Source organism: Arcobacter sp. CECT 8985, assembly GCF_004116495.1.
Taxonomy (GTDB): Bacteria; Campylobacterota; Campylobacteria; order Campylobacterales; family Arcobacteraceae; genus Malaciobacter.
The window spans coordinates 1-89,972 of record NZ_PDKC01000007.1; the positions used below are offsets into that span (position 1 = coordinate 1).

86 protein-coding genes and 1 tRNA gene are annotated in these 89,972 nt (G+C 25.9%); 49 read left to right on the forward strand and 38 right to left on the reverse strand.

Going from position 1 to position 89,972, the window contains the following annotated elements; all coding sequences use genetic code 11:
* A partial coding sequence (locus tag CRU93_RS04670; protein ID WP_309109274.1) for a 7TM-DISM domain-containing protein occupies nucleotides 1-569 on the reverse strand: 569 nt, incomplete at its 3' end.
* Nucleotides 566-1,249, reverse strand: a complete 684-nt coding sequence (locus tag CRU93_RS04675) for a response regulator transcription factor (RefSeq protein ID WP_129103029.1) — start codon at nucleotides 1,247-1,249, stop codon at nucleotides 566-568. The genes CRU93_RS04675 and CRU93_RS04670, both read right to left, overlap by 4 nt.
* Nucleotides 1,250-1,412: 163 nt before the next feature.
* On the opposite strand from CRU93_RS04675, the gene CRU93_RS04680 reads away from it, so the two are divergent.
* From CRU93_RS04680 to CRU93_RS04690, 3 genes are all read left to right on the forward strand, one after another.
* Nucleotides 1,413-3,728 carry a filamentous hemagglutinin N-terminal domain-containing protein gene (locus CRU93_RS04680; protein ID WP_129103030.1) on the forward strand — a complete coding sequence of 772 codons (2,316 nt, stop codon included), beginning with the start codon at nucleotides 1,413-1,415 and terminating at the stop codon, nucleotides 3,726-3,728.
* On the forward strand, nucleotides 3,728-5,368 hold the full coding sequence (locus tag CRU93_RS04685) for a ShlB/FhaC/HecB family hemolysin secretion/activation protein (RefSeq protein ID WP_129103031.1): 1,641 nt from the start codon (nucleotides 3,728-3,730) through the stop codon (nucleotides 5,366-5,368). Before CRU93_RS04680 ends, CRU93_RS04685 begins: the two co-directional genes overlap by 1 nt.
* A 105-nt stretch (nucleotides 5,369-5,473) precedes the next feature.
* On the forward strand, nucleotides 5,474-5,815 hold the full coding sequence (locus tag CRU93_RS04690; protein WP_129103032.1) for a hypothetical protein: 342 nt from the start codon (nucleotides 5,474-5,476) through the stop codon (nucleotides 5,813-5,815).
* A 20-nt stretch (nucleotides 5,816-5,835) separates the two neighbouring features.
* Here CRU93_RS04690 and CRU93_RS04695 read toward each other — a convergent pair whose 3' ends face one another.
* Genes CRU93_RS04695 through CRU93_RS04705 form a run of 3 tightly spaced genes read right to left on the reverse strand, consistent with a single transcriptional unit; the run spans nucleotide 5,836 to nucleotide 10,067 of the window.
* A complete protein-coding gene (locus CRU93_RS04695; RefSeq protein WP_129103033.1) occupies nucleotides 5,836-8,049 on the reverse strand; it encodes an EAL domain-containing protein in 2,214 nt (737 codons plus the stop codon).
* 10 nt (nucleotides 8,050-8,059) lie between these two features.
* Nucleotides 8,060-8,701 carry a transglutaminase-like cysteine peptidase gene (locus tag CRU93_RS04700; RefSeq protein WP_129103034.1) on the reverse strand — a complete coding sequence of 214 codons (642 nt, stop codon included), beginning with the start codon at nucleotides 8,699-8,701 and terminating at the stop codon, nucleotides 8,060-8,062.
* A 49-nt stretch (nucleotides 8,702-8,750) separates the two neighbouring features.
* Nucleotides 8,751-10,067, reverse strand: a complete 1,317-nt coding sequence (locus tag CRU93_RS04705) for an MFS transporter (RefSeq protein WP_129103035.1) — start codon at nucleotides 10,065-10,067, stop codon at nucleotides 8,751-8,753.
* Between the two features lie 171 nt (nucleotides 10,068-10,238).
* On the opposite strand from CRU93_RS04705, the gene CRU93_RS04710 reads away from it, so the two are divergent.
* Nucleotides 10,239-10,829: a non-canonical purine NTP pyrophosphatase gene (locus tag CRU93_RS04710; protein WP_129103036.1), complete on the forward strand. Its 591-nt coding sequence runs from the start codon at nucleotides 10,239-10,241 to the stop codon at nucleotides 10,827-10,829.
* On the opposite strand, the gene CRU93_RS04715 is transcribed toward CRU93_RS04710, so the two are convergent.
* Genes CRU93_RS04715 through CRU93_RS04730 form a run of 4 tightly spaced genes read right to left on the reverse strand, consistent with a single transcriptional unit; the run spans nucleotide 10,819 to nucleotide 12,529 of the window.
* A complete protein-coding gene (locus CRU93_RS04715; RefSeq protein ID WP_129103037.1) occupies nucleotides 10,819-11,142 on the reverse strand; it encodes a hypothetical protein in 324 nt (107 codons plus the stop codon). The genes CRU93_RS04710 and CRU93_RS04715 overlap by 11 nt on opposite strands.
* The gene (locus CRU93_RS04720; protein ID WP_129103038.1) at nucleotides 11,139-11,492 is read right to left on the reverse strand and encodes a hypothetical protein; all 354 of its coding nucleotides are present in this window, start codon (nucleotides 11,490-11,492) and stop codon (nucleotides 11,139-11,141) included. Before CRU93_RS04720 ends, CRU93_RS04715 begins: the two co-directional genes overlap by 4 nt.
* Nucleotides 11,476-11,784, reverse strand: coding sequence for a prepilin-type N-terminal cleavage/methylation domain-containing protein (locus CRU93_RS04725; RefSeq protein WP_129103039.1), 309 nt, complete (start codon nucleotides 11,782-11,784; stop codon nucleotides 11,476-11,478). Before CRU93_RS04725 ends, CRU93_RS04720 begins: the two co-directional genes overlap by 17 nt.
* Nucleotides 11,765-12,529 (reverse strand): pyrroline-5-carboxylate reductase, encoded by a 765-nt coding sequence (locus CRU93_RS04730; RefSeq protein ID WP_129103040.1) that lies wholly within the window; start codon nucleotides 12,527-12,529, stop codon nucleotides 11,765-11,767. The genes CRU93_RS04725 and CRU93_RS04730 overlap by 20 nt, the downstream gene beginning before the upstream one ends.
* Nucleotides 12,530-12,633: 104 nt before the next feature.
* Between CRU93_RS04730 and CRU93_RS04735 the strand changes: the two genes are divergently transcribed.
* The 14 genes from CRU93_RS04735 (at nucleotide 12,634) to CRU93_RS04800 (ending at nucleotide 27,474) form a co-directional block, all read left to right on the forward strand.
* Nucleotides 12,634-13,293, forward strand: a complete 660-nt coding sequence (locus CRU93_RS04735; RefSeq protein WP_129103041.1) for an outer membrane protein assembly factor BamD — start codon at nucleotides 12,634-12,636, stop codon at nucleotides 13,291-13,293.
* A gap of 36 nt (nucleotides 13,294-13,329) precedes the next feature.
* The gene (lon, locus tag CRU93_RS04740; RefSeq protein WP_129103042.1) at nucleotides 13,330-15,747 is read left to right on the forward strand and encodes an endopeptidase La; all 2,418 of its coding nucleotides are present in this window, start codon (nucleotides 13,330-13,332) and stop codon (nucleotides 15,745-15,747) included.
* 3 nt (nucleotides 15,748-15,750) lie between these two features.
* Nucleotides 15,751-16,299, forward strand: a complete 549-nt coding sequence (locus tag CRU93_RS04745; RefSeq protein WP_129103043.1) for a hypothetical protein — start codon at nucleotides 15,751-15,753, stop codon at nucleotides 16,297-16,299.
* Nucleotides 16,289-16,828 carry a rhomboid family intramembrane serine protease gene (locus CRU93_RS04750; RefSeq protein ID WP_129103044.1) on the forward strand — a complete coding sequence of 180 codons (540 nt, stop codon included), beginning with the start codon at nucleotides 16,289-16,291 and terminating at the stop codon, nucleotides 16,826-16,828. The genes CRU93_RS04745 and CRU93_RS04750 overlap by 11 nt, the downstream gene beginning before the upstream one ends.
* A gap of 229 nt (nucleotides 16,829-17,057) precedes the next feature.
* Nucleotides 17,058-18,320, forward strand: a complete 1,263-nt coding sequence (locus CRU93_RS04755) for a DNA polymerase IV (RefSeq protein ID WP_129103045.1) — start codon at nucleotides 17,058-17,060, stop codon at nucleotides 18,318-18,320.
* Between the two features lie 49 nt (nucleotides 18,321-18,369).
* On the forward strand, nucleotides 18,370-18,684 hold the full coding sequence (locus CRU93_RS04760) for a hypothetical protein (RefSeq protein ID WP_129103046.1): 315 nt from the start codon (nucleotides 18,370-18,372) through the stop codon (nucleotides 18,682-18,684).
* Nucleotides 18,685-18,693: 9 nt separating this feature from the next.
* A complete protein-coding gene (locus tag CRU93_RS04765; RefSeq protein ID WP_129103047.1) occupies nucleotides 18,694-19,107 on the forward strand; it encodes a hypothetical protein in 414 nt (137 codons plus the stop codon).
* 104 nt (nucleotides 19,108-19,211) lie between these two features.
* Entirely contained in the window at nucleotides 19,212-19,604 is a 393-nt protein-coding gene (locus CRU93_RS04770) for a PAS domain-containing protein (protein WP_129103048.1), read from the forward strand.
* A gap of 3 nt (nucleotides 19,605-19,607) precedes the next feature.
* Complete coding sequence (locus CRU93_RS04775; protein ID WP_129103049.1) at nucleotides 19,608-20,909, forward strand: methyl-accepting chemotaxis protein; 1,302 nt, start codon at nucleotides 19,608-19,610, stop codon at nucleotides 20,907-20,909.
* 65 nt (nucleotides 20,910-20,974) lie between these two features.
* Nucleotides 20,975-21,059, forward strand: a tRNA-Leu gene (locus CRU93_RS04780).
* Nucleotides 21,060-21,398: 339 nt separating this feature from the next.
* A complete protein-coding gene (locus CRU93_RS04785; RefSeq protein ID WP_129103050.1) occupies nucleotides 21,399-24,476 on the forward strand; it encodes an efflux RND transporter permease subunit in 3,078 nt (1,025 codons plus the stop codon).
* 1 nt (nucleotide 24,477) lies between these two features.
* Nucleotides 24,478-25,182 carry an HlyD family efflux transporter periplasmic adaptor subunit gene (locus tag CRU93_RS04790; RefSeq protein WP_129103051.1) on the forward strand — a complete coding sequence of 235 codons (705 nt, stop codon included), beginning with the start codon at nucleotides 24,478-24,480 and terminating at the stop codon, nucleotides 25,180-25,182.
* Nucleotides 25,179-26,330: a TolC family protein gene (locus CRU93_RS04795; RefSeq protein WP_129103052.1), complete on the forward strand. Its 1,152-nt coding sequence runs from the start codon at nucleotides 25,179-25,181 to the stop codon at nucleotides 26,328-26,330. The genes CRU93_RS04790 and CRU93_RS04795 overlap by 4 nt, the downstream gene beginning before the upstream one ends.
* A 34-nt stretch (nucleotides 26,331-26,364) precedes the next feature.
* Nucleotides 26,365-27,474 (forward strand): DUF808 family protein, encoded by a 1,110-nt coding sequence (locus CRU93_RS04800; protein WP_129103053.1) that lies wholly within the window; start codon nucleotides 26,365-26,367, stop codon nucleotides 27,472-27,474.
* A gap of 66 nt (nucleotides 27,475-27,540) precedes the next feature.
* Here CRU93_RS04800 and CRU93_RS04805 read toward each other — a convergent pair whose 3' ends face one another.
* From CRU93_RS04805 to nikA, 6 genes are read right to left on the reverse strand one after another with little or no spacing between them, the layout of a single operon-like run.
* Nucleotides 27,541-28,092, reverse strand: coding sequence for a GNAT family N-acetyltransferase (locus tag CRU93_RS04805; RefSeq protein ID WP_129103054.1), 552 nt, complete (start codon nucleotides 28,090-28,092; stop codon nucleotides 27,541-27,543).
* Between the two features lie 10 nt (nucleotides 28,093-28,102).
* Nucleotides 28,103-28,795 (reverse strand): ABC transporter ATP-binding protein, encoded by a 693-nt coding sequence (locus tag CRU93_RS04810; protein WP_129103055.1) that lies wholly within the window; start codon nucleotides 28,793-28,795, stop codon nucleotides 28,103-28,105.
* On the reverse strand, nucleotides 28,783-29,523 hold the full coding sequence (locus CRU93_RS04815) for an ABC transporter ATP-binding protein (protein ID WP_129103056.1): 741 nt from the start codon (nucleotides 29,521-29,523) through the stop codon (nucleotides 28,783-28,785). The genes CRU93_RS04810 and CRU93_RS04815 overlap by 13 nt, the downstream gene beginning before the upstream one ends.
* The gene (gene opp1C / locus CRU93_RS04820; protein ID WP_129103057.1) at nucleotides 29,520-30,368 is read right to left on the reverse strand and encodes a nickel/cobalt ABC transporter permease; all 849 of its coding nucleotides are present in this window, start codon (nucleotides 30,366-30,368) and stop codon (nucleotides 29,520-29,522) included. Before opp1C ends, CRU93_RS04815 begins: the two co-directional genes overlap by 4 nt.
* The gene (gene opp1B, locus CRU93_RS04825; RefSeq protein WP_129103058.1) at nucleotides 30,365-31,294 is read right to left on the reverse strand and encodes a nickel/cobalt ABC transporter permease; all 930 of its coding nucleotides are present in this window, start codon (nucleotides 31,292-31,294) and stop codon (nucleotides 30,365-30,367) included. The genes opp1C and opp1B overlap by 4 nt, the downstream gene beginning before the upstream one ends.
* A complete protein-coding gene (gene nikA / locus CRU93_RS04830; protein WP_129103059.1) occupies nucleotides 31,291-32,874 on the reverse strand; it encodes a nickel ABC transporter substrate-binding protein in 1,584 nt (527 codons plus the stop codon). Before nikA ends, opp1B begins: the two co-directional genes overlap by 4 nt.
* A gap of 162 nt (nucleotides 32,875-33,036) precedes the next feature.
* Here nikA and CRU93_RS04835 point away from each other — a divergent pair, with 162 nt between their 5' ends.
* The 3 genes from CRU93_RS04835 to CRU93_RS04845 all read left to right on the forward strand — a co-directional run bounded on the left by CRU93_RS04835 (nucleotide 33,037) and on the right by CRU93_RS04845 (nucleotide 38,523).
* Nucleotides 33,037-33,741, forward strand: coding sequence for an SDR family NAD(P)-dependent oxidoreductase (locus CRU93_RS04835; RefSeq protein WP_129103060.1), 705 nt, complete (start codon nucleotides 33,037-33,039; stop codon nucleotides 33,739-33,741).
* A 126-nt stretch (nucleotides 33,742-33,867) separates the two neighbouring features.
* Nucleotides 33,868-36,267 (forward strand): diguanylate cyclase domain-containing protein, encoded by a 2,400-nt coding sequence (locus CRU93_RS04840; protein ID WP_129103061.1) that lies wholly within the window; start codon nucleotides 33,868-33,870, stop codon nucleotides 36,265-36,267.
* A gap of 132 nt (nucleotides 36,268-36,399) precedes the next feature.
* A complete protein-coding gene (locus tag CRU93_RS04845; protein WP_129103062.1) occupies nucleotides 36,400-38,523 on the forward strand; it encodes a methyl-accepting chemotaxis protein in 2,124 nt (707 codons plus the stop codon).
* Nucleotides 38,524-38,537: 14 nt separating this feature from the next.
* Here CRU93_RS04845 and CRU93_RS04850 read toward each other — a convergent pair whose 3' ends face one another.
* Nucleotides 38,538-40,664 (reverse strand): methyl-accepting chemotaxis protein, encoded by a 2,127-nt coding sequence (locus CRU93_RS04850; RefSeq protein WP_129103063.1) that lies wholly within the window; start codon nucleotides 40,662-40,664, stop codon nucleotides 38,538-38,540.
* A gap of 192 nt (nucleotides 40,665-40,856) precedes the next feature.
* The gene (locus tag CRU93_RS04855; protein ID WP_099341884.1) at nucleotides 40,857-41,171 is read right to left on the reverse strand and encodes a F0F1 ATP synthase subunit C; all 315 of its coding nucleotides are present in this window, start codon (nucleotides 41,169-41,171) and stop codon (nucleotides 40,857-40,859) included.
* A 283-nt stretch (nucleotides 41,172-41,454) separates the two neighbouring features.
* Between CRU93_RS04855 and CRU93_RS04860 the strand changes: the two genes are divergently transcribed.
* The 8 genes from CRU93_RS04860 to CRU93_RS04895 all read left to right on the forward strand — a co-directional run bounded on the left by CRU93_RS04860 (nucleotide 41,455) and on the right by CRU93_RS04895 (nucleotide 51,207).
* Nucleotides 41,455-43,035, forward strand: a complete 1,581-nt coding sequence (locus CRU93_RS04860; RefSeq protein ID WP_129103064.1) for a hypothetical protein — start codon at nucleotides 41,455-41,457, stop codon at nucleotides 43,033-43,035.
* A gap of 145 nt (nucleotides 43,036-43,180) precedes the next feature.
* On the forward strand, nucleotides 43,181-44,542 hold the full coding sequence (locus CRU93_RS04865; RefSeq protein ID WP_129103065.1) for an imelysin family protein: 1,362 nt from the start codon (nucleotides 43,181-43,183) through the stop codon (nucleotides 44,540-44,542).
* Nucleotides 44,508-45,908 (forward strand): di-heme oxidoredictase family protein, encoded by a 1,401-nt coding sequence (locus tag CRU93_RS04870; RefSeq protein WP_129103066.1) that lies wholly within the window; start codon nucleotides 44,508-44,510, stop codon nucleotides 45,906-45,908. The genes CRU93_RS04865 and CRU93_RS04870 overlap by 35 nt, the downstream gene beginning before the upstream one ends.
* The gene (locus CRU93_RS04875) at nucleotides 45,908-46,855 is read left to right on the forward strand and encodes an imelysin family protein (RefSeq protein ID WP_129103067.1); all 948 of its coding nucleotides are present in this window, start codon (nucleotides 45,908-45,910) and stop codon (nucleotides 46,853-46,855) included. The genes CRU93_RS04870 and CRU93_RS04875 overlap by 1 nt, the downstream gene beginning before the upstream one ends.
* Nucleotides 46,856-46,857: 2 nt before the next feature.
* Nucleotides 46,858-47,763, forward strand: a complete 906-nt coding sequence (locus CRU93_RS04880) for a sterol desaturase family protein (RefSeq protein ID WP_129103068.1) — start codon at nucleotides 46,858-46,860, stop codon at nucleotides 47,761-47,763.
* On the forward strand, nucleotides 47,760-48,917 hold the full coding sequence (locus tag CRU93_RS04885) for a cytochrome-c peroxidase (RefSeq protein ID WP_129103069.1): 1,158 nt from the start codon (nucleotides 47,760-47,762) through the stop codon (nucleotides 48,915-48,917). Before CRU93_RS04880 ends, CRU93_RS04885 begins: the two co-directional genes overlap by 4 nt.
* Before the next feature lie 123 nt (nucleotides 48,918-49,040).
* Entirely contained in the window at nucleotides 49,041-49,748 is a 708-nt protein-coding gene (locus CRU93_RS04890; protein ID WP_129103070.1) for an SDR family NAD(P)-dependent oxidoreductase, read from the forward strand.
* A gap of 145 nt (nucleotides 49,749-49,893) precedes the next feature.
* Nucleotides 49,894-51,207: a hypothetical protein gene (locus CRU93_RS04895; protein ID WP_258238832.1), complete on the forward strand. Its 1,314-nt coding sequence runs from the start codon at nucleotides 49,894-49,896 to the stop codon at nucleotides 51,205-51,207.
* Here CRU93_RS04895 and CRU93_RS04900 read toward each other — a convergent pair.
* Both CRU93_RS04900 and CRU93_RS04905 read right to left on the reverse strand, forming a co-directional pair.
* Nucleotides 51,191-52,102: a DMT family transporter gene (locus CRU93_RS04900; RefSeq protein WP_129103072.1), complete on the reverse strand. Its 912-nt coding sequence runs from the start codon at nucleotides 52,100-52,102 to the stop codon at nucleotides 51,191-51,193. The two genes, CRU93_RS04895 and CRU93_RS04900, sit on opposite strands and share 17 nt — an antisense overlap.
* A gap of 49 nt (nucleotides 52,103-52,151) precedes the next feature.
* Nucleotides 52,152-52,520: a Fur family transcriptional regulator gene (locus CRU93_RS04905; RefSeq protein ID WP_129103073.1), complete on the reverse strand. Its 369-nt coding sequence runs from the start codon at nucleotides 52,518-52,520 to the stop codon at nucleotides 52,152-52,154.
* 124 nt (nucleotides 52,521-52,644) lie between these two features.
* Here CRU93_RS04905 and CRU93_RS04910 point away from each other — a divergent pair, with 124 nt between their 5' ends.
* From CRU93_RS04910 to CRU93_RS04930, 5 genes are all read left to right on the forward strand, one after another.
* Nucleotides 52,645-53,553: a metal ABC transporter solute-binding protein, Zn/Mn family gene (locus CRU93_RS04910; RefSeq protein ID WP_129103074.1), complete on the forward strand. Its 909-nt coding sequence runs from the start codon at nucleotides 52,645-52,647 to the stop codon at nucleotides 53,551-53,553.
* A 59-nt stretch (nucleotides 53,554-53,612) separates the two neighbouring features.
* Nucleotides 53,613-55,016, forward strand: coding sequence for a nickel/cobalt transporter (locus CRU93_RS04915; protein ID WP_258238833.1), 1,404 nt, complete (start codon nucleotides 53,613-53,615; stop codon nucleotides 55,014-55,016).
* Between the two features lie 96 nt (nucleotides 55,017-55,112).
* On the forward strand, nucleotides 55,113-55,988 hold the full coding sequence (locus tag CRU93_RS04920) for a DMT family transporter (protein WP_129103075.1): 876 nt from the start codon (nucleotides 55,113-55,115) through the stop codon (nucleotides 55,986-55,988).
* A gap of 15 nt (nucleotides 55,989-56,003) precedes the next feature.
* Nucleotides 56,004-57,338, forward strand: coding sequence for an MATE family efflux transporter (locus CRU93_RS04925; protein WP_129103076.1), 1,335 nt, complete (start codon nucleotides 56,004-56,006; stop codon nucleotides 57,336-57,338).
* A 52-nt stretch (nucleotides 57,339-57,390) separates the two neighbouring features.
* Nucleotides 57,391-58,053 carry a response regulator transcription factor gene (locus CRU93_RS04930; protein WP_129103077.1) on the forward strand — a complete coding sequence of 221 codons (663 nt, stop codon included), beginning with the start codon at nucleotides 57,391-57,393 and terminating at the stop codon, nucleotides 58,051-58,053.
* A 26-nt stretch (nucleotides 58,054-58,079) separates the two neighbouring features.
* On the opposite strand, the gene CRU93_RS04935 is transcribed toward CRU93_RS04930, so the two are convergent.
* The 5 genes from CRU93_RS04935 to CRU93_RS04955 all read right to left on the reverse strand — a co-directional run bounded on the left by CRU93_RS04935 (nucleotide 58,080) and on the right by CRU93_RS04955 (nucleotide 65,350).
* Nucleotides 58,080-59,273, reverse strand: coding sequence for a hypothetical protein (locus CRU93_RS04935; RefSeq protein ID WP_129103078.1), 1,194 nt, complete (start codon nucleotides 59,271-59,273; stop codon nucleotides 58,080-58,082).
* Nucleotides 59,273-60,616: a cytochrome c gene (locus tag CRU93_RS04940; protein WP_129103079.1), complete on the reverse strand. Its 1,344-nt coding sequence runs from the start codon at nucleotides 60,614-60,616 to the stop codon at nucleotides 59,273-59,275. The genes CRU93_RS04935 and CRU93_RS04940 overlap by 1 nt, the downstream gene beginning before the upstream one ends.
* A 339-nt stretch (nucleotides 60,617-60,955) precedes the next feature.
* Nucleotides 60,956-62,461 (reverse strand): PLP-dependent transferase, encoded by a 1,506-nt coding sequence (locus CRU93_RS04945; protein ID WP_129103080.1) that lies wholly within the window; start codon nucleotides 62,459-62,461, stop codon nucleotides 60,956-60,958.
* Between the two features lie 7 nt (nucleotides 62,462-62,468).
* On the reverse strand, nucleotides 62,469-63,620 hold the full coding sequence (locus CRU93_RS04950) for a PLP-dependent aspartate aminotransferase family protein (RefSeq protein WP_129103081.1): 1,152 nt from the start codon (nucleotides 63,618-63,620) through the stop codon (nucleotides 62,469-62,471).
* A gap of 74 nt (nucleotides 63,621-63,694) precedes the next feature.
* Nucleotides 63,695-65,350 carry a TIGR01212 family radical SAM protein gene (locus CRU93_RS04955; protein ID WP_129103082.1) on the reverse strand — a complete coding sequence of 552 codons (1,656 nt, stop codon included), beginning with the start codon at nucleotides 65,348-65,350 and terminating at the stop codon, nucleotides 63,695-63,697.
* Between the two features lie 130 nt (nucleotides 65,351-65,480).
* Between CRU93_RS04955 and CRU93_RS04960 the strand changes: the two genes are divergently transcribed.
* Complete coding sequence (locus tag CRU93_RS04960; RefSeq protein WP_129103083.1) at nucleotides 65,481-66,941, forward strand: YdiU family protein; 1,461 nt, start codon at nucleotides 65,481-65,483, stop codon at nucleotides 66,939-66,941.
* Nucleotides 66,942-66,960: 19 nt separating this feature from the next.
* Here the strand turns inward: CRU93_RS04960 and CRU93_RS04965 are convergent, their stop codons facing one another.
* Nucleotides 66,961-67,356: a DoxX family protein gene (locus CRU93_RS04965; RefSeq protein ID WP_129103084.1), complete on the reverse strand. Its 396-nt coding sequence runs from the start codon at nucleotides 67,354-67,356 to the stop codon at nucleotides 66,961-66,963.
* 249 nt (nucleotides 67,357-67,605) lie between these two features.
* On the opposite strand from CRU93_RS04965, the gene CRU93_RS14115 reads away from it, so the two are divergent.
* The 3 genes from CRU93_RS14115 to CRU93_RS14325 all read left to right on the forward strand — a co-directional run bounded on the left by CRU93_RS14115 (nucleotide 67,606) and on the right by CRU93_RS14325 (nucleotide 68,611).
* A complete protein-coding gene (locus CRU93_RS14115; protein ID WP_164967618.1) occupies nucleotides 67,606-67,773 on the forward strand; it encodes a hypothetical protein in 168 nt (55 codons plus the stop codon).
* A 132-nt stretch (nucleotides 67,774-67,905) separates the two neighbouring features.
* Nucleotides 67,906-68,190: a hypothetical protein gene (locus CRU93_RS14320; RefSeq protein WP_258238834.1), complete on the forward strand. Its 285-nt coding sequence runs from the start codon at nucleotides 67,906-67,908 to the stop codon at nucleotides 68,188-68,190.
* Between the two features lie 172 nt (nucleotides 68,191-68,362).
* Entirely contained in the window at nucleotides 68,363-68,611 is a 249-nt protein-coding gene (locus CRU93_RS14325; RefSeq protein ID WP_258238837.1) for a DMT family transporter, read from the forward strand.
* Here CRU93_RS14325 and CRU93_RS14120 read toward each other — a convergent pair.
* The 10 genes from CRU93_RS14120 to CRU93_RS05015 all read right to left on the reverse strand — a co-directional run bounded on the left by CRU93_RS14120 (nucleotide 68,595) and on the right by CRU93_RS05015 (nucleotide 76,070).
* Nucleotides 68,595-68,747, reverse strand: a complete 153-nt coding sequence (locus tag CRU93_RS14120; protein ID WP_164967619.1) for a hypothetical protein — start codon at nucleotides 68,745-68,747, stop codon at nucleotides 68,595-68,597. The genes CRU93_RS14325 and CRU93_RS14120 overlap by 17 nt on opposite strands.
* Before the next feature lie 19 nt (nucleotides 68,748-68,766).
* Nucleotides 68,767-69,054, reverse strand: coding sequence for a hypothetical protein (locus CRU93_RS04975; RefSeq protein ID WP_129103085.1), 288 nt, complete (start codon nucleotides 69,052-69,054; stop codon nucleotides 68,767-68,769).
* Nucleotides 69,055-69,120: 66 nt separating this feature from the next.
* The gene (locus CRU93_RS04980; RefSeq protein ID WP_129103086.1) at nucleotides 69,121-69,471 is read right to left on the reverse strand and encodes a metal-sulfur cluster assembly factor; all 351 of its coding nucleotides are present in this window, start codon (nucleotides 69,469-69,471) and stop codon (nucleotides 69,121-69,123) included.
* 9 nt (nucleotides 69,472-69,480) lie between these two features.
* Nucleotides 69,481-69,888, reverse strand: coding sequence for a SufE family protein (locus tag CRU93_RS04985; protein WP_258238835.1), 408 nt, complete (start codon nucleotides 69,886-69,888; stop codon nucleotides 69,481-69,483).
* A 1-nt stretch (nucleotide 69,889) separates the two neighbouring features.
* Entirely contained in the window at nucleotides 69,890-71,074 is a 1,185-nt protein-coding gene (locus CRU93_RS04990; RefSeq protein WP_129103088.1) for an aminotransferase class V-fold PLP-dependent enzyme, read from the reverse strand.
* Complete coding sequence (locus tag CRU93_RS04995) at nucleotides 71,067-72,194, reverse strand: SufD family Fe-S cluster assembly protein (protein WP_129103089.1); 1,128 nt, start codon at nucleotides 72,192-72,194, stop codon at nucleotides 71,067-71,069. Before CRU93_RS04995 ends, CRU93_RS04990 begins: the two co-directional genes overlap by 8 nt.
* Nucleotides 72,194-72,937 carry a Fe-S cluster assembly ATPase SufC gene (gene sufC, locus CRU93_RS05000; protein WP_129103090.1) on the reverse strand — a complete coding sequence of 248 codons (744 nt, stop codon included), beginning with the start codon at nucleotides 72,935-72,937 and terminating at the stop codon, nucleotides 72,194-72,196. Before sufC ends, CRU93_RS04995 begins: the two co-directional genes overlap by 1 nt.
* A gap of 15 nt (nucleotides 72,938-72,952) precedes the next feature.
* Nucleotides 72,953-74,386, reverse strand: a complete 1,434-nt coding sequence (gene sufB, locus CRU93_RS05005) for a Fe-S cluster assembly protein SufB (RefSeq protein ID WP_129103091.1) — start codon at nucleotides 74,384-74,386, stop codon at nucleotides 72,953-72,955.
* A 79-nt stretch (nucleotides 74,387-74,465) separates the two neighbouring features.
* The gene (locus tag CRU93_RS05010; RefSeq protein WP_258238836.1) at nucleotides 74,466-75,131 is read right to left on the reverse strand and encodes an amino acid ABC transporter permease; all 666 of its coding nucleotides are present in this window, start codon (nucleotides 75,129-75,131) and stop codon (nucleotides 74,466-74,468) included.
* Nucleotides 75,132-75,263: 132 nt separating this feature from the next.
* Nucleotides 75,264-76,070 carry a transporter substrate-binding domain-containing protein gene (locus CRU93_RS05015; RefSeq protein ID WP_129103093.1) on the reverse strand — a complete coding sequence of 269 codons (807 nt, stop codon included), beginning with the start codon at nucleotides 76,068-76,070 and terminating at the stop codon, nucleotides 75,264-75,266.
* A 305-nt stretch (nucleotides 76,071-76,375) separates the two neighbouring features.
* Here CRU93_RS05015 and CRU93_RS05020 point away from each other — a divergent pair, with 305 nt between their 5' ends.
* From CRU93_RS05020 to argH, 6 genes are all read left to right on the forward strand, one after another.
* Nucleotides 76,376-77,572: a NifS family cysteine desulfurase gene (locus tag CRU93_RS05020; protein WP_129103108.1), complete on the forward strand. Its 1,197-nt coding sequence runs from the start codon at nucleotides 76,376-76,378 to the stop codon at nucleotides 77,570-77,572.
* A 24-nt stretch (nucleotides 77,573-77,596) separates the two neighbouring features.
* Nucleotides 77,597-78,577 carry an iron-sulfur cluster assembly scaffold protein gene (locus tag CRU93_RS05025; protein ID WP_129103094.1) on the forward strand — a complete coding sequence of 327 codons (981 nt, stop codon included), beginning with the start codon at nucleotides 77,597-77,599 and terminating at the stop codon, nucleotides 78,575-78,577.
* A 97-nt stretch (nucleotides 78,578-78,674) separates the two neighbouring features.
* The gene (locus CRU93_RS05030; RefSeq protein ID WP_129103095.1) at nucleotides 78,675-79,121 is read left to right on the forward strand and encodes a hemerythrin domain-containing protein; all 447 of its coding nucleotides are present in this window, start codon (nucleotides 78,675-78,677) and stop codon (nucleotides 79,119-79,121) included.
* A 3-nt stretch (nucleotides 79,122-79,124) separates the two neighbouring features.
* Nucleotides 79,125-80,396 (forward strand): hypothetical protein, encoded by a 1,272-nt coding sequence (locus CRU93_RS05035; RefSeq protein WP_129103096.1) that lies wholly within the window; start codon nucleotides 79,125-79,127, stop codon nucleotides 80,394-80,396.
* 39 nt (nucleotides 80,397-80,435) lie between these two features.
* Nucleotides 80,436-80,621: a hypothetical protein gene (locus CRU93_RS05040; RefSeq protein ID WP_129103097.1), complete on the forward strand. Its 186-nt coding sequence runs from the start codon at nucleotides 80,436-80,438 to the stop codon at nucleotides 80,619-80,621.
* Nucleotides 80,621-82,012, forward strand: coding sequence for an argininosuccinate lyase (gene argH / locus CRU93_RS05045; protein WP_129103098.1), 1,392 nt, complete (start codon nucleotides 80,621-80,623; stop codon nucleotides 82,010-82,012). Before CRU93_RS05040 ends, argH begins: the two co-directional genes overlap by 1 nt.
* Before the next feature lie 30 nt (nucleotides 82,013-82,042).
* Here argH and CRU93_RS05050 read toward each other — a convergent pair whose 3' ends face one another.
* Both CRU93_RS05050 and CRU93_RS05055 read right to left on the reverse strand, forming a co-directional pair.
* Nucleotides 82,043-82,945: a chemotaxis protein CheV gene (locus CRU93_RS05050; RefSeq protein ID WP_129103099.1), complete on the reverse strand. Its 903-nt coding sequence runs from the start codon at nucleotides 82,943-82,945 to the stop codon at nucleotides 82,043-82,045.
* A gap of 73 nt (nucleotides 82,946-83,018) precedes the next feature.
* Nucleotides 83,019-83,663, reverse strand: a complete 645-nt coding sequence (locus tag CRU93_RS05055; protein WP_129103100.1) for a ThiF family adenylyltransferase — start codon at nucleotides 83,661-83,663, stop codon at nucleotides 83,019-83,021.
* Between the two features lie 60 nt (nucleotides 83,664-83,723).
* On the opposite strand from CRU93_RS05055, the gene greA reads away from it, so the two are divergent.
* The 4 genes from greA to nth all read left to right on the forward strand — a co-directional run bounded on the left by greA (nucleotide 83,724) and on the right by nth (nucleotide 87,642).
* Nucleotides 83,724-84,209, forward strand: a complete 486-nt coding sequence (gene greA / locus CRU93_RS05060) for a transcription elongation factor GreA (protein ID WP_129103101.1) — start codon at nucleotides 83,724-83,726, stop codon at nucleotides 84,207-84,209.
* A 24-nt stretch (nucleotides 84,210-84,233) separates the two neighbouring features.
* Nucleotides 84,234-84,938: a UDP-2,3-diacylglucosamine diphosphatase gene (locus CRU93_RS05065; protein ID WP_129103102.1), complete on the forward strand. Its 705-nt coding sequence runs from the start codon at nucleotides 84,234-84,236 to the stop codon at nucleotides 84,936-84,938.
* Nucleotides 84,939-84,999: 61 nt separating this feature from the next.
* Complete coding sequence (gene uvrB / locus CRU93_RS05070) at nucleotides 85,000-86,973, forward strand: excinuclease ABC subunit UvrB (RefSeq protein ID WP_129103103.1); 1,974 nt, start codon at nucleotides 85,000-85,002, stop codon at nucleotides 86,971-86,973.
* A 21-nt stretch (nucleotides 86,974-86,994) separates the two neighbouring features.
* The gene (gene nth, locus CRU93_RS05075; RefSeq protein WP_129103104.1) at nucleotides 86,995-87,642 is read left to right on the forward strand and encodes an endonuclease III; all 648 of its coding nucleotides are present in this window, start codon (nucleotides 86,995-86,997) and stop codon (nucleotides 87,640-87,642) included.
* 13 nt (nucleotides 87,643-87,655) lie between these two features.
* Here the strand turns inward: nth and CRU93_RS05080 are convergent, their stop codons facing one another.
* Nucleotides 87,656-87,865: a hypothetical protein gene (locus tag CRU93_RS05080; RefSeq protein WP_129103105.1), complete on the reverse strand. Its 210-nt coding sequence runs from the start codon at nucleotides 87,863-87,865 to the stop codon at nucleotides 87,656-87,658.
* Between the two features lie 96 nt (nucleotides 87,866-87,961).
* Between CRU93_RS05080 and CRU93_RS05085 the strand changes: the two genes are divergently transcribed.
* A complete protein-coding gene (locus tag CRU93_RS05085; protein ID WP_129103106.1) occupies nucleotides 87,962-89,935 on the forward strand; it encodes a TonB-dependent siderophore receptor in 1,974 nt (657 codons plus the stop codon).
* Nucleotides 89,936-89,972: the final 37 nt, after the last annotated feature.

Below are 89,972 nucleotides of genomic sequence, written 5' to 3' on the forward strand. Positions count from 1 at the left end.
GTAATAATAATACCTATAAATATTCCCCAAGATAGTGATTCTAAAGTTGATGAGCTGATATAATTATATTGATTCTCTATTTTCCAAAAAGTTGAAATACTTGTGTAACTTTTATACATAATATAAATTGTGTATTTACTATTTTTTTCAACTTGTAAAGAAAATGTACTTTTTCTTGTTTGTAATTCTCTTTTTTTTATATCTCTATTTTCTCCCAATTCAATTTTTTTATATGCTTTTTCATCTTTAAATATATATACATCAATAATATCAATTATTGGTCTATTATTTTCAAAATATAGTTTCAAATCTTTTGATGAGAGGTTTTTAATTGATAGTTTTGTCCAGATAGTATTTTTTGATGCTTTATAGTTACTTTTGCTTATTTGTTTGAAAGATGTATTTTTTACCATATCATCAATTATTAATTTTGCAGATTTATCAATAAATGTTTTTTGATAACTAGTTGATATCAAATCTGAGTAATTAGTATTGTCATTTAATATTAATGTATTAGCAATGATATAGTTAAAAGATATAAAAAAAAGAAATATTGCTTTTTTTATCATGTTGTTATTTCCATCTCATAACCAATATTTCTATGAGTTTTTATTAAATCTTTGCCTATTTTTTTTCTTAATCTATATATGATATTTTTAATTGAAGTATCATTCCAAAAATCTTCATTATTTATAATAAGTGAAATTTCTTCTTTTGAAATTAATTCATTTTTTCTATTGATAAAATACTCTAAAATCTCAATTTCAACATTTGTTAGTAGTATATTTTCTTTTTGTATTGTTAGTTTTTTTGTTTTAAAATTATATTCAATATCATTATGAAGTTTAAAAGTTAACAAATTATTTTTTATTAGTTGTTCTTTACATAAAATCAATGTACTTAGTAGTTCTTCATAATTTGTTGGTTTTTCTAAATATTGTGTTAAGTTTAAAGGAATACATTTTAAGAGTTTGTCTTTATCTGTAAAATTACTCATAATAACAATTGGAGTTTTTTCACATATTTTTCTTACTTCTGTTATAAGTTCATATCCATTTAAATAAGGCATTATATAATCAGTTAAAATAATATTAGGTTTATATTTTTTAAATATTTCTAAAGCTTCTTTACCATTTGAAGAAAAATACGTTTTGGAAAAAAGTAAATTTAAAATTTTACTTGTATTCTCTTTTATTTTTTCATCATCTTCTACATATAGTATTGATATATTCTTAAATAATTTACTCAAAATATCCTATCCTAAAAAAAGTGTCGCAATAAAATACTACTCAATTTTTAATTATAATAAGATTTATTTTTTTATTATATTTTTATTTCAAAAAAATGTTATAAGACTTTTCTGCGACTTTCATTATATATAATTATATCATAACACTATAAGGATACATAAAATGCAAAGATTGATTGATTATAAATCAAGATTTAGAATCTTAAAGGGTGGAAAAATAAGTTTAGTTGTAAGTGCTTTACTTACTGCTTCAACATTTTTAAATGCTGCTCCATCTGGTGGAGTTGTCACTAGTGGTAGTGCAAATATTTCTGCAAATGGCACAACTACAAATATTACACAACATACAAATAAAGTGACTATAAATTGGAATAAGTTTAATATTGCATCAAATGAGACTGTAAATTTTAAACAACCAAGTTCTTCTTCTATTGCTTTAAATAGAGTTGTTGGAAATGAAAAATCTATAATCAATGGTGCTTTAAATGCAAATGGACAAGTTTGGCTTTTAAACTCAAATGGAATTTTATTTGGTAAAAGTGCAAAAATCAATACTGCTGGTTTCTTAGGAACTACAAGACAGTTAAGTGATAGTGATTTTAATGCAGGTAATTATAACTTTAAAGGTGACTCACAAGAATCAGTTATAAATCTTGGTGAAATTCAATCTGCTGATAATTCATATGTTGCATTACTTGCAAAAAATGTAGAAAATGATGGAACAATAAAAGTAGTAAAAGGTAAAGTTCATTTGGTCGGTGCAAATGATGTATCAATAAATTTAAATGGAAACTCACTTGTAAACTTAAAAGTAAACAAAGGTCTACTTGATAGTTTAGTTAAAAATAGTGGAGCTGTTTATGCAAAAGGTGGTGAGATTTATTTAACTACAAATGCTGTAAATGAACTATTAAAAGGTGTAGTAAATAATACAGGTATTTTAGAAGCTAACTCTTTTGAAGATTTTAAAGGGAAAGTCGCACTTTCTTCTATTGGTGGTGATATTGTGAACTCTGGTTCAATTAAAGTTTCTTCTTTGGACTCTAAAGCAGGGAAAATAACTTTACAAGCAGATAAAATTACATTAGAAAATAGCACTATTTTAGATGCAAGTGGTGCTACACAAGGTGGAGAAATTTATGTAGGTGGTGGTTTCCAAGGTAAAGATAATACTTTATATAATGCTTTAGATGTTCAAGTTGATAATGGTGCATTTATAGATGCAAGTGCTACATCAACAGGAGCTGCAGGTCAAATTGTATTTTGGTCAGATAAATTAATGAGATTTGCAGGTTTAATAAAAGCAACTGGAGGGAATATCTCTGGAGATGGAGGAGAAGTCGAAGTTTCAGGTAAAGAAAGACTTTGGTTTTTAGGAAAAACTGATTTGATTTCATCAAATGGGAAAAATGGTTCTTTACTTCTTGACCCTGGTACAATAACTATAGTTGATGGTTCTTCTGGTCAAACAGGTACTCCTTCAGATTGGTCAGATAATAATGTATATGGAAGTTATGTTATTCCTGAAACTGTATTAGAAAGCTTAACGGGTGATGTAGTCTTAACTGCAAATACCGATATAATAATTGAAGATTTAAGTGATAATGAGTTGACTTTATCTGCAAGTAATATGCGCTTTTATTCAAATGATGAAACAAGACCTACTTCAGCTGGTGGAATTTTAATGAAAGATATAAATGATACTATTTTCTTAAATCAAGGTTCTGGTCATGAACTTGTTTTTCAAGGAGGAAATATGTCATCTGCACCAGAAAGTGCATCTATATATCTTGGAAATATAAAAACTTCAGGTGCAAATGTGATTTTTAATACAAAAAGAAGTAGAGCTGCAACACCTATTAAAGTAAAAGGAACAGTTTTTACAAATGGAGGAAATATTACTGCTACTCCTGGAACTAGATTTGGAATAAATAATTCAGATGTAGTGGATATTTATTTTGATGGTTTAGTGAAAACATCTGGTGGAAACTTTACAAGTAATATGACAGGTGATGTTTATATGATTGGAGGTTTAGATGTAGGTAGTGGAAATGCAAATATTGATGGAAATAATGTAAATGTAAATATAATAAAAAGTTCTTCAACTTCAACTACAAATAATAAAACTAAAGAAATTGAAAAGATTATTACACCAATTTCTAACGAGCAAGCAATTATCAAAAATAGTATAAAAACAAACATCAAAAACAACATAACTATTCCAACAGAGTTTAAAAGAACAGGTGTTTTAGTTAGTTCAACTCCATCAAATGATACACCAACAAAATTAGTTTCATTAAGTTCTTTAAAACAATCAAAATCAACTGGTGATTCAACAACACCAGAAGTAAATGGCGATGTAGTTGTTCCATTAGGACAAAATTCAATTATAAATTTAGTAAATGGTGGTGTTAACTTACCATCAGGAGTAGAACAACAATTTTTTGTAGCAAGTCAAGATTCAAAAGGAAATAACTAATGAAAAAAATTATAGCATTATCAGCAATAACAACATCTTTACTATTTGCAGCAGCTCCAAATAGTAGTAGTATTCAAAATCAATTAGAAAAACCAAGAAATTTACCAAAAAAATCGACTCCATTAGTTGAATTAAAAGGTGCAAAAAAATATAAAGCACCAATGCAAAGTGAAAGTACAAAGAAAATATTTGTAAAAGAGTTTAAAATTACAGGTGCAATTCATATAAAAGAAAAGAAGTTAAAAGCTTTAATAAAAAGCTATGAAAACAAAGAGTTAACTTTTGCACAAATTCAAGAAGTAGCAAGTATTATTACTAAAGAGTATAGAAAAGAGGGATACTTTGTTGCAAGAGCTTATATTCCTGTACAAACTATACAAAATGATGTAATTGAAATTGCAATTATTGAAGGTAATTATGGAGAGTTTAAACTAAAAAATGACTCATTAGTTAAAGATAGTATTGTAAAAGGTATGCTTGATAATATCAAAGAAGCAAATATTATTAGTACAGACACTTTAGAAAGAGCAATGCTTATTATAAACGACACTCCAGGTGTAGTTGTAAGTAAAGCAGAAGTAATGCCAGGAAGTAAAGTAGGTACAAGTGATTTTCTTATTGAAACTACACCTTCAGCTAGATTTGATGGATATGTAGTTGCAGATAACTATGGAAGTAGATATACAGGAAAAAGTAGATTATCAACTCAAGTAAATATAAATTCTCCATTTAATATTGGTGATCAAATTAGCTTAGGTTCTTTAGTTTCAAACCATGGTAATTTAAAAAACTATAATTTAGCATACAATTTTCCTTTAGCTTCAAATGGTTTAAGAGGTGAGTTTGCATATTCACATACAAAATATAATTTAGTTGAAGAGTATGAAGAGTTAGATGCACATGGACAATCTAATATTTTTGATTTTAAAATTAAATATCCAATAATAAAATCAAGAGTTGAAAATCTAGATGTACAACTTAAATTCTCAAATAAAAACTTTGATGACCACGTAAATGGAAATCAAACAGCAAATAAAAATATAAAATCACTTACAGCATCACTTCTTTATTCAAAAGACTATGTTTTATTTGATAGACCAAGTTATGTAAATAGTGGATTTAACCTTACAACTGGTAGATTAAAAAATGATAATTCAAATCTTTATGATGGAAGATATAATAAAATTGATTTTTATGTAAATAATACAATTTCATTAGCAAATACATATAGTTTAACAACTGGTGTAACTGCACAAAAAGTTCTAGGTGGAAAAAATCTAGACGGAAGTGAAGATATGAGTTTAGGTGGAGCATATGCAGTTAAATTCTATCCAGATAGTGAACAAAGTGCAGAAAATGGATATATTTTTAATATTGAGTTATTTAAACAATTACAACCAATAAATTCTTATACTCATAGAGTAAGTTTTTTTTATGATATAGGAAATGTTTATATGGAAGATGCTTCAACTGATACAACTTTTGACAGAAGAACTTTACAAGATGCAGGTATTGGATACTATGCTAATTATAAAGACTTTTTTGCAAGAGTAAATTTAGCTTATAATATAAATCATGAAGTAACAGCTGAACCAAACTATAATAGTAAAATCTTAGTTCAAGCAGGTTGGGTATTTTAATACCTAATCTGTAAAAAAACAAATAAAAATTCTTAGATAGTTATAAAACTGACACTCTTTATTGTTATGATTTAACAAGAATAAATTAGGGGAGTGGGGAATATTATGAAAAGGCAATTAGATATCTATTTATTAGATGAATTACAATTAATTAAACTTGCAAAGAGAACAAAAGATATTTTGCTATTAAAAAAGTTAAGTAAAAGCGTTTATCCAAATGTTCGCAAGTGTGTTGCAAAGAATATTAGTACTACAAAACATATAGTTAATAGTTTAGTTTTTGACAAAACATTAAATGTTTCATATTGGGCATTAAAAAATAAAAAATGTGAAATAAAAAATAGTTCAATATCTTCAACTCACCCTTGTGTAATATGTGAAGTTGATGAGGAGGAATACTCTAAAGTTTGTGGAAGTTGTCAAAAAATAAAAGTTTATAATAACTAGTATGAAGTTAAATTTTCATACTAGTTACTTGCTGCATATACTTTAAGTTCTCTAACTTTATCCATATCTTCTTCATCTACAACATTTTCTGCAAATAACTTGATATTTAAAAGGTGTGTTAGTTCAACTAAAGCTTCAACAAAACTTTGTTTTGAATTGTCATTTCTTATATTTTTTGTATACTCACGTGCAAGTCTAATATAATCTAAATCCAAATCTTTTATGTCATCAAGCGCAATAAATTTTGATTCAAATCTTTTTACTATAATTTTTGCATCTAACCCATGAACAACATCTACAAAATTTTTAAATTTTGTTATGTTTTTAGTAATTGCATATGCAGTTAATGAAAATACAATTTGAGGTGCAATATCTTTATATTTAGTAAGAGTATTTTTTAACCACTCAATAAATTCTATATCATCAATTGAATCAAAAGATAAGTTAATAGAGATATTGTGTTTTATCTCTTTTTCTTTTATATCATCAATAATTTTAGAAATAACTGCTTTATCAAAATCAACTATTTTTTCATATTTTTCTGCAATTGATACAAATGTACCAATAGGAATAGAATTACCTTCTAAATCAAAAGCTTTAGTAAAAGCTTCTTGCATTACTACAATTCCTCTATTTGTCCCATTTAAAACTTTTGCATCTCCAATATATTCAACTTCGAATTTTTTATCTCCAATTATATTAAATACCAAATCTCTCCATGAATCCATGTCTCTTGCTAAATCATCATTATCTCTAATATAAGCTTCATTTGGTCCAATTAGTTTTGCTTTTTCGTATGCTTCATTTGCTGCTTGTAGCATCTCTTGAGTTGTTCCTATTGGGTTAAATGGAGTTGCACCAATATGTGCAATATCTTCTCTTCCAAACTCTTTTGCTAAATCTTCAAAATTTTGTTTTATAGTTTTAGTTAAATTTTTTGCTTCTTCATAATTTATTCCATCAGTTATAATTGCAAATTCTGAACCATAAAATCTATAAGCACTTAGATTTAATTTTTTACTTTTTTTACCAGATTCTAATATCTTTGCAAATTTTTTGATAAATGAATTTACTTCATTTGTAGTATGAGTTTTTGCAAATTCACTTAAATTATCAATTTTAATAGAGAAAATAAATCCTCTTGATTTTGAAATAAACATCTTTTTCATATCTGTTTCAAAAGTCTGTTTTATATTTAATCCAGTTAGTTCATCTTTAGATAATTTTTGTGTTAATTTTTCAAGATTTTTATTTAATTTACTAATTACTGATTCTATTTTTGTTGACATTTCATTCATAGATATAGCAACGTTTCTCATTTCAGTTGTGTATGGAAGTTTATCTATTGTTTTAAAATTACCTATTGCAATACTTTGTGCAAGTTTCTCAATATTTTTAAGTGGTTTAAGTAAATATTGTACAAAAATAAATAGAAGAATCATAGAAATAATAAATGCAATTAATGAGTATATAATTCCATTTTTGGCTTGTTCATAAAGTTTTGCATATGCATCACCAGCATTTGCACTTACATAAATTATTGCTGTAGTTTTCCATCCATCACTTATTTCACTTTTCATCTCTTTTAAATGTATTGGAATTGCATTAATAAACCATTGTGGAATATAATCAAATCTTTCAGGTCTTGTAACTTTTACAATTGTTTTATTAAGTTTAATATTTGCAAATGTATTTACTGTTTTTTTATTTTTTGTAGCAGTAAAAGATATTTTTATATTTTTACTATTTACTTTTTCATTAGGAGTAAATTTATAATTTGATGGTTCTTTTGATTCTTGAATAGATGAGTTATTAGATTCAAGTGCATCAAGTTGTTGCATAAGTTCTAAGTCATCATTTTTACTTTCAATGTCACCAAATTTACTATCAACTTTTACATTAGATAATTTCCATGTATTATTTAAAGATTTATCTTGTGAATTTTTTATTAACTCTTTCTTACTAATAGTAAATACAGCATTTTCAAGTCGAATCTCTTTATAAAAACCTCTATTTGCAATGGCATTTATTATTGATTGAATTTCAGCATCATTTTTATTTTTCATTAGCCCTTTTAGGCTCATACCAAGAGATGTTGCAGTATCTTGCGCTTTTGTGCTAGCTTCTGTTTCTAAATACTCTTTAGTATTTTGTACACTGATTACAAAATTACCTGTAAAGATAATTAAAAAGATAAATGCAATTATGATATATAATTGTTTTGACAAAGACATACTTTTTCCTTTATATTCTACTCATTAAATTTTTCCACGATTTAAGGTTATTTTTTCCTACTCTTTGAGAACCTTTATTTTTAGCTCTCCATAATCCATTTGCATTGAAACTATAAACTGGTTTTAAATCAGGTCTTCTTGTGGCTAGTTTCAATCTTTTATTTACATTATCTAATACAATTGGAGTTGCATTTGGTTTGTGATAATATGTAAGAACCATATGTGCTTGTTCATATTTTGAGTTTCTAGTTTTTAATTTAACATATACAATTCTTAATTTTTTATCTTTAATACCCAATTGTCTTAATGTAAAATATTTTGCAATAGCATAATCTTCACAATCACCAGCACCAGATCCTAAAAATTCAAATGGACTTGCCCAATAATCAACTTTCCCCCAATGTGTAATATCTCTTTCATATTTAATTTTATTAAAAAAATCATTTACAAGTTTTAATTTATGTAAAATATCTTTATGTTTTGCCACTTCAATTAAATTATCCCATAGAAGAAGTCTTTTTTTAGCTTTTTCTCCATACTTTTTGGTAAATTCATTGATCTTTTTTTGAGAGAAGTTTATAGGGTTTTTTGCGATTGATATAGAGGTAAGTATAAAAAAAGATAGAACAACTGTGAAAATTGCTTTTTTCATTACCTTACCTCTATTTAGAAATTATAACTAATATATAGTATAAGAGAAATTATTTTAATAAGTTCTTAACGCCTTGCTCATCTATAGTATTGCTATCATATTTTACCACAATAATATTTTCTGATTCATTAATATACCACTCATCGATATGAGCAACATCATGAAGTTTGTGAGCATTGTCTCTTTTAAATTCATCCAAACTTAAATATGTAGTTTTTCTTTTTGCTGGATTTGGCATAGTTGCTATTAATATTATCCAAATTACACAAATTACAGCAATTATAATAACTAAAGTTGATAAAGATACATCTTCATAGAATATACCACCAATTAAACCACCAAAGAAAGTACCAAGATAACCACATGCATTAAAAATACCTAACATTAAGCCTCTTTGGTGAACTTTTGCGAATTTTGAAGCAAGTGATTGCATAATTGGTTCATGCATATTAAACCCTGCAAAGAAAATCATTACTCCAATTACAAAAACTAAAGAACTAGAAGTTGTTCCAATGATTAGATATGAAACAGCAAAAAATGCAATACCAATCATAAGTATTTCTTTGAATTTACCTTTTTTTTCTGCCATCACTGCAGCTGGTCCCATAGAAAGTACACCTAATACCATAGCTGGAAGATAAACTTTCCATAACTCTTTCATCGTCCAGTCAAAATGATGAATTAAAATGATTGGAATTAACATAAAAGCAAATGTCATTAATCCTTTTTGTAAAAAATTTGTTACATTCATTTTTAATAAATTTTTGTTTGCTAATATTTCATTTAAATTTGCTTTTTTATTGTATGTATGTGTAATTTTTGGAGCTTCTGGCACAGCTTTTATTACTATGATAATTGAACTTAATGCTAAAAGCATAGTAATATAAAAAAGTGTACTTACTCCACCTGCATAAGCACTAATTGTAGGACCTGCTAACATAGAAACTGCAAAACTTATTGCAATAGAACCACCCATTAAAGCCATTGCTTTTGGTCTTTGTTCTTCTTTTACTACATCACTAATCATTGCAGTGATAACTGCACCAATTGCACCTGCACCTTGTAAAAAACGCCCAAACATTAACATGTAAATATCATTTGAAATTGCACAAAAATAAGAACCAATTGCAAATAATAAAAGTCCTGTAATTATTGTTCCTTTTCTTCCAAGTTTATCACTCATTACACCAAATGGAACTTGAAATAGCATTTGTGTAAGTGCATAACCACCTACAACAATACCAACTACTTCGTTTGTTGCTCCTTTTAGATTTAATGCATAAGCTGATAAAACAGGTAGTACAAGGAATAAACCTAAAAATCTTAATGCTATAATTGAACTAAGAGGTAATACTGATTTAATCATAATAAATTATCCTAATATTTTTTAATTTTTTAATAAGCTAAGATTATATTATTATAAAGTTAATAAGATGTTAAAAGCTAGAGTTAGACAAATTACTTTAAGCTTACATATAAAAGCATAAATTTTTTATAAATTTATTATAATGTCAAAACAAAAAATAAAAGGAATCTAATGAAAATTGTTTTAGCAACTGGAAATAAAGGAAAAATACAAGAGTTTAAAAATTTACTTCCTTCTCATGAAATTATAGCTTTTAAAGATTTACTTGGCGAAGTTGAAGTAGTTGAAGATAAAGATTCTTTTAAAGGCAATGCCATAAAAAAAGCAAAAGAGATTTATAAATTATTAAATGATGAAAATGCTATTGTACTTTCAGACGATAGTGGAATTACAGTTCCTGTAATAAATAATGAACCAGGAATTTACTCTGCAAGATACGCTGGAATCAATGCTACAGATGAGCAAAATAATACTAAATTAATATCAAAATTAAATGAAAGAAATCTAACTGAAACACCAGCTTATTATACAGCTTGTATAGCAATTGTATATAAAAATGAAGTAAGCTCTGTACATGGTTGGATGCATGGTAAAGCTATAAATAAAACTTTAGGTGAGGGTGGTTTTGGATATGATCCTATGTTTATTCCAAATGGTTATGATAAAACACTTGGTCAATTACCTTCTGAAGTAAAAAAGTCTTTTTCTCATAGAACAAAAGCTTTAAATCTTGCATTAAAAGTTTTAGAAGTTATTTTATAAGAGTTCTTGTAACTCTTATATTATAATCTTTTGCACTAACACTCATAAATATTTTAAGTTTAGTATCTTTTTTTACTTTAGCTTCTATATTAAATTTTTTATTTTCAATTATTATTTCATCATTATTTTTTAAGTTTTTTAAATGCTTAATATACTCTTGTAAAAAATCAAGATGATTATTGGCTTGGATATATAGATATTGATTTACTAAATTAACATTTGTAATTGCTCTTGCTTGAAATATTTTTACTGATACTAAAGCTAATATTGTAATTACTAAAATAGTAAAAAGTAGACTAAAAGCCTTTTTCATTTAAAAACCCAATTTACATCATAACTATTTTTATATCTAAAACTAATATTTGTAAATGAATTGTTTTTAGAAATTTTAAAGTTATCAATATTTTCTAAAAAAAGTGAATTTTTTATTAGTAAGTTATGATTTTTATAATGTAAATTATTTAAATAATCTTTAGTTTTTTGAAGTATTATTTTAGAACTGAGTAAATCAACTTTATATATTGCTTTTGATTCATCTTTTTTTGATAAGGTATAAATGTCTTTTATTGAGATAAATGAGTTAATAATGACAAGAGAACTAATTATAAGTACAATAAGAAGTTCAAAAGTAATAAATGCTTTTTTCTTATTTATTAAGTTCATATTTATATATCTTTATTCCATTTTCATTGTAAGTTATTTTTTTTACACTAATTTTATCTTCTTTGCCATTTTTTAATATTTTAATTATTTGATTTTTAGTTGAGAAATCTGAGTAATTTTTACTTGTAAATTTATTTTCTAAAGAGTTTAAAATCATAAACTCTTTAGTTGAACTATCGTGAAAAGTTATTGAATATATCAAAGTAATCACAATAGATAAAATTGTTAAACTAACAATTGTTTCAAAAATAGTAAAAGCTTTTTTATTTTTACTATTTATTTCCAAGTTCATCTGCTTTATTATATGCTGCTTGAATGGCTTTTATCATACTATTTCTAACATTTCCCTCTTCTAGTGCAGCAACACCAGCAGCAGTTGTTCCTCCTGGACTCATCACAGAATCTTTTAATATTGCAGGATGTGTTTTTGCTAATAGTGCAGATGTTCCTAAAAATAATCCATGAACTAATTCTGTAGAAATATGTCTTTCAAGTCCAGCTTTTACAGCACCATCAGTAATTGCTTCAGCTACTAAAGCTAAATAAGCTGGCCCACTTCCTGCTATTGCAGTTGCTATATCTAATTGTTTTTCTGTATTTACCCATACAGTTTTTCCAATAGCATTAAATATTTCCATTGCACTTATTTTCGCTTCATTATCTCCTGTAATTGTTGTCATAGACATTGAAACAGAAGCTGCTACGTTTGGCATTGTTCTTACATAATATTTTGATGATATTTGTTTTTTTAATGATTCTAGCTTTGTACCTGCAAGAATAGAATATAAAGTATTTGCTTTTCCTGTAAGTCTAGCTGCAACACTTTGTAATGCATAAGGTTTTACACAAAAAATTACGTTTTTATTACTAATATCTTCTTGATCATCAAGTTCTTTAATTGTAATTTCTGGAATTTTTTCTTTTACTTGTTTTAATTTGCTAATATCTCTACCAATCATTTCAACTTCATAGTTGTTAACTAGTCCCTTTGCAAGAGACTGAGCCATGATCCCATTACCTATTAATGTTAGTTTCATTAGACACCCTTTTTTTATTTTCCTTAGTATATCAAATAAAAATTTTTATTTCATATAAGCAATGATTAGATAAAATACTATTTTTACGAAAAAGGATACTAAACATGATTAGAAACTTGAATTTAAAAAATCTGTTGTTGGTTTGTACAACAGGCTTTATTTTAGCTTCTTGCTCTTCAAAAAGTGATCAACTTGAAGAGTATGATAGACCGGCACTTTATTGGTATAATAAAATGACAAAACAGATTGCAGATTATGATTTGGAAGCAGCAGATGATACATTTACATCTTTGGAAAGTGAACATAGAAATTCACCATTATTGCCAACATCACTGATTATTTTGGCAAACGCACATATGGATGAAGAGGAGTATGCACTTGCTAACTTCTATTTAGATGAATACATAAAAAAATATACTTTAAGTAAAGAAATTGATTATGTACGATATCTTAAAATAAAAGCAAATTATAAAGGTTTCTCTTATCAATTAAGGGACCAACAATTAATTGATGATACAATTAAAGAAGTAAAAGTTTTTAAACAAAACTATCCTAATTCAAAGTATATACCATTAGTAGAAACAATGGAATCAAGATTATATATGGCAAAAGCAAACTTAAATAATGAGATTGCAGATTTATATAAAAGAATTGATAAGCCAAAAGCTGCAAAAATATATTCACAAAAAGCAAAAGAAGCTTGGAGTGATACAGATGATATAGCAAAGGTAGATGTACCGTTTTATAGATCTGTTTTTGAATAATAAATAATACAAATATAATGGGAGGAGTAATATTTAATGGAATTAGAAAATTATGATTCGTTTCCTCAAGAATTACCATTAATTATTGAAGAAGATATTTTTTTATACCCTTTTATGATTGCACCTTTATTTCTTGATGATAAAGAGAATATTGATGCAGTAGAAGATGCAATAAATAATAATAAATTAGTAATAGTAAGTGTAAGTAAACAAGGTTTTGATAAAACAAGAAAAGAAAATAGTTTTTATGATGTTGGTGTAATTGGAAACATCATGAGAAAAGTGTCTTTACCAGATGGTAAAACTAAAGTACTTTTTCAAGGTTTAGCTAAAGGTAAAATAACTAATTTTGATGAAGAAAATAGTACTTTTGCAACTATTGATTTGCTTGAACCAAATGAATATTCAAAAGAATCAGTAGATTCTATAATTGAAGTTTTAAGAGAACAAGTAAAAAAATTATCAAGAGTAAACTCTAAGTTTCCAGTTGATTTAATAAAAACAATAGAAGAAAATGATGATGCAGTAAGAATTGCAGATTTAATCTCTTCTGTTTTAAAAATCAAAAAAGAAGAGGCATATAAGCTTTTTGCTGAAGTTGATGTAGAAAAAAGACTATTAGCAATTATTGAAACAATTAAAAAAGAGATTGAAGCTTTAAAAATTCAAAAAGAGATTACTCAAAAAGTAAATTCTAAAATTGAAAAGACTCATAAAGATTATTTCTTAAAAGAACAAATAAAAGCTATTCAAAAAGAGCTTGGTGGAGATAATCAAAAAGACAATGAGATAAAAGCTTACAAAAAAAAGCTAAAAAAAATCAAAAACTTTATGCCAAAAGATGGATATAAAGAGACAAAAAGACAAATTGAAAAATTAAGTAGAATGCATCAAGATTCACCAGATGCTTCCCTTTTACAAACATATATTGAACAAGTACTAGAAATTCCATTTGGAGAGTATGCAGATGAAAAAATATCAGTTTGTAATGTAGAAGAACAATTAAATAAAGATCATTACTCTTTATGCAAAGCAAAAGAGAGAATTTCTGAATATTTTGCTGTAAAAGAGCTACTTGAATCAAGAAAAATTGAAAGTACAAAATCAAAAGGTACAGTTTTATGTTTTGTAGGACCTCCAGGTGTTGGTAAAACTTCACTTGCAAACTCAATTTCACAAGCTTTACATAGACCACTTGTAAGAGTTGCTCTTGGTGGGATGGAAGATGTAAATGAGTTAAGAGGTCATAGAAGAACATATGTTGGAGCGATGCCAGGTAGACTTGTAAAAGGTTTGGTTGATGCTAAAAAAATGAATCCAGTAATTGTACTAGATGAAATTGATAAAGTAGGTGCAAATCATAGAGGTGACCCAACTGCAGTTATGTTAGAGGTTTTAGACCCTGAACAAAATAATGAATTTAGAGATCTTTATTTAAATTTTGCAATTGATTTATCTCAAGTTATTTTTGTAGCAACAGCAAATGATGCCAGAAGAATACCACCTGCATTAAGAGATAGAATGGAATTTATTGAGATTAGTTCTTATACTCCAAATGAAAAATATCACATTGCTAAAGATTATCTAATTCCTCAAGAGTTAGAAAAACATGGGCTTAAAAAAAGTGAAATTTCTATGAGTAAACCAACAATAGAGAAAATTATTGCTGAGTATACAAGAGAAGCAGGAGTTAGAAATCTAAGAAGAATTTTTGCAAAACTTTTCAGAAAAGCAGTTAAGAAAATAATATCTGAGAAAGATACTAAAAAAGTAACTATAAATACACAAAATTTAAAAAACTATTTAGAAAATCCAATTTTCGAAATAGACCCAGCAGAAAAGAAAAGTCAAATTGGTGTTACAAATGGGCTTGCTTGGACAGCAGTAGGGGGAGATGTATTAAAAACTGAAGCTGTTAAATTAAGAGGAAAAGGAATTTTATCTGTTACTGGTAATATGGGTGATGTGATGAAAGAATCATCAAGAATATCATTCTCAGTAGTTAAACTTCTAATTGATGAAAAGAAATTAAAAGTAAATGAAGATATAATTCCAAAAACTCAAAAAGAGAAAGAAGAAAATTCAATTATTGAGCCAAGTGAAGTATATAAAAGATTTGATATTCACTTACATATACCAGAAGGTGCAACACCAAAAGATGGACCAAGTGCAGGTATAACAATGGCAACAACAATTGCTTCTATATTGACAAATAGAGCTGTAAAATCAGATATTGCTATGACTGGTGAATTGACATTGACAGGGAAAGTACTTCCTATTGGTGGATTAAAAGAGAAATTAATTGCAGCTTATAAAGCAAAAATGAAAAAAGCATTAATTCCTAGAAAAAATTACCAAAGGGATTTGGATGAAATTCCTGCTGAGGTAAAAAAATCAATGGAAATAAAAGCTGTTGATACAATTGAGGATGTGTTAAAAGAAACACTAATTTAACATATGATAAGAGAAAGACAAGGTCAGATAATAAATAACTTTTTTACATTTGCTACTATAGTTATTGTATCTATTGTCTTGACTCTTTACTCAAGGTATCTAAATGATGATAACGAAAAAAAAGCTACACAATTTATAAAACCCACTTGTTTTACAAAAGATTCTAAGTTAAGAGTAGATAATAAAAAATATATTTCTAAACTTTATAAAGCTTTACATAAAGGTTATTATAAAATAAATACTTCTTATGTACAACCTATAAAAACGAAATCATATATTGAAAATTATATTTCATCAAATGATTTTGATAGTTATTTTATTGATGCTATTGAATCTGCACCTTTTAAAAATCCTAAAAAATATGTAACAATAAAAAATGAATTAATTGAGTATGAAAAACCAAATAAAAACTTTGCAGGAGTAAATACTTCTTTTAGAATAAATGGCAAAGAGGTTTTTGGCGTATTTACCAATTTTGTTTATTTTGATACAATAAAATTGAAAAAACTTGTGAAATGTACAATAAGGACTCTAAAAACAAATGAGAAATAGTAATATAACTTTTACAAACATAGTAATAGCAATAACAGTATTTATGTATATAGTTCAAATTAACTTAAGTGCTGGTGGTTTAGTTCTTGGACTAAATATGTATATGATTTATGAAGATTTTTGGTGGCAACCACTTTCAACTATGTTTGCACATGGTGGAATAGGGCATTTAGGTATGAATATGTTTGTTTTATACCAATTTGGAAATGCTGTTGAAAGATACAAAGGTAAAACTACATTTTTCATTACATATTTTATATTTGGATTATTAACATCTCTTTTAAGCTTTTTATATATACTTTATTTTAATAATCAAGTAAATTTAGTAGGAGCATCAGGTGCAATTTGTGCACTTTTAGGATATGTTGCCTTAGTTGATTCTTATCAAAGAAAAGGAATAATAACTTGGATTTTATTAATCTCTGTTGCACCACTTTTATTAGGTTTACCAATTGCTTGGTATTCACACTTAATAGGTCTTGTTGTAGGATTTTTGGGTGGAATGATATTACGTAAAGTTAAGTTATAAAATAAGTTACTATACTCATAACAACTAAAACTATAGCTATTCCAATAAAAATATCTTTTAGTTTTACTGTTGGGTTTAGTATCCCACAATAAGGGCATTGTCTCTTTTTTGCCTCAACTTCTCTATGGCAATTTCTACATTTTTCTATAGTTAATCCTTTTTATTTTTAATAATATCACAAAATGAAATATTTTTGGCTTATATCTTTTTATTTTGGTAAAATTATATTATGTTTTTACATATGGATTTAGATTGTTTTTTTGTATCTGCTCATAGAATTTTAGATAAAAGTTTAGAAAATATCCCTGTTGCAGTAGGAGGTAGAAGCAACTTGAGTATTTTTGATAATAAAAAGCATACAAGAGCTATAAGTAGCAGTTCAGGTGCTTTTGTAAGTTCTATACTAACGCAGGAAGACAGGAGTTTTAAAGAGTATTTTAAAGATGAAAATGGCCGAATTAGAGGAATTATTACAACTTCTTCATATGAAGCTAGAGCATTTGGTGTAAAAACTGCAATGAGTGTAAATGAAGCTTTGAAACTTTGCCCACATTTACTTATGATACCACCAAATTACCCTTTATATCATCAATTGTCTCAAGAACTAAAAAAACTTTTATTAAATGAAATACCAATGATTGAACAATATAGTATAGATGAATTCTTTGGTGATGTTACTGGATATATTGATGAAAATGAAGTTTTTGATTTTGCAAATAATTTAAAACAAAAAATTCAAAAAGAGTTAGGATTGCCAATTTCAATAGGTATAGCCCACTCAAAATATCTTTCAAAGTTGATAACTGAATATGCAAAACCAGATGGAATAAAACATATAAAAAAAGAGCATATTCCAAATTTTATAAGAGATATTCCAATTGAAGAATTTCCAGGAATTGGGAAAAATTATACAAATAGATTAAAAGGCTATGGTATTAAAACTCTTGGAGATATAAAATCTAGAAAAGAGTTATTTTATTCATGGAAAAAACCTGGAATTCAACTTTATAATAGAGTATGTGGAATTAATGATAGAAAACTAAATACAACAAGAGATAAAAAATCAATAGGAATTGGAAGAACCTTTGATGTTATATATGATAGAGTAGAGTTACAAAGAAGAGTTGTTATACTTTGTAGGTATTTATGTTTTTTAGTAAAAAAAGCAAAAGTAAATCCTTTAACTTATGCAATAAAAATAAGATATGAGTCAAATACAAAATCAAAAGATTATATAAATGTAAATAGGCTTTTTAATGAAAATGATTTTAAAGTAAGTATGAAAAAATTATTTAATAAAAGTGATAAACATCCAACTCATGGAGTTGTTCAGTTAAATATTACTGTATCAAATTTTGCTGATAATACAAAATATACATATAACCTATTTGAGTATGAAAATGATTTGAAAAAACAAGAACTTACAAATAAAGTACAAGATTTAAGAACAAAATTTGGAATAGATATTATTAAAAGTGCATCAGAACTTTAATAAAAAATTTTTCTTATGATATGTTATAATAAAATAAAAAGATTATATAATGGGCATAAAAGATAAAATAAAACAAAATTCATCAAAAATATATAAAATAGCAAAAAGTAGTGCTTCGAAAGCATTTGATTATCCAAGTTTAAAAAGTAAAGCATTAAAAGAAGCAATATCAAAAAAGATAAGAAAAAGAGCAATACTTAGTACAAAAGCAAGACTTGCAGAAAGAAATAAAAGTTTTGAAGATTATACTGATGAGGAGTTAGAAATTATTATAACTGATGAAGAAAGAAAAATAAAAGATGATTTAAAGACAAAATCTTTAGTTGCAGCACTTGCAATTTTGGGATTAGATTTTTTTATATAGGTAGCTTAGATGTTTAAACAAGTAAAATCTGCAGTTTTTTGGTATTATTTATATAAATTTAGAAGAAGAGTGATTTTTATATGTTTTCTTCTTTTGGTTGCAATATTTGCAAACTCAATTTACACAGATGTAGTACAATATTTACAATTGAAAAATAAACTTGAATATTTAGAGTATGTTTTGATAATTAAGTGGGTAATAATTATATCATCTGTTCTGGTTTCTATATATTTAATATTAACTATATTTAAAAATAAAAACTGTGAAGAAGATAGTAATAAAAAAGATAAAGTTAATAAACAAAAAATAAATAATCAAAAAGTGACAAAAGAAAAAATTACTAATAAACTATCAAAAAGAGAAGAAGAGTTTTTAAATAAGGGAAATCTTAAAAGTAAAGCTGATAGATTACTAGACAGATAAATTATATAAAACTTATTAAAAATAACTAATTAAATCTTAAAGAATTAGATTTTGTTTTAGTTGTATAATTCTACTTCAATTAATATTTTATATTAGGAGTGAATTTGAATAATGAGATAGAAATATCCAAAAATACTATGATTGTATCAGAAACTGATACAAAAGGAATTATAACTTATGCTAATAATGACTTTTGTGAAATTGCAGGTTTTACAAAAGATGAGCTTATTGGTCAACCTCACAATATCTTAAGACATCAAGATATGCCTAAATCTGCTTTTAAAGACTTATGGGAAAAAGTAAAAAACAATCAAACTTGGAATGGCATCGTAAAAAACAGATGTAAAAATGGTGATTATTATTGGGTAAATGCTTTAGTTTACAGTGTAGAAAAAATGGGAAGAAAAAGATATATATCTGTAAGAGTAAAGCCTACAAAAGAAGAGATAACTAACTCAATAAAACTATATAAAAAACTGAAAGTAAAAGAGATATAATTTATGCTAGGGAAGAGTAAAGATATAGAAAAGATAGAAGGTTTTTTAGATAATTTTGAAAAATATTTAGAAAATGATATTAACAGTTTAGATGAATTATCTAATATTAAAAGTGCAAAATTAAAAAAAATAGAAGAGAAAATCTTAAATATTTCAAATAAATTAAGAAAGAAAAAGAACGAAGATTTAAAAGTATATGGTGAAATAATGCTTACATGTGAAAAATTATCAGATGGAATTACAAATGACTTTATTGTCTTTGAATCATCAGATCCTAAAATATCTTATTTAATAAAAACAATAAATAATATGGGAAAAAAGTTAGATATATCTATAAATGAAGTTATTCAAAGATTACAAGAATATAAAGATAAAAACTATTTAAATAAACTAGATATAGAATTATTTCGTGCTGGAAAATTAAGAGAATTACTAGAAGGTATTAATTCATTAAGAGATAGTATAACTCAAAATCTTCAAAAAAGTGTACGAGAATCTATGATTTTAGAATATGAATCAGAAAACTTACGAAATGAAGCAGAACTTTTAGCTAACTCATCAATGAAACAAGCAGCTACAATAGAAGAAGCATCAGCTTCAATTGAAGAGATTACAGTGAACATAACTGAAAATAGAAAAGATACAGATGAAATGACCAAAATTTTTAATATGTTAGAGAAGAATTCAAATAATTCTAAATCATATTCAGTCAATACCTTAACTTCAATGGAAGATATTCAAGATGCAGTAAAAAAAGCAAATGAGTCTATAAGCGCAATATCAGATATTGCATTTCAAACAAATATACTATCGTTAAATGCAGCAGTAGAAGCAGCAACAGCAGGTGAAGCTGGCAAAGGCTTCGCAGTTGTTGCACAAGAAGTTAGAAATCTTGCAAATAGAAGTGCTTCAACAGCAAAAAATATTCAAAGCCTTATGGATATTTTAAAAGAAAAAACAGAAGAAGGAACAAATACAACTCATCTAATGAATAAAGAGTATGAAAATTTGAGTAAAAATATAGATTCGGCATCAAATCTAATAATAAAAATAAACAATGCAACCCATGAACAAGAAGAAGCTCTTATTCAAATAAATAATGCAGTATCCCAAATAGATACACTAACTCAACAAAATGCACAAGTTGCAAATGAAGTTAAATTAATAGCAACTCAAAGTAATAATATCGCAACAAAAGCATCAAATACTGCAAAAAGTGCAGAGTTTGAAGGAAAAAATAAAATTAAAATAAGAAAAAGAGAGAACCAAAATAATTACCAAGGTCAAGATAGAAGAAAAAATTAGGTCTCTTTTAAAGAATAATATATTTTAATATTGATATAATTCCACTTTTAAAATATATTATTCTAGCGACCGTGGTGAAATTGGTAGACACGCTATCTTGAGGGGGTAGTGCCTTAGGGTGTACGAGTTCAAATCTCGTCGGTCGCACCAAACTAGAATAAGACTTTCATTTTAATATACTAGCAGTACAAAAAGATCTAATCACTTACATACTATTTATAATAAATACAATTTTGGATTCAAATGAAGAAGAGTCTTGTAATGTTTCAGGTTTGATTATAGATAAATTTATTGATGTTGTTAAAAGACATATTAATTTATATTAACTAAAAAGTTATTGATTTTTTAGTTTTTTTATAATTTATACAAAGCATTTATTTTTCGTTTAATTTAAATAGATACAATTCTACGGTGATAAAATCATAATTACTCACAGAATTAATTGCTTATCATATAATATTAATAATAATTATCAAATTTAGGAAATAGATGTATAAAATTATAGAGTACTTTTTAAAAAATTCAAGATTAAACCATACTTTATTGGTTTTTATTCTTGTGATGGGAATTTTTTCTTATTATAAGATTCCAAAAGAGATGTTTCCTTCAGTTGCATTAGATAGTGTTATTGTGACAGGAGGATATACAGGTGCAAGTGCAGAGAGTTTGGATAACTTTGCTGTAACGGAGATTGAAAATGGAATAGATACATTATCAGGAGTTGATAAAGTAACATCCACTATAACAAATGGTAGCTTTTCTATAAATGTAGAACTTCAAGATGGTGTAGATAAAAATGAAATGTTAAATGATGTCAAAGATGCAGTAAGTAGAGCAAGAAAGTATCTTCCAAGTGATATGACAGAACCTTCTGTTTCAACTATTAATTTTCAAATGTCACTTTTAAATTTATCGCTTTCTTCTTCAAAATATTCAAAAAAGCAACTTTTAAAATTAAGTGATGATATAAAAACAAAAATATTACAAATACCAAATATTAGTGAAGTTAATATTTTTGGAGATAGTGATTTACAAATTGATTTTTATTTAGACCATAAGAAGATAAATATGTATGGGTTAGAGCCATCTTCTGTGATTAGTTCAATTAGAAATCTTTCATATATATATCCAGTAGGTCAAATTGAGCAGACAGGAAATCATATCTATTTAACTGCAGATAATAATAAATTTGATAAGAAAAAATGGTTAAACACTGTAATAAGAATAGGTGATAAAAGAGTTTACTTAAAAGATATAGCAACTATATCTATTGATTATCCTACTGATGAAACTATTTCAAGATTAAATGCTAAGGAGACTATTTCTTTAAGAGTTTATAAAGATAATGAAGGTGATTCTATTGCAATTTCAAAACTTGTAAAAAAGAAACTAAAAGAGTTTGAAAATACTCATAAAGATTTATCTATAAATATTTCAAGGGATAGCTCAAAACCTGTACATGATAGAATCAAAACAATTATTGCAAATATTACTTTAGGACTTATATTGGTTGGACTTACAATGCATTTATTAATTAGTCCAAGACTTTCACTTGTTATTATTATGGGAATACCTTTTTCTTTTGTATTAGGTCTTTTAGTTATAGAACAAGCTGGATACAGTTTAAATATGATATCTCTAATGGCAATGTTAATTTCTCTTGGTATCGTCGTCGATGATGCAATTGTAGTAAGCGAAAATATACAAAGGCACTTAGATGAAGGTGATGAGATAAATGAAGCTGTTTTAAAAGGTGCAAAAGAGATGATTGCACCAGTTGTAATTGCAGCATTTACGACTATTTTTGCATTTTTACCAATGCTATTAATTAGTGGTGAATTAGGAATGTTATTAAAACTAATACCAATTGTTTTATCTGTATTAATATTTTCTTCATTAATAGAGTCTTTTATCTTTTTGCCTTTACATGCAAAGCATGTATTAAAAAGAAAAGAGAAGATGCTAGATTGGACAAAAGCATATAATATTTATGAAGTGATTTTACATAAAGTAATACATTATAAAAAAACATTTTTAATTTTATTTTTTATAACTATTCCTATTCTTACATTTTTATTAGTAAAAGCAAGTAGATTTCAAATGATGCCAGATATGGATACAAATAATTTAACATTTTCTGTAAAATTAGATGATTCTAAATCTTTAGAGCAAACAAATGAAATATCAAAAAAATATGAAAATATACTTTTAAAACATAAAAAAGATCTATTTATTAAGAATGTTGATACAACAGTAGGTAGTTATTCAAATATTGCAAGTGGTAGAGAACAAATAGAAAATGGATTTTCTATTGCTATAGAATTAGAAGATTTAAAAGAAGATAATTTTTTACAAAAGTATATAAACCCAATATTAAGTCTTAGTTTTGATTTTGAGCAAAAAGATAAAATAAGAACTATTAGTACAAATGTCGCTATGAAAGAAATCAGAGATTTAATTACTCCTTTGACAAAAGAGGATAAGGCAGTTGATTTTAATATGGTAAAAAGAAGAATCGGGGTTGTAAATACAGATATAGAAATAAACTTAAATCATCAAGATAAAACTCTATTATTACATAGTATAAATAAATTAAAAAATGCACTAAAAAATATAAAAGGTGTAAGAGATATATCTGATAATACCCAATTAGGTGAGCAGCAGTATAAATTTACTATTAATAATTATGGATTAAACTTAGGACTTACAGATAGCGATGTTTCAATACAATTAGCCAATTATTTTATGGAAAAAGATCAATCAGATACATTTGATGCAGACGGTGTAATTGATATAGTAACCCAATCAAAATATAAAGATAGTTTAGATGATTTAAAACACTTCCTTATAAATATAGATGGAAAAAAAGTGGAACTTCAAGAAGTTGTTGATTTTAAAATTGAAAGAAGTTTTGAAAAAATTGAAAAAGAGAATGGTCAGATTCAAAAAACAGTTTATGCAAATGTAAATAAAGACGTTACAAGTGCAAATGAAGTTTTAGCAAAATTATCTAAAATAATAAAACAGATAAAAGACAAAGGTGTAAAAGTAACTTATGGTGGAGAAAAAGAAAAAAGTGCTCAAATGGCTAGAGATATGATTAAGTCATTTATGGTTGGATTGTTTTTGATTTTCTTAACTTTACTTATAAACTTTCCATCTTTTAAAAATGCTTTTATTATTCTTTCAGTAATACCATTTACTGTTGTAGGGGCAATAGTTGGACATTTTATCATGGGAATAAATATAAATTCCCAATCACTAATTGGTATGATGGGACTAGCAGGAGTTGTTATTAATGATGGGATTATTATGTTAGATTTTTTACATAATACAAAAGATAGAGATGAGTTTTTTAGAAGAGCAAAACAAAGAGTAAGACCTATATTAATCACATCAATTACGACAATTCTAGGACTTGCAACATTAATCTTTTTCCCAACAGGAGAAGCGGTTATGTTACAACCAATTGCAGTTTCTTTAGGTTTTGGTATAGCTTGGGGAACAATTTTAAATCTAATATATGTACCAGCACTTTATGCAACATTATTTAAAATAAGGGATTAAAATGAAAAAAACTATTATATTATTATTAGCACCATTTGCACTTTTTGCACAAGTATATATGGCAAAAATACAGCCTTATGATGAATTTACAATATATTCACAAGCTTCAGGGCAGATTGTAAAACTTGATAAAAGTGATGAAACAAAAAGAGTGTCAAAAATTTTAATTAAGCAAGATGATTTATTAGAAAGACAAAAACTTAAATTATATAAATTGCAACTAAAAGAAAATAGAGAAAAATTAAAATTGATGCAAGGAAATTATGCGAAGTTTTTAAAAATTAGAGGGAAAAGTAAAGTTGATAAAGATGAGAAATATTATGAAATTTTAGATTTAAAAATAAAAATCAATTCTTTAGAAATATCTATTAAAGAGTTAGAAGATACTATTAGAAAAAAAACAATAAGAGTTACAAATTTATATATTAAAGAGTTTTTAGTAAATAAAGGTGATTATGTTTCAACAGGAACAAAATTAGCAACTGCATATGATACAACTAAATCAAAACTTATTGTTTATGCAAGTGAAGATGACTATAAAAATATTAAAAATAAAACAGTATTAATAAATGGCAAAAAAGCAATTGCAAGAATTGAGAAGATTGATAAGACTTTGGATGAAGAGTATGTTTCTGCACATAAAATTACACTTGTAATAAATAACCATAATTTTGGAAAAGTACTTAAAGTGGAGTTTGTAAAATGAAAAAACTAATATTATTAGTTTTAGTTTCAACTTTTGTATTTGCACAAGATAAAGATGTTTTATCAAATACAAAAAAGCAGATTATTGATTTAAAAGATAAGCAAATAAAACAAAAAGAGAAGACAAATAAATACAATTGGCTTACTGATATAAATATAAATAGTTCTATTAATGAAGATAATAAAGATATAAAAACAAAAGATTATTCTATTTCTATATCACAAGATTTATTTAGATTTGGAGGAATATCTTCACAAATTCAATATGCTAAAGAGTTGAAAAAACTTGAGTTATTAGATTTAAAAAAGAATACAAAAGAGGACTTAAACTCTTTATATTCTTTGATAATTGATATAAAACTTGATGAAATAAAATTAAAACAAAATGTTTTAAATTTAGAAAATAGCCAAATTGATGTAGAACACAAAAAGTCAGAGTATGATAATGGTGAAGTTGGAATTACTGATTTAAATGATGCAATAATGAAAAGAAATGAATTAAGTGATTCACAAAAACAAATAGAGTTGTCAAAACTTCAAAATATAAGTGAGATAAAAAAGTATAGTGATAATAAATACAGTAAAATTTCAATTCCTAATGTAAAACTTATGAGTAAAAAACTCTTTTTAGAAAATTCAACTTCTGTAAATTATGCAAAAGTAAATACAAATGTAAATAAACAATTGTATAAAATAAAAAAGAGTGATTATTTACCAAAACTAACTGCAAATGCTAAATATGGGTACTCAAAAAGTGATTTAACTGATGGTGATGATTCTTATAATTATGGACTTAGTATCTCTGTTCCTCTTAGTTATACTTCAAATAATGATATAGAACAAAAAAGATTAGATTATTTGATTAGTAAGCAAGATTTAATGGATGAGGTAGTTAATGCAAAAGTTAAGTATGATAAAGCATTATTAAGTATAAAAAATTATAAAAAAAGAATAAATCTTGCAAAACAAGATATAAAATTATATTCTCAACTTCTTGAAGTTAATCAAGATGAATATAATGCTGGTTATAAAACTATTGATGATGTGACAACAATTAAAAACTCAATGAAAATAAGACAGCTTGATATAAAAACGTATAAATTAAATATAAAAAAGCAAATACTTAGTTTATATTTTGCAATAAAATAGATTTAGGTATAATTCGCAACAAATAAGGAGAATTATGGCTGGTTTATTAGGTTATTTATCAATGTTATCTGATGATATAAGTTCACTTGCAACTAAGACTATGGTAAGTGCTTCATCATCACTTGCTACATCATTTGATGATATAGGATTACTTTTTGATGATATTGCAACATATACAAAAATAGCAACTGTAAAATCAACTGGATTGGTTATTGATGATTTAGCAGCAATTGCAAGTTTTACAAATGAAACAACTTCAGATATTTTGAAAAAAGAGTTGAAAAATGCAAAAACGGTAGATGAATTTAAAGAAAATATTAAAAAGTTATCAAAAGATGAACAAGAAAAAATAAAAAAAGATTTAGAAAATATTAGACAAACTGCTATTACTGAAGCTAAAAGAAAAGCAGCAAAAAGAGAACTTCCAATTGTCTATAAAATTGCTTTGGGAAGTTTAAAAAACAAGTTAATAATTATTCCAATTGTTTTACTTTTGAGTTTCTTTCTTCCTTGGTTAATTTCACCAATTTTAATATTAGGTGGATCATATTTAGCTTATGAAGGTGTTGAGTCTATTTTAGAAAAACTTGGGAAAACAACTCATGATATTAAAGATAAAAGTGAAGATAATTTAACTTCAGTGAAATTAGAAGATAAAAAAGTAAAAGGGGCTATAAAAACAGATTTTATTTTATCTTTTGAAATAATTGTTATTACTTTAAGTTTAGTTGAAGATGGTAATTTTATTACAAAACTATCTGTACTTTTAATAATTGGACTTATAGCAACTGTTTTTGTGTATGGTGTTGTAGGAATCATAATAAAGTTAGATGATATTGGATTTTATCTTCAAGAAAAAAGTAGTATTTTATTAAGAAAAATTGGTGATATTTTTGTATCATCTATGCCAAAAGTTATTAAAACTATATCAATTATAGGTACAGTTGCAATGCTTGCAGTTGGTGGAGGAATAATAGCCCATCAATTACATTTATTGAATTTTTTACATGAAATTGAAAAGATTAAATATTTAGGTATTACTGTTATATTTTTAACTGAGATTATTTTAGGTTTAATTGTTGGTTATATTATTATAAAAATTGAACCATTATTTATTAACTTATTTAAAAAAAATAAGTCTTAATCATACTTGCAAATATATATAATACCAAAAGTGTAAATATTATTTTATTATAGTTCATAAAACATATTATACCATTTGAATATTATATTTATTTGTATTATTTTCTAATTCTCTTTCCATATGAACTGTTGGCATTTTATTTTTTTCATCTAAAGTTATTTTAAATCCTTTTTTACTCCAAAAGTTATAACCTCCAGGTAAAAAATAGTGTGTATGTAAATACATTTTTTCATAATTATTTTTTTCTGCAAATGCAATAGCTAAATTTAGAAGTCTTGAACCAACACCACATCTTCTATATTTTTCATCAACATAACATCTTCCAATTTCTGCAATGTCTTTATTCATATATCTATTTTTTAAACTTAAAATTCTATTATCATATTTAGTGATACTTATTGCTCCAATTATCTGTTTTTTTTCATTATATGATACAAAGAAAGCATTTGTATCTTTTTGTTTCATCAAAATAGACATTTTTTTATAAATGACTTCATATTGTGATTTTGATATACGTTGTTCATAGTGCTTCATATACTCTTTTAGAATATAATCTTTTGTTGGTTTTTCTAAGTGTTTGTATACATATGAAAAATTTATACTGTTTATTCTTTTCAACTTTTTTCCTTTAATCTTTTAGTAAAACAATAGAGTTTAATAACTCTTTTGTATATGGATGTTTTATATGTTTTAAATTATTACTTTTTAAAGATTCAACAATTTGTCCTTTATATAAAACTTTGATATTTTCGCATAATGCAGTCGCTACTTCTAAATCATGAGTTATTAAAAAGTATGTTAAGTTCTTTTTATTTTTAAGCTCTTGTAATAGTGAAATAATATTTACTTTTGTTGAGACATCTAAAGCACTTAACGCTTCATCTAATATTAAAAAAGATGGGTTTGATAATAAACTTCTTAATATACAAACTCTTTGAAGTTGACCTCCACTAAGTTCGTGTGGAAACTTTTCTAAAATAGAGTTATCAAGCTCCAATTTTTTTAAATAAATTTCTAATTCACTTTCTAAAATAGTATGAGAAGTTTGCCAAAAAGCTTCATCAATAATTTGTTTAATTGTAAATATAGGATTTACTGAACTTCTATAATCTTGAAATACAACAGATACTTTTTTCTTATTTAAAGTTATCTTTCCTTTTGTTGGTTTTTCTAGTTTTAATATAAGTTTTGCAAGTGTACTTTTACCACTTCCACTTTCTCCTACAATAGCAATGCTTTCATTAGATTTTAAATCAATATTTATATCTTTTAAAATATCAGTTTTATTATATATTTTACATAGATTTTCTATTTTAAGCATTCTAAAAACCTTTTTGATAGCTTTTTTTGTGTTGATTTTAGATATTTTGCATAGTTATCATTCTCTTTTATAATTTCGCCATCTTTAAAGAAAATTGTTCTATTTGAAATATATGAAATAATAGCTAAATCATGTGAAATAAAAATTATTGTTTTATTTTTTAAATTTTTAAAGATTTCAACTATTTGTTTTTGGTTTATAGTATCTAATGCAGATGTGGGTTCATCTGCAATAATTATGTTTGTATCTTGTAATAATGCAATAGCAATCATAACTCTTTGCAGTTGACCACCACTAAGTTCATTTGCATAACTATTTAATATTTTATTTGTATCTTTTAATCCTACTTCTTCTAAAAAAGATTTACATTTTTCATATTTTTGTTTTTTACTTAATCTTTCTTTTATACTTTCAAACATATGCTCTTTTATAGTAAACATAGGATCAAAAGCACTCATAGCTTCTTGAAGAACTACACTAAAATTTTTTCTTATTTGTTTTTCGTTTTTTAAAATCTCTTTGCCATTTAATTTTATACTTCCTTGAAGCTTTAAGTTTGAACTTAAAAGATTTAATATTGCTTTACATGTGAGTGATTTTCCACTTCCACTTTCACCTGCAATTGCTAGAATTTCATTTCTTTTTACATTAAAAGATATATTTTTCAATAATGTTTTTCTAGATGAATTATCTTCAATTTGTAAATTTTTTATTTCTAAATAGTTCATCCTTCATCCTTTATTTTTAGATGATAAGTAGGATCAAGCGCATCTCTTATACTATCTCCCAAAAAATTAAAAGATGCAACTACTATTAATATCATTATTCCAGCAGGTAACATCATATAAGGATTTATACTCATTAATTCTTTTGCTTCATTTAACATAATTCCCCACTCACAAGTTGGAGCTTGAACTCCTAATCCTAAAAAAGATAAAGCAGAAATACTTAATATAATTGTTCCTACATTTAAAGTTGCTAACATTACAATATCACTTAATATTAGAGGAATAAGATGTTTTTTTAAAATAGTTATTTTTGATACATTTGTAACTTTTGAATAGTTAATAAAATTCTTATTCATATGATTTATACAAAATGTATATATCATTCTTGTGTACCAAGCAACTTTTGAAATTATTGCTGCAATAATTATATTTTCTATTCCTGTACCAATTAAACCAACAATTGCCAACATCATTAATTCACTTGGAAAAGATAGTAATACATCGCAAGTTCTTAACATTATATTTTTTATGCTACTAGAAAAAGTTGCAATTAGTGCAAAAATCAATGCCAAAATAACAGTTACAAACATCGCAAAAAGTGAATAGAAAACTGTAGTTCTAATTCCATAAATTAATCTTGACGCAATACATCTTCCTAGATGGTCTGTACCTAAAGGATATTGTAAACTAAATGATAAAAGTTTATTATTAAGATTTACTTCATAAGGGTTATTTGGTGAGACATAAGGTGCAAATATTCCAGATAAAATTATTACAACAATAATTATCATGCTTAAAAGTGCAACTTTATCTTTTACTAGCTTTTTAAAAAAAAGTTTATTCAATTAAACTCCCTTAACCTAGGATCTCTTTTGATTACCCAAATATCAGCAATCAAATTAAAAACTATAAATAGTATTGCCATAAATAAAACATATGATTGAATAATAGGATAATCCCTTACAAATATTGCATGAACACATACTCTACCAAGCCCAGGTAAAGCAAATATATTTTCAATTATTACTGTACCAGCAAGTAGTTTTGGAATAGACATATTTAAAGCAACTATAAAAGGTGTGATTGCATTTCTAACTTGATGTTTTACAAGCATAGATTTTTTTACTCCTCTTGCTTTTGCATAAGTCATAAATAAAGAGTTTTTAGTCTCAATTATAGAGTTTCTTATAATTCTTACAAAAGTAGAAATATATGTAACTGCTAAAGTAACTGAGGGCAAAACTAAACTATCAAATCCTTCAAATCCATTAGATGGAAAAATATTATAATAATATGCAAAAGCATAAATCAAAAGTAAAGCAAGCCAAAAGCTAGGAATAGCAGTTGTTGTAAAAATCGCACCTCTTAATATTCTGTCAAAAAGGCTATTTTCAAATAATGCACATAAAATACCAATTATGAAACCAAAGAAAATAATTAGAAAAAGTGAAAATAAACTTAAATATAAAGTTATTGGAAATGCATGAATTATCTCATCAAATACAGGTTTTTTACTTTCATAACTTATTCCAAAATCACCTTTTATTAAGTTGTTTATCCAAGAAAAATATTGATTTATTAAAGGCTTATCTAATCCTAAATCTTTTCTTGTTTCTTCAATAGCCTCTTTTGTAACAGTAATATTATTAACTCTTAGAGTAACTTCTGCAGGATCACTTTTATTTATATTTATAAGTGTAAAACATATAATTGTTACACCTAAAATTAAAGGAATACTCAGAAGTACTCTTCTTAATATGAAACTACTCATTTGCTCTTTTCAAAATACATTTTTTCAAATGGAATTTCATATTGACTAAGATTAAATCCTACACCTTTTAATATAGGGTTATATACAACTTTTGTTCTTGAGTAACTAAGAGGAATATATACATCTTCTTTGTAAATATAAGAAAAAATTTCTTTATATAATTTTGTTCTTTTTTCTTTATTTGTTTCTATTAAAATATCACTAATTGTTTTATCTAACCACTCTTTTTTATAAAGTCCTAATTGTGCTTGATAATCTCCATGTGAAGGAATTCTCCAAGAAGATATATATGATTGTGGATCATAAGGAATTCCCCAAGAAAGTGAGTATTGTAAATCAAAATTTCCATTTTGTTGTCTATCTAAAAATGATTGTTTCTCTTCACCAATTATTTTTAAATCTATACCAATATCTTTTAAATTACTTTGAATATATTCACTTATTGTTTTTTCTTGAGCATTATTTGCATTATAATATAATTTTAGAATTAGTTGTTTACCATCTTTTTCTCTAATATTTGTATTTTTATTTAAAACCCAACCATCATTTTCTAAAATCTTTTTAGCCAAATTTACATTGTAAGTTTTTATAGGTAAGTCAATATTACAATATGGTGTTGTTTTTGAAAAAAGTGTATTTGCAATTGTTTCTTTATTATTTAAGATACCTTTTATAATAGCTTGTTTATTTATTGCATGTTCTAGTGCTTTTCTAACTTCTAAATCTTTAGTAATTTCTCTTTTAGTATTTATCAAAATTGCTCTTGATGCAATAGGATTACTAAGTTTAGTTTTTATTTTATTGTCTTTTTGAAGCATACTAAAAGCATCTGAATTTATCATATCTCCATCAGCACCAAAGATTAAATCAATTTCACCTTTTTGTAAAGATAATAAAATAGATTGATGATTTGGTATTACTCTCCATTTTACTTTTTTAATTTTTGTTTTATTATTCCAATAATTATCATTTCTTACAAATAATGCATAATCATTTTTCTTATGTTCTTTTAAAATCCAAGGACCAGTTCCAACATAACATTTAACACCATATTTTGTTTGTTTATTTTTGAAACAATTTGTTGAAATAAATCTAAATGGTCTAGTCATTGCTAGTTCTTTTAAAGTAGGATAATAAGCATTTTTTAGGTTCAATTCAAATGTAAATTTATCTATTACTTTTGTACTTTTAATCTCATTTACTAATTCAAGCCAAGCATGTCTTACTCTATTTTTTAATATTGCATCAAAATTACTTTTTACAACATTTGCATCAAATATTAAGCCATCTGAAAATTTTACATCTTCTCTTAGTTTAAAAATATATGTTTTACCGTTGTTTGTTATTTTCCAACTTTTTGCAAGATTTGGTCTTATTCCATCTTTTGTATCAATTACTAATGATTCAAATAGCATATTTTGTGCAGCCATTTCTCCACCATAAAGATGAGGATTTATGTCTCTAATATCTTTTGTACTTGCATAAATAAGTTGATCTTTATTCTTTTTATTTTGGTTGTTACACCCTGAAACTAAAATTACTAATAATATTAGTAACATTGAATTTAAAAAAGTTTTCATCTTTTCTCTTTATTTTTTTTATAGAATTATAATAGATAAAAATAATAAAGATATAATAAAAATGCTCTCTTATGTATTTTACGTACAAATTAATATAAGCACTATTTTAATTAAACAGTGATATATTCTTATTATGCATAATAAAAACAATAGGGAAAAAATATGAATTTAAATAATAAAATAGTTTTACTTACAGGTGCAAATGGTGGAGTTGGTACACAATTATTAAAACAAATAATAAATTTAGATGCAAAAAAAGTTTATTGTGTTGTACGAGATACAAATAATATATGTATTAAAAATGAAAATATCGAATACTTAAAAGCAGATATTTTAAATAAAAAGGAATTAGAAAAAACTTTAGAATCTATTGATAACATAGATTTGCTAATAAATACTGCAGGTGCAAATACAAATGCTAGAATTTTTGAGGATACAAAAAAAGATTTTGAAGTAAATATTTTTGGAACTATGAATGTTTGTAATTGTTTGAAAAATAAACTAAATAAAAATTCTGCAGTTATAAATATTACATCAGTTCTTGCTTTGGTAAATCTTCCTATAATGGGTTTATATTCAGCTTCTAAGGCTGCTTTACACTCTTTAACACAAGCTTTAAGAGCAGAACTAAAAAAAGATGCAATTGAAGTATTTGAAGTTTTACCAGGTCCTATTGATACAAAAATGACAGATGGTATTGAGATGCCAAAAGCTAAACCAGAAGATATTGCAAAAAGTATTTTAGATGGATATTTCTCAAAAACTTATGAAATATTTCCAGATGATTTTTCTAAAGTTATAAATAAAAGATTAAAAGAAGAACCTGAACTTGTAATAGAAGAGTTTTCTTTATCTGTTAGTAACTAAAATGTAACAATAATAATCATAAAAACGTTTTTTACTTAATCTCAACAAAAAATTTATAATTAAAATATAAAAATAATATTTTTTTTGGTAACATTTTTTACAGCATTTGCTGAAGGGAGATCTTAATTGTTTAAAAATCCGCTTTTTGTAAAACTTCTACTTATTTTTACTTTACCAGCTGTAGGGATTTTATATTTTAGTTCTATTTTAGTATATGAAAAAATTGACACTTTAGGTGACGTATCTAAAATTAAAAATAATGTAGATTACATTGTTAGTGTAGAAAAGCTTCTGAGTTCTATAGACAAAGAAAGAACTTACTCTGTACTAAAAAGTCAAGCAATTAATAATAAAAAAAAATTAAAAAAACAAATAAAAATTACCAATATAGAATATAAACATTTTTTAGAAAAAATGAATAAATATGCTGATTTTAATAATTTGATTAGTGCAAATATTCAAAAAGAGTTTCATAAATTATCTTTTATTCGAAAACAAGTAGAAAATAATAAAATTAATAACTTACAAATTATAAATGGTTATTCAAGTTTTAATGTTAAGTTATTAAGAACTTTACAAAGAATGAAACCTATTAAATATGAGACTGCTTTTAATTCAAAATTTCATCATATCTTTGATGTAATAAATGCAAAAGAGTATTCAAACTTAGAAAAACTTTATGTATCATTATTTATACAAACAGGTATAATCAGTGATGCTTTATATAAAAAATTTATCAATTTAAACATAAAGCAGGATATTTATATACAAAGTTACTTAGATAAAATTGATGTGAAAGATTTGGAACTTTATAATGAAAATATAGATTTATCTATTGATAAAAGATTAGATTATATTAAAAATAATATAAAAAGTATTATAAGTTCTAACGATATTACTTTTAAAGATTGGTGGTTTCTTTCTAGTAAAAAGAATGAACAATTAAATGATTTATATAACTCTTTAATAAAAGAATTTATTTTACTTACTAATAAAAAACAAAAAGAAGCTACACGTTCACAAATAGTAAGTTTGAGTTTTTTATTTATTTGTTTCGTTACGTTAATAAGTCTTTTATTTGTATTGAAATATATTGTATTTAATCAACAAAGTAATTTTAATAAGTTAAAAAAACAACAATCTTTATATAAAATAATAAGTAAATTAAATAAAGTTATATTGAAAATTGATAATAAAAAAAGTTTATATAAAAAATTATTAAAAGTCATAACAAAAGATTCTAATTTATCTTTTGGTTTGATTTATACTGTCAAAAAAAATCAAATGAGACTCTCTTTTGTAAATGGCATACTAAAAAGTCAAATTGAAATTGTAGAAGATATGCAAAGAAACTTATTTCTTAAAAAAGCAATAATGGGTAAGAAAAATATCATTAAAAATAGTAATTTACAGACATATTCAAATCTAAAAATTGAAGATATAAAAAAACACAAAATAAAATCAATGGGAATTTTCCCAATTTATAAATTTGATAAAGTTGTATCATTAATTGTTCTTTATTCAAAAAGGGACAATTTCTTTGATAGTGAAATTGTAATTTTATTTAATAAGTTATTTTTAGATATAGAATATGCATTGGAAAAATTAGATTATGAAAGAAATAAAGCAAAACAAGATGAACAACTTAGAATTGCTTCATATGCTTTTGAATCAAATGAACCAATGATTATTACAAATAGCCAAGCAAAAATTATAAATGCAAATCAAGCATTTTGTAATATTATGGGATATAAAAGAGAGGAAATCTTAGGTAAAAATCCAAATATCTTTAAATCTGATGAACATTCACAAGGTTTTTATTTTTCAATGTGGGACTCAATAATCAAAAAAGGAAATTGGTCTGGAGAAATTTACAATAGGAAAAAAGACTCAACTGTTATCCCTTTAAAAGCTACAATAACAGCAATAAAAGATAAAAATTCACAAATAAAACATTATTTATCACAATACAATGATATAAGTGAACAGAAGTTAAAACAACAATACTTAGAGTATCAAGCTACTCATGATAATTTGACAACATTACCTAATAGACTTCTTTTAATAGATAGAATGGAACATACTTTAAGTAAAGTTTCACGGTATAAAACTTATGCAGGAGTTATATTTATTGACCTTGATAATTTCAAAACAGTAAATGATACAATGGGACATGAAACTGGAGATGTTTTACTTAGAATGGTGTCTAAAAAATTGCAAGAAACAGTTCGAGATGAAGATACTATTGCAAGAATTGGTGGAGATGAATTTATTGTTTTAGCAGATTCTTTAGGTTTAGATAAAGCAAGTGCAAGAAATAGTGCACAAATTTTAGCATCTAAAATTAAAGGTGCATTAAATGATATTAAAACAATAAATGGTTTTGATAATATCTCAACCCCAAGTATAGGAATTACACTATTTAACGATGATACTTTTAGCGTAAAAGAGTTAATTAAACAATCAGATGCTGCTATGTATATGGCAAAACGTTCTGGCAAAAATGCAATTTGCTTCTTTGAATAAAAAATAAAATAGTTCAACTGTAAAAACACTAATTTATAATAAGCATAAATTAAAAAAGTCACTTTTATATCCTTTTAGATAGTTAAAATATAAAAAATAATTATTTAGCATAAGCTAAAAAAAGGGAAAGAGATGAAAGTAACTGGTATAAAGGCAAAATTACTTGTTCTTATATTTATTAGTGTTGGAATATCTTTTGGAATCTTAGGATATAAAAATGCTACTAATTCATATAATTCCAAGTTTACATTAGTAAAAAATAAAGAGTACAATAGTGCAAAAAATATCTCTGAATATTTAGATATATATTTTAAATCAAAAATAGTTATTGTAAATGCAATAGCAGATGATTTAGCAAAAGAACAGATGAATATTCATAATAAAAAGATATTTAATTTGTTAGAACTAGGTAATAGAGCGGGACAATTTGGACTTTTCTTTTTAGGGTTTGCTAATAATGGTCATGAAGTGGAATCTGGTGGAAAAACACTAACAATGGAAAAAGATAACTTTGATGCAAGAAAAAGACCTTGGTTTAAACAAGCAATGAAAAAAAGAAAATTGGGAGTTACAAAACCATATTGGGGAAAAACTTTAAATACTTATGTTATTACACTTTTTAAACCAATAATTAAAGATGGGAAGATTATTGCTGTGTTAGGAGCAGATATTCCTTTGGATTTATTAATTAAAAAAGTATCTAATGCTGATGTTATAGAAGGTGGTTATGCATATGTTGTTAATCATGACGGTGAGATATTAATTCATCAAAATAAAAAATTGATAGGTAAAGTATCTAAATTTAAAAGTAGTATAGAAAAAAGAAATAGTGGGTATCTTGTAAAAGAAGAAGATGGAATAAATCAACATATTTTCTTTAGTAAAATTAAAACATTAAATTGGGATATTATTATAAAAATTGATGAACATAGTATTTTTGATGAGTTAGATAAAGAGTTAATAAATACAATAATCTTATTTGTTGTTTTACTTGCAATTATTTTAACTGTTTTATTTATATTCTTAAATAGAGCACTAGCACCTTTACAAATATTTCAAAATGGATTAGAATCATTTTTTATGTATTTAAAAGGTGAAAAAGACAGTATAAAACCAATTGAAATTAAATCAAATGATGAATTTGGAAAAATGGCAAGTGTTGTAAATGGACAAATGCATGTTATAAAAGAATCACTTGATGAAGAACGAGCTTTAATTGAAAATGTAAAAAGTGTTGTTCATTATATAAAAGAGGGTGATTTATCAAAAGATGTTACTAATAATTGTTCAAATAAAGCATTGAATGAATTAAAAAATATATTAAATGATATGATTGAAGCAATAAGAGAAAATGTAAATTCTGATTTAGTAAAAATTAGAGTTGTTTTAGAAGATTATTCAAAATTTGACTTTAGAAATGAAATAGATAATCCTTCAGGAATTATTGCTAAAAAAATAAATCAATTATGTGGAATTATTACTTTGATGCTTCAAACAAACAAAAAAAATGGTGAAATGTTAAATGATAATTCAAATATCTTATTGGAAAATGTAAAAAAATTGAATAGAGCAGCAAATGATACAGCAGTATCTTTAGAAGAGAGTGCTTCTGCATTAGAAGAAGTAACAAATACAGTCATAGCAAATACACAAGATATACAAAAAATGGCTAATTACTCACATGAATTGGGAACTGCAATTACTCAAGGTGAGCAATTAGCTAGCAAAACTGTTACAGCAATGGATGAAATAAATGAAGAAACTAAACTTATAGAAGAAGCAATTACTGTAATTGATCAAATTGCATTCCAAACAAATATTTTATCATTAAATGCAGCAGTAGAAGCAGCAACAGCAGGTGAATCAGGAAAAGGATTTGCAGTTGTAGCGCAAGAGGTTAGAAACTTAGCTTCAAGAAGTGCTCAAGCAGCAAAAGAGATAAAAGAACTTGTAGAAAAAGCAGCATTAAAAACAGAAAATGGAAAAGTAATAGCTGATGATATGATAGTTGGATATAAAAAATTAAGTGAAAATGTTGAACAAACAACAACTTTAATATCAAGCATTTCAAATGCATCAAAAGAACAAAAAATCAGTATAGAACAAGTAAATGAGATGATTACAAAAATAGATCATCAAACACAACAAAATGCATCTATAGCAACTGATACTCAAAATGTAGCAATAGGAACATCAGATATTGCGCAAGAGATTTTAAAAAGTGCAAGTGATAAAAAGTTTAAAGAAGAAGAGTAAAGGTTTAAAAACCTTTACTCTTTAAATTTTTTTTGATTTACTGTATGTAGTATTTGTTGAGCAACTTTTGAAGTATTAATTGCTATATCATGTGTTTGAGTAGCAACAGAAGCATTACTTTGTGTTTGTTGATCAAGTCTAGTAATTACATCATTAATCTGTTCAATACTAGTTCTTTGCTCTTTTGAAGCTGTAGAAATATCATTTATTGCTTCTGTCGTTTTGGCAATATTCTCATTTAATTTCATATAACCCTTAATCATATTATCAGCAATTTGTTTTCCATTATCAGTTTTTGTTGTGGCATTTTCAACTAATTCTTTAATCTCTTTAGCTGCTTGGGCACTTCTTGAAGCTAAGTTTCTAACCTCTTGCGCTACAACTGCAAATCCTTTTCCTGATTCACCTGCTGTTGCTGCTTCTACTGCTGCATTTAATGATAAAATATTTGTTTGGAATGCAATTTGATCAATCACTGTAATTGCTTCAGCAATAGATTGTGTTTGTTCATTTATTTCATCCATTGATTTAACTGTAGAGTTAGCTAGTTGATTTCCTTCAGATATTGATTTTTTTAACTCTTCTGAGTGTCCTGACATATCTGAAATTCTATTTGTATTATTAATAATAGTACTTGTGATCTCTTCAACTGCAGCAGCTGTTTCTTCTAAAGATACAGCAGTTTCATTTGATGCTTTATTTAATTTATCAACATTATGAAGCAATGTTTTTGAGTTACTATCTAACTCAATACCATTTGCTTTATTTTCTCTTAACATTTCTGTAATAATTAAACAAAGATTATTTAATCCTCTTGATACTTTACCATCAGGATTATCAATATCGTTTGTAAAGTCAAGTTTTGCATAATCTTCTAAAACTTTTAAAATTGGGTTGATATCACTATTTACATTTGCATTAATATTTTCAATCATTTGATTTAAAATATCTTTTAAGTCATTTAGTGCTTTATTTGAAGTATTTGCTTTTACTAAAATATCAAGTTTTCCATTATTAATATGATTTACAACTGATTTTACCTCTTCAATTAAAGCTCTATCTTCATCAAGTCTTTTTGATATTTGTTTAATTTCATCATCAATTACTCTTCCCATATTTCCAAATTCATCATTAGTTTTAATATTTAATTCTTTTGCAACATTCTCTTCACCTTTTAAATATTTAAAGAAAAACTCTAAGCCATCTTCTACATCTTTTATTGGAGATAGTAATCTTGCCAGAGCAAAAAATAAAATAGCTAAAATAATAATAAGAATTACTGTATAAATAAGAGCATCACCTATTATATTTGCTCTAATTTCATCATGAATTTCTTGTTTATCTAACTGAACAATTGTATACCAGTTTGTAAGAGGTATTTTTGTATAAGAAGCAAATACTTCTCTATTTTTATATGTTGCTTCACCAAAATCTGTATTATTTGATGATTTTATTTTTGCAAATACTTCACTTGTTTTTTCAATTAGTTTCTTATCTTTGTGAACTAATATATTACCTTTTTCATCAGCTAAATATGCAAATCCAGTTTTTTTGAATTTTACATTTAAAATTGTATCAACAATAGTATCAATAAAAATATCTGAACCTACAACACCTACAATTTTACCATCTCTTTTTAATGGATAAAAAACAGAAACAACTAATTTTTTTGTCGTATAGTCAACATAAGGAGGTGTTATTCCACCTGTACCCATTTGTACAGCTTGTGTATACCAAGATCTTTTTCTTGAATCATAATCTGTAGTTTGTGGAGTTCTTTTTGTCCCATCTGACATTAAGAAGTTACCATTTTTTTCATAACCAACATAAACTGCAACAAAGTTCCCAGATTTAGAAGCAAGCCTTAATTTATCTTCAATATCTTTATTATTGATATTTAGTTGATTAACATCTTGAGGAAGTTCATTTGCAACTGCTTTTAATATATCAACTTTTGATTGCAAATAACTATTAATAAATTTCGAATTTTGTTTTGATAAATCTAACTCTTTTTGTTTTAAATTCCCAAACAGAATATTATATTCAGTTTTTAAACTATTGAATCCTAAAAAAACAAATGAAATTGTAATAGTAATAAGAAGTAGAATCAAAATTTTTGATTTAATACTGCTTGTTTTCATTTTAGTCCTTACTTTTAGTGTTTAGGTATAACTATACCATTAAAAAGTAGCATTTTAGTATCTAATTTGTATATTATTCTTAATTTTTTGTATTAATTTTGTATATTAATTTCTTGAGTTAGTAAAAAAAAGGCCAAAGGTAAAAAACCTTTGACCTTTTTGAGATTATTATAAAATCTGTAGTTTTATAAATTATCCTAAGAATGGGTTTGCATATAATGCGATCATCGCAATAACTAATGCATAAATAACTTGAGCTTCGATCATCGCTAATGCAATGAACATAGTAGTCATTAATTTTCCACCTAATCCTGGGTTTCTAGCAGTACCAGCGATTGTTGCAGCAGCAGTGTTACCCATACCAATAGCACCACCTAATGCAGCAAGACCAAGACCAATACCTGCAGCAACTACAGAGTAAGCTTTTAAAGTTTCGTTTGCAACTGAACCATCAGCAGCGAAAGCAGCACCAGCAATAGCTAGCATTAAAAGAACGATTTTTTTCATTCTATATTCCTTATTATATATTTTTTTACAAAGTCCGTTCGGCTTGCGTATCCCTACTTATCACTTCGTATTGGCTCGTATTATACATAATAGTTTTTTAAAACTTTATTATTCTGCAATTAAAAAAATTAATATTTACTTTTTGTAACATATAATTCTACTTTTTACTTATTTAACCTAAAAAATATAAATTAAATTATAAATATTAATAAATCTGATTTACTAATTTTCTTTTTGTTTTATTTGCTGTATAATCATTCAACTAAAAATTAAAGGGACTAATATGAAAAAAGTTTTTCTATTCTTTCTTGGTTCAATTCTAATCTTTTTAGGATTGGTATATGCACTTTTATTTACTCCAATAGGTAATTCAATTGTTGCTTCATATATTCAAGATAGTGTGAATTCAAAATTGGCACAGGCAAACTTTAAAGTTGAAAAATTCACTTTAACTACAAGTAAAATTAATTTTATTGCAGATATTGACTCAAACTCTAAAATTAATATTTCAGGTAATTTAGCAATTTTAGAAAAAAGTGTTGATTTAAATTATGTGATAAATATCGATGATTTATCGAAATTAGAAAAATTTACAAAACAGAAGTTAAATGGTAGTTTCTTTACAAAAGGTAGTGTAAAAGGTGATCAAAAACTTGTAGATATAAAAGGTATTAGTGACATTTTTGAAAGTAATACAACATATGATGTAAAATTGGAAAACTTCAAACCAAGCCAAATTAACTTTTTGATTAAAAAAGCAAAAATAAATAAGCTTCTTTATACTCTAAATCAACCAATTTATGCTCAAGGACTTATAAATATCAATGGTAAAATCAAAAATGCAGACTTAAACTCTTTAGATGGTATTATTGCTACTGTTATAACTGATGGTAAAGTAAATAATAAAATAGTAAATACTGCATTTAATCAAAAACTAAAATCATTGATTAACTTTAAAGGGGATATTGTTACTAATTTAAAACCAAATAAAGCAATATCAAAAGTTGATTTTTTTACAACTCCTGCGAATTTATTTGTAGAAAAAGCAGTTGTTGATTTAAAAACTATGAAAATAAATAGTGATTATTTACTTAGTGTTTCAGATCTTTCAAAATTATATGATGTTACACAAACAAAAATGAGAGGTTCTGTTAATATTTCAGGTAATATTGAAAAAACTGCAAAAGATTTAGAAGTTGATGGAAAATCAAATCTGTTAGCTGGAACTTTAAACTTTAAGTTGTTAAATGATGATTTAAGCGCAAATATAAAAGATATAGATATTAGAAAATTAACTCATATGATGTATTATCCTGATTTTTTTACTTCAAAAGCAGATGCTAATGTGAAGTTTAATACAAAAACACAAAAAGGTGATATTGATGCAAAATTATTAAATGGTAAATTTTTGCCAAATGAGTTCTCAACACTTATTAATACATTTGCAAAATTTGATATTACAAAAGAGATTTATGAACAAATTACTTTAAAATCAAATATTGATAAAAAAATTATCGAGTCTAAAATCAACATGAAAAGTAAACTTACTAAAATATCAGTTCCTAATAGTACAATTGATTTAGAAAATTCTACGGTTGATGCGTTGATTAAAACATCTTTAAAAGGTATTGATTTTGATACAGTTGTTACAGGAGATTTAACAAGTCCAAAAATTTCAGTTGATACAACTAAACTTCTTAAATTAAAAATAAAAAAAGAGGGTAAAAAGTTTATTGATAAAAATAGAAAAAAATTAAAAGAAAAATTAAAAGAAAAACTAGAAGAAAAATTTGGTGCAAAAGCTGGTGGACAAACAGCAGATGATATCATCAAAGGATTCAGAGCCTTTTTTGGAAATAACTAAATTAAAGTAGGGCACTTGCCCTACAAAATAAATAAATTTAAATCATTTTGATAATCATTGTCATTTTTAAGTAACATTTAAACTATCTTGTGTTTTAATTCCATATTGATAATAAATATTAAAATTAAAACAAAGGAAACTTAAAATGGCATTTTCAAAATCGAAAATATTTGTAGCATCACTTTCATTTGCAGCTGCATTGGCATTAACTGGTTGTGCAACTTCAAATCAGAATTCAAACACTCAAATAAACAAAGAGATTACTGCACACAGTTTACTTTCTACTTATGCAAACATAGCATTAGCAAATTATAAAGACGCATTAAGAGATGCAAAAAATTTAGATAAAGCAATAAATGCATTAGCAAAAAATCCTACAGCAGAAACTTTAAATGCTGCAAAAGCAGCGTGGTTAGAATCAAGAGAAACTTATGGACAAACTGAAATCTTTAGATTATCAAATGGTCCTATTGATGCTGAAGAAGGTTGGATTGCCAAAGCATATGGTGCTTTAGAAGGGCAAATTAATGCATGGCCTTTAGATGAAAATATGATTGATTATACAATTGATGCAAATGGTAAAAAAACATCAGGAAATATCATTGATACAAAAGGTAAATTTAAACCAGGTGGCGAAGATAGTACAATAGTTGATGTAAATAAAATAACTGTTGATTCTTTAAGTGCATTAAATGAAAATGGTGGTGAAGCAAATGTTTCTACAGGATACCATGCCATTGAGTTCTTATTATGGGGACAAGACCAAGATTACTCTAATTTTATAAAAGATTCAGTAACTCATGGTCCATTAACAGCAGGACAAAGACCACTTAGTGATTTTACTACTGATAAAAATGCTCAAAGAAGACTTGCTTATTTAAAAGCAGCAAGTAAAAAAATGGTTGAAGATTTACAAACTGTAACTTCAGCTTGGGAAAAAAATATAAATGGAAATACAGGACTTTATAGAGCAGCTTTCTTAGATAATTTAAAAGGTGCAAATGCTAGTAAAAATATTCCAACTAAAACTGCATTAAGACAAATTTTTGCTGGTATGGGTGTATTTGCTAAATCAGAACTTGCAAATGAAAGAATTGCAGTTGCAGTATTAACTCCAAGTGAAGAAGACGAACACTCTTGCTTCTCTGATAATACACACAGAGATATTTATGCAAACTATACTGGATTTAAAAATGTTTTATTTGGAACATATAATGGCAGAAGTTATGGTAAAGCAATGATTGATACTGTAGATGCAAAAACAAAACATAGAATTCTTGACTTAATGTCTTCAATTGAACAAAAAATTGCAAGCATAAATGCAGTTGCTCAATCTTCAAGACATTTTGATTATCAAATTCATCCAACTGATCCACAAGCAAAAGTTATTGTAAAACTTAAAAATGAGTTGAGAAAACTTGGTGATGAGATGGTTAATGTAGCGAAAGCAAATGGTATAGATTTATCAACTAATGATGTTACAGATCCAGAAGAAACAAAAATATAATTTCTTTATAAACAAACTAATATTAGTTAAAAGTCTTGTAGCTATTTTTGCTACAGGGCTTTTTGCCGTTAATAATAGTAGTGAAGTTTTTACAGAAAATATATCAAAAAATAGTATTTTTAAACCAATAAAAGGTTTAAATAATAAACAATATGATGAATATATATTGGGAAAAAGTTTTTTTAGAATTCCATGGGTAGAAGCACCAAGTGCGACAACTGCAAGGGATGGATTAGGACCATTATATAGTGCAAATACATGTATTTCATGTCATCCATCAAATGGTAGAGGAACACTTTTTACAGAAAAAAAAGCTTTATCAAGAGCTTTGGTTGTAAGACTTTCAATACCAAATGACAAAAGTAAAGAACATCAAATGTTGTTTAAAAAGAATGGCTTTATTCCTGAACCAGTTTATGGATCACAACTTTCAATAAATGGTGTTCATGGAGTTAAGTTTGAGGGTAGACCAAATATAAAATATAAAAAAATAAAAGTAAATTTTCCTGATAAAGAAGTTGCAACACTTTTAAAACCAATATATACTTTAAAAGATTTGAATTATGGAAAGTTACATAAAGATGCAATTATCTCATATAGAATGGCTCCAACTCTTATGGGCATGGGATTAATAGAACTAATATCAAATGAACAAATTTTAAAAAATGAAGATGCAGATGATAAAAATGGCGATGGAATATCAGGTAAAGCGAACTGGGTTTATTCTTCTTTGACAAAAAAGTATGAGTTAGGAAGATATACATGGAAAGCAAGTGTTGCAACTGTAGTAGAACAAATAGCAAATGCAATGCACAATGATATGGGACTTACAACTCCTTTTCATAAAGTTGAGAATTGTACTAAGTTTCAAAAAGCATGTAATGAAGCACCAAAAGATTTAAAATATGAGTTTGATGTACCAAAATTTAGACTTGATTCAATTGAATTTTATTTAGCAAATTCAAAAGTTTATAGACCAAAAGAAAATAGTGAATTTAAAAAAGGGCTTGAGCTTTTCAAACAAGTTGGATGTGCATCTTGTCATACTACAAGTTTTGATACAAAAATTGGAAAAGTAAGACCATATTCTGATTTTCTACTTCATGATATGGGAAAAGATTTGGCTGATGGTAGAGTAGAGTTTAAAGCATCAGGTAGTGAGTTTAGAACTGCACCTTTATGGGGGCTTGCATTACATAAAAAAATAAATAAAAAAGAACCAAGATTGCTTCATGATGGAAGAGCAAGAAACTTCCAAGAAGCGATATTATGGCATGGTGGTGAAGCTAAAAATGTAAAAGATACATATATGAGTTTGCCAAAAGAAAAAAGAGAACAATTAATTAAATTTTTAGGAAAGTTATAATGAAGAAAATAGTTATTTTATTTATGTTTTTATTTTCATTTGGATTTTCAAATACATTTACACAAGTAGTAAAAAATGTATCGTTACCAAATGCAAATGAAGCTATAAAAGATTTAAAAGCCTTAGAAAAATCATATAGTAAAGATGATTTCAAAAAATTTGTATATTCTTGGAAAAAAGTTCAAGCTTTATATTTAGCAGGGACAATAAATAGTGATTATATTGATGAACCAAGATATATTGATACATTTCATCAAGGTCATGAAGATATAATCCCTCAAATTAAAAGAGCGATTAAATCAACAGATAAGCCACAAATTGCACTTTTTAAAAATTCAAATAAAAGTATTAATGCAGTTGAATTTATGTTATATAAATCTGATAAAAAATTAACAAAAAGAGAAAAAGTTTTATTATCATATATGTTAAAAGCTATAGAATCTCACTTAAAACAAATACAATCAGTATATGCAGATTATGCAAAAAACAACAAAGAAACAATTGATGAAAAAACTGGTAATGGAGCTATTATTAATACTTTGATTGATTCTACTTATAAATTAAAAGAGTGGAGAGTTGGAGAGCCTGCTGGATTGACAATGAAATACAAAAATGACCCAGATAATAAAAGAGGTGAGTATTATTTATCTCAGCAAAGTTTCGCTGCAATTAAAGCTATTTTAGATGCACATGAACAAGTTATTGGTGATCAAAAGTATAAAAACTTTGCGACTATGGCTATTTATAGTGGGGCTAAAAAACAAGTAATTCAAGTAAGAGATGCTATCAAAAAAGCAAAAGCAGAACTTGCAAAATTAAAAACGGATGATTTTTCTAATGCACAAAATTTATATAAAGCATTGGTAGATTTTCATAACTCTTACTATTTATCATTGATAGAGCAACTTTCAGTTACTGCAAAAATTTTAGAAGCGGATGGTGACTAAAATTGGATTTCTTTGCACTTGAGTATCTAACAAATCCGAATAAAAGAGTATTTTGGGGTTTTCTTTTAAGTTCCTTTGTTATTGCACTTATTTGTGTATATATAAAAAAAGACAAAACTAAAAAGATACTTTTTTCTTCAAAGCTTTGGTGGCATCCAAGTGCAAGAGTTGATTATATATATTTTGTATTTTCATACTTTATTAAGATATTTATGATTTATCCTATTGTTGTAAGTGCAAAAACTATAGCATTAGGAGTTAATAGTTATATGATAGAGGAGTTTGGTTTTCATAGAGCCTCTTTATTACCTTATGAAACTATTATGATTTTATACACAGTATCTTTATTTTTAGTAAGTGATTTTACAAGATATTGGACACATAGGTTTTTGCATACTATACCGTTCTTGTGGCACTTTCATAAAGTCCACCATAGTGCAAAAGTATTAAATCCTCTTACTTTTTATAGAATTCATCCAGTGGAAAACATATTGTTTGGATTTAGATATTCTTTAAGTATAGGTATTGTTACGGGAGTTTTTATTTACTTCTTTGGTGCAATGCTAAGTGTATTTGATGTATTTGGAGTGAATATATTTATTTTTATATTTTCATTAATAGGTACAAACTTGAGACATTCACATGTAAAATTTACATATTTTACAAAGCTTGAAAAATGGCTTATCTCTCCATATATGCATCAAATACATCACAGTACAAAACATTTCGATAGAAATTATGGAGGATATTTAGCTATTTGGGACAGATTATTTAATACTTTAACACTATCAAAAGATGTAAAAACTATGAAATTTGGATTGAGAAAAGAGCAAATGAAAGATTATGACAGCGTAATTAAACTTATATTTACTCCATTTCTTACACTATTTAAAAGGAAACAAATATGAATAATTATATAAAAATATTGGGATGTTCTTTAATTGCATTACTTATTAGTGGGTGTAATAGTGCTTCTATGAGCAAAGAACAATTAGCAAAAATACAATTACAAAAAGAAAGATTAGGGAAAGTTCTTTTCTTTGATAAAAACTTATCAAAAAACAGAACGGAGAGTTGTTCTACTTGCCATAATCCACAAACTGGATTTGTAGATAATAGAGATAATGGTGTTAATAAAATGGCATCTTTAGGAGATGATAATAAATCAATTGGAGATAGACAAGCTCCAACAGCAACATATGCAAAATACTCTCCTAAGTTTCACTATGATGCTAAGAAAAAAGAGTATATTGGTGGTCAATTTTGGGATGGAAGAGCACCAACTTTAGCAGATCAAGCTGGAGCACCACCTCTTAATCCAGCAGAAATGGGAATGCCAGATAAAAAATCTATAATAAATAGAGTAAAAGAAAATGAATATTATGTAAAACAATTCAAAGAGATTTATGGAGATCATATCTTTGAATCAAACGATAAAGCTTATACAGCATTAACAAAAGTAATTGAAGCATTTGAAATGACTAAAGAGTTTGCACCATTTGATTCTAAATATGATAGATATTTAGAAGGAAAATATGATTTAACTCCATTAGAAGATTTAGGAAAATCAATCTTCTTCTCAAACAATAACAACTCTTGCGCTAATTGTCATGTATTAAGAGGTGAAGACAAAAAATATGAAACTTTTACGAACTATGAGTATCATAATATTGGAACACCAATAAATAATAAACTAAGAGCAAAAAATGGTGTAAAAGCAATAGATAATGGACTTTTAAATAATCCAGAAGTTACAGATGTAAAACAAAAAGGTAAATATAAAGTACCAACACTTAGAAATGTAGCAGTAACAGCACCATATATGCATAATGGAGTATTTAAAGACCTTAGAACTGTAATAGAGTTCTATGACAAATATAACAATACAAAAAGAAAAATAAATCCAGAAACAGGTAAACCTTGGGCTGAACCAGAAGTTGAATCAACAATTGCAAAAGAGAAATTAAAAGCAAAAAGACTATCAGATAGAAAAGTAGATGCTTTAGTGGCATTTCTTAAATTACTTACAGATAAAAGATACGAACACCTACTAAAAAAATAACATTGTGAGAAAAAGTTTCATATTTTGAAACTTTTTCTTCATTTTATAAATAACAATATTTTTTAAGATTTTTAAAACCCTTTGTCTTATATACTATTTGTATAAATTATTTTGGAGATAATTATGAGTAAAAAAAGAGTATTAATAACAGGTGGAAATAAAGGAATTGGTCTTGCAATTTCAAGAGCTATGCTTGAACTTGGGCATGAGATTATAATCGTCGCAAGAGAGTTTACTACTTGTCCTTTAATTGGGGTAAAAGATGTAACTGCTATTGAGTGTGATTTATCAAAACTAGATACAATACCAGCACTTGCAAAAGAAGTTGGAGATATTGATATATTGATTAACAATGCAGGTTATATGCAACCAAAATATACTTATGATAATTATCCAGAAGAAGCAAGAGATGCTATTATGAATGTTGATTTGTATGCTCCTGTTGAGCTTATGAATATTTTTTGTAAACATATGAAAAAACAAAAATTTGGAAGAATAGTAAACACTGCTTCAATAGCAGGTCAAGTTGGTCATCCTGATATTTGGTATGGGATTGCTAAAGCTGGACTTATTAATGCTACTAAAATATATGGAAAACTTCTAGGTTCTCATGGTATTACAGTAAATTGTGTAGCTCCAAGCCCAACAGAAACAGACATGCAAAAAGACAACTCAGAAGAAAGAAAAAAAGAGTTTAAAAAGTCAGTTAGTACAGGTAGATTTGCCGAACCAGAAGAGGTTGCAAAAACAATAGTTTGGCTAGCAACTGATAGTCCAGAGTATATAAATGGGACTTGTATTGATATAAATGACTGCTCTTATGCACGATAATTACAATTTAGATTTTTAGAAACTTTTTCTAGAAATCTGAATTTTTCTTTTCTTTTTACTTTTAGTGTAGCTTTATAATAATTATTTTATAATATATTTAATTTTATAACAAATAGGGTCTAATATGTTATATAGAGTGTTTATATTGTTTTTTCTTATTGTTGAAAGTCTTTTTTCTCAAGAGAATAAACAAATAGTAGATTTAACACATCTATATAAAAAAGCATTGGAACAAAACTTCACTATAATTGTAAAAAATAACAACATAATAATAAACAACAAACAAAAATTTTCTATAAACAAAGATAAATCAGAGTGTATAATAGGTTTGTATTGTCAAGGCAATTACAACTCAATGTTAGTTTTAGAACAACTTGTAAAAAGACATTATAAAGAATCAAAAACTAAAAAGAATAAATTATTATTGGATATGTTTTATGAAAATAAAGCTAAAAAGTTAGATGCTGTACTTTTATTTCAATTATCACTAATATATTTTGATACTTTAAAATTACAAAAAAACAAAGATTTATTACAAGAAAGAATCTATCTTATAAAAGATAATATGAAAATATCTAAAAAAAGAGAAAAAAGTGGAATAAAACAAGATAAAGATTTAAAAAAGTGGAATGTTGAATTAAAAAATGTAAAAAATGATCTATTAAAAGTAAAAGAAAAAATTCTTAAAAATAAAACTAGTCTATCCTATCTTACAAATAGCAATATAAAAAACAAAAAATTAAAAGATTATTTCATTGATAGTGAAGAGTTTAAGATACTAAATGAAACTATTGCTTTTTATATAAATAATAAAGAAAAATTTGATTCTATTAGTTCAAAATTGTCAAATGAAATTATACAAAATGATAAAGAAATTAAGATATTAAACTCTTTAATTGAACATAAATCAAAAGTAGTAAAAAAAAGTAATAAATATGAAAAACAATTAAAAGAAAAAAGTCAAAAGAATATACAAGAAGGTAAAAACCTAACAAAAGAGCATAAACCATGGAGTAGTGAGAAATTTGATAAAATTATTCAAGAAAAGCTTTCTGTTTATATGAATGCAAAAATAACAAATAAGACAGTACAAAATAAATCAGAACTTCAAAACTTGATATATACTTTGTCAAATAAAAAAATAAAAATAAAAAAGAAAATATATGATATTTTAAAAAAAGTTTTATCTTCATATAAAACAATTAATAATACCTACATATCAAGTATTACAACTAGAAATAATTTTATAGGAATAAAGAAGTTATATGACAGATCAAAAATTGATATGAAAGTTTTACTTGATTCTCAAAATAGTATGATAATTTCAAATCAAAATAGATATAGTTCAATATATGATTATTTGGAAAATATTTTGATGCTATATTATGATGCAGGAAGTTTAAATATTATTTATGATAAAAATGAAAAATCTAAGTTTGAAACTAAGATTTTTCGTTAGTTAATTGCTTTTTTTTGAAAATTTTAATATTGTTTAATATCTTTACTGCAAATAAAGTCATGATTGTTCCTATAACAATCGATGGGCTGATTTCTTCTTTTAAAAATATTGCACTAAATGAAATGGCAAACACTGGAACTAAAAATATAAAAGTACTTACTTCATTTGCTCCTAGTTTTTCAATACCAATAAAATATATTGTTGTTGCAAAAGTTGTAGAAATAACAGAAACAATAAACATATTAATCCAAAATACTGAATCAAAACTACTAAAATTAATAGCAGAAAAATCTACAAAAAATACTGCAGCTATTATAGACATAATAACATACATATAAAATGAAAATACCATTGGAGAAGTATTTGTACTTTTAGAACTAACAATAGTAACCAATGCCCAAAGTAATGAACCACATAAAAAGTATAAGTTATGAGCAGTAAATACCTCTTGCATATTAAATGTCCAAACATGAAGTATAGTAAGTACTCCAAATCCTCCGATTATCAATGCAAATACATCTTTTTTCTGTATTTTTCTTTTATAAAATAGTGCCATTAATATAAAAGTATTTATTGGTATTAGAGTTGTTACTAATGCTCCACCTAAACTTGCAGTACCATATTTTGTTCCAAGAAAGTAGCATTTCATATATGCAATCATTAAAATAGAAGCAATGATACATAATATAAGACTTTTTTTACTAATATAAAAATACTTTTTATAATATACTAAAATAGGTGCTAAAGTAATAATAGTAAAAAAGTTTCTAAAAACAATCATTTCGTATTCATTTATATATGAACTAAGAACCTTTGCATTAACCCAAGATGCTCCCCATCCAGACATTGCAAGTATCATTAATATATAAAATATATTTTTATTTTTTTGTGTCATAATAATCTCTCATATTTAAAAATTTAATTTGAATATATTAATTGTAAGGTTATTTATTTAGACAGTTAGAACAGATTCCTTTGATAATTATATTATCAATTTTGTGATTTGGAATTTTAAAATCCATTTTTTCTGGAATACACTCTATTGCTGAGCATTTTGTACAAATGAAATGTGCATGGGGATTGTTTTGTATTTCATAGTATCTTTTCTTATCATTTGATTCGAAACTATTTACAATTCCTTCTTCTTCAAATTTTGTGATATTTCTATAAAATGTTGCTTTATCCATTGATAAACTATTTTTTATATCATCATAACACAGAGGTTTACTAGAATTATTAAATATCTCTAAGATTGCTCTTCTAGCAGTTGTAAGTTTTAAATTTTTATTATCTACTAATTTTTCTATATTCATAAGAGTGATTATATCAATTTTTTATTAAATTTCCATTATTTAATTGCGACTAAGTTGCAATAAAGAAACTATATAATAAAATTTCAAAAATGCAACACGATTGCAAAAAAAATAGGAGAATTTAATGAAAAAACTTTTTATTTTACTTCTTGCATTTAGTACTTTTGTACTTGCAAAAGAGGTTACTGTAAGTATTATTCCACAAAAATATTTTGTAGAAAAAATTGCAAAAGATAAAATATCAGTAAATGTTATGGTTAGACCAGGTTTTGAACCTGCAACGTACGAACCAAAATCATCTCAAATGAGAAAACTTTCTAATTCAGATGCATATTTTGCTATTGGAGTACCATTTGAAAAAGTATGGTTAGAAAAATTTAAAAATGCAAATAAAAATCTTTTAATTGTAAATACTCAAGATGGTATAACTAAAATAAAAATGGCTGCACATCATCACCATGATGCAGATCATGAAGAACACGAAGACCATGACCATGATGCAGATCATGAAGAGCATGAAGATCACGATGCACATGAACATACAGGATTGGATCCACATATTTGGTTAGATCCATTACTTGTTAAAGTACAAGCAAAAAATATTTATAAAACACTTGTAAAAATTGATGCAAAAAATAAAGATTTTTATAGAAAAAATTATGAAAATTTTATTTTGGAAATTGATTCACTTTATTTAAAAATCAAAAATATTCTTAAACCTGTAAAAGGTAAAGCATTTATGGTATTTCATCCTGCTTGGGGATATTTTGCAAAAAGATTTGATTTACAACAAATTCCTATTGAAGTTGAAGGTAAAAACCCAAAACCAAGTCAATTAGCTCATTTGATTGATGAGGCAAAAGAACATAATATAAAAGTTGTATTTGTTGCACCTGAGTTTTCTCAAAAAAGTGCTAAAATAATTGCAAAAAGTATTAATGGTGTTGCTATACCAATGAGTCCTTTACATGAAGATTGGGAAAAATCTCTAATTAATACTGCTAAACAAATTGTTGATTCATATAAAAAATAATGATAAAAAAATTACTTTTATTTCTCTTTTTGTTCACAAGCATAGCCTTTGGTTGTGCTTTGTGTGCTATTTATTCTCCTGATACAAAAGTTTCTATTAAAGTAAATTCAACAGATACAAAAATTACTTCATTGGATATAAAATGGGTAATTACAAAAGATTTTACAAATCAATTAAAACAAGTATATGATACAAACTTAGATAATAAGATAGATAAAGATGAATTAAAATTTGTCAAAAAAGCTCTTATTGATTATGCTAAATACAAAAATTATATGACTAGTATTTCATATGGTGAAATTATTAACAAAGAAAAATCTGATAACTTTACTGTTACTAAACAAAGAGTTGACATAGAAAATGGTTTTTTACATTTTTTCTATACAATAAATGTTGATTATGATATAAAAAATGACTATAGTTTGTATGTTCACTTAAATGATGATGAAAACTATTTTGCTTTATTACTCGAAAATGATTTTATATCATTTAGAAATAAAGCTAAAATATCAAAAATTACAGATAAACAAAGTGTTATATTTTTGATAAATAATGCTCATATTCCTAAGAAAATAGAAAAAGAAAAAAAAGAAGAAAAAGAAAAAATTGTTCAAGAAAAAAAAGAGGTTGTAAAAAAGAGTAATACTCAAGTACAAAATTCATCTTTACAGTTCTCACTTCTTAAAAAATTTGTAGAAAAAGTAAAAAAATATCTTTTAGAAGTACAAAAAGGGAATAGTTTTGCTTTATTTACTTTGCTTTTTGTTTCATTTCTTTATGGTGTCATTCATGCACTTGGCCCAGGTCATGGGAAAACATTAGCATTTTCATATTTTAGTACGAAAAAAAGTAGTTATAAAAAAGCATTTGGAATTTCACTTGCTTCGTCGTTTCTTCATATCATAGGTGCTTTGATTTTAGTTTGTATTTCTGTATTTATTTTAGAAACAGTATTAAGCAATTTTGTAAAAGATACAGTGAAAATATTAACACAAATTTCAGCTGTTATGATTATGCTTTTAGCTTTTTATATATTTTTGCAAAAAATGAATAATAAAGGATGTGGTTGTAGCTCATGTAGTTCTACTAATCAACAAGGAATTACTTGGAATAATACAAATAGTATTAATTTAAAAAACAATGATAATATTGATTTTAAAAAAGTAAATAAAAAAAGAAGTGATTTATACTTTATCTTAACAGCAGGACTCATTCCTTGTCCTGGAACTGTCATACTTTTTATTTATGCATTTATATTAAAAACATATTTTGCAGTATTGTTAGCTTCTGTGGCAATTAGTTTTGGTATGGCTGTTGTAATATTTGCAAGTTCATTTTTAGGAGTTAGCTTACATAAAATAAGTTCAAAATCTCATAAACTTACTAATATCTTAGAAATTGGATCACCAATTGTTATGTTTATATTAGGTCTATTATTGCTATTTAGCTCAAATAGCTTATAAGATTAGAAGTCTTTCTTCTAATCTTTTACTTTAAATAAGTAAGAAGATATTAATTCAATTTAATTATAATATTACAAAATTTTATAATGAGAAATAATGTACAAAAACTTACCTACTGTTGCTTTTTGGCTAATAGGAATAATCTGGGGATCAAATTTTATATATATGAAATGGGCAAGTGAGTACCTTAGTGCTTCTCAAGTTGTTTTTATTCGAGTTCTTTTTGGATTTATTCCTGTTTTTTGTTATGCTTTGTATTTAAAAGTCATAAAAGTAGAACACTTTAAATATGCAATACATTTTTTTATTATGTCTTTACTTGGAACAACAGTTTATTACTATTTCTTTGTAAAAGCAGCAGCACTTTTATTATCTGGAGTAAATGGAGCATTAAGTGGTTCAATACCCCTTTTTACTTTTATTTTATCAATTATATTTATAAATGAAGAAAGAGCAACATTTCGTAGATTTTTGGGTATAATTGTGGGGTTATTAGGAGTTATTTTAATAGCTAAGCCATTTGATGCAAATCTATTACAAACAAATATAAATGGAGTTATTTATATAGTGACTGGCTCATTAATTTTAGGCATGTCTTTTGTATATGCAAAAAAGTTTATAAGTAGATTAAAAATACATTTTGCTGCACTTACAACTTATCAGTTAGGTTTTGCACTGCTAGTTTTAACAATAATTACTGATTTTAGTAATATTTCTAATATATTAAATAATACACATGTATTTCTTGGAGCTGTATTTGGTCTTGGATTATTAGGAACAGGATTAGCTTTTATTTTATACTATTATTTAGTAGAAAAACTAGGTGCGGTTAATGCCTCAACTGCTACTTATATACCCCCTGTTGTAGCACTTTTTATCGGATATTTTTTCATCGGTGAAAATATTACATTAGTAGATATATTAGCCACAATGCTTATATTCTCAGGTGTATTCCTAATAAATAAAAAATAATTATAAAAGAAAAAAATGTTAACTTCAAAACCATTAAATGTATTTTTTAAATATGCTATTCCTTCGATTTTTGGATTAGTTGCAATATCATCTGCTTCTATAATTGATGGATATTTTGTAGGAAATTATATAGGTCCTATTGCACTTGCAAGTTTAAATATGAGTTATCCTATTGTTACAATTATTATAGGATTTGCTTTTATGTTTGCTGCTGGAAGTAGCGTATTATGTGCAAAATTGATTGGAGAAAAAAATATAAAAGAATCAAATAATATCTTTACAAAAGCTATTATTTTTATTGTAATATCTTCTATTTTAATAGTATCTATTTTATTACTTAATCTTGATAATATTTTTACACTTCTTAATGCTGAAGATAGATTAAAAAAGCTTACAATTGAGTATTTATCAATAGTTTTATATTTTTTACCAATTCTTATGACAGGAATAGTTTTAGACTATTTTGTAAGAGTTGATGAAAAACCAAACTTAGCTTTTTTTGCACTATTTTTTAGTTCAATTTCAAATATAATATTAGATTACTATTTAATAGTAATAAAAGGTTACGGAATAAGTGCAGCAGCATATGCAACTGGAATATCTCAATGTTTTATTTTTATTATATTAATAATATATTTTCTAACTAGTAAATCAAATTTTAGTTTTATTATTCCATATGGAGGAATAAGTACTATTCTAAAAGCTATAAAAAATGGTTCATCAGAGTTTGTAAATGAAGCTTCAAGTGGAATTACGGTGATTATATTTAACTATATAATGCTTAAAAATTTTGGAACATTTGGTGTTACTGCATTTACCGTTATTGGATATTTTATTATGGCAAGTTTAGTTGTGAATTTTGCAGTTGCTGATTCTATGCAACCAGTAATTAGTAAAAATTATGGAGCATTAAATTTTCTAAGAATTGAAAAAATATTAAAAATTGCAGTTATTTTTTTAATACTTTATGGAATTACTTTAGCTTTTATTATTTTAAGTTATCCAAATATGTTAATTGAACTATTTTTAGAAGGTGAAAATAAAAAAGTTATAGAAGATTTAACTTTAAAATTTGTATTTTATATCTGGCCTGCATTTTTATTTTCAGGTATTTGTATATTAATTACATCATATTTTACAGCACTTCACAAACCTTTAAACTCTATAATTATTGCAATTTCAAGAAGTTTGATATTACCTATATCATTGATTATGATATTGCCAAAATTTTTAGGAGATATTGGGATTTTTTTGACTATTCCACTTAGTGAATTTATAACTTTTTTAATTGCAAGTTTTCTTTTTATTAAGCAAAGAAGTAATACATTTTTTTGTAAAACTAACAAATAATTAATAAACATATTCTAAAATAGCAAATACTTGTGTCTTATGGAGAAATATCTTGAATGCAATAAAAATTTTAGTTTTAGAAAGTATAGATAGTACAATTTCACAAATTATAAATATTTTAGAAGATAATGACTTCCAAATAGAAATTTGTAAAGACAATAATGAATTTTTTGAATGTATTTACAATAATTTATATGATTTATATATGATAAATATAAATGAAATGTCATTGTCTAGATTTCAACTTATGCAAGCACTAAATGATTTTCATGATATAACAATGAAAATGGTAATAACCTCTGCTCCAACTATAATAAAACCTTCATTTATACATGGCTGTGATGAATGTATTATTAAAAATGTAGATAAAAAAGAGATTTTATTAAGAGTAAAAGCTTTAATTAGAAGGCAATTTCGTGTATATACAGACAAAATAGCACTTAGAAAAGATATCTATTATGATATTTTTTCAAAAAAGGTTTTAAAAAATGAAAAAGAGATTTTTTTAGGTGAGAAACCATTATTAATTTTAGATTATTTACTTAAATACAAAGGAAGTTTTGTATCTTCAAGTACTTTAGAAAATGGAGTATATCCAGTAAGTACTAATTGTAAAAATGGCTCAATTAGATTTCATATTCATAAGATTAGACAAATGATTGGTAATGATGTGATTATTTCAAATAGAACTAATGGTTATAAAATAAATATCTAAAAAGGAAGTGAAAACTTCCTTTTTATTTATAAAGAATTTTTAAATAATATAAAAAATCCCCAAGCAAAATAAACTATGCACCATACAGATAAAATCCATAATACACTATTTGCTAAAAATGTAACTGTTTTATCTTTTGAAGCATCAAAGTAACCATTGTTTTTACCAACTTTCCATGCCATTGTTGAAATAAATGTTACTCCAATTCCTCCTAATGATACGAATGTTAATATAAACATACTAATTGAAGTCCATTCTATATTTAATGGATAATCATAAATATTATAGCCCATGTTATTCATAATATTAAATCTAATATATTCTCTAAAACCTGAAATTATTAATAGAAATACAATAAATAAAACAGTTGAAATATAGCTATTTTTTATGCTTTTTTCTAGTAGCAAAAATCCTAATAAATAAATACAAATTAAAATAGAAAAAATATCAATAGTTTTCCACATTTGAAATGACCATGCTATAAATAATACAAAATTAATTATTATTGCAAATGTTGTGATTTTGCTGCCTAATGCTTTTATATGATTAGTATATGATTCTAAAAATGATTTATTTGATTTAATAAAATCACTATAATTTTGTAAAAATAAACCAACCGCTGTAATACTTAAACTAATAAGAAATAAAAATCTAATAGTATCAATATGAAAGTTTAGACCAGAAGTATCAACAACACCATTTGGTGCATACCATTGCATCCATTTTTCAGGTTGAATTGATTGAACTGCAAAAGAGTGCATTAATAATCCTGCAAAAATAAGAAGTAAAAATGATATTGTACCTATTAATTTGCTACTGCTTTTATTTGCTTTATTTGCATAATAGTACCAATAATACATACTATATCCAACCAATAAGCAATATATAAAAATAACAACCCAAAGTCCTGATAGAGTGTTTATTGTGTACCAGTTTGGATCATATATAACTTGCGTAAAAAGTAATGGGGCAACTCCCAGTACTATAAGTAAAGATACACTAATTTTTCCAACTTGTATCAAATGAGGAGTTAATACACTCCAATTTTTATCTGTTTTTTGTCTAAGTGTACCATAAAGTGATAATCCTAAAGCTCCCAAAGATAAAAATACAAATAATGCATGTAAAGCCCATGTCAAAATATATAAACCTTGAAAAACTACAGGATAAAATGGAAGACCCGCTGGGTCTCTTAATAAATTTAATATATCTGCATTCATTATTTTTCCTTATTATTTTGAGATTCAATCCAAGTAGCCATTGCATCAAACTCTTTATCTGGTAAATTTATTTTTGGCATATAATCAATTGCACCTTGTGCAAGAGTGTATTTCATAAATGATTTAATCATTTCTTTATCTTGTCCTTTGAATTTAGGTAATAATGGTCTAAATTTACCATTTAACTCTAATGAATGACAATTTGAACATGCAATTTTTGTAAGTAATTTACCAACTTCAAGTTTATTTTCTGGCGTAATAGTTTTTAGTCTTTTAGGAATCCAAACATTTACATTTAATAAACCATGTTTTGCAATAATATCTACTTCATTTTTTATGTTTTTACCTGGAACATCTCTTCCCATTACTTGATTACTATATACATATTGTCCCACAACATATGGTTTTCTAATACTCTCTCTTAATTTTTCTCCTGGCCAAAGTCCAATAATTCCAATAACAAATAACATAGTTATTGAAACAGCTTTATTTATAAAGTTTGGTTTGAAAATTGCTACTGCAAAATATATTGAGAATAGAACAATCAATATGATTCTAGTATTTATTACTTGTGGAAGATAAATATCAAGTAATGTTTTTGCATTTTCAGGTAGTGTAGTTATATACCACATAAAACTAACTAATGTTAAAAATCCCCCAATAATACTTATTACACCCATTTTTTTAGTAAGTTCTAGTTTTAATTCTTCTTGTTTTAATGCACTTGTAATTATCAATCCAATTACACCTGACATCATTATCATAAAACCAAGTCTTAAAAATAAATGAGGAAAAGTATTTATACCAAAGAATGCATCACTTACAGCACCTGTTTGATAAAATGCATCATTTCCTGGCCACATCATGAAACTTATAATTCCAATAATTAAAAATAAAGTTCCAACAGAAGCTAGTGCAAATGCATATGTTAATTTAAGATGAGTTTTTCTATCGATCTTTTCAATAAAATAAACTAAAGCAAAAACTCCAACAACTTCAAATAAGAAAAATACCCATTCTGTTGCCCATACCCAAACAAAGTTGTGGATTAATGCACTAATACCTCTAGGGCTTGCAGCTGTTGCTGTATACCAAATACCTGGTCCAGTTATTGAACCTATCACATAAGAAAAAATAAGTAAAAACATTCCATATTTTTTCATATAAGAATAAAGTTCAGGTCTATCTTCTTTATATGCTTTATGTGCTAAAAAAGCAAAAAGCAATGCTGCACCAACTGATGTATGCGAGGCAAGTATGTGAATAGTTCCTGTTATTCCCATAATCCATGCAGAACCTATTTCTGGAAAATAAAAAAGAGGAAACATACCAATTTGTTCCATTCTTTTCTCCTTTTTGTATATTTAGTTTGCACCTTGTGCTAAAACTTAAATAAAATGCTAATGCAATATTGTTAATTTTATGTTATTAAATGGTCATTTTTTTATTTAGTGAAGTTTTATCAGAAATTAGTAGGAGACTGATTTTTATAAAAGAGTGTGATTTAAATGACCATTGGTGAAATAATAAATAATGATTGTTAATTTTTTGTTTGTAGTAGTACTAAAATATCAAAAATGATGAATTAAATACAAGAAAATAGTATTAGTTAGTTGATAATAATGAAAAGGCTATTTTTAATATAGGAGTTTTTTATAGTAATAAAACTAAAGTCAAAAGTCTTAAGAAATAAGACTTTCTACTCTTTTAAATTCGTTGATAATATCTTCAATATTTTCAGTTCCAACTGAAATACGAAGTAAATCAATAGGTAAGTTTATTTTTTTTAAAAACTCCTGGCCTTTTTTACAAGAGATATAATTATAATGTGCAAGATAAACATATGGCATAAGCAAAGTGAATTCAGTTCCTAGACTTGGTCCTTTTGCAAAGTTTAAGTTATCATATATTTTTCTAAAATCTTTTTTAAATGTGACAGAGATTAGTCCTGAATATGAATTATCATCAATCATAGCTATTTCATAATTTTGTCTGTTTTGTTTATTGCAACAGTAATAAATTTTATCTATAAGTGAGCTTTGCTTGAAATATTTTACAAGTTTTTTTGTATTAGAACTTATTTGTTTTACTCTTTTTTCATATCCTCTTATTTCATAAGCTAGTCTTTGAATATCTTTTATATATACCATATCAAGATGTTTAAAAAACTCACCTTGCATATGTGAAATTTTGAAGTTTTCATTTAATATAACTGCTCCCATTAGAACATCTGCATTCCCACAGGCAAATTTAGTAAGTGATTCTACTAAAATATCTGCATATGGTTTTAGATTTAGATTATATGGTGTTGCTAAAGTTGCATCAATAACAAGTGGAATATTGTATTTATCACATAATTGTCTTAATCTTTTTACATCAACACTTTGAATTAGTGGGTTTGTAGGAATTTCTGTAATTATTGCACATACATTTAAGCCATTATTTTCTAAAAATTCTTCAACAATATCAAGGTTTGTTATATCAAGAAATTTTTTTGTTTTATCATAATGGTGTTCTACGATATTCATCGTATCAAGATATAACCATCCAAGTTGAACTAAAATTGTTCTATTGTTTCTTTCTTGAATTTTTTTCAAGCCTCGAACAACACCATATATTGCATTCATACCTGATGGGGCAAGTGCTATATTTTTTATTGGTTGATTGTACGCTTTTGCTAGAGTATTTTTTAGTATAAAAGTTGCAGTTTTTTCATCTTCAAGTTCTTCATGATAAATTGTATCAATTAGATTTACTTTATATAAGTAATCTTGTGCAAATCTTGAAGATAAATTACAACCAACATGTTGAATAAAAGTAAGAACTTTTTCAAGTTGTGTTGTTCCTTTTTGCACAAGAATTACACCAAAAGGTTCATCAATATCTATTTTATTATAAATAAAATATTTATCACTTACAATTTTTACAGCTTCTTGTGAACTTAAAAGTACAACTTCATAATTATCACAAACATTATATTTTTCTTTTATATATTTTGCAAGAATTTTTAAATAAGGGTGCAAAATAAATCTAGGATAAGCACTTTTTATTTTTTTTAATATTTCAGGATTCTGCTCTTCATAATCTATTACATCTTGCAATTTTGGCATACTTACTGAAACTGCATGAATATTATTTATAGGTAGTGTTTCTCCACAAGCAATGTGCTTAAATAATTCTTCTTTCATCTACTTTTTACTTTACTGCTTGTTGTATGTCTTCTATTAAATCTTCAATATTTTCTAAACCAATTGAGAATCTTACTGTACTATCACTTATTCCAATTGCAGCCAATTCCTCTTTTGAAAAACTTGCATGAGAAATTTTTGCAGGAATTTCAACTCTTGAATCTGGACTTCCAAATGAACATTTTTCTCCAAATATTTTTGTTTTTTCTATAAATTTTTCAGCTAGCTCTTCACTTGTAAAGTCTACACAAAAAACACCTGGCATATATTTCATTTGTTTATTTGCAAGCTCATATTGAGGATGTGATTTTAAAGCAGGGTGAGTTACTTTTTTTATATACTCTTGTTTTTCTAAAAACTGTGCAATTTTGATAGATAAGTCTTGGTGTTCTTTCATTCTCACTTTTAGTGTAGGAATTCCAAGTGATATTAAATAAACATCCATTGGGTTTTGACTTCTTCCATGCGCATTTGCATAGTAGTGAATTTGTTGGCTTAACTCTTGTGTTTTAGCAACAATTGCACCTGCAACAACAGCACCATGACCTGAAATATATTTTGTTGTAGAAAATAGACTAAAATCAGCACCTAAATCTAAAGGCTTTTGACTAATGAAAGTAGCAAGTGAATTATCAACTGCGAATAAGGCTTCATATTTATGTGCTAAAGTTGCAACTTTTTCTAAATCGATTATTTTAAGACCAGGATTTGTAGGACTTTCACAAAGTACAAGTTCAATTGGATTATTTTTTAAAATCTCTTCAACATTATCAAATTCTAAAAAGTTAGCAAAGTGAACTGTAATATTATATTTTTCTTTAAATACTTTTAATAATCTAAATGTTCCACCATAACAATCAGCTTCTACAATTATATGTGAATTTGCTTTTAATACAGTTTCAAAAAGTAGTGCAACTGAAGCAATTCCTGTATGTGTACAAACACATCCTGCACCATTTTCAACTTCAGTAAAAAGATTTTCTAGCATCTCTCTTGTTGGATTATCACTTCTTGTGTAATCATAAATCTTATCACCATTTTGTTTTTTTAAATCAAATGTTCCTGTATTGTATATTGGAAAATGTGAAGCACCTGCTACATCTTCAAAAGGTGCAAATTTCGCAATATGACTTAAAGCTGTTTCAATATTTTTATACATTTTATCCCCATAATTTCTTCTAATATAATAATATTTTACTATAAAAAAGATTATATAAAGTTATAGGTATAAAACTATATATTTTTTTCAAAGTTTGTAATAATCTGTTTTTCTCTATATATTAAATATTCATCTTTAAAAAATTTATTATTTTTTGTTGGGATTGATTGTTTTAGTATTAGCCCCTTGATATCTGTTTTATCAATATGAAACTCTTCATAACTAAAGCCAACTTCTTTAAATGCACCTTTTACTAAGGTATTATTTTGTGAGCAAATTATAATTGCATTTTTAGTTATAACTTCTTTTAACAAATTTATAAAATCATATGTTAAAAGTGAAGGATTAAGATTTGGCAAAAAAGTATCTAAAAATACAATATCATACTTTTTTGATAGCTTTTTTATTGTGTGTCTTGCATCACCAATAAATAACTCTAAGTTATTTTTGTCATCTTTATATTTATAAGTAGAAAAAATTGTTTTTAAAATATCTTTTTCTTTGATATTTTTAATTAGTTTAGCTGCTTGCTTTATGATAAGTTTATTTTTATCAAGTGCTGTTATATTAAGCTTATTTTCTTTTGGTAGTTTTATCGCTTCTAAACTGTTATATCCCATTCCAAAACCTATATCTAAAAGATTTATTTCTTTTTCTTTTAATCTATTTTCTAATTTTGATTGTTTTATAAATAACTCTTTTGCTTGGACGTATGCTCCACTTTTTGGATGATAAAAATCTTTATATTTTTTATCCCATATAGTTATGCTTTTATCTTCTAATAAAAAACTGTTTTGATCTTTTAAAATTATATTTTTACTTTTTAATAAATCACCTTGATAGTATCCTGCATCTTTCATTGATTCATTAACATATTCAACAAATTGTCCTTTTTGCATATGCCAAATTGGTGCAACCAAATCTTTACTTGATGTGTCTGTTGAAATTCTAATAATTGGAATATGACTTGGAATATTTCTAATTAAATAGATTAGTTCATCTGCATATTCATACTCATTGTATGTTTTAAATGGTGTTACTTTATATTGATTATGAAGTTGTGTATTTTTAATTATATGAAGATTATGTATTTTAATTCCATCAACATTTTCTTTGACTAATTGTTTTACTGTATTTTCCCAATTAGTTCTTGTTTCATTTTCTAAACCTATAATAATATGTGCAAATACTTTTAGGTTATATTTTTTTATTTTTTTAATAGCTTTAATTGAAGAGTTTGCATCATGTCCTCTATTTATTTTTTTAAGAGTTGAATTATTTAATGTTTGCACTCCTAAATCAATATAAACATCAAGTTGTTCATTTAATTCTTTTAGATATTCAAGTACATTATTAGATAAACAATCAGGTCTTGTTCCTATACTTATTGCTTTGAAATTATATAAACTTAATAATTTAGAGTAAGTTTGTTTTTGATTTATTACTGAAGTAAAAGTACCTGTATAAGCTTGAATATATAACATGAATTCTTTTGCATTGTATCTATTTTTTGAAAAATTAATTGCATTTTTTATTTGTTCATTTGCATCTTTTGCATCTAAAAGTTGTGCTGCTCTTGCTCCATTTTCTGGACAAAAAGTACATCCACCTATGCCATTTTTATCTCTATTTGGACAACCAAAATCTAGATCGATTGGAATTGTATAAAGATTTGTTTTATAGATATTTTTCATATAAGCTTTAAAAGTAAAGTAAGCAGCTTCTTGCATATAAATCCTTTGTGCAATTATATTTATATTTTCATTAAAATTTATTTTTTCTTTAAAATTTTAATATAATAGTATAAGTATAGTAAATACTTATTTTGATTTGTTATTTTAAATTAAAAAGAAAAAAATAATGAAACTAGACCAATTACAATTAAATACAAAATATTTAGATTCTGTAAACAAGGAATTTTATCAATTATTAGATGCTACACCACTTGATGATGCTTTTTTAATCTCATATAATAAAAAGTTATGTGATGAAATAGGTCTTGACTATGAAGAGTGTGAAACTCAAGAATTTGTTGATTTTATTAATGGCAAAAAAATTTTAGATGGTTCAATTCCTTATTCGATGGTATATGCAGGGCATCAATTTGGTTCATTTGTTCCAAAACTTGGTGATGGAAGAGCAATAAATCTTGGAAGTATAAATAATTGGCATCTTCAAACTAAAGGTTCTGGACTTACTAATTATTCTAGACAAGGTGATGGAAGAGCTGTCCTTCGTTCTAGTATTAGAGAATATATAATTAGTGAAGCAATGAATGCTTTGGATATTCCAACAACTAGGGCATTAGCAATAATTGGTTCAGAACATAATGTTTATAGAGGTGCTTTTGATATACAAAAAGGTGCAGTTGTTTTAAGAGCAAGTGATTCTTGGATAAGAATAGGTACTTTTGAATATTTTGCAAGAACAAAAAATCCTAAAAAAAGTCTAAGCCAATTAGCTGATTTTGTTATTAGTGAAAATTATACTCATCTTGAAAATGATGAAAATAAATATGAAAAATTCTTTTATGAATTAGTAGATAAAACAGCAGTTTTAATAGCAAAATGGCAAGCATATGGTTTTATGCATGGAGTAATGAATACAGATAATATGTCTGTTTCAGGTGTTACTATTGATTATGGGCCATTTAGTTTTATGGATTACTTTGAAAAACATTGTATTTGTAATCATACTGATTTTGAAGGTAGATATTCTTACAATAACCAGCCATATATAGCAAAATGGAATCTATTTGTATTAGCTGATTCTCTTAGTTTTATCACAAATTTTGAAAATTTAAAACAGTATTTAGATACATTTTTTTCTTTACATGAAAGAGCATATTTAGAGCTTATGAATAAGCGACTTGGTCTTGATATAAATTTAAGTGGAGATAGAAATCTTGATTTAATTTTAAAACTTTTAAATGCATTAGAAAATTCTAAAATTGATTATAATCTGTTTTTTTATAAATTATCTCAAATAGAAAATATTGATGATTTTTCAAGCATATTAGATAATTGCATTGATCCTACACAAATGCAAAATTGGCTTGTTGATTATAAAAAAGCATTATTACTTAATCCAAGGGCTCAAAATAAAAAGTGTGAAGAGATGAAAAAAGTAAATCCAAAATATATTATAAAAAATTATATGTTACAAGAAGCTATTGAAAAAGCAGAAGAGAGTGATTTTAAACTAGTAAATGATTTATTAAATATTGCATCAAATCCATTTGCAAAGCATGAAGAATTTGAAAGATATGCAAAAGCTACACCTTTAGAATTTGCAAATATTAAGTTATCTTGTTCTTCATAAAAAGTAAAAGTTTTAACTTTTACTTTCCATCTGCAGAAATTTTACCTGCACCTAAGAATATGATTGATAAATAACCAAATATATAAAGATAAATAGTCTCTAATAATGGTGCCCCATATTCTGATAGTTTAGTTATATCATTTGGATGAGCTAAATAAACTGCAACAATCATATTTACAATAATTATAAAAGCACTTAATTTTGTTTTATATCCAATAATTATTAATATTGGAGCTAAAACTTCACCTATATACGCCCCATAAGCTAAAAATGAAGGCATATTATTTTTTATTAATAATCCTTCAACAAAACTTACCCCATATTTAATTTTTGCATAACCATGAAAAAGCATTAAAATAGCTAATGTCAATCTTAATAGTAGTTTACCAAAATCTTCAGTTGTAGTAGTATTCATTCTTTAATACCTTTATTTTATAATAGTATTAATTATGCACTAGTTGAACTTAAAAGTTAATAATGATTATTAAAAAAACTTAAAAATAATAGTTATTTATGAAATACCCTTGCTTTTTTTATATTATTATGTTATATTATCTGTACTTTCTTTTACAACTTATTTGTTTTCTTCCGTCTCTTTTCAAATTCGTCATGAATTAACAAATCAATTTTAAATTAAATTAAATCAAAAAACAAAGGAGAATATATGTCAATTACACATATAAAAAAACACAAAAAAGTAGAAGTATTTTTAAGACTTTTAGAAGAGAAAGAGAATTTAGCAGATGCTTGTTCTAAAGCAGGATTAGATGTAAAATCTTTTCTATTAGAAAACAAAGATAAGTTACTTTCAAATTCTAGAAAGTCAAAATAATACTTCCATATTTCAACCCTCAAGGTTGAATAACTACTTAAAAAACAATATTTCAATAATTATCTCAATATCAAATTAGTTTTATACTCTAAAATAGTAATTGGTTTTATATTAAAATAATTAGGACTTAATATGAATAGAGTAAATAGTTCAAATATGAAGATATATATTTATATATTTGTTTCCCTTCTATTTTTGAGTGCAAACTCTATTTTATGCAGAATGGCACTTTTAAGTTCAAATATAGATGCATTTTCTTTTACTTTTGTAAGAATTTTTTCTGCAGCATTTTTATTAGTTTGTTTATATCTAATTAAATATAAAAAATATACTTTTAAATTAAAACAGAACTGGTTTAGTTCTTTTGTTTTATTTTTATATCCAAATGATCAATTCTCTTTATCAATTTTCATTTGATACTCATGATTATATCAGGTATTGCATGGGGGATTTATACTTTTATTGGTAGAAGTTCTAATAATTCATTTTTTGATACAACTGATAATTTTTTTAAAGCAAGTATATTTATTTTACTTTAATTTTTTTCTTTTACTATTTCATAGATATAAAAATTGATCTTTACAATTTTATCTTAGCTTCTATTTCAGGAACAGTAACCTCAGCACTTGGATATTTACTTTGGTATGAAGTTTTACCAAATATAAAAATAGTAACTGCAAGTGTTTTACAACTTTTAGTACCAATATTTGCAATAGTTTTAAGTATTATATTTTTACAAGAAGAGTTAACACAAATATTAATTATATCAACTCTTATAATTTTATTAGGGATATTAATAACATTAAAAAACAAACAAGATATTAGTCAAAGTACTTAAAGTCTTTGTCTTCACTTCCATCTTTTTTTCTATTTTTAAACTTCCACATAGTTTTAGTAAAATTAAATGTTTTAACAGTTAAAACTATGGAAATAATAAATGCAAATAAAAGCAAAATTATATAAAAAAGTTCCATCATTAGCTCCTTTTATATTTTATTTGTTTTTTGAACTTTCATATTGAAGAAAGTTTTGATTTTTACCCGATGGAAGCTTTTCTACTTCTCCATCGTTTTTATCATTAATACCAAATTTAAATGTTTTCTCCCATCTAAGTGGTTTGGGTGTATATTCACTCATGGATTTATTTTTAACCTCTGGATCAAAAACACCAGATAAAAATGTACTTTTATTTTTAAATATCATTATTGACATAATTATAATCATCAAAACAACAATAAAAATTAACATTTTTATAATTGTATGTTCTTGTTTTTTTGCCATATTTCTTTCTTTCTTTATGTTATTTTGATATATTATCTCAAAATAATTATTAATAATTATTTATTTTTAAATTATACTTCCACTCATCATTAGTGTATCTTTACCTTCTTCAGATATCATATCTTTATCCCATTGTGGATCAAATACTAAATGTACATTTGCTTCATCAACTAAATCTACTGCTTGTGTAACATATTTTACTTGATCAACTAATGCATCTGCAACAGGGCAGGCTGGACTTGTCAGTGTCATAGTTATTGTTGCATATAAGTATGGATCTTTTTGGTCAAATTCTATTTTGTATACTAATCCTAAGTCATATATATTAACAGGAATCTCTGGATCATATACTTGTTTTAAATTAAAAATTATTTTATTTTTTGTTTCTTCTAATTGCTCTTGTGTAAATTTACTCATAAAAACTCCTTATGCAAAAGCATGTGCATATTCATTTATTCTTTTTATCATACCTTGTACACCACTTTGTCTATTTGGTGTAATTATCTCTTCAAGTTTTAATTCTTGTAAAACTTGTTTATCCATTTGTAAAATCTCATTTGGTGTTAGACCTGAATATAAAGTTAATAATATCTTTACTAATCCTTTTACAATTGCTGCATTTGAGTCTGCTTTAAAAATAAGTTTATCTGCATCTTTTTCACAAACAAGCCAAACTTTTGAAGTACAGCCTTGTACTAGATTTTCATCTTTTTTGTGTTTTTCCTCAAGTGGAGTTAAACTTTTACCTAAATCAATTATATATTCATATTTTTGTAAATCATCATCGAAAATTTCTAAATCACTTTTTATTTCTTCAATTCTATTTTCAATCATATTAATCCTTTAGCATGGTTATGGCTTTTTTTAATCCTACAATGAATTTATCAATATCATCTTTTGTATTATAAAAACCAATACTTGCTCTAATTGTACCATCAATATTTAATTTTTTCATTATTGGTTGGGCACAATGGTGTCCTGCTCGAACTGCTATATGCATTTTATCAAGTAAAATTCCTATATCTTCACAATTTATATTTTCTATATTAAAACTTCTACTACCAATTGTATTTGATGAATTATTATAAAAAATAATTCCAGGAATCTTTTCTAGTTCATTATATAAATATTTATATAATTCTTCTTCAATTTCAAAGATATTTTTGATTCCTATATCTTTTATGTATGTAAGAGCTTGTCCAAATCCTACAACACCAGCAATATTTTGAGTTCCTGCTTCATATCTATATGGAGAATCTAACATAATACTTCTTTCAAAGCTTACATCGTTTATTGTGGCTCCACCTGTTTGATATGTTGAAACATCTTTTAATAATTCTTCTTTTATATAAATTGCACCAACACCAGTTGGTCCATAAGTTTTATGTGCAGACATTGCATAAAAGTCTACATTTAAATCTTGAACATCAACTTCAAAATGAGCTAAACTTTGTGCTGCATCAACCATTATGTAACTATCATATTTATGTGCTAATGTTACAATTCTTTTAATATCATGTTTTGTTCCAAAAGCATTTGAAACATGAGTTATACTAACAAAAGAGTTTGGATTTGCTTTTAGTAACTCTTCAAAATGTTCAAAATCAAACTCTAAATTATCTTTTGTATTTACAACTTCAAGTCCATCATGAAGTCTTCTTCCTTGCATATGCCAAGGAGTTATATTTGAATGATGCTCTAAAGAAGATATTATTATAGTTTTAAATTTTTTTGCAAAAGTTGAGGCAATCATATTTAAAGATTCAGTAACACCTTTAGTAAAAATAATCTCTTTAGACTCTTTTGCATTAATAAACTGTTTTAATAACTCTCTTGTATTTTCAAACTCTTTAGTTGCTTTATTTGCATCACCAAAATTACTTCTGTGAGTATTTGCACAGAAGTGTGTATAATAATCTACAACTTTATCAACAACAACTTTTGGTTTTTGTGTTGTAGCTGCATTATCTAAATATACACTATTTGTATTTTCAAAAAAAGGAAAATCTTCTTTATACATGATTTAATCTCTTTAAATTTTTTATATATCTTCTAATGGCTTTTAACTCAATTTTTCTAATTACTTTTAACTCAATTGAGTCAATAATCATCTCTTTTGCTTTAGCTTCACTAATTCCTCTTGAACATAAATAGTACAATTGGTCTTGATCTAAAGTACCACAAGTAGCACCATGTGCTGCTTCTAACTCATCAATAAATATCTCTAATCTTGGATTTGCATTTACCCTTGCATCATCACTTAATAAAATAGTTTGACTATTTTGAAAAGCTTTTGAAAATACTGCACTATTTTGCACTTTTGAATTTACATTAAATAGACTGTGAGCTTGATCATTTAAAAGATGTTTAATTTTTACATCACTTATTGTTGATTTTGCAATATGCTCTACAAACATAATATTTGCACTTTTTTGTTTTTGATTATTTTTAATTATTGAATCAAAATTAAAAGTAGCATCTTTATTTTCTAGTTTACTATCAAAAATATTTAATGCAAGATTTGCTTTATACTCTAAATTTACTAAGTTTAGTACAGCACTTTTACCAAGCACTGTTTTGTAATTAAATATAATCTCTGCACCATTTAAAGTTTGAATTTTTGCAATATTAGCTTTTATCTGTTCTTTTATAAGATATTTTCTATTTGCACTTATAAAATAGTTACTATTTAATTCATTGTGAAAGGTTTCTAATATATCACAATTTACTTCAACTTCAATATTTAGTGAACTTGTAAAAAATTTGTTATCACCTTCAAATATATTTATAATATTTAATGGTTTTGAACACTCTTTTTTTATTTTCAATGTAGTTGTATCTTTTTCTAAATAGCTATTTAATGTATATAAACTATTTGCACTACTATTTTCAAAACTATCTTGAGATATTTCAATACAATCTTTTATATCATCATCTAATATAATTTTATTATTTACAAAGAAGATATTATAAAAGTGTTCATCTTTTAAATATTCATATTTTGATAAGTCTATATTTTCATTTACATTAAAATCAAAATCTTTTTCAAAATAAGGATAAACATTGAAGCTTCTATACTCTTCAACTTTTTTTGTTGGTAAGATATTGATATCTAAATTTTTTATATCTACTATCTTCATTATCCTTCTCCTAAACCTTCAAAACCTTTTTCTTGAAGTTCTAATGCTAGTGAATAATCACCAGATCTTGATATTTTTCCATCTTTTAAGATGTGTACATAATCAGGTTTGATTAACTCTAATAATCTATCATAGTGAGTAATCATAAGTAGTGAACGTTTTCCATCAAGTAAAGAGTTAACTGCTTTTGCTACAAGTTTAATTGCATCAATATCTAATCCTGAATCGATTTCATCAAGTAAAATTAAATCTGGTTTTAATAAAAGCATTTGAAGCATTTCATTTTTCTTTTTTTCTCCACCACTAAAACCTTCATTTACATTTCTTTTTATGATTTCATCATTTATATTGTAATCTTTTAAAATGCTTTTTACTTCTTTTAGAAAATGAGCAGAGTTTACTTCTTCTTCATTTTTATAGGCTCTTTTTTCATTTACTGCTGTTTTTAGAAAGTACATATTATTTACTCCCTCAACTTCAACAGGATTTTGGAAACTCATAAAAATACCTTCATTTGCACGTTCACTTGCATCAAGTTCTAATAAATCTTTATTTTTAAACTCAATACTACCACTGTTTACTTCACAATCATAGTGATCACTCAATGCTTTTACTAATGTTGATTTTCCTACACCATTAGTTCCCATTAAAACGTGGATTTCTCCTGGTTTTATTTCTAAATTAAAATCTTTTAAAATATGTTTATTTGCAATACTTACATTTAAATTTTCTATTTTTAACATCTATTTTTTCCTTTCTTAACCAACACTACCTTCTAGTGATATATCTAGAAGCGCTTTTGCTTCAACAGCGAATTCCATAGGTAGTTCTTTTAAAACATCCTTACAAAATCCATTTACTATAAGTGAAACTGCATCTTCTTCACTTATTCCTCTTTGTCTAATATAAAATAATTGATCATCTGATATTTTTGAAGTAGTAGCTTCATGCTCAATTTGTCCAGTTGGATTTCTAATATCATGATATGGATATGTATGAGCTGCTGATTGGGGACCAATTAGTAAAGAATCACATGATGAGATATTTTTTGCATTTTTAGCACTTTTAGCAAACTTTACTAAACCTCTATATGCATTTACACCTTTAAGTGCAGAAATACCTTTTGAAATAATTGTTGATTTTGTATTTTCACCAATATGAATCATTTTTGTTCCTGTATCTGCTTGTTGAGCTAATGAAGTAAGTGCAACAGAATAAAACTCTCCACTACTATTATTTCCTTTTAAGATACATGATGGATATTTCCAAGTTACTAGTGAACCTGTTTCTACTTGTGTCCATGATATTTTTGAGTTATCCCCTTTACAAATACCTCTTTTTGTCACAAAGTTTAAGATACCACCTTTTCCATTTTTATCACCAGGATACCAATTTTGAATAGTTGAGTATTTAATATGTGCATCTTTTAGTGCAACTAATTCCACAACTGCTGCATGAAGTTGACTATCATCTCTTATTGGAGCAGAGCAACCTTCATTATATGATACATAACTTCCTTCATCACAAATGATTAGTGTTCTTTCAAATTGTCCAGTATTTAAAGCATTTATTCTAAAGTAAGTTGATAGTTCCATTGGACATTTTGTATTTTTAGGAATATATACAAAACTACCATCAGTAAATACAGCACTATTTAGTGTTGCAAAATAGTTATCTGAATAAGGAACAACAGAAGCTAAATATTTTTTTAATAGTTCAGGATGCTTATTAGCAGCTTCTGAGATTGAACAGAATATTATTCCCAAATCTTCTAGCTCTTTTTGAAATGTTGTTTTAACTGAAACTGAATCAAATACAGCATCAACTGCAACTCCAGCAAGTTTTTTTTGCTCTTCTAAAGGAATACCTAATTTTTCATATGTTTTTAAAATTTCTGGGTCTACTTCATCTAAAGAACCAAGTGGTTTTTTAGGTGCAGAGTAGTAAGAAAAGTTTTGATAATCTATCTCATCATAACCTAAATTAGCCCAGTCAGGTTCTTCCATTGTTAACCATTTTTTATAAGCTTTTAGTCTAAATTCTAGTAGCCATTCTGGCTCTTCTTTTTTTATTGAAATAGCTTTTATTACATCTTCATTTAAACCTTTTGGAAATGTTTCACTATTTACAATAGTTTCAAACCCAAGGCTATAATCATTAGATATTACGTTGTTTATTTTTTCATTTTTCATCTAATCTCCTAAATAGGACATAAATTGTCTTATATTTAAAATTGTATCATAAAATTGTTTACTTGTAAAGTTAAAAACTCTATTTAATATTTTTTTCTAATCTCTTTGTATAAAATGAAATAGGGTATGTTAAAAGTAAATATCCTATTGCTAAAGGAATATAACTTTCAAATGTTGAATAGGTATAAGAATTCACTTCTTGGGCATTCATTGTAAACTCACTGATTGATATAACTGAAAGTAGTGAAGAGTCTTTAATTATTGATGCAAACTGACCTGTAAGTGCAGGTAACATTCTTTTAAATGCTTGAGGGAAAATTATATATCTATATATTTGGTAGTTATTCATTCCTAAACTTATACTTGTTTCAAACTGTTCAATTTCAATTGATTGAATTGCAGCTCGAATTATTTCACATACGTATGCTGCTGAAAATATTGCTAATATAAATACTCCCACTACATATCTATTTTCTAATCCTAAATTATCTGCAAAGACATAAAAGAAAATAAGTATTTGAACAAGTAGAGGTGTACCTCTTATAACTTCAATATAAAATCTAGAAAAAAATCTCAAAAATATAAATTTTGAACTTTGTGCATATGCAAAAAACAGACCAAAAATAATGCTAAGAATTAGTGCAAAAATAGATATTATAATAGTCATCAAAAAACCATTTATAAACTTTTGTTTGTATTCATAAACAGCATCCCAATTAAAATCATACATTATGTTGGAAAACATAAAATATAAAACTAAATATACTAAAACAGCTAATAAAACAGCATTAAAAACATAGACTCTTTTATTTAAAGAGCCTTGTTTTTTATATGATAATTCATTTATAAAATAATTTTTTAGTTTAATAGTTTACTCCTAAAAGAAAAAAGGAATATTTTTTGAATCAAAAGTCTTTTTTGCTTCATTTAAATATTTATAAGCAAAGTCATCAAATGTACCGTCTTCTTTAGCTTTTTTTATAAATTCATTAATTTTTTCTTTTAGCTTTTTATCATTTTTTCTTAATGCAACACCCCAATATTCAAAATGTTTTTGAAAAGGTTTAAGTAGGGCAACTGTAGTATCTTTATGTTTAACACTATTTCTATATATTGTTAATTGGTCATATAAAAATCCATCTGCTTTACCTTGTACTACTTCAAGTACACAAGCACTCTCTTTATCTAAAACTAAAATATTTGCATTTTTTAAATGTTCTCTTGCATAAACATGACCAGTTGAGCCTTTTTTTACTGCAACTGTTTTACCTTTTTGGTTTAAATCATCTATATTTTTTATATTTGAATTTTTATTTGCAAGGATTGCTAAAGATGTTCTTGCATAAGGATTAGAAAAATCAATTGATTTTTTTCTTTCATCAGTAATTGTCATTGATGAAATAATCATATCAACTTTTCCTGTTTTTAATGATGGAATTAATCCATCCCAAGCAATATTTTCAATTTTAAGTTTTTTATCCATTGATCTTGCTAACATTTTTGCGAAATCTACTGAAACTCCAGTTGGATTTCCTTTTTTGTCACTCATCTCAAATGGAGGATATGCTAATTCCATACCAACGGTTAAGACATTTTTGTCCTTAACTTTACTTTTATTGTCACCACATCCGGTTATTATTAATGTACTTATTAAAATAAATATATAAGATAACAACTTTTTCATTTTGTATCCTTTGTGTTTGTCTTTTTATTGACTATTTAAAACTATAAAATAATATCTTACTCTTTTATTAGTAAAATTATTATCAAGCATTTATATAAAAAATCATCAAAGTGAATATAAATCATATTATAGGTAAAATATATACTTAATTTATATAAAATAATTTTTATAATGATTTATTAATTGTTACAAATTGTAATTAAAATTGTAAATTTATTAATTAAGACAAATTTTATCCTCTTTGGAATAGAATATGCAAAACTTTTTTAGTAGTAAGAAGATTTAAAGATAGGAAACAAAAAATGATGGAAGTGTATTTAGATAACAATGCAACTACAATGGTTGATCCAGTAGTTTATGAAGAGATGAAACCATTTTTCTGTGATATTTATGGTAACCCAAACTCGTTACATAGATTTGGAGCAGGAACTCATCCAAAAATGATGGAAGCATTAGATTACCTATATAGTGGAATTAATGCAGATGATGAGGATGATATTATCATCACTTCAAATGCAACTGAGAGTAATAACACTGTTATTAAGGGTATTTGGATTGATAAGATATTAAATGGTGATAAAAATCATATTATTACTTCAGAAGTAGAACATCCAGCAATAACTGCAACATGTAAGTTTTTAGAGTCTCAAGGTGTAAGTGTTACTTACTTACCAGTAAATGAAGATGGCGTATTAGAAGCAGAAAGTGTAAAACAATACATTAAAGATGATACAGCTTTAGTTTCTATTATGTGGGCAAATAATGAAACTGGAAAAATTTTTCCAATTGAAGAAATAGGTGAAATTTGTAAAAAAGCAGGTGTATTATTTCATTCAGATGCAACTCAAGCAATTGGAAAAGTAAAAGTTGATGTACAAGCTGCAAATGTTGATTTTATATCTTTTTCAGCACATAAATTTCATGGACCAAAAGGTGTTGGTGGATTATATATCAAAAAAGGAATCTCTATAACTCCATTGTTTCATGGTGGTGAACAAATGGGTGGTAAAAGAGCAGGTACTGTTGATGTTGCCTCAATGATAGGAATGGGATTTGCAATGCATTTAGCTACAAATGAGATGGCTTTAGCTTATGAAAATAATCATGTAAAAAAATTAAGAGATAAATTAGAAAATGCAATATTAGAATTACCAGAAACAGTTGTTATTGGTGGAACTGAAAATAGAACTCCAAACACAACTTTAATATCAATTAGAGGTGTTGAAGGTGAATCAATGTTATGGGATTTAAATCAAAAAGGAATTGGAGCAAGTACAGGTAGTGCTTGTGCATCTGAAGATTTAGAAGCAAACCCAGTAATGAATGCATTTGGTAGTGATAGTGAATTAGCTCATACTGGAGTTAGATTTAGTTTAAGTAGATTTAATACTGAAGATCAAATTGATTATGCAATTGATGCAATTGTAAATGCAGTAAAAAGATTAAGAAACTTATCAAGTTCTTATGCATATGCACCAGAATCACACAAGTCTGGATTATAAAAAAAGATTTCAAAGGAAAAGCAAATGGCAAAAAATGATTTAGTAAGTGGATCAATTTGGGATGAATACTCAAATCAAGTTGTAAATAGAATGAATAATCCTCAACACCAAGGGGAAATTACAGAGCAAAGAGCAAAAGAGTTAAATGCAAAATTAATTATTGCAGATTTTGGTGCAGAATCATGTGGTGATGCAGTAAGACTTTATTGGGCAGTTGATGAAGCTACAGATAAAATCTTAGAATCAAAATTTAAATCTTTTGGATGTGGTACAGCTATTGCATCAAGTGATGTAATGGCAGAACTTTGTATTGGTAAAACTGTTGATGAAGCAGTAAAAATTACAAATATTGATGTTGAAAAAGCATTAAGAGATACACCAGATACTCCAGCAGTTCCACCTCAAAAAATGCACTGTTCAGTTATGGCATACGATGTGATTAAAAAAGCAGCATCTCAATACAAAGGTGTTGATATGGAATCTTTTGAAGAAGAAGAAATTGTATGTGAGTGTGCAAGAGTTTCTTTAGCAACAATTAAAGAAGTTATTAAAATAAATGATCTTAAAACTGTTGAAGAGATTACTGATTATACAAAAGCAGGTGCATTTTGTAAATCATGTATTAAACCAGGTGGACATGAAGATAAAGATATCTACTTAGTTGATATTTTAGCTGATACTAGAGCGTTAATGGAAGAAGATAGATTAAAAAATGTAGCTGATGCAAGTGCAAATGGTGAATTAACTTTTGATAAAATGACATTAGTTCAAAGAATTAAAGCTATTGATACACTTTTAGATGAAGATATTAGACCAATGCTAGTTATGGATGGAGGTAATATGGAAATTATTGATATAAAAGAAAATTTACCTCACTATGATTTATATATTAGATATTTAGGTGCATGTTCAGGATGTGCATCAGGAAGTACTGGTACACTTTATGCAATTGAATCAATTTTACAACAAAAAATTGACGAAAACATAAGAGTTTTACCTATCTAATTTTTAATAAAAGAGTTTTTACTCTTTTATTGATTACAGTCAATTATTATCTTTTTAAATTTATGTAAAATTATCAAAAAAGATAAGGATACATAAAATGAGTGAAACAATCAAATCATTTCTTACAAATGACCATAGAACTTGTGATGAAGAGTTCGCAAATTTAGAAAATAAAGTAATGTCTGAAAATTGGCAAGAAGCAATTAAACTATTTTTTGAGTTTGAAAAACAAATTAAAGTACATTTTGATATGGAAGAAAAGATAATGTTTCCTGCATTTGAAAATAAAACAGGAATGAATGAAGGTCCAACACAAGTTATGCGAATGGAACATGCTCAAATGTTAAATGTTGTTTCTTTAATGAAAGATGATATTGAAAAAAAAGATAAAAAACATTTTCTTGGATTAAGTGAAAGTTTAATGATGCTTTTACAACAACATAATATGAAAGAAGAGCAGATGTTATATGCAATGGCAGATGCACATTTAGCAGATGAATGTTCTTTAATTATCGAAAAAATGAAAGAATTAAAAAGAGATTAGAATATGTTTAATCAAGGATTATCATTAGATCAAGCACCGCCAATATCTGTTCCATTTAGATTTTTTTTAACAGCACCAATTTTTGCAATATTAATTGGAGTTATGTTTTTAGTTTATCCCTCTGATGTTATTACAAATAGATATTCACATGAATCAATTGCAATGGCTCATCTTTTTACACTTGGTGTTTTATCAATGGTAATTTTTGGTGCAATGCAACAAATGATGCCAGTTCTTGCTGGTGCACCAATTAAAAAACCAAAATTATTTGCAGGTGTTGTTCATATAACATTGACTTTAGGAACAATATGTTTTGCACTTAATTTTTTAACAACTAACAAAGTTTATTTATATATAGCAATAATTTGCTTATGTATATGTTTTTTAACATTTTTTATTGTAGCTATCGTGCTTCTTTTTAAAGTCAAGTATTTAACATCAACAGTTAATGGAATGAGACTTTTTGCTATTACTGGATTTCTTACAGTTATTTGGGGTGTATATTTAGCTATTTCACACTTAACTGGAAATATTGGAATAAATCATTTTAATTATGTAAATATACATATTATTCTTGGACTTTTTGGTTTTGCAAGTCTAATTGTTATTGGGGTATCGTTTCAAGTAATACCGATGTTTTATGTGGGATTATCTTTTCCTAAAAAAGTACAAAATAGACTTCCTTTATCTATTTTTACTTTAATTGTTTCCTATATTGCTTTTTCATTTTTAGATTTAGATTTTTATATTTATAAAGTGCTTTTTACATTATTTTTTATGATATTTGCTTTTAATGCTTTAGTATCATTAAATAATAGAAGAAGAAATGTAGAAGATGTAACTCTTTGGTATTGGAAAGTTTCATTATATTCATTGGTTATAGCTATGTTAAATTGGCTTTTTGTTCCTCAAGATTCATCTTATTTTATGAGTATACTTTTTGCTTTTGGTTTTTTATTTTCATTACTTCAAGGTATGATATATAAAATAATTCCTTTTTTATGCTGGTTTCATTTAAGTTCAAAAGGTCATTTTAATATTCCAACAATGAGAGAAGTAATAAATGAAGATTTAATAAAAATACAGTTTTTTGTATATATATTTTCACTTGTATTTTTTATACTTTTTGGTTTTTTTAATGAACTATTTTTAAATATTGCTGCAATTTTGTTTATTGCTTCAAACTTATTATTTTTAATGAATTGTATTTTAGGTATAAAAAAATATATGAGTATTGCTAAAAATGACCCTTTACAAACTTTTGTAAAATCATAGTTATGTTATAATATTTCAAAATCCAATTAAAGGAATATTATGACTGCACAAGATAAAGAGTTAGAACAACTACACGATACAATTGTTTCAGATGTAAATTTACTTGTTGAAAAATATATGGATATTGTTGGGTGGGATGTACCTGAATATGATGAAGAAAAAGCAAAAAGTAAAATACTTGCAATTATAAAAAATACTATTAATAAGATTGAGGAAGAGAATTAATGTCAAATGATAATAATCAGATTTTAAAAAATACTAATGCACAGATTTTAGATGAATTTAATGCATCAGTAATGTTTGATAAAGAACTTTATGCACAAGATATAAAAGGTTCAATGGCTCATAGTCAAATGCTTTTTGAACAAGGAATTTTATCTAAAGAGGATAAAGAAGCTATTCATAATGGACTTTTACAAGTTAAAGAAGAGATTGAAAGTGGCAAGTTTGAGTTTAAAATAGAGCATGAAGATATACATATGGCAGTTGAGAGTAGATTGACTGAAATTGTAGGTGATGCAGGAAAAAGACTTCACACTGCAAGAAGTAGAAATGATCAAGTTGCAACTGATTTTAGATTATATGTTCAAGAAAAAACATTAAGTATTAAAAAGCAATTAAAAGAAATTATATCTACTTTTATTGAAGTGTCAAAAAAACATACAGATACTTTAATTCCAGGTATGACTCATTTACAACATGCACAACCAATTAACTTTGCTTATCATATGCTAGCATATGCAAATATGTTTAAAAGGGATTTTGAAAGATTTGAAAGTTCATATGAAAGAAACAATTATTCACCTTTGGGAAGTGCTGCATTAGCTGGAACACCTCACAATATTAATAGAGAATCTACAAGTAATCAACTCGGATTTACCTCTCCTACAATAAATGCAATGGATAGCGTAAGTGATAGAGACTTTGCATTAGAAATATTATTTAATATTAGTACATCAATGATGCATGTAAGTAGAATTGCTGAAGAGTTAGTTACTTGGTCATCATATGAATTTCAATTTGTAAGAATGAGTGATGAATATGCAACAACATCATCAATTATGCCACAAAAGAAAAATCCAGATGTACCTGAATTATTAAGAGGTAAAACTGGAAGAACATATGGAAATTTAATCTCATTATTAACAGTTATGAAAGGTTTACCATTAGCATATAATAAAGATACACAAGAAGATAAAGAGGGTGTATTTGATTCAGTTAAGACAATTGAAATATCTCTTAAGATTTTAAATGAAGTAATTAAAACTATGAATATAAATGTAGATAAAATGAGTGAAGCTTGTAAAATTGGACATTTAAGTGCAACAGATTTAGCTGATTATTTAGTTCAAAAACAAAATATGCCTTTTAGAACTGCATATTATATTACAAAAGATGTAGTTGCAATGGCAAATAGTTTAAATAAAGATATTAGTGAATTAACAATTGATGAAATTAGAAAATCAAATGAACAGATAAAAAATGTAAATGAAGAGATTGTTATGTATCTTGATTTAAAAGCATCAATGAATGCTAGAAATTCATTTGGTGGAACTTCAACAAAACAGACAAAAAGTCAAATTGAGATTTTAGAATCTTGGACAAAAAGTAAATAGATGAGTTTTTAACTCATCTAAATTTACTATTTATTTTAAAAGGAATTTTTTAGTTGTTTCATATAGAGCTTCAACATCAGTTTTACCAATAAACCAATCTACTCCAATAGCATTCATTTTATTCTTTACTGCATCAGTTGTCATTGAAGAGTTTACAATAACTGGGATATTGCTATGGTTTTCTTTTATGTAAGATGCAACTTGATATCCATCAGCTTCTGGCATTTCAATATCAGTTAAAACCATACCGATTTCATTTGGATCTAACTCTTTAAATCTTTGTAATAAAAGTGCTCCATTATTATAAATTTCATAACTTATATTTGCTTTTTTAAAGAATTTTCTTAATATCTCCCTTGCAACGCCTGAATCTTCAGCAGCAAGAACCATTTTTGAAGAGTTTAATGGAGCTTCAACATATCTATTAACTGCTTCTTCTCCATCATCAGTCCAACCAATATCTTTTAGAAGTTGTTCTGCATTAAATACTGTACAAAGTTCATCTTTTTCCTGTACTCTTACATAAGTTGTATATGTGATTTTTGAGTTTGTCTCTTCTGTATGTCTTAATTGTTCTGTAGTTTTTTCTACAATATCAAGCATATCTCTAATTAAAAAACCTACTTTTTTATGATTAAACTCACAATAAATAATAAGTTTATATTCATCCATAGACATTTTTTGTTGACCTAGCCATGCATCAAGATTTACTAAAGTTACAGGTTCCCCTCTAATTGTAGCAATTCCTGCAATAATAGATGAATCACTAGGTGTATCATTGATTGTTACTTCTTCTTTAATAACAAATGCTTTTACTTTAGCAATGTTAATAGCGTAAATATTGTTATGACTTGTATAAAATACTGCTAACTGTTGAACATTTCTTTTATGACCTTGAGTCATTTGTTCAACGCTACTACTAATGTCATTCATAATATTCCTTTTTATGTGATTTTAAATTATATATATTTTTTTCTTATAATCAACTTTGTTTCTTAAAGTTCTTTTAATTCTTTCTCATTAATTTTTGAATTGTAACAGATGCCATCATTAAACCAAATGAACCTGTAACTCCTTCAAAACTACCTTTTTCTATGCACATTGGCTCTTCAGAAGAGAAAACTACTTTGAACTTCTTTTTAAAGCCTTGCGCTTTTAATTCTGTTCTTATTTTTCTTATAAATGGATCATTATATGTATCCCAAATTGATTTATATTCAATTTTACTTGGGTCAATTCTTTTTGCTCCACCACTTGTACTTATTACTTTTGTAAAATATTTTTTTATTAAGTGAACTTTTGGTGTAACATCGTCAATTGCATCTAGAATATAATCAAATGACGAAAAATCAAAGTTATCAATCCACTCTTTTGTAATTTTAACATGAATTGGTGTCACTTCAGGGTATTTTTGTGCTAAAGCTTCAACTTTTATTTTTCCAATATTACCTTCACTACCCATTTGTCTATTTAAATTTGATTCTTCATATGTATCAAAATCAACAATTGTTATATTTGTTATTCCAGTTCTATATAGTGAATCTAAGGCAAAACTTCCAACTCCTCCAACTCCAAGAAGTATAAGTTTTGCATCTTGAAATTTCTTAAAATTCTCTTCACCAAAAAGTTTTTTTGTTCTGTCGTATCTCATATAATTTACTCTTTTAAAAATTTTAGATATTATATCATAAAATAATTTATGGAGTAGTTGATGGAAAAAGAACCAATGACAATATCTGGTTATGAAAAAATAACAAATAATCTAGATTTTTTAAAAACACATGAGAGACCAGAAACAGTAATTGCTTTAGATGAAGCAAGACAATTAGGTGATTTAAAAGAGAATGCTGAATATCACGCTGCAAAAGATAAATTAAAATTAATAGATTCTCAAATTGCAGAACTTGGAAATATTATCAGTAAAGCAATTATTATTGATCCTTCTACTCTACCACACGATAAAGTAAGTTTTGGTTCTACAGTTAATTTAGTTGATGTTGAAACAGAAAAAGAGTTTACTTATACAATAGTAGGTGGAGTTGAATCAGATGCTGATAGAGGATTGATATCATTTAATTCACCATTGGCAAAACAATTAATGGGAAAAGAAGAGGGTGATGAAGTTCAAGCTACATTACCAGGTGGACTTAGTACTTTTGAAGTAGTAGAAGTTTATTATAAAGAAATAGAACTGTAGTTTTAGTTTTTATAAAAGTTTTATATGTTTTTTGAACTAAAAGAAAATACTATTTTTGTAGCTGACTCTCACTACAATGAAAAAAATCAACAATTTTTAATCTTTTTAGAGAAACTTAAATCTAAAGAGATTAATTGTGAATTACTTATTTTTATGGGAGATATGTTTGATTTTATATCTTCTGAAAGTAAATATTTTGTAAAAAGAAATCAAAAATTAATTAATATGATAAATGAACTTTCAAAAGATATTCAAATTATATATTTTGAGGGAAATCATGATTATAATATGCAGCCACTATTTGCTGATGTAAAAGTAATAAAAAGAGACAAACAGCCTTTTTATGTAGAGTATAAAAATAGTAAAGTAGCAATAAGTCATGGAGATAACTTTACTCCAAAATCCTATGATTTATATTGTAAAGTGATTAGAAATCACTCTTTATTAATCTTTTTAAATATGTTAGATATAAAAAACTTTATATCTAAAAAAATCTACTATACACTAATGAAAAAAAGAATATGTCAAGATTTTGAAGGTTTTCAAGAGTTAGCTTCAAAACGTTGTAAAAATTTTGATGCACAAATAATTATCGAAGGTCATTTTCATCAAGGAAAAGAGTATAATTTTGATGATAAAAGATATATTAATATACCATCTTTATGTTGTAGTGAAGAATATACTTTATTAATAGATGGGGAATTTAAAAAAGTTAAACTTAATAAATAATTTTATTAAATTATAATGCTAATATTGATATATAACATACAAATATTAAAAAGGATAAAAAATCGCAAAATTTGAAGTAGTAAGTGATTACTCTCCAGCAGGAGATCAACCACAAGCAATAGAATCTTTAAGTAGCTCAATACAAGATGGGAATAAGTATCAAACACTTTTAGGAGTTACAGGAAGTGGTAAAACTTATACTATGGCAAAAGTAATTGAAAAAGTTCAAAAACCAACACTTATTATGACACATAATAAAACTCTTGCTGCTCAATTATATAGTGAATTTAAAGCCTTTTTCCCAAACAATCACGTTGAATATTTTATCTCATATTATGATTATTATCAACCAGAAGCATATATTCCAAGAAGTGATCTTTTTATAGAAAAAGATTCAGCAATTAATGAAGAGTTAGAAAGATTAAGATTAAGTACAACTGCATCATTATTATCTTTTGATGATGTAATTGTTATTGCTTCTGTTTCTGCAAACTATGGTTTAGGTAACCCAGAAGAGTATAAAGCAATGGTTCAAAGAATTGAAGTTGGTTTTGAATATTCTCAAAAAGCATTTTTACTAAAACTTGTAGAGATGGGATATAAAAGAAATGATAAGTTTTTTGATAGAGCTGATTTTAGAGTAAATGGAGATGTGATTGATATTTTTCCTGCATATTATGAAGATGAGTTTATTAGAGTAGAGTTCTTTGGAGATGAAGTAGAATCTATTACAAAACATGAATATTTAACAAATACAAAAACAAAAAGTTTAGATGAAGTTATAATATATTCTGTTAATCCATTTGTTGTTTCAAATGACAAATTAGCAACTGCTGTTAAGCAAATAGAAGATGAATTAAAACAAAGACTTGAATATTTTCAACAAGAAGATAAGCAAGTAGAGTACCAAAGATTAAAACAAAGAGTTGAGTTTGATTTAGAGATGATTGAAAGTACTGGAATGTGTAAAGGTATTGAAAATTATGCAAGGCATCTAACTGGACAAAAACCAGGTGAGACTCCATACTCACTTATGAACTATTTTGAACAAATGAAAGAAGATTTTTTATTAATAGTTGATGAATCACATGTATCACTACCGCAATTTAGAGGAATGTATGCAGCAGATAGAAGTAGAAAAGAAGTATTAGTTGATTATGGATTTAGACTTCCAAGTGCACTTGATAATAGACCATTGAAATTTGATGAATTTATACAAAAAGCACCACACTTTTTATTTGTAAGTGCTACACCAAATCAACTTGAAGTTGAAAAAAGTGCAGTTGTTGCAGAACAAATTATTAGACCAACTGGATTACTTGACCCTGTAATTGAGATAATGGATAGTGAATATCAAGTAGAAAAACTTTATGATGAAATAAAAAAAGTAGTAGAGAAAAAACAAAGAGTTTTAGTAACAGTATTAACTAAAAAAATGGCAGAAGAACTAACATCATACTATTCAGATTTAGGAATAAAAGTAAAATATATGCATAGTGAGATTGATGCAATTGAGAGAAATCAAATAATAAGAGAGTTAAGGCTTGGTGAGTTTGATGTATTAGTTGGAATTAACTTATTAAGAGAAGGACTTGATATTCCAGAAACTTCTCTTGTAGCTATTTTAGATGCAGATAAAGAAGGTTTTTTAAGAAGTAGAACTTCTCTTATTCAAACAATGGGTAGGGGAGCAAGAAATGAAAATGGTAGAGTTATTTTATTTGCAAAAAGAGTAACAGATTCTATGCAGTTTGCAATTGATGAAACAAATAGAAGAAGAGAGATACAAAAACAATACAATAAAGAACATAATATTACTCCTAAATCTACAAAAAGAAAACTTGACGAAAATCTAAAACTTGAAGAGTATGATGATTTAGCTTGGAAAAAACAAAAACTTGAAAAAATGCCTGCAAGTGAAAGAAAAAAGATATTGCTTGAATTGAATAAAAAGATGAAAAAAGCTGCACAAGACTTGAACTTTGAAGAAGCAATTAGATTAAGAGACGAAATTGAGAAGTTAAAAAAAGCATAATATATTTAAAAGGAAAATAAGTTGCCTAAAAAAGCTACAAAAGCAGAAATACAAATTATAAAAGAAGCATTTCAACAGAAGTTTTCAAATGCTGTTACAGAACTAAAATATAGAAATGATTATGAGTTATTAATTGCAATTATTCTTTCAGCACAATGCACAGATAAAAGAGTAAATATAATAACTCCAGCACTTTTTGAAAAATATCCAAGTGTATTTGAGCTAGCAGATGCAAAACTTGAAGATGTAAAAGAGTTATTAAAAAGCTGCTCTTTTTTCAATAATAAATCAAAAAATATTATAAAAATGGCTCAAAGTGTAATATTAAATTATGGTGGAGATATTCCCCATAATCAAAAAGAGCTTATGAAATTAGCTGGAGTTGGAAATAAAACAGCAAATGTTTTTATGATTGAGTTTGAAGGTGCAAATCTTATGGCCGTTGATACTCATGTATTTAGAGTTTCTCATAGACTAGGGCTTTCTTACGAAAAGACAGTTGAAAAAACTGAAGCAGAATTAGTAAAAAAACTAAAAGATGATTTACATATTTTTCATCAAGCAATGGTTTTATTTGGAAGATATACATGTAAAGCAGTTAGTCCAGATTGTGATAATTGTCTTTTTCCGCATGTATGTAAGACTAAAAGTTCATTTAAGCCAGGCTGATAAATATAATAATTTATCGCTGCTTTTTTAATCTTGCTTTAAACTCTTCTTTTGAAATATATCTACTATTTGTACATATAGATGAAGATGCCTTTTCTTCATTTTGAACTACTGGTTTTTCTTCAACTTTTAAATTTTTTATCAAGCCCATTTTTAAATTTTTTAATATTGTTAACACTATATTTAATTGCTTATTGTCAACTTCAAATGTAATTTTTGCCATTTTATTTATCTTTTTATTTAAATTATATCAAAAATTTAATTTAACTTTAAATTAACACATCAAAGTTATTATTTCAAAAACACAAAAAGGCAAGGAATGAGAAGAGAATTAGCTTTATCTTTTATTGTTGCATCAAGTTTAATGGCAAGTGATCAAATAGAACTTGATTCAGTAGTAGTAACAGATACATTAAAATCAAAAGTAGTAAATGACATAAGTAATGAAAATCTAAGATCAGCAGATTTAGCACAAGCATTAAGTGAGGTTTCACCTTCAGTTTCAATTGTAAGAAGAAGTGGTATTGCAAATGATATTATAGTAAGAGGACAAAAAAAAGATAATATTAATATCTTAATTGATGATGCAAAAATTTATGGAGCATGCCCAAATAGAATGGATCCTCCAACTTCTCATATTTTATCAAATAATGTACAAAGTGTTGAGATAACAGAAGGTCCATATGATGTAGAAAATTTTGGAACTTTAAGTGCAAAAGTAAAAATCAATACAAAAAAACCAAAAGAAGGCGTTAATGGTGATGTTAACGTAAACTTTGGAAGTTATAGTTATAGTAAATATTCTACTACCGTTAGTGGAGGAACTAAGGATATTAAAGCACTTATTTCTGCTTCAAATGAAGAAAGTGACCAATATGAGGATGGAGATGGAAATACATTAGCTGAACAATTAGAAAAAAATAGTAAAGATAAGACTATAACATATAGTAATAAATATAAAAATATGGATGCATATAAAAAGAAAACATTCATGGGAAAATTATACTTTAATTTAACAGATAATCAAGAAATAAATTTTTCATATACTGCAAATAGAAGTGATGATATTTTATATGCAAATACAGCTATGGATGCACTTTATGATGATTCTGATATTTATACTTTTAATTATGTAGCAAATGACTTATCAAAATTTTCTAAAAAATTAAAATTTAGTTCATATTATTCAAAAGTTGATCATCCTATGAGTACAAGATATAGAAATAATGGTGCAATGGATATGACAAATCATATGAAATCTAAAATAAAAGGAGCAAAACTTCAAAATGATATGAATATTTTTGATGGAGTATTAACTTTAGGAATTGACACAAGTAAAAGAACTTGGGAAGGTAAATATAGTAATAAAATGAAATCATATCTTGGTGATAGTATTTCAAAAACCGATACAAAAAATAAAGCTGCATTTTTTAAATATAGTAAAGATATAGACAATTTGAATATAGAAATTGGTTCAAGATATGATGATACTGATATAAATACCGCTGGAAAAGAACAAGACAATAATTATGACTCATTGAATGCATATTTATTAACAACATACAAAGTTGATGATTCTTTAAATATTTTTGCAGGAGTTGGTAAATCAAGTAGAGTACCTGATGCAAGAGAGTTATATTTTAAAAAAAGTGGTAAGTTAATTGGAACACCTAATTTAGAACAAACTAAAAATTATGAAGTTGATCTTGGTATTGAAAAAACAATTGGTGATTTTAAAATAAAAACAAAATTCTTTTACTCAAAACTAAATAATTATATCGCATATAATGCATCAAAAATGCAAAATAAATTTGAAAATGTAGATGCTAAAATCTATGGATTTGATATTAGTGGTTTATATTATGCTAATGATGAAATGTATTTTGATTATGCTCTTGCATATCAAAGAGGGAAAAAGGATAATGCTTTAGATGGACAAAGTGAAACTAATTTAGCTGAAATCCCACCTTTGAAAGCAACATTAGGTTTTAACTATGAACTTGATAAAAATAAATTTAGAGCATCTTATATTGCTTCAAAAGCATGGAGTAATTATGATGAAGACAATGGAGAACAACACCTTGCAGGTTATGGTACAATGAATTTAAAATATGAAAACAGTTATATAAAAAATACAGTATTAACTTTAGGAATTGATAATGTATTTGATAAAACTTATGCTACAAGTAATACTTATAAAGATTTAACTTTACTTAGTTCAACAAATGATGAGGTAATGCTTTTAAATGAACCTGGAAGATATGTATATTTTAATGTAAAATACTCATTTTAGAAGTAACTTTTAAGTTACTTCTATTTAAATATTAATA

Excerpts from the sequence above, each read along its gene's own strand:
- CRU93_RS04680 (WP_129103030.1), top strand. The coding sequence starts at position 1,413 with ATGCAAAGATTGATTGATTATAAATCAAGATTTAGAATCTTAAAGGGT.
- CRU93_RS04685 (WP_129103031.1), top strand. The coding sequence starts at position 3,728 with ATGAAAAAAATTATAGCATTATCAGCAATAACAACATCTTTACTATTT.
- CRU93_RS04690 (WP_129103032.1), top strand. The coding sequence starts at position 5,474 with ATGAAAAGGCAATTAGATATCTATTTATTAGATGAATTACAATTAATT.
- CRU93_RS04695 (WP_129103033.1), bottom strand. The coding sequence starts at position 8,049 with ATGTCTTTGTCAAAACAATTATATATCATAATTGCATTTATCTTTTTA.
- CRU93_RS04700 (WP_129103034.1), bottom strand. The coding sequence starts at position 8,701 with ATGAAAAAAGCAATTTTCACAGTTGTTCTATCTTTTTTTATACTTACC.
- CRU93_RS04705 (WP_129103035.1), bottom strand. The coding sequence starts at position 10,067 with ATGATTAAATCAGTATTACCTCTTAGTTCAATTATAGCATTAAGATTT.
- CRU93_RS04710 (WP_129103036.1), top strand. The coding sequence starts at position 10,239 with ATGAAAATTGTTTTAGCAACTGGAAATAAAGGAAAAATACAAGAGTTT.
- CRU93_RS04715 (WP_129103037.1), bottom strand. The coding sequence starts at position 11,142 with ATGAAAAAGGCTTTTAGTCTACTTTTTACTATTTTAGTAATTACAATA.
- CRU93_RS04720 (WP_129103038.1), bottom strand. The coding sequence starts at position 11,492 with ATGAACTTAATAAATAAGAAAAAAGCATTTATTACTTTTGAACTTCTT.
- CRU93_RS04725 (WP_129103039.1), bottom strand. The coding sequence starts at position 11,784 with ATGAACTTGGAAATAAATAGTAAAAATAAAAAAGCTTTTACTATTTTT.
- CRU93_RS04730 (WP_129103040.1), bottom strand. The coding sequence starts at position 12,529 with ATGAAACTAACATTAATAGGTAATGGGATCATGGCTCAGTCTCTTGCA.
- CRU93_RS04735 (WP_129103041.1), top strand. The coding sequence starts at position 12,634 with ATGATTAGAAACTTGAATTTAAAAAATCTGTTGTTGGTTTGTACAACA.
- lon (WP_129103042.1), top strand. The coding sequence starts at position 13,330 with ATGGAATTAGAAAATTATGATTCGTTTCCTCAAGAATTACCATTAATT.
- CRU93_RS04745 (WP_129103043.1), top strand. The coding sequence starts at position 15,751 with ATGATAAGAGAAAGACAAGGTCAGATAATAAATAACTTTTTTACATTT.
- CRU93_RS04750 (WP_129103044.1), top strand. The coding sequence starts at position 16,289 with ATGAGAAATAGTAATATAACTTTTACAAACATAGTAATAGCAATAACA.
- CRU93_RS04755 (WP_129103045.1), top strand. The coding sequence starts at position 17,058 with ATGTTTTTACATATGGATTTAGATTGTTTTTTTGTATCTGCTCATAGA.
- CRU93_RS04760 (WP_129103046.1), top strand. The coding sequence starts at position 18,370 with ATGGGCATAAAAGATAAAATAAAACAAAATTCATCAAAAATATATAAA.
- CRU93_RS04765 (WP_129103047.1), top strand. The coding sequence starts at position 18,694 with ATGTTTAAACAAGTAAAATCTGCAGTTTTTTGGTATTATTTATATAAA.
- CRU93_RS04775 (WP_129103049.1), top strand. The coding sequence starts at position 19,608 with ATGCTAGGGAAGAGTAAAGATATAGAAAAGATAGAAGGTTTTTTAGAT.
- CRU93_RS04785 (WP_129103050.1), top strand. The coding sequence starts at position 21,399 with ATGTATAAAATTATAGAGTACTTTTTAAAAAATTCAAGATTAAACCAT.
- CRU93_RS04790 (WP_129103051.1), top strand. The coding sequence starts at position 24,478 with ATGAAAAAAACTATTATATTATTATTAGCACCATTTGCACTTTTTGCA.
- CRU93_RS04795 (WP_129103052.1), top strand. The coding sequence starts at position 25,179 with ATGAAAAAACTAATATTATTAGTTTTAGTTTCAACTTTTGTATTTGCA.
- CRU93_RS04800 (WP_129103053.1), top strand. The coding sequence starts at position 26,365 with ATGGCTGGTTTATTAGGTTATTTATCAATGTTATCTGATGATATAAGT.
- CRU93_RS04810 (WP_129103055.1), bottom strand. The coding sequence starts at position 28,795 with ATGCTTAAAATAGAAAATCTATGTAAAATATATAATAAAACTGATATT.
- CRU93_RS04815 (WP_129103056.1), bottom strand. The coding sequence starts at position 29,523 with ATGAACTATTTAGAAATAAAAAATTTACAAATTGAAGATAATTCATCT.
- opp1B (WP_129103058.1), bottom strand. The coding sequence starts at position 31,294 with ATGAGTAGTTTCATATTAAGAAGAGTACTTCTGAGTATTCCTTTAATT.
- nikA (WP_129103059.1), bottom strand. The coding sequence starts at position 32,874 with ATGAAAACTTTTTTAAATTCAATGTTACTAATATTATTAGTAATTTTA.
- CRU93_RS04835 (WP_129103060.1), top strand. The coding sequence starts at position 33,037 with ATGAATTTAAATAATAAAATAGTTTTACTTACAGGTGCAAATGGTGGA.
- CRU93_RS04845 (WP_129103062.1), top strand. The coding sequence starts at position 36,400 with ATGAAAGTAACTGGTATAAAGGCAAAATTACTTGTTCTTATATTTATT.
- CRU93_RS04850 (WP_129103063.1), bottom strand. The coding sequence starts at position 40,664 with ATGAAAACAAGCAGTATTAAATCAAAAATTTTGATTCTACTTCTTATT.
- CRU93_RS04855 (WP_099341884.1), bottom strand. The coding sequence starts at position 41,171 with ATGAAAAAAATCGTTCTTTTAATGCTAGCTATTGCTGGTGCTGCTTTC.
- CRU93_RS04860 (WP_129103064.1), top strand. The coding sequence starts at position 41,455 with ATGAAAAAAGTTTTTCTATTCTTTCTTGGTTCAATTCTAATCTTTTTA.
- CRU93_RS04865 (WP_129103065.1), top strand. The coding sequence starts at position 43,181 with ATGGCATTTTCAAAATCGAAAATATTTGTAGCATCACTTTCATTTGCA.
- CRU93_RS04870 (WP_129103066.1), top strand. The coding sequence starts at position 44,508 with ATGATGTTACAGATCCAGAAGAAACAAAAATATAATTTCTTTATAAAC.
- CRU93_RS04875 (WP_129103067.1), top strand. The coding sequence starts at position 45,908 with ATGAAGAAAATAGTTATTTTATTTATGTTTTTATTTTCATTTGGATTT.
- CRU93_RS04885 (WP_129103069.1), top strand. The coding sequence starts at position 47,760 with ATGAATAATTATATAAAAATATTGGGATGTTCTTTAATTGCATTACTT.
- CRU93_RS04890 (WP_129103070.1), top strand. The coding sequence starts at position 49,041 with ATGAGTAAAAAAAGAGTATTAATAACAGGTGGAAATAAAGGAATTGGT.
- CRU93_RS04900 (WP_129103072.1), bottom strand. The coding sequence starts at position 52,102 with ATGACACAAAAAAATAAAAATATATTTTATATATTAATGATACTTGCA.
- CRU93_RS04905 (WP_129103073.1), bottom strand. The coding sequence starts at position 52,520 with ATGAATATAGAAAAATTAGTAGATAATAAAAATTTAAAACTTACAACT.
- CRU93_RS04910 (WP_129103074.1), top strand. The coding sequence starts at position 52,645 with ATGAAAAAACTTTTTATTTTACTTCTTGCATTTAGTACTTTTGTACTT.
- CRU93_RS04920 (WP_129103075.1), top strand. The coding sequence starts at position 55,113 with ATGTACAAAAACTTACCTACTGTTGCTTTTTGGCTAATAGGAATAATC.
- CRU93_RS04925 (WP_129103076.1), top strand. The coding sequence starts at position 56,004 with ATGTTAACTTCAAAACCATTAAATGTATTTTTTAAATATGCTATTCCT.
- CRU93_RS04935 (WP_129103078.1), bottom strand. The coding sequence starts at position 59,273 with ATGAATGCAGATATATTAAATTTATTAAGAGACCCAGCGGGTCTTCCA.
- CRU93_RS04940 (WP_129103079.1), bottom strand. The coding sequence starts at position 60,616 with ATGGAACAAATTGGTATGTTTCCTCTTTTTTATTTTCCAGAAATAGGT.
- CRU93_RS04945 (WP_129103080.1), bottom strand. The coding sequence starts at position 62,461 with ATGAAAGAAGAATTATTTAAGCACATTGCTTGTGGAGAAACACTACCT.
- CRU93_RS04950 (WP_129103081.1), bottom strand. The coding sequence starts at position 63,620 with ATGTATAAAAATATTGAAACAGCTTTAAGTCATATTGCGAAATTTGCA.
- CRU93_RS04955 (WP_129103082.1), bottom strand. The coding sequence starts at position 65,350 with ATGCAAGAAGCTGCTTACTTTACTTTTAAAGCTTATATGAAAAATATC.
- CRU93_RS04960 (WP_129103083.1), top strand. The coding sequence starts at position 65,481 with ATGAAACTAGACCAATTACAATTAAATACAAAATATTTAGATTCTGTA.
- CRU93_RS04965 (WP_129103084.1), bottom strand. The coding sequence starts at position 67,356 with ATGAATACTACTACAACTGAAGATTTTGGTAAACTACTATTAAGATTG.
- CRU93_RS14115 (WP_164967618.1), top strand. The coding sequence starts at position 67,606 with ATGTCAATTACACATATAAAAAAACACAAAAAAGTAGAAGTATTTTTA.
- CRU93_RS14320 (WP_258238834.1), top strand. The coding sequence starts at position 67,906 with ATGAATAGAGTAAATAGTTCAAATATGAAGATATATATTTATATATTT.
- CRU93_RS14120 (WP_164967619.1), bottom strand. The coding sequence starts at position 68,747 with ATGGAACTTTTTTATATAATTTTGCTTTTATTTGCATTTATTATTTCC.
- CRU93_RS04975 (WP_129103085.1), bottom strand. The coding sequence starts at position 69,054 with ATGGCAAAAAAACAAGAACATACAATTATAAAAATGTTAATTTTTATT.
- CRU93_RS04980 (WP_129103086.1), bottom strand. The coding sequence starts at position 69,471 with ATGAGTAAATTTACACAAGAGCAATTAGAAGAAACAAAAAATAAAATA.
- CRU93_RS04985 (WP_258238835.1), bottom strand. The coding sequence starts at position 69,888 with ATGATTGAAAATAGAATTGAAGAAATAAAAAGTGATTTAGAAATTTTC.
- CRU93_RS04990 (WP_129103088.1), bottom strand. The coding sequence starts at position 71,074 with ATGTATAAAGAAGATTTTCCTTTTTTTGAAAATACAAATAGTGTATAT.
- CRU93_RS04995 (WP_129103089.1), bottom strand. The coding sequence starts at position 72,194 with ATGAAGATAGTAGATATAAAAAATTTAGATATCAATATCTTACCAACA.
- sufC (WP_129103090.1), bottom strand. The coding sequence starts at position 72,937 with ATGTTAAAAATAGAAAATTTAAATGTAAGTATTGCAAATAAACATATT.
- sufB (WP_129103091.1), bottom strand. The coding sequence starts at position 74,386 with ATGAAAAATGAAAAAATAAACAACGTAATATCTAATGATTATAGCCTT.
- CRU93_RS05010 (WP_258238836.1), bottom strand. The coding sequence starts at position 75,131 with ATGTTTTCCAACATAATGTATGATTTTAATTGGGATGCTGTTTATGAA.
- CRU93_RS05015 (WP_129103093.1), bottom strand. The coding sequence starts at position 76,070 with ATGAAAAAGTTGTTATCTTATATATTTATTTTAATAAGTACATTAATA.
- CRU93_RS05020 (WP_129103108.1), top strand. The coding sequence starts at position 76,376 with ATGGAAGTGTATTTAGATAACAATGCAACTACAATGGTTGATCCAGTA.
- CRU93_RS05025 (WP_129103094.1), top strand. The coding sequence starts at position 77,597 with ATGGCAAAAAATGATTTAGTAAGTGGATCAATTTGGGATGAATACTCA.
- CRU93_RS05030 (WP_129103095.1), top strand. The coding sequence starts at position 78,675 with ATGAGTGAAACAATCAAATCATTTCTTACAAATGACCATAGAACTTGT.
- CRU93_RS05035 (WP_129103096.1), top strand. The coding sequence starts at position 79,125 with ATGTTTAATCAAGGATTATCATTAGATCAAGCACCGCCAATATCTGTT.
- CRU93_RS05040 (WP_129103097.1), top strand. The coding sequence starts at position 80,436 with ATGACTGCACAAGATAAAGAGTTAGAACAACTACACGATACAATTGTT.
- argH (WP_129103098.1), top strand. The coding sequence starts at position 80,621 with ATGTCAAATGATAATAATCAGATTTTAAAAAATACTAATGCACAGATT.
- CRU93_RS05050 (WP_129103099.1), bottom strand. The coding sequence starts at position 82,945 with ATGAATGACATTAGTAGTAGCGTTGAACAAATGACTCAAGGTCATAAA.
- CRU93_RS05055 (WP_129103100.1), bottom strand. The coding sequence starts at position 83,663 with ATGAGATACGACAGAACAAAAAAACTTTTTGGTGAAGAGAATTTTAAG.
- greA (WP_129103101.1), top strand. The coding sequence starts at position 83,724 with ATGGAAAAAGAACCAATGACAATATCTGGTTATGAAAAAATAACAAAT.
- CRU93_RS05065 (WP_129103102.1), top strand. The coding sequence starts at position 84,234 with ATGTTTTTTGAACTAAAAGAAAATACTATTTTTGTAGCTGACTCTCAC.
- CRU93_RS05080 (WP_129103105.1), bottom strand. The coding sequence starts at position 87,865 with ATGGCAAAAATTACATTTGAAGTTGACAATAAGCAATTAAATATAGTG.
- CRU93_RS05085 (WP_129103106.1), top strand. The coding sequence starts at position 87,962 with ATGAGAAGAGAATTAGCTTTATCTTTTATTGTTGCATCAAGTTTAATG.